At 31.1% G+C, this 103214-nt stretch carries 105 protein-coding genes and 4 tRNA genes (1 of these 109 cut by a window edge); 67 read left to right on the top strand and 42 right to left on the bottom strand.

From position 1 onward, the window contains the following. Window positions 1-346 precede the first annotated feature (346 nt). From FZC34_RS02815 to FZC34_RS02800, 4 genes are all read left to right on the top strand, one after another. Window positions 347-892, top strand: coding sequence for a hypothetical protein (locus FZC34_RS02815; RefSeq protein ID WP_148971941.1), 546 nt, complete (start codon window positions 347-349; stop codon window positions 890-892). Window positions 893-894: 2 nt separating this feature from the next. Beyond that, the gene (locus FZC34_RS02810; RefSeq protein WP_187440041.1) at window positions 895-2040 is read left to right on the top strand and encodes a PQQ-like beta-propeller repeat protein; all 1146 of its coding nucleotides are present in this window, start codon (window positions 895-897) and stop codon (window positions 2038-2040) included. After that, window positions 2037-3284: a GTPase gene (locus tag FZC34_RS02805; RefSeq protein WP_148971939.1), complete on the top strand. Its 1248-nt coding sequence runs from the start codon at window positions 2037-2039 to the stop codon at window positions 3282-3284. The genes FZC34_RS02810 and FZC34_RS02805 overlap by 4 nt, the downstream gene beginning before the upstream one ends. 148 nt (window positions 3285-3432) lie before the next feature. Further along, the gene (locus FZC34_RS02800; protein ID WP_148971938.1) at window positions 3433-5475 is read left to right on the top strand and encodes a transketolase-like TK C-terminal-containing protein; all 2043 of its coding nucleotides are present in this window, start codon (window positions 3433-3435) and stop codon (window positions 5473-5475) included. A 59-nt stretch (window positions 5476-5534) separates the two neighbouring features. On the opposite strand, the gene FZC34_RS02795 is transcribed toward FZC34_RS02800, so the two are convergent. Next, window positions 5535-6143, bottom strand: coding sequence for a phospholipase D family nuclease (locus FZC34_RS02795; RefSeq protein ID WP_148971937.1), 609 nt, complete (start codon window positions 6141-6143; stop codon window positions 5535-5537). A 190-nt stretch (window positions 6144-6333) separates the two neighbouring features. Between FZC34_RS02795 and dnaX the strand changes: the two genes are divergently transcribed. The 4 genes from dnaX (at window position 6334) to FZC34_RS02775 (ending at window position 9882) form a co-directional block, all read left to right on the top strand. Beyond that, on the top strand, window positions 6334-7656 hold the full coding sequence (gene dnaX, locus FZC34_RS02790; protein WP_148971936.1) for a DNA polymerase III subunit gamma/tau: 1323 nt from the start codon (window positions 6334-6336) through the stop codon (window positions 7654-7656). Further along, entirely contained in the window at window positions 7634-8311 is a 678-nt protein-coding gene (locus tag FZC34_RS02785) for an L-threonylcarbamoyladenylate synthase (RefSeq protein ID WP_148971935.1), read from the top strand. The genes dnaX and FZC34_RS02785 overlap by 23 nt, the downstream gene beginning before the upstream one ends. Window positions 8312-8467: 156 nt before the next feature. After that, window positions 8468-9268 carry a 16S rRNA (uracil(1498)-N(3))-methyltransferase gene (locus tag FZC34_RS02780; RefSeq protein ID WP_187440039.1) on the top strand — a complete coding sequence of 267 codons (801 nt, stop codon included), beginning with the start codon at window positions 8468-8470 and terminating at the stop codon, window positions 9266-9268. 119 nt (window positions 9269-9387) lie between these two features. Continuing rightward, on the top strand, window positions 9388-9882 hold the full coding sequence (locus FZC34_RS02775) for a histidine kinase (protein ID WP_148971933.1): 495 nt from the start codon (window positions 9388-9390) through the stop codon (window positions 9880-9882). 228 nt (window positions 9883-10110) lie between these two features. On the opposite strand, the gene FZC34_RS02770 is transcribed toward FZC34_RS02775, so the two are convergent. Then, on the bottom strand, window positions 10111-11640 hold the full coding sequence (locus FZC34_RS02770) for a YifB family Mg chelatase-like AAA ATPase (RefSeq protein WP_148971932.1): 1530 nt from the start codon (window positions 11638-11640) through the stop codon (window positions 10111-10113). 221 nt (window positions 11641-11861) lie between these two features. Between FZC34_RS02770 and FZC34_RS02765 the strand changes: the two genes are divergently transcribed. Next, on the top strand, window positions 11862-12164 hold the full coding sequence (locus tag FZC34_RS02765; protein ID WP_187440038.1) for a DciA family protein: 303 nt from the start codon (window positions 11862-11864) through the stop codon (window positions 12162-12164). Window positions 12165-12444: 280 nt separating this feature from the next. Here the strand turns inward: FZC34_RS02765 and FZC34_RS02760 are convergent, their stop codons facing one another. The 4 genes from FZC34_RS02760 to lepB form a co-directional block, all read right to left on the bottom strand. Continuing rightward, complete coding sequence (locus FZC34_RS02760; RefSeq protein ID WP_148971930.1) at window positions 12445-12819, bottom strand: GPW/gp25 family protein; 375 nt, start codon at window positions 12817-12819, stop codon at window positions 12445-12447. Window positions 12820-13070: 251 nt separating this feature from the next. Further along, window positions 13071-14138, bottom strand: coding sequence for a recombinase RecA (gene recA / locus FZC34_RS02755; RefSeq protein WP_148971929.1), 1068 nt, complete (start codon window positions 14136-14138; stop codon window positions 13071-13073). A 50-nt stretch (window positions 14139-14188) separates the two neighbouring features. Next, window positions 14189-14851, bottom strand: a complete 663-nt coding sequence (locus tag FZC34_RS02750; protein WP_187440037.1) for a ribonuclease III family protein — start codon at window positions 14849-14851, stop codon at window positions 14189-14191. Then, window positions 14835-15635, bottom strand: coding sequence for a signal peptidase I (gene lepB, locus FZC34_RS02745; protein WP_148971927.1), 801 nt, complete (start codon window positions 15633-15635; stop codon window positions 14835-14837). The genes FZC34_RS02750 and lepB overlap by 17 nt, the downstream gene beginning before the upstream one ends. Window positions 15636-15772: 137 nt before the next feature. Here lepB and hflK point away from each other — a divergent pair, with 137 nt between their 5' ends. The 5 genes from hflK (at window position 15773) to FZC34_RS02720 (ending at window position 20271) form a co-directional block, all read left to right on the top strand. Next, window positions 15773-16996: an FtsH protease activity modulator HflK gene (gene hflK / locus FZC34_RS02740; protein ID WP_148971926.1), complete on the top strand. Its 1224-nt coding sequence runs from the start codon at window positions 15773-15775 to the stop codon at window positions 16994-16996. Continuing rightward, window positions 16993-17172 (top strand): hypothetical protein, encoded by a 180-nt coding sequence (locus tag FZC34_RS02735; protein WP_148971925.1) that lies wholly within the window; start codon window positions 16993-16995, stop codon window positions 17170-17172. Before hflK ends, FZC34_RS02735 begins: the two co-directional genes overlap by 4 nt. Then, window positions 17169-18032 carry a protease modulator HflC gene (gene hflC / locus FZC34_RS02730; RefSeq protein ID WP_148971924.1) on the top strand — a complete coding sequence of 288 codons (864 nt, stop codon included), beginning with the start codon at window positions 17169-17171 and terminating at the stop codon, window positions 18030-18032. The genes FZC34_RS02735 and hflC overlap by 4 nt, the downstream gene beginning before the upstream one ends. Continuing rightward, window positions 18029-19438, top strand: coding sequence for an NAD(P)H-dependent flavin oxidoreductase (locus FZC34_RS02725; RefSeq protein WP_222884921.1), 1410 nt, complete (start codon window positions 18029-18031; stop codon window positions 19436-19438). Before hflC ends, FZC34_RS02725 begins: the two co-directional genes overlap by 4 nt. Window positions 19439-19500: 62 nt before the next feature. After that, a complete protein-coding gene (locus FZC34_RS02720; RefSeq protein ID WP_148971922.1) occupies window positions 19501-20271 on the top strand; it encodes a hypothetical protein in 771 nt (256 codons plus the stop codon). 251 nt (window positions 20272-20522) lie between these two features. On the opposite strand, the gene FZC34_RS02715 is transcribed toward FZC34_RS02720, so the two are convergent. From FZC34_RS02715 to FZC34_RS02695, 5 genes are all read right to left on the bottom strand, one after another. Next, window positions 20523-21152 (bottom strand): RsmD family RNA methyltransferase, encoded by a 630-nt coding sequence (locus tag FZC34_RS02715; protein WP_187440035.1) that lies wholly within the window; start codon window positions 21150-21152, stop codon window positions 20523-20525. Then, window positions 21109-21504 carry a HesB/IscA family protein gene (locus FZC34_RS02710; protein ID WP_148971920.1) on the bottom strand — a complete coding sequence of 132 codons (396 nt, stop codon included), beginning with the start codon at window positions 21502-21504 and terminating at the stop codon, window positions 21109-21111. Before FZC34_RS02710 ends, FZC34_RS02715 begins: the two co-directional genes overlap by 44 nt. 91 nt (window positions 21505-21595) lie before the next feature. Continuing rightward, the gene (locus FZC34_RS02705) at window positions 21596-21991 is read right to left on the bottom strand and encodes an iron-sulfur cluster assembly scaffold protein (protein WP_148971919.1); all 396 of its coding nucleotides are present in this window, start codon (window positions 21989-21991) and stop codon (window positions 21596-21598) included. Continuing rightward, on the bottom strand, window positions 21988-22233 hold the full coding sequence (locus FZC34_RS02700; RefSeq protein WP_148971918.1) for a hypothetical protein: 246 nt from the start codon (window positions 22231-22233) through the stop codon (window positions 21988-21990). The genes FZC34_RS02705 and FZC34_RS02700 overlap by 4 nt, the downstream gene beginning before the upstream one ends. Beyond that, window positions 22215-23651: an aminotransferase class V-fold PLP-dependent enzyme gene (locus FZC34_RS02695; protein WP_246119068.1), complete on the bottom strand. Its 1437-nt coding sequence runs from the start codon at window positions 23649-23651 to the stop codon at window positions 22215-22217. Before FZC34_RS02695 ends, FZC34_RS02700 begins: the two co-directional genes overlap by 19 nt. 220 nt (window positions 23652-23871) lie before the next feature. Here FZC34_RS02695 and FZC34_RS02690 point away from each other — a divergent pair, with 220 nt between their 5' ends. Then, the gene (locus tag FZC34_RS02690) at window positions 23872-24603 is read left to right on the top strand and encodes an alpha/beta hydrolase (protein WP_148971917.1); all 732 of its coding nucleotides are present in this window, start codon (window positions 23872-23874) and stop codon (window positions 24601-24603) included. Window positions 24604-24881: 278 nt separating this feature from the next. Here FZC34_RS02690 and FZC34_RS02685 read toward each other — a convergent pair whose 3' ends face one another. The 4 genes from FZC34_RS02685 to FZC34_RS02670 all read right to left on the bottom strand — a co-directional run bounded on the left by FZC34_RS02685 (window position 24882) and on the right by FZC34_RS02670 (window position 28751). Continuing rightward, window positions 24882-25649 (bottom strand): coiled-coil domain-containing protein, encoded by a 768-nt coding sequence (locus tag FZC34_RS02685; protein ID WP_148971916.1) that lies wholly within the window; start codon window positions 25647-25649, stop codon window positions 24882-24884. 74 nt (window positions 25650-25723) lie between these two features. Further along, window positions 25724-27739 (bottom strand): replication restart helicase PriA, encoded by a 2016-nt coding sequence (priA, locus tag FZC34_RS02680; RefSeq protein WP_187440033.1) that lies wholly within the window; start codon window positions 27737-27739, stop codon window positions 25724-25726. Window positions 27740-27912: 173 nt separating this feature from the next. After that, window positions 27913-28602 carry a hypothetical protein gene (locus FZC34_RS02675; RefSeq protein WP_148971914.1) on the bottom strand — a complete coding sequence of 230 codons (690 nt, stop codon included), beginning with the start codon at window positions 28600-28602 and terminating at the stop codon, window positions 27913-27915. Between the two features lie 77 nt (window positions 28603-28679). Beyond that, window positions 28680-28751, bottom strand: a tRNA-Cys gene (locus tag FZC34_RS02670). Between the two features lie 159 nt (window positions 28752-28910). Here FZC34_RS02670 and FZC34_RS02665 point away from each other — a divergent pair. From FZC34_RS02665 to FZC34_RS02650, 4 genes are all read left to right on the top strand, one after another. After that, the gene (locus FZC34_RS02665) at window positions 28911-29684 is read left to right on the top strand and encodes a TatD family hydrolase (RefSeq protein ID WP_148971913.1); all 774 of its coding nucleotides are present in this window, start codon (window positions 28911-28913) and stop codon (window positions 29682-29684) included. Then, window positions 29662-30903 (top strand): CCA tRNA nucleotidyltransferase, encoded by a 1242-nt coding sequence (locus FZC34_RS02660; protein WP_187440032.1) that lies wholly within the window; start codon window positions 29662-29664, stop codon window positions 30901-30903. The genes FZC34_RS02665 and FZC34_RS02660 overlap by 23 nt, the downstream gene beginning before the upstream one ends. Window positions 30904-30991: 88 nt before the next feature. Next, complete coding sequence (locus tag FZC34_RS02655) at window positions 30992-31477, top strand: preprotein translocase subunit SecG (protein WP_148971911.1); 486 nt, start codon at window positions 30992-30994, stop codon at window positions 31475-31477. A gap of 9 nt (window positions 31478-31486) precedes the next feature. After that, window positions 31487-33055 carry a CTP synthase gene (locus FZC34_RS02650; RefSeq protein WP_148971910.1) on the top strand — a complete coding sequence of 523 codons (1569 nt, stop codon included), beginning with the start codon at window positions 31487-31489 and terminating at the stop codon, window positions 33053-33055. Window positions 33056-33503: 448 nt separating this feature from the next. On the opposite strand, the gene FZC34_RS02645 is transcribed toward FZC34_RS02650, so the two are convergent. Continuing rightward, window positions 33504-35102 (bottom strand): hypothetical protein, encoded by a 1599-nt coding sequence (locus tag FZC34_RS02645; RefSeq protein WP_148971909.1) that lies wholly within the window; start codon window positions 35100-35102, stop codon window positions 33504-33506. Between the two features lie 139 nt (window positions 35103-35241). On the opposite strand from FZC34_RS02645, the gene FZC34_RS02640 reads away from it, so the two are divergent. The 4 genes from FZC34_RS02640 (at window position 35242) to FZC34_RS02625 (ending at window position 40266) form a co-directional block, all read left to right on the top strand. Further along, window positions 35242-38238: a type VI secretion system Vgr family protein gene (locus tag FZC34_RS02640; protein WP_148971908.1), complete on the top strand. Its 2997-nt coding sequence runs from the start codon at window positions 35242-35244 to the stop codon at window positions 38236-38238. After that, a complete protein-coding gene (locus tag FZC34_RS02635) occupies window positions 38238-38783 on the top strand; it encodes a toxin-antitoxin system YwqK family antitoxin (RefSeq protein ID WP_148971907.1) in 546 nt (181 codons plus the stop codon). Before FZC34_RS02640 ends, FZC34_RS02635 begins: the two co-directional genes overlap by 1 nt. Before the next feature lie 147 nt (window positions 38784-38930). Next, the gene (locus FZC34_RS02630) at window positions 38931-39815 is read left to right on the top strand and encodes a hypothetical protein (RefSeq protein WP_148971906.1); all 885 of its coding nucleotides are present in this window, start codon (window positions 38931-38933) and stop codon (window positions 39813-39815) included. After that, complete coding sequence (locus tag FZC34_RS02625) at window positions 39796-40266, top strand: hypothetical protein (RefSeq protein WP_148971905.1); 471 nt, start codon at window positions 39796-39798, stop codon at window positions 40264-40266. The genes FZC34_RS02630 and FZC34_RS02625 overlap by 20 nt, the downstream gene beginning before the upstream one ends. 493 nt (window positions 40267-40759) lie before the next feature. Here FZC34_RS02625 and FZC34_RS02620 read toward each other — a convergent pair whose 3' ends face one another. The 4 genes from FZC34_RS02620 to FZC34_RS02605 all read right to left on the bottom strand — a co-directional run bounded on the left by FZC34_RS02620 (window position 40760) and on the right by FZC34_RS02605 (window position 46093). Further along, window positions 40760-41764 carry a leucine-rich repeat domain-containing protein gene (locus tag FZC34_RS02620; protein ID WP_148971904.1) on the bottom strand — a complete coding sequence of 335 codons (1005 nt, stop codon included), beginning with the start codon at window positions 41762-41764 and terminating at the stop codon, window positions 40760-40762. A gap of 86 nt (window positions 41765-41850) precedes the next feature. Next, a complete protein-coding gene (locus FZC34_RS02615) occupies window positions 41851-43524 on the bottom strand; it encodes a leucine-rich repeat domain-containing protein (protein WP_148971903.1) in 1674 nt (557 codons plus the stop codon). A gap of 107 nt (window positions 43525-43631) precedes the next feature. Then, on the bottom strand, window positions 43632-45338 hold the full coding sequence (locus FZC34_RS02610) for a tetratricopeptide repeat protein (protein ID WP_187440031.1): 1707 nt from the start codon (window positions 45336-45338) through the stop codon (window positions 43632-43634). Further along, on the bottom strand, window positions 45293-46093 hold the full coding sequence (locus FZC34_RS02605) for an undecaprenyl-diphosphate phosphatase (protein ID WP_187440030.1): 801 nt from the start codon (window positions 46091-46093) through the stop codon (window positions 45293-45295). The genes FZC34_RS02610 and FZC34_RS02605 overlap by 46 nt, the downstream gene beginning before the upstream one ends. 34 nt (window positions 46094-46127) lie before the next feature. Between FZC34_RS02605 and FZC34_RS02600 the strand changes: the two genes are divergently transcribed. Then, a complete protein-coding gene (locus FZC34_RS02600) occupies window positions 46128-46832 on the top strand; it encodes a 4-hydroxy-tetrahydrodipicolinate reductase (RefSeq protein WP_187440029.1) in 705 nt (234 codons plus the stop codon). Window positions 46833-46979: 147 nt separating this feature from the next. Next, window positions 46980-47372, top strand: a complete 393-nt coding sequence (locus FZC34_RS02595) for a VOC family protein (RefSeq protein ID WP_148971899.1) — start codon at window positions 46980-46982, stop codon at window positions 47370-47372. Window positions 47373-47580: 208 nt separating this feature from the next. Here FZC34_RS02595 and FZC34_RS02590 read toward each other — a convergent pair whose 3' ends face one another. Together FZC34_RS02590 and FZC34_RS02585 are read right to left on the bottom strand one after the other, a co-directional pair. Further along, a complete protein-coding gene (locus FZC34_RS02590) occupies window positions 47581-48561 on the bottom strand; it encodes an aspartate-semialdehyde dehydrogenase (protein ID WP_148971898.1) in 981 nt (326 codons plus the stop codon). 168 nt (window positions 48562-48729) lie between these two features. Further along, entirely contained in the window at window positions 48730-50247 is a 1518-nt protein-coding gene (locus FZC34_RS02585) for an Npt1/Npt2 family nucleotide transporter (RefSeq protein WP_148971897.1), read from the bottom strand. A 98-nt stretch (window positions 50248-50345) separates the two neighbouring features. On the opposite strand from FZC34_RS02585, the gene FZC34_RS02580 reads away from it, so the two are divergent. Further along, window positions 50346-51017, top strand: a complete 672-nt coding sequence (locus FZC34_RS02580; RefSeq protein WP_148971896.1) for a S1 RNA-binding domain-containing protein — start codon at window positions 50346-50348, stop codon at window positions 51015-51017. 750 nt (window positions 51018-51767) lie between these two features. Here FZC34_RS02580 and FZC34_RS02575 read toward each other — a convergent pair. From FZC34_RS02575 to FZC34_RS02560, 4 genes are all read right to left on the bottom strand, one after another. Further along, window positions 51768-53378: a hypothetical protein gene (locus FZC34_RS02575; RefSeq protein WP_148971895.1), complete on the bottom strand. Its 1611-nt coding sequence runs from the start codon at window positions 53376-53378 to the stop codon at window positions 51768-51770. Window positions 53379-53549: 171 nt separating this feature from the next. Then, window positions 53550-54422 carry a type VI secretion system protein TssA gene (locus FZC34_RS02570; protein WP_148971894.1) on the bottom strand — a complete coding sequence of 291 codons (873 nt, stop codon included), beginning with the start codon at window positions 54420-54422 and terminating at the stop codon, window positions 53550-53552. Continuing rightward, window positions 54410-58204: a type VI secretion protein IcmF/TssM N-terminal domain-containing protein gene (locus FZC34_RS02565; RefSeq protein ID WP_187440028.1), complete on the bottom strand. Its 3795-nt coding sequence runs from the start codon at window positions 58202-58204 to the stop codon at window positions 54410-54412. Before FZC34_RS02565 ends, FZC34_RS02570 begins: the two co-directional genes overlap by 13 nt. A 25-nt stretch (window positions 58205-58229) precedes the next feature. After that, window positions 58230-58964: a DotU family type IV/VI secretion system protein gene (locus FZC34_RS02560; RefSeq protein ID WP_148971892.1), complete on the bottom strand. Its 735-nt coding sequence runs from the start codon at window positions 58962-58964 to the stop codon at window positions 58230-58232. A 164-nt stretch (window positions 58965-59128) separates the two neighbouring features. On the opposite strand from FZC34_RS02560, the gene FZC34_RS02555 reads away from it, so the two are divergent. The 4 genes from FZC34_RS02555 to fabZ all read left to right on the top strand — a co-directional run bounded on the left by FZC34_RS02555 (window position 59129) and on the right by fabZ (window position 63707). Next, on the top strand, window positions 59129-60028 hold the full coding sequence (locus FZC34_RS02555; protein WP_148971891.1) for a M50 family metallopeptidase: 900 nt from the start codon (window positions 59129-59131) through the stop codon (window positions 60026-60028). Continuing rightward, window positions 60028-62652 carry a BamA/OMP85 family outer membrane protein gene (locus FZC34_RS02550; protein WP_148971890.1) on the top strand — a complete coding sequence of 875 codons (2625 nt, stop codon included), beginning with the start codon at window positions 60028-60030 and terminating at the stop codon, window positions 62650-62652. The genes FZC34_RS02555 and FZC34_RS02550 overlap by 1 nt, the downstream gene beginning before the upstream one ends. Window positions 62653-62727: 75 nt before the next feature. Further along, window positions 62728-63270: an OmpH family outer membrane protein gene (locus FZC34_RS02545; protein WP_148971889.1), complete on the top strand. Its 543-nt coding sequence runs from the start codon at window positions 62728-62730 to the stop codon at window positions 63268-63270. Continuing rightward, window positions 63270-63707: a 3-hydroxyacyl-ACP dehydratase FabZ gene (gene fabZ / locus FZC34_RS02540; protein ID WP_148971888.1), complete on the top strand. Its 438-nt coding sequence runs from the start codon at window positions 63270-63272 to the stop codon at window positions 63705-63707. The genes FZC34_RS02545 and fabZ overlap by 1 nt, the downstream gene beginning before the upstream one ends. Window positions 63708-63895: 188 nt before the next feature. Here fabZ and rnhA read toward each other — a convergent pair whose 3' ends face one another. Continuing rightward, window positions 63896-64351 carry a ribonuclease HI gene (rnhA, locus tag FZC34_RS02535; protein WP_148971887.1) on the bottom strand — a complete coding sequence of 152 codons (456 nt, stop codon included), beginning with the start codon at window positions 64349-64351 and terminating at the stop codon, window positions 63896-63898. After that, a complete protein-coding gene (locus FZC34_RS02530; protein WP_148971886.1) occupies window positions 64348-64677 on the bottom strand; it encodes a YraN family protein in 330 nt (109 codons plus the stop codon). The genes rnhA and FZC34_RS02530 overlap by 4 nt, the downstream gene beginning before the upstream one ends. A 99-nt stretch (window positions 64678-64776) precedes the next feature. On the opposite strand from FZC34_RS02530, the gene FZC34_RS02525 reads away from it, so the two are divergent. From FZC34_RS02525 to FZC34_RS02515, 3 genes are all read left to right on the top strand, one after another. Next, window positions 64777-64850 (top strand) — tRNA-Pro (locus FZC34_RS02525). A 7-nt stretch (window positions 64851-64857) separates the two neighbouring features. Continuing rightward, window positions 64858-64944: transfer RNA gene (locus tag FZC34_RS02520), tRNA-Ser, on the top strand. Window positions 64945-65421: 477 nt separating this feature from the next. Beyond that, the gene (locus FZC34_RS02515; RefSeq protein WP_148971885.1) at window positions 65422-65787 is read left to right on the top strand and encodes a VOC family protein; all 366 of its coding nucleotides are present in this window, start codon (window positions 65422-65424) and stop codon (window positions 65785-65787) included. Window positions 65788-66017: 230 nt separating this feature from the next. On the opposite strand, the gene FZC34_RS02510 is transcribed toward FZC34_RS02515, so the two are convergent. Beyond that, window positions 66018-67421 carry a hypothetical protein gene (locus FZC34_RS02510; RefSeq protein ID WP_148971884.1) on the bottom strand — a complete coding sequence of 468 codons (1404 nt, stop codon included), beginning with the start codon at window positions 67419-67421 and terminating at the stop codon, window positions 66018-66020. 173 nt (window positions 67422-67594) lie between these two features. Here FZC34_RS02510 and FZC34_RS02835 point away from each other — a divergent pair, with 173 nt between their 5' ends. Further along, window positions 67595-68395, top strand: coding sequence for a methylated-DNA--[protein]-cysteine S-methyltransferase (locus FZC34_RS02835; protein WP_222884919.1), 801 nt, complete (start codon window positions 67595-67597; stop codon window positions 68393-68395). 92 nt (window positions 68396-68487) lie between these two features. Here FZC34_RS02835 and FZC34_RS02500 read toward each other — a convergent pair whose 3' ends face one another. After that, a complete protein-coding gene (locus tag FZC34_RS02500) occupies window positions 68488-70467 on the bottom strand; it encodes an ATP-dependent helicase (RefSeq protein WP_148971883.1) in 1980 nt (659 codons plus the stop codon). 161 nt (window positions 70468-70628) lie between these two features. On the opposite strand from FZC34_RS02500, the gene FZC34_RS02495 reads away from it, so the two are divergent. Then, on the top strand, window positions 70629-71291 hold the full coding sequence (locus tag FZC34_RS02495; protein ID WP_148971882.1) for a cell division protein FtsQ/DivIB: 663 nt from the start codon (window positions 70629-70631) through the stop codon (window positions 71289-71291). A gap of 19 nt (window positions 71292-71310) precedes the next feature. Here the strand turns inward: FZC34_RS02495 and FZC34_RS02490 are convergent, their stop codons facing one another. The 5 genes from FZC34_RS02490 to FZC34_RS02470 form a co-directional block, all read right to left on the bottom strand. After that, entirely contained in the window at window positions 71311-72345 is a 1035-nt protein-coding gene (locus FZC34_RS02490; protein ID WP_148971881.1) for a ribonuclease D, read from the bottom strand. 2 nt (window positions 72346-72347) lie between these two features. Continuing rightward, entirely contained in the window at window positions 72348-72980 is a 633-nt protein-coding gene (gene dnaQ, locus FZC34_RS02485; RefSeq protein ID WP_187440026.1) for a DNA polymerase III subunit epsilon, read from the bottom strand. Between the two features lie 538 nt (window positions 72981-73518). Further along, a tRNA-Gln gene (locus FZC34_RS02480) sits at window positions 73519-73589 on the bottom strand. A gap of 271 nt (window positions 73590-73860) precedes the next feature. Next, window positions 73861-74244, bottom strand: a complete 384-nt coding sequence (locus FZC34_RS02475) for a DUF4280 domain-containing protein (RefSeq protein WP_148971879.1) — start codon at window positions 74242-74244, stop codon at window positions 73861-73863. A 116-nt stretch (window positions 74245-74360) separates the two neighbouring features. Then, window positions 74361-76016 (bottom strand): hybrid sensor histidine kinase/response regulator, encoded by a 1656-nt coding sequence (locus FZC34_RS02470; protein WP_148971878.1) that lies wholly within the window; start codon window positions 76014-76016, stop codon window positions 74361-74363. A gap of 171 nt (window positions 76017-76187) precedes the next feature. Between FZC34_RS02470 and FZC34_RS02465 the strand changes: the two genes are divergently transcribed. Beyond that, window positions 76188-76757, top strand: coding sequence for an HAD family hydrolase (locus tag FZC34_RS02465; protein ID WP_148971877.1), 570 nt, complete (start codon window positions 76188-76190; stop codon window positions 76755-76757). Between the two features lie 226 nt (window positions 76758-76983). Here the strand turns inward: FZC34_RS02465 and FZC34_RS02460 are convergent, their stop codons facing one another. Further along, the gene (locus tag FZC34_RS02460) at window positions 76984-77814 is read right to left on the bottom strand and encodes a hypothetical protein (protein ID WP_148971876.1); all 831 of its coding nucleotides are present in this window, start codon (window positions 77812-77814) and stop codon (window positions 76984-76986) included. A 133-nt stretch (window positions 77815-77947) separates the two neighbouring features. Then, entirely contained in the window at window positions 77948-78319 is a 372-nt protein-coding gene (locus FZC34_RS02455; RefSeq protein ID WP_222884918.1) for a 2Fe-2S iron-sulfur cluster-binding protein, read from the bottom strand. A 375-nt stretch (window positions 78320-78694) separates the two neighbouring features. On the opposite strand from FZC34_RS02455, the gene FZC34_RS02450 reads away from it, so the two are divergent. Beyond that, window positions 78695-79423, top strand: a complete 729-nt coding sequence (locus FZC34_RS02450; protein ID WP_148971875.1) for a hypothetical protein — start codon at window positions 78695-78697, stop codon at window positions 79421-79423. A 379-nt stretch (window positions 79424-79802) separates the two neighbouring features. Here the strand turns inward: FZC34_RS02450 and rimM are convergent, their stop codons facing one another. From rimM to FZC34_RS02425, 5 genes are read right to left on the bottom strand one after another with little or no spacing between them, the layout of a single operon-like run. After that, window positions 79803-80261 carry a ribosome maturation factor RimM gene (rimM, locus tag FZC34_RS02445; RefSeq protein ID WP_148971874.1) on the bottom strand — a complete coding sequence of 153 codons (459 nt, stop codon included), beginning with the start codon at window positions 80259-80261 and terminating at the stop codon, window positions 79803-79805. An 18-nt stretch (window positions 80262-80279) separates the two neighbouring features. Next, window positions 80280-80570, bottom strand: coding sequence for a 30S ribosomal protein S16 (gene rpsP, locus FZC34_RS02440; RefSeq protein WP_148971873.1), 291 nt, complete (start codon window positions 80568-80570; stop codon window positions 80280-80282). After that, entirely contained in the window at window positions 80570-83746 is a 3177-nt protein-coding gene (locus tag FZC34_RS02435; protein ID WP_148971872.1) for an efflux RND transporter permease subunit, read from the bottom strand. Before FZC34_RS02435 ends, rpsP begins: the two co-directional genes overlap by 1 nt. Then, on the bottom strand, window positions 83743-84804 hold the full coding sequence (locus tag FZC34_RS02430) for an efflux RND transporter periplasmic adaptor subunit (RefSeq protein WP_148971871.1): 1062 nt from the start codon (window positions 84802-84804) through the stop codon (window positions 83743-83745). The genes FZC34_RS02435 and FZC34_RS02430 overlap by 4 nt, the downstream gene beginning before the upstream one ends. 52 nt (window positions 84805-84856) lie before the next feature. Beyond that, window positions 84857-85534: a Bax inhibitor-1/YccA family protein gene (locus tag FZC34_RS02425; RefSeq protein ID WP_148971870.1), complete on the bottom strand. Its 678-nt coding sequence runs from the start codon at window positions 85532-85534 to the stop codon at window positions 84857-84859. Between the two features lie 79 nt (window positions 85535-85613). Between FZC34_RS02425 and FZC34_RS02420 the strand changes: the two genes are divergently transcribed. The 30 genes from FZC34_RS02420 to FZC34_RS02275 all read left to right on the top strand — a co-directional run. Beyond that, the gene (locus tag FZC34_RS02420; RefSeq protein ID WP_148971869.1) at window positions 85614-86237 is read left to right on the top strand and encodes a haloacid dehalogenase-like hydrolase; all 624 of its coding nucleotides are present in this window, start codon (window positions 85614-85616) and stop codon (window positions 86235-86237) included. A 153-nt stretch (window positions 86238-86390) separates the two neighbouring features. Continuing rightward, window positions 86391-87173: a tRNA (guanosine(37)-N1)-methyltransferase TrmD gene (gene trmD / locus FZC34_RS02415; protein ID WP_148971868.1), complete on the top strand. Its 783-nt coding sequence runs from the start codon at window positions 86391-86393 to the stop codon at window positions 87171-87173. Then, window positions 87160-87498 carry a 50S ribosomal protein L19 gene (locus FZC34_RS02410; RefSeq protein WP_148971867.1) on the top strand — a complete coding sequence of 113 codons (339 nt, stop codon included), beginning with the start codon at window positions 87160-87162 and terminating at the stop codon, window positions 87496-87498. The genes trmD and FZC34_RS02410 overlap by 14 nt, the downstream gene beginning before the upstream one ends. Further along, on the top strand, window positions 87498-87878 hold the full coding sequence (gene rpsL / locus FZC34_RS02405; protein ID WP_148971866.1) for a 30S ribosomal protein S12: 381 nt from the start codon (window positions 87498-87500) through the stop codon (window positions 87876-87878). The genes FZC34_RS02410 and rpsL overlap by 1 nt, the downstream gene beginning before the upstream one ends. Before the next feature lie 9 nt (window positions 87879-87887). Further along, window positions 87888-88361, top strand: a complete 474-nt coding sequence (gene rpsG / locus FZC34_RS02400; protein ID WP_148971865.1) for a 30S ribosomal protein S7 — start codon at window positions 87888-87890, stop codon at window positions 88359-88361. Beyond that, entirely contained in the window at window positions 88361-90421 is a 2061-nt protein-coding gene (fusA, locus tag FZC34_RS02395) for an elongation factor G (protein ID WP_148971864.1), read from the top strand. The genes rpsG and fusA overlap by 1 nt, the downstream gene beginning before the upstream one ends. Before the next feature lie 64 nt (window positions 90422-90485). Continuing rightward, the gene (locus FZC34_RS02390) at window positions 90486-90860 is read left to right on the top strand and encodes a 30S ribosomal protein S10 (RefSeq protein ID WP_187440025.1); all 375 of its coding nucleotides are present in this window, start codon (window positions 90486-90488) and stop codon (window positions 90858-90860) included. Continuing rightward, the gene (gene rplC / locus FZC34_RS02385) at window positions 90857-91519 is read left to right on the top strand and encodes a 50S ribosomal protein L3 (protein WP_148971862.1); all 663 of its coding nucleotides are present in this window, start codon (window positions 90857-90859) and stop codon (window positions 91517-91519) included. Before FZC34_RS02390 ends, rplC begins: the two co-directional genes overlap by 4 nt. Then, a complete protein-coding gene (gene rplD / locus FZC34_RS02380) occupies window positions 91516-92208 on the top strand; it encodes a 50S ribosomal protein L4 (RefSeq protein ID WP_148971861.1) in 693 nt (230 codons plus the stop codon). The genes rplC and rplD overlap by 4 nt, the downstream gene beginning before the upstream one ends. Continuing rightward, complete coding sequence (gene rplW / locus FZC34_RS02375; protein ID WP_148971860.1) at window positions 92205-92516, top strand: 50S ribosomal protein L23; 312 nt, start codon at window positions 92205-92207, stop codon at window positions 92514-92516. Before rplD ends, rplW begins: the two co-directional genes overlap by 4 nt. Continuing rightward, a complete protein-coding gene (gene rplB, locus FZC34_RS02370) occupies window positions 92513-93367 on the top strand; it encodes a 50S ribosomal protein L2 (protein WP_148971859.1) in 855 nt (284 codons plus the stop codon). The genes rplW and rplB overlap by 4 nt, the downstream gene beginning before the upstream one ends. Next, the gene (gene rpsS / locus FZC34_RS02365; protein WP_148971858.1) at window positions 93364-93636 is read left to right on the top strand and encodes a 30S ribosomal protein S19; all 273 of its coding nucleotides are present in this window, start codon (window positions 93364-93366) and stop codon (window positions 93634-93636) included. The genes rplB and rpsS overlap by 4 nt, the downstream gene beginning before the upstream one ends. Beyond that, window positions 93633-93968, top strand: coding sequence for an uL22m family ribosomal protein (locus tag FZC34_RS02360; protein WP_148971857.1), 336 nt, complete (start codon window positions 93633-93635; stop codon window positions 93966-93968). The genes rpsS and FZC34_RS02360 overlap by 4 nt, the downstream gene beginning before the upstream one ends. A gap of 18 nt (window positions 93969-93986) precedes the next feature. Continuing rightward, window positions 93987-94619, top strand: a complete 633-nt coding sequence (rpsC, locus tag FZC34_RS02355; RefSeq protein ID WP_148971856.1) for a 30S ribosomal protein S3 — start codon at window positions 93987-93989, stop codon at window positions 94617-94619. Between the two features lie 10 nt (window positions 94620-94629). Then, window positions 94630-95040, top strand: coding sequence for a 50S ribosomal protein L16 (rplP, locus tag FZC34_RS02350; RefSeq protein WP_148971948.1), 411 nt, complete (start codon window positions 94630-94632; stop codon window positions 95038-95040). A gap of 1047 nt (window positions 95041-96087) precedes the next feature. Beyond that, window positions 96088-96594 carry a GyrI-like domain-containing protein gene (locus tag FZC34_RS02345; protein ID WP_148971855.1) on the top strand — a complete coding sequence of 169 codons (507 nt, stop codon included), beginning with the start codon at window positions 96088-96090 and terminating at the stop codon, window positions 96592-96594. 269 nt (window positions 96595-96863) lie between these two features. Beyond that, entirely contained in the window at window positions 96864-97010 is a 147-nt protein-coding gene (gene rpmC / locus FZC34_RS02855; RefSeq protein ID WP_148971854.1) for a 50S ribosomal protein L29, read from the top strand. Then, on the top strand, window positions 97003-97242 hold the full coding sequence (rpsQ, locus tag FZC34_RS02335) for a 30S ribosomal protein S17 (protein ID WP_148971853.1): 240 nt from the start codon (window positions 97003-97005) through the stop codon (window positions 97240-97242). The genes rpmC and rpsQ overlap by 8 nt, the downstream gene beginning before the upstream one ends. After that, on the top strand, window positions 97232-97591 hold the full coding sequence (locus FZC34_RS02330) for an uL14 family ribosomal protein (protein WP_148971852.1): 360 nt from the start codon (window positions 97232-97234) through the stop codon (window positions 97589-97591). Before rpsQ ends, FZC34_RS02330 begins: the two co-directional genes overlap by 11 nt. 1 nt (window position 97592) lies before the next feature. Next, window positions 97593-97916, top strand: coding sequence for a 50S ribosomal protein L24 (rplX, locus tag FZC34_RS02325; protein WP_148971851.1), 324 nt, complete (start codon window positions 97593-97595; stop codon window positions 97914-97916). Further along, window positions 97913-98458, top strand: a complete 546-nt coding sequence (rplE, locus tag FZC34_RS02320; RefSeq protein WP_148971850.1) for a 50S ribosomal protein L5 — start codon at window positions 97913-97915, stop codon at window positions 98456-98458. Before rplX ends, rplE begins: the two co-directional genes overlap by 4 nt. Beyond that, a complete protein-coding gene (rpsN, locus tag FZC34_RS02315) occupies window positions 98451-98756 on the top strand; it encodes a 30S ribosomal protein S14 (RefSeq protein ID WP_148971849.1) in 306 nt (101 codons plus the stop codon). Before rplE ends, rpsN begins: the two co-directional genes overlap by 8 nt. A gap of 9 nt (window positions 98757-98765) precedes the next feature. Further along, window positions 98766-99149 (top strand): 30S ribosomal protein S8, encoded by a 384-nt coding sequence (gene rpsH, locus FZC34_RS02310; protein WP_148971848.1) that lies wholly within the window; start codon window positions 98766-98768, stop codon window positions 99147-99149. After that, entirely contained in the window at window positions 99149-99688 is a 540-nt protein-coding gene (gene rplF / locus FZC34_RS02305; RefSeq protein ID WP_148971847.1) for a 50S ribosomal protein L6, read from the top strand. Before rpsH ends, rplF begins: the two co-directional genes overlap by 1 nt. Further along, on the top strand, window positions 99688-100053 hold the full coding sequence (gene rplR, locus FZC34_RS02300; RefSeq protein ID WP_148971846.1) for a 50S ribosomal protein L18: 366 nt from the start codon (window positions 99688-99690) through the stop codon (window positions 100051-100053). The genes rplF and rplR overlap by 1 nt, the downstream gene beginning before the upstream one ends. After that, the gene (locus FZC34_RS02295; protein ID WP_148971845.1) at window positions 100053-100664 is read left to right on the top strand and encodes a ribosomal protein S5; all 612 of its coding nucleotides are present in this window, start codon (window positions 100053-100055) and stop codon (window positions 100662-100664) included. Before rplR ends, FZC34_RS02295 begins: the two co-directional genes overlap by 1 nt. A 130-nt stretch (window positions 100665-100794) precedes the next feature. Beyond that, window positions 100795-101247, top strand: a complete 453-nt coding sequence (gene rplO / locus FZC34_RS02290; RefSeq protein ID WP_148971844.1) for a 50S ribosomal protein L15 — start codon at window positions 100795-100797, stop codon at window positions 101245-101247. Further along, window positions 101247-102530 carry a preprotein translocase subunit SecY gene (gene secY, locus FZC34_RS02285; protein WP_148971843.1) on the top strand — a complete coding sequence of 428 codons (1284 nt, stop codon included), beginning with the start codon at window positions 101247-101249 and terminating at the stop codon, window positions 102528-102530. Before rplO ends, secY begins: the two co-directional genes overlap by 1 nt. Beyond that, window positions 102530-103162 (top strand): adenylate kinase family protein, encoded by a 633-nt coding sequence (locus FZC34_RS02280; RefSeq protein WP_148971842.1) that lies wholly within the window; start codon window positions 102530-102532, stop codon window positions 103160-103162. The genes secY and FZC34_RS02280 overlap by 1 nt, the downstream gene beginning before the upstream one ends. A gap of 38 nt (window positions 103163-103200) precedes the next feature. Next, window positions 103201-103214, top strand: partial view of a ribosomal protein uS13 gene (locus tag FZC34_RS02275; RefSeq protein WP_148971841.1) — the start only. 340 nt of this gene lie beyond the right edge of the window; the window shows 14 of its 354 coding nt (coding positions 1-14); its start codon is at window positions 103201-103203; its stop codon lies off the right edge, out of view.

Raw genomic sequence — 103214 nt, 5'->3', positions numbered from 1 at the left:
AAATTTTTTACAAAAAAACCATTGATTGAAACTCTAAGATTCAATTGAAATTTTGATTTTAATTATTATTAATATGGCTTTTATTTGTAACTATTTCAAATGATATTATTAGAAATGTTGTTGAAAACAAATCCTATTATTGTATATACATGACTATATAAGGTGTGAGCCAAACCTAAGTTTATAAATTATAAATAAATATAATTAATTATAGTATTGATTATTTTTATGGGGCTTTGGAATCTGTGAATAACTTTTAATGCCCCAATGAATCACACAAAAACCCACTTTTTGTATGTTTAAAAGTTAAGTTGAAATGTGAATAACTATCAAGTAAACTTTGTATATGAATTTTATGCAAGATTTAAAAAATGATTATTTTCAAGATCAAATAAAGAGCTTCCTCAAATCTAAGTTCTTTCTTATCTTTGCTTGTTTTATGCTTGGGTTCTTTTTATATTATTTAAATGTTAGGTCACAGCAAACCATAGAATCTAAAATGGTTTCACAAATGATTAGCAATGATAATTATAAGAAAGCTAAGATTATTGCTGTTAAAAACAGGAAAAAGTACGAGTTGCTAAAGTTTATTCTACTTTCTAAATCACTATTAACACATTTGGATCTTTCTCAAGAAGAATTTAACAGTTTTTTAACAGATATTAAGAATGATGAAAATTTTGGTGTTTTAATGCAAATATTAGTTGATTTTAAAAACAAAAACAGATTGGATAAATTTAGATCTATAGATAGTCCGTGGATAGAGTTGGCGTATGAATTAGATGTTGTTAATTTACATGCATCTCCTGATAATTTCAATTTGCTTCCTATTTTAGTAGGAAATAAAGTTTCAATCCAAAATCCACTGAGCAAGAAAAAGTTAATTGGTTGATTATGAGTTTTTTTAATTTTAAGTGTTTGTCTATATTTATATCGGTGTTTTTATTAGGATGTGACGGCAGTGATATAAAGTGGAAGAAAACAAGTAGTTCGTATGTTCAATTTGAACAGATTACTAAGAACATACCTTGGAAAAAGCATTTTGTGCCGGAAATTGATTTTGATTATCAAAATGTGATTGTGTATAGGAATGGAAAAGCTTACTTAAATGATGGTTCTAATCAGATCAATGGTAGTGGTGATAAGAATCAAATCAATAATGGGAGCAAGGTTGCAAATAAGGCTATATCTACCAATGGTGTGGCTAATTCTATATCTAGTAAAAATTTAATAAATAAAGATTTTAAATTTCATGGTACAGAATTAAGCTTGAAGAAAATAGGAAAGCATACTTACATGATCGGAGATCTTTCAAATCATTTCTACATAATAGATACATATAACAATAGATCGAATGTTGTGTATAAAGGCTCTTTAAATTCACCTTTAGCTTATTGTGCTAAAATTAACGACAAGGTAATCGTTGCTAGCACTACAGGTCATTTCAAAGCATTTAAGGTGATTGATAGTAAGTTTGAGATATTGTGGGAAAAAGTAAAAATGACCAACAATCATATTGGTATTAAGAACTCTATAATTCTGAAAAACAATAAGATTATATATCTTTCTTCAAATGGAGATATTACAGCTATAGATATTTTTAATGGAGAGGATATTTGGTCACATATGACATCTCAAACAGTTGAGAGCTTTGATTTTAGTGATGATAATAATCATATTATTACTAGAGTTAATCAGAAGGTTATTGTTTTAGATATGAGTGGTAACGTTAAGAGTGAATGCGATGTTCTTGGTTTAAAAAAAGTTTTGGCATCTAATGGTTTTGTTTATTTGGTTGTGAATAATGAGATAATGATTAGTGATATGAACAATATCAAAAACAGCAAATACTTTGTAAAACATAAATATGATGGGGATTTATTTATAAATAAAGGAATGCTATTTTCTTTAAATAATAATGGCGAATTGTTTGCATATACAGAAAAGAAAGGGATGATTTATAATTTCAATAAAAATGATTTACATATAGTGATTAAAAATATTAACAGATTAAATATGAATCATTTATATTACACATGAAAATTTTTGACCCAATACCAAATGTAGTATTGCTTGGAGAAACTAATGTAGGGAAATCCTCATTATTTAACAAAATGGTTGGTGAGAGAGTTTCTTTAGTTGGTTCTCAAAGAGACTTGACGCGAGATGTTATTATTAAAACATCAGTTACAAGTAACTTTAACTTGGTTGATTTGCCAGGAATTAATAGAACAGATGAAATTGATCATTTTATTGAAAAAATACCTAGTGTTAATGCTTTTCTTATAGTGATAGATCATACTGGGTGGAATGATATAAGTAATAGATTCTTGAAATATGCCATGAATTCGGGAAAAAAAGTTTTGGTATTAGTAAACAAATCTGATTTAGGGCATGTGCATAGCAATAAAAATGATATGGAAACAAGATATATTTCTGTTTTGAGGAATCATGGAACTGATGAGCTGAACAAGTATATTTCTAGTTGGTTTGAAGAAGATGAAGAAGAAGAATTGAAAAGCATATCTTGGGGTTTTGTTGGCAGATCTAATGTAGGAAAATCAACTTTGCTGAACAAGTTAATTGGTCAGGAAAGATTCTTAGTAAAAGATGAAATTGGTACTACTCAAGAAGTTAATGCTGTTTCGATTACTGGTAAGAATAAAATTTTCCATATGATAGATACTCCCGGTTATAGAAAAAACACCAATCTTTCTGACCTTGAGAAAGCCAGTCAATACAGATTGCTGAAAGCAATTAATGTTTCAGTGAGTCATTTTGTAGTTTTGATTGATATTACACAAGGAATTAGTAGGGTTGATTTGCTTTTGATGGATAAAATTTGGTCTCGTGGTAAAGGTTTGATAGTTGGAATTGGGATGTGGGATAAAATGAATAGTGATTTAGTTGTTTTGTCTAATGCTAAAAAAGAATTGAAAAAAAGATTTCATGGAGTTTATTGTATTGCTGTATCTGGTATTACGGGTTATGGAATAAATAATTTAGTGAATGCTATGAATGAAGTAGAAACTAAAATGAAAAAGAAGGTTCAAACTTCTCATCTAAACAAATGGTTTGCTAGTATGAAAAACACAGATGCTGTTAATAGATCAGGTATTAAATATATCACTCAACTTGGCATGAACCCGCCCTCTTTTGGTCTTTTTTCAAACAGAACGATTGAGGATACAAGGCTTAGATATTTAGAGCGTAAGATGATAGATCATTTTGATTTGCAAGGAGTGCATCTTAACTTGATTGTGAAGCATAAGAAGGATAAATAGTTCAACTGTATAATTACATATAAGTAGTAAGTGAATGATTTTTTACAAAATGTTTGAATGAGATAAATTTATAAATAAACTATGAAGCATAAAATAATTAGTGATTTAAATTTCTATTCAATTTTTAAATTTTATGTGAAGCTTATTTATGGATTTTAATATGAATAAGCAAAGAGATATAAATAAAGAAAAAATTATAAAAAGGGCTGCGAATATGCTTAGGTGTATTGCTTTGGATATGATAGACAATGCTAATTCAGGTCACCAAGGGATTGTTTTGGGCATGGCTGATGTTGCAGCAGTTTTGTGGTCTATGCATTTGAAATTTCAAAGAAAACACTCCAATAGAGATCGTTTCATTTTATCAGCTGGGCATGGATCTGCATTATTATATGCCACCCTATACTGTATGAACGAAATTGAATTAAATGACTTATTAGGATTTCGTAAAATTGGATCAGAGCTTGCTGGTCACCCAGAAAAAAGCGATTTAATTGAGATGACAACTGGGCCATTAGGTCAAGGAATTGCATGGGCAGTTGGGATTGCAAAAGCAGAAAAATTAAAATGCTTAAATTATTATACTTATGTTTTGGCTAGTGACGGTGATCTGATGGAAGGGATTTCATATGAAGCTTGTGCTTTGGCTGGCAAATGGAATCTAAATAAATTAATTGTTTTTTGGGATGATAATGAAATTACGATAGATGGGTCTACAGATTTATCTAGAGTTGAGCAGGTAACATTGAGTTTTAAATCTTATAATTGGAATGTGATTGAGATTGATGGGCATAATGTAAATGAAATTAACAATGCAATTTTACAAGCGCAAGAATCTGATAAACCAACTTTAATTAGATGTAAAACGATTATAGGATATGGATCTAATTACGAGAGAAGTGAAAAAATTCACGGGAAAGTAATGAAGAAAGTGGATATTGATTTAATCAAGGAGAAATTTAGCACTCATTATAATGATTTCCAAATACCTCCTGATGTAAGGCAGTTTTGGGATAATGTGATCAAAAATAACACTGAATATTTCACTAATCTTAGTAATAAATCAAACAATGAAATAATCAAAAGCAATTCAAGGTATTTAGTAGATAATAAAGTAAAAGATCAAATAAAAAAAGATATGTCTATTAGAGTAGCATCTGGTATTATTTTGAATAATTTAGCAGAAAAGTATGATGATATAGTATTTGGATCGGCTGATTTAGGAGCTTCTACAAACACAATGATTAATGGTAGGTATATAGCTTTTGGAGTTAGGGAGCATGCTATGACAGCAATCACAGGTGGGATGGTTTTGTCTGGATTAAAAGCTTGCTGTGCTACATTTCTAGTTTTTACAGATTATGCTCGACCTGCTATTAGACTCGCAGCTTTAATGAAAATTCCATTGATTTTTATAGCAACGCATGACTCTATTGCTGTAGGGGAAGATGGGCCAACTCATCAACCAATTGAGCACTTAGATAGCTTGAGATTAATTCCAAACTTACGTGTATTTAGGCCAAGTAATGGGTTAGAAGTTGCATGGGCTTGGGAAATGGCATTAAACTCTGAATACCCATCTATATTAGTGTTGAGCAGGCAGAAGATACGATATATTGAGTATGATGCATGCAGCTCAAATAATATAGAGGCATCATATTTTATAAAAAAGTATGCGAATATTAAAAATAGTCATGAATTAGCAGCAAACAAGTATAATATAAAAATTATTGCTACAGGATCTGAAGTGCCATTATCATGTGATGTTGCAGATGCAGTTGGGGGTTTGCTCAGACTATGTGCAATGCCTCAAGAATCTATAATGAATTCATATGGCGCTAAAACTAATTCGGATAATCAAGTACATTTGCATAAAACACAACCAGGTAGTAAAGATCACGCTAATATAGATTATAATATAGATGTAATTTCTATGATTTCTACAGATCTATTTGATAGATTTCATGATGATCAGAAGAAAACAATATTAGAATCTGATTTGCTTGTATGCATTGAGGCAAGTCATTCAAATATTTGGTATAAATACGGAGTTTACTCTAAAAATATATTAGTAATTGGGATTAGCGAGTTTGGCTTGTCAGGCAAAGGGGATGAGGTAATGGCACATTTTGGATTTGAGAAAGATAAGATTGTAGCAAAGATTATGAACATCATTAATGGTATTATTTAATAAATATCGCTTAATAGTATGCTAATCCTATGGTTTTATCATACTAAACATTAAAACAGTTACTTGTAACGATCATGTTTCTTATAATGATATTTGTAATTTTCTTTCCATGGCTTATATGCATTTTTACTAACTACAACATTATCTATATCTTGTGCAAATTTTTGTCTTTTAATCCAGTTTTTCATATAGATTTGATTAACTTCTTTGCTTTGTATTTTAACAACATTTTCTACATTTTTTGTATCAGCTGCTTTAGAAAAGTTAAAACTTCCTGTAATGACAGTATGATCATCAATTACAATAATTTTATTATGAGCAATGCCTGGCACATGGTCGATCATGAGATTTATATTATTTTGTTGTAAGAAATGGATAACATTATTTTTGTTCATATTTACTTTGTCTAGAATTATTTTAATTTCTACCCCTTTTTTCTTCATTTCTACTAGTGCTTGAGAAATATCCTTAGATGTCCAGGTATAGGCTTGTACATAAATAGAGTTTTTTGCCTTCCTAATATTCCGAATAATTAGTGGTGTGCATTTTTGTGAAGGTGTAAAGCATACTTCCATATGTTCAAATGGAACTTTCTGATGTTGGCTGATATAAATCGCAAATGAAGTTAGTAAAATTGATCCAAATATTAGGTATCTTTTTGATTTCATATTTTATTATTTACTGATTCTATATTTTTATTCAACTGATGAGTATAAATTAAATTGATTATACTGAATGAATATGGATTAAGTGGCTACTTTAACGCATATCAAGAAACTTATACAAAGAAATTTTAAGTATTTTAGCACTTCTCAGAAAACTATTGATATACTCTGAAACTTCCGTAATGATTAAGTAATGAAAAGCAATTTACCAAGACAGGCTAGACCTAGAAAATTTCAAAATGTTATTGGGCAGGATTTAGCTGTAAAGTTACTGCATAATGGGTTGAAACGTAATCTTTTAGGTAATGTTTGCTTATTACATGGACCTGCTGGTGTTGGGAAGACTACTTTAGCTAGATTGATAGCTCAATGGATTTGCTGTGAAAAGCATGTTGATGATGAGCCATGTGGTGAGTGTAAAGGTTGTGTGGATTGTATGAATGGGACCCATCCAGATGTATTTGAGTTAGATGGTGCAAGTAATACAAGTGTAGATTCTATCAGGACTCTTTTAGATGGATCTATATACAAGCCAGTGGTAGCTAATAAAAGAGTATATATTATCGATGAAGTACACATGTTATCTAGAAGTGCGATTAGTGCTTTGTTAAAAACGTTAGAGGAGCCTAATGACTATATTCAGTTTGTATTAGCCACAACGGATTTGGATAAAATCCCCAAAACTATTATTTCTAGATGTTTTAGAATTTCATTGGATAGTATAAATAAAGATAGTATGCAATCACATATGACTAATTTGGCAGATCAGTATGGTATAAATATTTCTGCATCTGCAATAAAGATTATTACTCTCTCTTCGTATGGTTCAATGAGGCAAGCAATTGCAGTTCTGGAGCAAGCAGCTTTACTTTTTGATAATAAAGTAAATGATAAAGACCTACAGAAAATGCTTGGTTTGACCTCTGATGATAATCTGCAAAATATAATAAAGTGTATAAAAGAAAACAATCAATTATCATTAAAGCAGCTAATTAAACAAATCATTTCAGAAGGATCTGATGCTTTAAATATAATTCGTCAAATTCTATTTGAGCTGAGGCAATTAGGCAATGTGTCTGAGAAAGATATTGCATTAGGGTATATGTTAGCACAGAGTTCGGTTGAATTGCATCAAAGCCCGTACCCAGAAGAAATATTGGATTTACATTTAGCAAAAGCTGCAATGATATATGCTATATCTCCTGATTCTATGCGTGATACGCAAATGCACACTGTATCTTCTAATGCTTATTCTAAATCTATTGATATACAAGTGAATGCTATGCCAAATGAATTAAAGATGAACAAAGATGTGAATGTGGACAATAAGAATGTAGAGCTGAATAATACAAAATCAGATAGTAGCGCAGATGCAAAGTCAGATAAAGGCAAAGATAATATTGGAAACAAAGATAATATTGAAAACAAAGGTAGTAATGATAAGAATAGCAATGATAAAGATAGTGCAGATGTAAGTTTAAGGAAATTAGCATATGATATGTTTAACAAAAACTAAATCGATTGAGCGTATTGCTCAGGAGATTATCAAGGGGAATCCAGTTATTCTTCCTACTGAAACTGTATATGGTATTGGTGTGAGATATGATTCTCAATTTGCAGTAGATAATCTTTTTACTATAAAAAATCGAAGTATTCATAAGCCAATCAGCTTGCATATTACTAAAAACATGCTGAAACAATTCAATATAGCAAATAATTTACAAATACTGTGTGATAGATTATTTCCAGGTCCTTTTACCATAATTGTTGAAAGTAAAGAACAGTATGGGTTTCATTCTGATGATATATATTCAGGGAAAATAGGAATTCGTGTTCCTGAAAACCAAATATTTCAGCAAGTATTAGAAATGACAAATATCCCATTATGCATGACAAGTGCAAATTTATCTGAACAAAGTAGTGGAATTGAGTTTGATAAGATAGAGCTGAATAATAATATAGTAGGAATGAATAAAAAGTATTGCAACCAAAGAGAAGTAAAAGAAGCGAAAATCAAGGAAAGGTTTGAGATTCAACATGAAATAAATATTCCACGCAATAAAGCATTCCATAAAGAAATATTTGGTGTTGAAAATGATGGAAATGTATATGGGAAAGAGTCTATCATTATAGATACAACCGTTAATCCAATGCGAGGGATGAGAATATAATAGTATGATTATAGATATAACCAATAAATGCGTGATGGTGCATAGAAAGAGCAAGAATATAATGTATAAATGGATGGAAATGAGATGCAGAGGGAATGATGTTAGAATAAACATGATGAGAATAGTAGATAAATTTATGATTGGGGTATGTGTATTATGATCAGAGTGTACGTAGAAAATATTCAAGATACTATTATGCTAAACGCCAAACAAATGCATTATTTAAAGAATGTAATGAGGTGTCAAGACGGGCAGATTATAGAAATTTTTGATAATCAAAATGAGTGGAGAGCGAAGATTAGTTTCCCACATATACATGCTATAGAGCAGAAGAATATTGAACAGAAATTAGCTACAATACAAAGGCGTCCAAAGATTGGTATGGGGTATATTCGAAAAAGCAGGTTAGAATGGGCAATAGAAAAAGCTACTGAACTTGGGGTTGATGAAATTTACCTATTGATGACCGACCGTGTGAATCACAAATATATCGATTTAAGGCGTTTAGAACGCATTGCAATTGAAGCTGCAGAACAGTGTGGGAGGATTGGTGTGCCTAAGATTCATGAGAATATTAAATTATCAAATTTGCCTGAACTAAACTGGGTAGTTGCTGCGAAAGAAGAAAGTTCTGATAAAAATGCAAAGTATTATGAATCACAAGATAATCAAATCAATAATGCACAAATAAAATCACAAGACACCCAAATAAATTCACAATCAGACAGTTTGATACAGAGCAATTTGGTAGAAATTATAGAAAATAATCGCACACACATAGAGCAGAGTAATTCAATAGATTTTTGGAATGGTGACGGAATTCTAATTGGCCCTGAAGGTGGTTGGTCAGAAAATGATTTGAGCTTACTGCAAAAATATAATAAAGTGCAGCTTCATGATAATGTATTGCGTACTGAAACAGCTGTATGTGCAGCACTTACACTATTCAGACCATAGATATTGCAAGTATCACAGTCGATATAAAATTTTATACTGTGCATATCTGAGTGCTTGTATATTTCTATGTATTTATTGCAGAATCTTTTAAAATCTTATAGCGCATTGTATAGTAAAATATGCCATTATTACAAACTATTATTGCAAGAATTTCTCATGATTTGCTAAATCCACTTGGTGCAATGGATATGTTAATGAGCTTAGATGATATTCAAGGCAATCAGGAATTAATCAAAGAGTCACTCGCAAATGCAATTAATATATTGGAAATAACACGTAATATTCTAAACCCCAACCTTGGCCTGCAACATGTAGGAAAAATATTAGGTAAATATGACAATATAAAACTTGAAATAACCATGGAAGAAGACAAAGAGAATGTTCCATCGATTATTTTATTATTAGCTTTAATTGCTTCACAAAAACAACAGCAAGTTACAATTAATATCACTAACCAATCATTGAGTATAGATATGCAAATCAATGCAGAAGAGGTGCAAGCATTGCAGAAGCAAGATTTATCATCGTACACATGCTATTTTCATTTGATTGGAGTGTTATCAGAGAAATATACGATTGATTATCGTGGCAATATGCTGAAAATTGTGTTCTAGTTATACATAAGAATTGCACAGCAAAACATACTATTATTTTATAAGTTTAATCATATTAGAATTGACCTGTAAGCTTAATAGAATCGAAAGTTGTGTTTTAATATTTTTAATATATATTGAATGATTTATAGGCTAAAATTATCAGAAGATTGTAGGCATGTTATTTGTAGCTATAAAGATATTAAATATAAAGATTATTAGTTATAAAATGGTCAAGTTTATTAATAACTATTTGATTTGTACGGGGGAGATATTTTTCTGAAATATATTATAGCTAATTGATTCTTCGATATGATTTGTTTGTACTGACACACTACCTTCTATATCAGCAATTGTACGAGCAATTTTTATACTATTATAATACCGTCTGTTTGACATATTTATACTTTTCGCATACTTATTGATCAATTCCATTGCTTCTTGTGATACATTCAAAATGCCAATTTTAGAGCTAGGGACATTGTGATTACAGCTGAAAGATAATCCAGCATATCGTGTTTTTTGCATTGTAATTGCTTTTTCTACATCATGCTTCATCTCAGCACTGCTTTTTGATTTTCCATTAATCTCACTTAATTCCCATGGAGATAATTTATCAATTGAAATGATTATTCCGAATCTATCCCATATTGGTCCTGGAATCTTATTGATGTAATTGTTATAGCATACTGGGAATTTCCCACATCTTTGCTCTAAATCATATGCATGTCCACATATACATGGATTCATTGCTGCAATTAGTTGAAATTGTGCAGGATATTGTATATTTCCATTGGCACGTGCTACAGAAATATGTCCAGTTTCTATTGATTCTCTTAACCCATTAAGTACAGAAGGAGCCCATAAAGATAATTCATCCATAAACAATATTCCATGATGTGCTAATGATATTTCGCCAGGTTTGCATTTATATCCACCGCCAATAATTGAAGGTAATGAGGAATTATGGTGTGGGGCTCGAAATGGTCGCTTTTTAATTAATCCAGATTTGTTATTTAGATTCGAAACACTATAAATCATAGATACTTCAAGAGCTTCTTTTGTACTTAATTCTGGCAAGATAGTATTCATTCTTTCTGACAACATGGATTTTCCTGCTCCAGGCGGTCCAATCATTAATGTATGATGTTTTCCTGCAGCAGAAATCTCTAAAGCACGTTTAATTGATTCATGACCTTTTACATCTGCAAAATCTTGATCATTTTTTCTATCTTTAGTGTGAGTGATTGGTGGTTCTGGGCACAATTGAATACCTTTAATATGGTTAAGTAGTTGAATTAGATTTAGTGGCGCTAAAATATTGAGATCCCCTCCCCACTTAGCTTCTTTCCCACAGCTTGCAGGACAAATTAATCCTTTGTTTGAATTAGCAGCAAATACAGCAGCTAATAATGCACCAGTAACATGACTAATCTGTGCATCGAGTGAAATCTCCCCCATAATTATCCAATCTTTCAAATAATCTTGTGGGATAATTTCTAATGCTTCTAAAATTGATAAAATAATCGGCAAATCATAGTGATTGCCTTCTTTTTGTATATCAGCAGGAGACATATTAATTACAACTCTTTTTGCTGGTAGTGATAATCCAATTGATTGTAATGCAGATTTAATACGCTCTTTAGACTCAGCAACAGCCTTATCAGCTAATCCAACAATGTGAAATGCTGGCAAGCCTTTTCCTACATGTGCTTGTACTTGTACAGCAATAGGTTGCAAACCATGGAATGCAATAGTTGATACTGTTGCTACGGACATAGATGAAGTATAACATGTTTTGTTTGGTCAAACTATAGAATTAGCTATTACTTAAATTATATCTTAGTAATGTTAGGTTGATTTTAATAGAATCAGTCTGATCTGTGAGATATGTTAGTTTGAAACAGTGCATAAAATGATTTAATGTTTATATATATTAATATATAGAAAATCCAATGAGTAGTACTACAATATTAAATGGATAATGCTACAATATTTGTGTGAAGAAGTACTATGCAAAGAAAATAGGCGATGCAATTAAAAAGATTATTTCTCCTTTAATTACGGATCCAATTATTGCGAATATAGTCAAAGGGTGGAGTTCATTTGTTCCAGAATGGGCATTATGTTTAACCCCATCACATTATGCTAATCAAACAAAAACATTGTGGTTAAATGCGAATAAAGATGCAAATTTGCTTTATTTACAATATCAATCTGCTCACTTAAAAGACTTAGTCAATGTTTATTTAGGGTATACTGCTATTTTAAATGTTAAAATCAAACATGTAAAAGAAAGATAGGATCTATTTAGAAGATAGATAAAGTTCAGGTGAAATAAAGATCTCTAGGGATTAAGAACAACATTAATACGATCTTAAGAGTAGTATGCATATAAGAATAAATATTAATATAAAATGCTAAAGTATAAATATTGAAATATAATAATATTAATTCGATGTTATTTGCGATTTTATGAAAAATTTAAGCTAACTATAATGCTTTAATTTATTGTTTTGTTATGATTATTATGGTGTATCTATTATAATTACTTAGGATAATCATTATGACTAATGTGTTTTATTATTGTAATATTCTCTTGTACGGATTGAATTTGACAACAAACATTTTATCATTAAATCTTATGCTGCCCTTTATTTGCAGAGCAATAGTATGTTGTTTTTCATTGAACTCACCTATGCTGACAGTTGGGTTAATTAGCCTTGGTTCGTATTCTTGTATATCATTTTGGATTTGTATAGATAGTGATTGTAGTTGCTTTTTATCATGTGGATTGATATTTGGAAATAGTGAATAGATTTTTACATTTGAGGATGATATAGATTGCTTATCAAGTACACATAAAATTTCATGAAAAATAGAATTATAAAGATCTTCAGCTGTTTCATATTTTTCGATAGGGTTTTCTTGAATACGTTCAAATAAAGCTGGCTTCATTACTAATTTGTATTCAATATATCTTAATAAGTGGTTAATAATTAGCGTGGATTTATTGGTTTATAAATACTGCATATACTAATTTAATCCACATATACTATTATTCAATTTATAATGATTAATTTAGTTATGATGATTTGTTTGATTTGATTATAGCATAATATCTAGTTAGGATAATTTGTTTAATTATAATGACTGTACGATTAAATTAATTAGAATGTTTTCTCAATAGAAAATTGTTCAATCAGAAGTTACCCAGCATTTTCTTCAAGCATTTGCTCTTCTGCAGAATTGTTGGGATTTTTATTATTTACTCCATTAACAATCTCATGTAATTTTTCTTCTATCTTTTCACGCTCTTCTGGATTTTCTGCTAAGAATTCTTTGCTTGATTCACGTCCTTGTCCAATCTTTTTATCTCCAATTGAATACCATGAACCAGCTTTATTAATTAATCCATGCTTTACACCTAAATCAACAATTTCTCCTAGCCTTGAAACTCCTTCACCAAATAAAATTTCGAATTCAGCTGTTTGTAGAGGAGGAGCTAGTTTGTTTTTAACAATTTTCACTCTTGTTTGATGTCCATATACGCTATCGCCTTTTTTCAACGCAGATGTTTTTCTGATATCTAGCCTAATAGATGCGTAGAATTTTAATGCATTTCCTCCAGTTGTGGTTTCTGGGTTACCAAAAACAATTCCAATTTTTTGTCTGATTTGGTTGATAAAAATAACCATACATCCAGATCGAGAGATTACTCCAGTCAACTTTCTCAATGCCTGGCTCATTAGTCGTGCATGTAGACCCATGTGACTATCTCCCATATCTCCTTCAAGTTCAGCTTTAGGAACTAGTGCCGCAACACTATCTACAATAATAACTTTGACAGATTGAGATCTTACAAAAGTATCAACAATCTCTAATGCCTGCTCTCCAGTATCAGGTTGTGACAGTATAAACTTATCTCCACTAAGATCAACGCCTAATTTTCTAGCATATTCAGGATCTATTGCATGCTCAGTATCAACAAATAAACATGTCCCTCCAATCTTTTGAGCTTCAGCAATTACTTGTAAGGCTAAAGTTGTTTTTCCAGAACTTTCAGGACCATAAATTTCTATTACACGACCAATTGGAAATCCCCCTACTCCAAGAGCAAGGTCTAATCCTAAAGATCCAGTAGAAATTACTTCTAAATCCAGATTCTTTTGTTCATCCAGTTTCATCACAGATCCTTGACCATGAGTTTTCTCAATATGCTTGATTGCAGCTTCTAGAGCGATTTGTTTTTCAGTTTTTGCGTTCATTAATACCATATTATCTTTTTTTGCTTAAACGTCAAAGGTTGATTTTGATTTTTTTAATCTTACTTTTTTATTAGGTTCGTATATTTTTTCAGAAAGTCAAAAGCAGCACTTTTCTCTGCTAATCTGATTGACCTGCTTACTCCAATTATTTTTTGCTGATTGACTTGCAATTCAACTGTATATTGTGGATTATGCGGTGGCCCATCTTGTTTGATAAGCGTATATTTATGTTGTTTGGAAGTTTGGTGTATCCATTGTTGTAATATTGATTTTGGGTCCAATTCTGCGAAACTCATTGACTGTTTTGGCCAATTTTCTTTTATTAGCTTATATGCTGAATCCCATCCACCATCTAAAAATACAGCACCAATAATAGACTCACATGCATCTACTAAAATACTATCAATATGTTCACCTATGTATATGATATAGTCTTTTATATTCCATATTTTTGCTATTTCCAGCAAAGTGTATTTGTTAACTTTAGTGGCTAGTTTTTCAGCATATTCACGTTCAGATTTATATTGTTCATCCCAGATTATTTGTGAAATTGCCAGATTCAATACTCTATCTCCCATAAACTCCAGGAGTTCAAATTTAGATTTTTTATAACTAGGGTGAATGATAGCATTCTGAGCATAAAGGTCATTTTTGAAATTATAATTAATATTTTTTTCCAATAATTGTATTTTTTTCGATAGACTTTTAAATAGATCTTCCAATTCTGCTCCATTTAATATTGAATATGCTTTGTGCAATACTGATAGGTAGTCTTAATGCCCATTTAATCCAGCTATTTTCTATTGGTAAGCGCGCCTTGGATCCAAATATTATATAAGTTGGTTTGCCAATGATTCTATCGTAAGAAATTGATGATACAAAATCGAAAAATCTAAAATCTTTGGAGAAGTGCATATTATCACCCATGCAAAATACATGCCCATCAGGCACTTCAAATACAGGAGTATTATCCACAGCAATTTGTCTGCTGTTTATATTGTCAATTTTTCTTCTTAATATTTCATATGATTTGCCAGAAGGTAAGGTAATTTGGAATACATCCATCATCTCTTTTTGGCCATTGTCATGACTTAATTCATATTCACCTGTTTGTTCCATTTTTACAGCTTCATCATTGATGTGTATAATTCCCTCTTTAACTTGGACGGTATCTTTTCCAACTCCAATGATTCTTTTTGTGTAAAGTCTGCCAGGTTCTTTGGCAACAGAAAAGCAAATAACATCCCCCCTCTTCGGATCTTTTGCAAAAATTCTTTTGTTGAAAAATGGAATAAAACCACCAATTATTGGTATAGACATGCGAGAAAATCCATAATTGTATTTAGTTGCAATCACTACATCTCCATTCTCCATTGTCCTTGACATAGACTCAGAAGGAACAATGTATGGCTCGAATAGAAAGATTCTTATAAAAATAATAATAGCTACGATATACGTAGTATACGTGTTTTTTTTATGCGTTTTTTGATTTGATTTAGGGTGCATACTTAATTTTATCTCCAGTTAACGAAACATTATCATGTATATATATGAATGTATAGTAAAAGTAGATTGTTTTAATAGTGAATTTGGTAGCAAAAGAGATGTTATTTTGTTGGATTATAGGTTAGAATTTTACTATTATGTTACCAGTAGTATTTGGAATGGTTTTTGTGATTAGTTTGCTGAAAATTGAATTTATACTTTTTATATTAGGGTTTGCTTTAATATCATTTGTTTTTTTAATGATGGCAGATAGCAAATTTCAGAATCATATTAGAAATTATATAAAAAGAATTATGTCCGGGAAAAAGGCGCATGGGAAATCAGACTTTAGTCTAAATGACCAAGATGTTTTTGAAATGAAAAATTTAAAAGTGTTTTTTAAAAAGATGACGTCAGGCAAATTAATTCCAGGTAAATTTAGCGTTACTATTTTGGGAATCGTTGGAATTATGTGTTGGGCATTTTTTACAGGATTTTACTGGGTGAAATTGAATGAAGAAGCAATTACATTACGCTTTGGATCTGTAAATGGGTATAAAAAATCAGGGTGGTATTGGAAAATGCCTTATCCAGTTGATAAGGTTATTATAAAAGATGTAACAACAATCCATAAAGTAAACACTTCTATTTTGCCTGGTTGTAATGGGAAAATGCTTACAAAAGATGAGAATATTCTGGGAGTGTTTTTGACTGTGTTCTGGAAAATATCTGACTTGCAGCAATACATATTCAAAGCTACTGATCCTGATGGAATCTTAAAGGTTGCTACTGAAAGTATTGCTAGGCAAATTGTTGCAAATCATAATGCGGAAGAATGTTTGACTGTTGGCAGAACTGTTATCGGGGCAAAAATTAAGCATTCACTATCTCAGTTACTTAATTCATATAATATAGGGATTGAAATTGTTGATGTACAAATGGGTAAGATTGATCCACCTGACTCTGTAATTGATTCATACAGGGATGTGCAAAAAGCAAAGGTTGAGAAAGAAACAAAGCGTAATGAAGCAGAAAGTTATGCTAATTTTATACTGCCTAAAGCCAAGGGAGATGCTGCTTCTATTATTAATAAAGCTGAAGCTTATAAAATATCAAGAATTGCTTCGGCCAAAGGAGAATTTAAAGCTTTTCAAGCAAAGCTGTCGGCATATTCTAAAGATCCAGAGGTTGCTAAAATGTTTATGTTTTTTGATACAGTAAATGAAGTGCTTGGTAATAGTAAATCTATGAATATAGTTGATTCAAATGTTATAGTCATGAATCAAGATCATACTGTAGAGAATGTTGTAGGTAATATTACACGTAATGGCCATATAAATAATGTTAAAGAAATGCCAAATATGAAGGAGATGCAAAAATGATTGTTTTATTTAAAAACTTGTTTAGAAAGGTAATAATGGTTTCAAAAATGATATCTGTTTTATTTGCAATGTTATTTGAAAAGGCATTAATTGATTTGCCTAAAAAGATAGCAATTATTTTGTTTGTAAAAGAAGTTTTATTCGCGAACGATTTAAGAATGGTAGTAAGATCATGATTATTTTTATTGTTCCTATATTCATTATTTTGTTTTTTAATAGTGTGTTTATTGTGGATCAAGCTCAGCAAGTTATAGTGACAGAGTTTGGTAGATTATCAAAAATCCATACTAACCCTGGTTTGCATTTTAGAGTCCCATTTGTTCAAAGTATCCATTATTATGAAAAAAGGGTGTTGAACTGTGATGTTTCAGAAGTTGAGCTTACGTTAGGAGATCAGAAGCGTTTAGTGGTTGATGTCTTTGCTAGATACTATATTGCTGATCCTGTTTTGTTTTTCAAGAGTGTTTATAACCAAAGCGCTGCTGCAAAACGATTGAAATTAATTATTATAGGTGATGTACGTGATATTTTAGGAAAAGTTTCATTGCAAGATATTCTGACAACTAAGAGAGAAGATATTGTAAATGAAATTCATAATCGTGTAGAAAAAGCTGTAAAGGTTTTAGGAATTGGAATGATGGAAGTAAGGATTAAAAAAGCCGTCTTGCCTGAAGAGAATAATGAAGCTGTATTTAATAGAATGCGTAGTGATCGTATGAAAGAAGCCCAAGAATGGCGTGGAAAAGCAGAGCAAACTTATCGTGAAATAATATCTAATGCAGACTTAGAGGCAGCTGCAGTGATTGCAAATGCAAGAAGAGAGGCTGATGCAATACGTGGGGAAGCTGATGCAAGCGCGATTAATATCTTACAATCTTGTTATAGTAAAGACAAAGAATTTTCAGAGCTTATATTGAACTTGGAAAGCTATAAAAAAACGTTAGGAAATGGTAGAGTAAAATATTGGCTTTCTAGTAAGCATCCATATTTTAATATGTTAAATAAAAATATGTTGAATAAAAAAGAGGCATTATGAGTATAATAGATAAATTAATAATAAAAGGTAAAGAGATATTCCCTTTGGTTGAAGGTGGAAAAGGAATTTCTGCTACAAATGGAGAAAGTTCTGGAGCATGGGCTGCATGTGGGGGTATAGGTACTATATCTGCTGTGTATGGAGATGTAAAAGAAGATAATTTAGTTCAAATCAAAGGGATAGATGATTTCGATGCCCCTACTCGAGCTGAGAGATCAAAACAATTAGCTGAGCATTCAATTAACGCAACAGTTTCACAAATTAAAATAGCAAAAGAACGTTCTAATGGTAATGGAATGTTGAATATTAATGTGTTGTGGGAGCTGGCTAAAACAAAAGAAATGATGCATGGTATCCTAGAAAAAGCAGGGCATTTGCTTGATGGAGTAACATGTGGAGCTGGAATCCCATATCAATTAGGAGAAATAGTTTCAAAATATGGATTGCTCTATTATCCAATTGTTTCATCAGCATTGGTATTTAAAATTCTATGGATGCGTGCATATTCTAAATATAAAGATGCTCTTGGCGCTGTTGTATATGAGGATCCATGGGTATCTGGTGGTCATTTAGGGATTAGTAACAGAGAAAATCCAGATAAAAGAGAAAGCTCATTGGATAGAGTTACAGCATTGCGAAAAGTTATGAATAATTTGGGATTGCATTCAATTCCTATTATTGTCGCTGGTGGTGTGTGGCATTTGAATGATATGAAAAAAGACTGGATTGATAATGCCGAATTACAGCCATTGATGTTTCAGTTTGGAACAAGGCCACTTTTGACACAAGAAAGCCCTATTTCTGATGAGTGGAAAATGAAACTTTTTGACCTTAAAGAAGAAGAGATTATTATTAATAAGTTTAGTCCAACAGGGTTTTATTCTTCTGCTGTACAGAATAGTTTTATGAGAGAGTTGCAAGGAATTAGTGAAAGGCAAGTAGCGTATTCACGCGAACAAGATGATAATTTCTCAGAGGCATACAAATATGGAAGAAGAAATATTTATCTAAACAAAGATGATTTAGCAAATGTATTAAAATGGAATAAAGAAGGTTATGTAAAAGGGCTTTATACTCCTGATCATACTGTTGTATTTGTTACTGAAGATAAAGCGAAACAAATTGTACAAGATCAAATTAATTGTGTTGGATGCTTGAGTAATTGTAAATTTAGTAACTGGTCCAATAAAGATGGCGATACAGGATTGAAGCCAGATCCTAGATCTTTTTGTATTTATAAAACTTTGCATAATATTTCACATGGTCAATCTACAGATAATAATTTAATGTTTAGTGGAGCTAGTGCATATAAATTTGGGCAAGATCCATTTTATAAAACAGCAGATGGTAAGAAATGTATACCAACAGTAAAAGAATTATTTGAACGCATTCTTACTGGATCTTAATTAAATAATAAATACATTTTGAATCCTTTGCATATTGTTTTGTTTTGTGGCAATGTGTCATCATGAAACCACTATTATATCTATTTATATTTAATTTCGTATATGGAGATATGAAAGATTTACAAGAGGCTATAGACTTGTTTGAAAACAAAAGCTCTATAGTTGAATTTACAAAAAGAAATTTAAAAGAATATTGCCAATTATTATCTGAAGAAAGAAAGTTAGTCAATTCAAGCCAAAATTCTAGAAAAACAACATTATTAAGTGCGCTATCCAAGAATCAAAGCTTAAAGAGAGAGGATCTTTCTGCAGATCAGGTTAAGAAGAAAAATAAAGAAATAATCAATTTTGGAAATATCATGCGAGATAAATTTATCAGAGTGCTAAATAATAAAGAAGTAGAGCACGATTTTACATTGATAGATTGTATACAAATGTTACAAGAAGCATGTTGTCCTAACCAGCCACTGTGTATTGAATATATTAAAGAGGTTGTGCTTACTAATAGTTTATTACGTCCTGATTGCATGAGTTTAGAGGAAGATTTGATGCCTGAATACATACTATCTGAATCTTATTATAAAAATATTGTGAAGTTAGCAAAAAAATCTGAAAATGTGATTTATATTCATCATAAAGATTATGAAATAGCATTTGCAAATTTAAGATCTATTAAAGGTGAAATTGGAGAAGAAGTATACAATTTAGCTAAAAGAATTATTTGGAAGCATTGTAATGTTAAGCACAGAAAATTATTAACTAGATATAGAAACATTAAATATGATAAGAAGATTGAGGAAAGTAAAATAAAAAATCAGTCAAAGGCAGGTTAATTTTAAGTTTCTTACATAATATTCAGAAAAATATCCAAGCACGTGAGGAAATAATTTTTCATATGCAATAAATATGAAAGAAGGAATGCATACATTAATCTAAAGTGTAATCAACAAGATTATATCAGTCTATATGATCATAATATTTGTTACTGAAAACAAATCAAGCTATATAAGGCCATGTTAATAAAAAGCTATGACGCCATAGAAATTATTTAAGTATATATTAAGGATTAAGGCTATTCTTATGGTTAAATAGATTGCTTTTCAAATTGCTTGTTTTCAATATCTAGCTCAATTTTACGTTTAAAAAATATAACACTTGATCGGCCTTCATCTTTTTGCTTAATCACTTCAAATCCATCATGGTTATAGTGGTGATTTTTTATAGATTTTACAACAATGATAGAATCTGTATTTGCCAAATTATTACTTAAAATATTCGATAGGATAATATTCTCTTTTTTGTGTAGAAATGGTAGATCTACAAATATGGTATCGAAACATTCAGTGATTTTAACCCTTGTAGCATCACAAACATAAGTTCTTGCTTTAGGGTTTACTATGTCAGTAGGGATATGCCAGCGCTTAATTGTTTGGTTTAGGTTTTGTATCACGCTTGCATCTTTATCTATAAAAACAACTTCAGAAGCTCCTCTTGATAATGCTTCTAACCCAAGAGAACCACTGCCACAGCATAAATCTAGGACCTTAACCATTTTATGTCGATGTTCGAGAGTATCAAATATGATTCTTCTGATTCTTGCTAATGGTGGTCTGGAAGGTTGAATCACAGGAATCTGTTTCATTCTGTATATTCCTTTGATTATTCTTGGATTAAGCACTAAATGATTTCCCACATGCGCATTTACACTGTTCATTTGGATTGTTGAATACAAATCCTGATGCACTTTCTGTTTCATGGTAATCAATTGTAGCATCTGATAGCATTTCTAATGCATGATCATCCATGAAAGCTTTTATACCATTCGTTGTAATATATGCATTATCATTTATATCGAATACATATTCCATTCCATATGCTAATCCAGCACAACCATCTCGTACAACATTGATTTTTATGCCAACTGGTTTTTGGCCTTTTTTCTCAGCATATTGTTCGAATTTCTCATTGATTTTGCTAGCAGCTTTCTCTGAGATTATTGGAGGAGTGATATCTTCTGGTTTTATCTTTACATTATTAATATTTGTAGTGTTGCTAGAACAGCTCATGATTTTCTCCTTTGTATTGATTTATATTTATGGTGTTGGTAAGTGAATTAACAACACCCATCACTTCATTGTACATCTTTATGAAGCTCTATTATACAGCTTGCTGAGATCTTTTAGAAATCAGGTCTGCGATTGCTTCTGTAATTGCTTCTTCAGCAAGAACTGAACAATGTGTTTTGATGGGTGGTAATGACAACTCATCTGCTATATCTTTATTTGTGATTTTTTTTGCTTCTTCTAATTTAAGCCCTATTACTTTTTCAGTCAAAACAGAGCTAGATGCAATTGCAGATCCACATCCGAATGTTTTGAATTTGACGTCAGTAATTCTATCTTCATCATCAACTTTGATGTAAATTTTTAATACATCTCCACATCCTGGTGATCCAACAAATCCAACCCCAACTGTTGGATCTGTTTCATCCATTGATCCAACATTTTTTGGATTCTTAAATGTTTCATTTATTTTTTCGTTGTATCTATTCATGATTCCCTCCTATATTCATCATGCTTTATATTCATATTTGCTATGCTTGCTCTATTTATATTATTTACTGTATTATATGCGTTTTTCATATAACTTATCATATTGATTGTTTTTGTAATTTCTAAATTCTTATGTATTTTATTACAAATTTTACATAGTAAATCTAGTGTGCATACAAATTGGAATGGTGTGCAAATTAGCGATGTATATGCTAATTGCCCTTTTAGTGGTGTGTATGCCATTTAACCTTCTTTAGGTCAACGCCTGATTTCTTCATATCCCAAAGTGGGCTCATATCTCTTAAGTCATTCACAGCTTTTATAATATCATTTGTAAAATTATCCATATCTTCTTCAGTTGTATACCTTCCCATTACAATCCTTAGTGATGTATGAATTAGATTTTCATCTATTCCAATCGCATCTAACACATAAGATGGTTGTAATGTAGTTGATGAGCATGCAGAAGCAGATGACATAGCATAATTTTTCAATTTCATCATCAATGCTTCCCCTTCGATATATGCAAAGCTAATATTCATATTATGTGGAACTCTTTGATCCAAATCTCCATTGACATATATATCTTCCAAGGATGATGTGATGCGATCTAAGGTTTTCTTTTGTAATCTTTGCATCCTTACATATTCATCTTCGCGTGATTCTTCTACAATTTCTGCTGCTTTTGCCATTCCAACACATAGTTGTACAGGAACTGTCCCAGATCTAATTCCTTTTTCTTGTCTTCCACCAAACACAATAGGAGAAACTTTAGTTTTCCTTTTGATATATAGTGCGCCTATTCCTTTTGGTCCATAGAATTTATGGGCAGAAAAGCTCATTAAATTTACATGTATATCACTTAAGTCAATTTTGATTCTACCTAATGCTTGTGCAGCATCAACATGTAGTAATATGCCTTTTTCTTTGCATATTTCACCAATGGCCTTAATCGGTTGAATTGTTCCAAGCTCTGAGTTTACCCATCCTATAGATGCTAATACTGTGTTTTTTTGGATAGCATCATGGAATTTTTGTAAATCTAGCAATCCATTTGCTTCAACTGATAGATATGTTACTTTGATCCCATTTTGTTCCAGTTCATGGCATGTTTCTAAAGTGGCTTTGTGCTCTATATTTGTGGTTATGATATGCATATCACTTACCCCATTCTCTTGCCTGCTTTTCACAACGCCTTGAATAGATATATTATTAGATTCTGTTGCTCCAGAAGTAAATATTAGCTCTTTCGAATCAGATTTGATAATGCTTGCAATTTTCTTACGGCTAGTTTCAACAAGATCCGTAGCATCCCATCCATATTGATGGGTTATTGAATGAGGATTACCAAAGCATTGATAACTTTCACATATCGCATCCACTACCTTAGGGTCACATGGTGTTGTAGCGCTGTAATCCAAATATACGGCATTGCTTGAATTTGATTGATTTGTAGATAAGTATGAAGGTTTACATGTAGCTTCACTTGAGCAGCATGCTTTATTTTCATTATTTATTGAATCAATATCACAACATTGTTCGATTGAACTGCTATCACAACATTTTTCTACTGAGTTATGATCACAGCACATATCGGATTTTGCCCCAATGTCATTAATATTATTTGTAGAAGTTTTTTCACTATTTTTAATTTCTTTCACTATTTCTCCTATAAGAATTTTACATAAATTATATACTTTATTCAATCAGCAAGCGTACACATGTGCATTTAGAAAATATATTACACAATATAAAAATATATTGGCTGCACAGTTTGAATATTTAATTATTATTTAAATGTCAATCAAAAGCTTGATTGAGTATGAATTAATTGTTAAAATGTGGGAGTGTATTTTGTTATGCTAATTGTTAAAGGTGTTTATGGTTGTTAATAAGGATTCGAAGTCTGTTAAAAAATATTCTGATATTATGATCCAAAGAAAGCATGGAGCTATTGATGCGAAATATTATCAACATGATGTAAGTAGTTTCCATAATAAATCTGTTGTTCTTATACTGCATCCAGATCCAATACATGGCGGATCAATGAATAATAAAATTGTAAAAGTTATAGGTAATGCATTTATAGAATTAGATTTTGATGTGTTAAGAATTAACTTTAGAGGTGTTGGTAGATCTCAAGGAGAATATGATAAAGGAGTAGGAGAAGTTGATGATGCCCTTGATGCAATAGATTGGCTATTAGATAAACATGATAATTTAGCAAATGTATGGGTGGCAGGTTTTGGTTTTGGTGGATTGGTTTGCATGAAAACTGTAATGAGGAGACCTAACATTAATGGTTTTATTGCAATCAGTCCTCCTAAAGAAAGTGAAAACTTGAACATGTTAACTCCTTGCCCTAATGGAATGTTCATAGTTGGAGAGCATGACCATACAGTAGATGCAGAGTTTGTTTCATCATTGCCTGATCTATTATCATGTCAGAAAAATGCATTTATTGACTACAAATGCATTAATGGGTCTGATCATTATTTTTCTGATCATTCTGAAGAGCTTTATGAAGAGCTTTATACATATGTTAAAGATAAAATGCTATTGGATATTACAGTAAGCACTAAGAAGAAAAATAAAAAATCAAGCAAGTTATAATTTATAATTAATAAAGTTTATATTTAGTGAATTCATAATATAATAAATGCTATATAAGACGATATGTTATAAGTATATATAATATATAGCGATGTAGTGTTTGTGTTCTGAGTAGTAATGGTTTTAACATATTAAGTAAATATAATTCAGTTAATAAGTTGTGTGATTTTATAATCAATAGTTAGGTCTCTTAATTAAGTAGAACTAATTTAAGTTATGCTTCATGTGATTTTAGATTCGTTTTTCATATGATCTTATATATATTACATATGCATTAATTACTTATCAGTCTCTTCTTTATTTGTGTCCTGCAATTTCTCAATTATGCTTTGTAATTCTGCTTTTTCTGATTGTGCTATTTTGTTATCATGGTATAACTTTCTAAATCTGTCTCTTAATTCTTCCTCTTGTTTTTTTAAACTATTAAATGCATCGTGTTGCATTTGTGTTTGCCTTTCTAATGTATCTATGAGTTCATGGTTCTCATTGAAAGATGATTGAAGTTGTGCAACGTGTTCTTTTAATTTATTATTTTCATTTGCTAATTCTTTATTTTTGTTACGTAAATCAACATCATTACTATTAAATTTGATTTGTAGATCTTTAAATGCAGTTTGTGAACCAAGCAAGTCTTTGTTTATTTTTGATAAATGATCCCTTAAGGTTTTAGATGTTATTTGCTCTTCATTTAGATTCTTATTTGCTGCTTTTGTTTTTGTTTTCCATTGAGATAATGCGGCGCGTAGTTCTTTTGCTTCTTTTACATTTTCTTTAGATTTGCTATCAGTATCACTCTGCTGTAATTGATTGATTGTTGCTTTCAACTGCTCATTTTCATCGCGCAATAACTGCATTTCCTCTTCTTTGCTTTGTGATGTATCTAACTTTGCATGTAATTCTTTTTCTTGTACCTTTAATCTTGTAGCAGATTCACATACAGCTTGCATAGCATTGTGAAACACTGTATATTCTTCTATCATACTTTGATTCATGGAAGAAATTTGCATCACTGCTATTAATGTAGATATAATTACTATCCTATTCATATACACATTATAGTGTATATATAGAACGTTAACAACACTAGGTTCTAAATAACTTAAAAGAAACCTTAAGTAATTTAAAAGAAACTTTGAGGATCTACATCAATAGTAAGCTTAATATTTTTTGGTAATTTCATAGATTGAATCCACTTGCTTATTTGTAGCTGTGGGAATGACTTTTTATTATATTGTATTAAAAATGACCATCGATAATCATTATTATACTTGTATAACTGTGCAGGTGCAGGTCCCATTATTTCAATTCCTGGAATTTTAGGTTTGTGAATACTGAGAGCAATTTTTTCAGTTAATGCAGCAGATTTTGAACTTATAATGATACGAATAATTCTGCTAAATGGAGGGAGATTATGCTGTTTTCTAATTTGTAATTCTTGCTCAAGCCAATGATCTACATTCTCATGGGCTATTGCATGTAAAAGCGGGTGAGAATCATCACTAGTTTGAATTATTACAGTGCCAGGTTTATCCGCTCGCCCACATCTCCCTTTTACCTGTGAAATTAATTGGTACATTCTCTCTGTATTTCTAATGTCCCCCGAATGAATTCCAATATCTCCCTGCACTATCCCAACCAATGTTAGATTTGGGAAATGGCATCCTTGAGCTAATATTTGCGTTCCGATTAAAATATCAATCTCACTATTTTCCATTTTGTGCATTGTTTCATCTATTACTTCGGTTGTATCACTACTCAGAATAGATACAATATTATTTGGAAATAGCTTTTGTATATTTTCATGTATTTTTTCAATCCCAAGCCCATAAAATTTCCATGAATCTTCTGCTTTACATTCAGGGCAAGCGCTAGGTAAATCACTTTTCTGTGCGCAATAGCTACAATGTGTATGGTTGCTTTTATGGAAAATTAATCCAGCAGTACATGCTTTGCATAGCAGTCTGTTTGAGCAAGTACTGCAATATATATGCGTTGAAAAGCCTTTACGGTTCAAGAATAACATCACTTGCTCTTTTTTATTTAAAGTAATTTGGATATGCTTTTGTAATTCTGTAGACATCCATGTTTTTGTTTTGACTAGTTGGATATTGAGCTTATGTGGAATAGTTCTAGTTAATTGAATATGTTTATAATTGCTTGTTTGTATATTATGTAGTGTTTCTAATGAAGGAGTGGCAGATACAAGAATGATTGGAATATTTTCAGACTTTGCTTTTAGTATTGCTATATCTTTCGCATTGTACCGTGGTCCATTTTCTTGTTTGTAGGTTGTAGAATGCTCCTCATCTACAATAATTAATCCTAGATTATTAAATGGAGCCCATAATGCTGAACGTACTCCAATTAAAACACCTGACTCTTCTTTTGATGCCCAATCCCATATTGGTTGTTTGCATGAATTATACCACCTATATGGGTATACTTTGAAACGATCATGAAATCGCTCAATTAATTGAGATGTTAATGAAATTTCAGGAACAAGAACAAGAACTTGCTTTTTTTGCTCTAAAGCTTTGGCAATTGCTTCAAAATATACATTTGTTTTTCCAGACCCTGTTGATCCTTGTAATGTGATAATATGATGTTGATTTGCCATATGATTAATTTGATTAATTGCATATATTTGATCATCTGAAAAGAAATCTGCATCTATTGGGATTGAAGAAGTTGGAAATTTAGTTTCAGATATTTCTCCTTCCTTAATCATTTTTTTTAGTTTTATCCAATTAGTTTTAAGCATTTCTAAAGGATATTTGCCAGGCTCTAAATTATTTATAATTATGTTTGTTTCAAAATACCCAGGCTTATTATTTTTATATGAAACAAGAATCATTTTTAATATTTGGTGCATAGGTATTAATGTGTACTTACTTGCAATATTCATCCATTTTATAGTTTTTGCATTTAAGTGATAATTTAGAACTTCTTTTACTTCTTTAAGATTTTTCACACAATTATTGTCACTTGATCTTCGTATTACCAATCCAATTATTTCTCTGTTTTGTATAGGAATGCTTACAAGTGTTCCTGGTTCTATTTGCTTATTTGATTTGTAAGTATATAGTTCATCATTTGTCCATGAATATGGAAGTAGCACATCAAATTTAAGTGACACATTTGGCATATATTTATATTTCCACGTTGATGCAGGTTATGGTTAGTGCAGTTTTAGTGGTTAGCTCAAATAATGTACTGATCAACTGATTGATAAGTTGGTAAAATAATTGATTAAGTAGCGTGCACATCTGCAGCATTAGAAAATCAATCATATTATGAGAATGTACCAAACTAGAATTTACAATCATGCTCTAATTTAATTTCATGCCCTAATTGGACTATATTCATTTTTTCTTTTCCAAATGAATTCCATATTATTTTGATTTGATTGTATTGAACATCTATTATCTTAATACTCCATGGAATTTTGTCATGCTTGCTTATCCAAATGCCATTTAGACAAATTTGCCAATTATTTTGCGTTTTGATAATTCCTTGTAACTTTAATACAATATCATCAATATTATTATTTAGTTGCAATTTTTGTGGAGGAAGCATATTGCTAAAAGTGATAGACCCTGTGATTGTGATTTTCTTACCTTTTGCATTAATCTCATAAAATAAAAAATTACCAAATGGTAGGTTTTTCAGAATTTCTATTGTTGTGTTTTGGTTTTGTGCATAGCATTCTAACTTAATATTATATGTTTTATATTCACTATTTGTATTTTCACTTAATACTGAGAGATTAATATTTCTTTCGAAGAACCACGCATAAATTAATTTTGGGTCTATTGCGGCATGCTTTTGCCATTGTGGTTGGGTTTGTAGTATATATGTTTGGTCTTGTTTATTCTTTTTCAATAATGCATGCTGTTTTTCTACATTAAAACTAGCATTAGAGCATTTTATACATTCATTTAACATTATGATTAGCAATGCTATATTTAATATTAAAGAATATACATAAACCTTTTTCATCTACTATATTCTAATATATAACCACAGTATCCGCTATAAGGTGAAGCTAACTATAGCGTTTGCTATAAGATTAGGTAAGGCCGAGACCGGAATCGAACCGACATAAAAGGATTTGCAATCCTCTGCATAAACCATTCTGCCACTCGGCCATAACTAATTTTACACTTGTATTATAAATAAACACAAGGTTGCTAAGGTGAAAAGAAGTATAGTTTACAATTTTAAGCAATATAAAAATAAATGCAAAAGAAAATGTAAATCTCTGTATTCTATTGATGGAATTGTATGGTAACGTTACAATTTGATCAATGAACTGGATAGATAGCCATTGCCATTTAGATTACGAGCCTATGAGTAAAGATATAGAGAAAGTAATGTCAAACATGAAAAATCATGATGTTATTGGAGCAATGAGCATTAGCACTACAACGAATACATTAGATAAATCATATGCATATTTACGAGATAATATATGGTTTTCTGTTGGCGTGCATCCATTAGATGATAAAATTGGCCAGGTTAATGAAATTGATAATTATTTAACTAAATGGATTGGTAAGAAAAATATTATTGCAATTGGTGAAGCTGGATTGGATAGCTTTAAAGGTAGTGATATTAATAAGCAGATTCCAGGCTTTGAAGTGCAACTTGTTCATGCAGAAAAACATGATTTACCTTTGGTTTTACATATGAGAGAGGCAGAAGATTTAACATTAGATTTGCTAAGAAAATATAATGTAAGGGGAATTGGACACTGTTATACAGGAACATTGGAATTTGCGAAGAATATTTTAGATTTAGGTTGGATGATTTCTTTTTCAGGCATTATTACATTTAAAAATGCAGAGCATGTTAGAGAAGTAGCAAGATTTGTACCATTAGATCGAATCCTTATTGAAACTGATTCTCCATACCTAGCCCCTGCTCCATATAGAGGTAAATCAAACGAACCAGCATACGTTTCACATGTTGGTAAATATATTGCCGAGCTTAAAGGTATTGATGAAAATGAATTCGCAAATATTACCACTACTAACTTTTACAATTTCATGCGAATTAATGCATTGGATAGAAAAATATGAATTTAATGGAAAAAGTAATGATAGGAGAAGCAGTAATAGCAAAAATGATGATAGCAAAGGCAATGGGAGAAAAGGTAATTTGATGGATTGGCTCCAAAATAGTAATTTACAGAAACTGATGAAAGTATTGGATCCGTGTATGGCTGTTGGAGGTTGTGTTCGTAATTCAATGATTGGCAAAGGTTTAAATGATGAAGTAGATTTAGCAACCCCGTTATTGCCTGAAGAAGTAATGAGATTAGCAAAAAAAGCAGGATTTAAAGTCATTCCAACAGGATTACAGCATGGGACTGTTACATGTGTGATGGATGGTGATGTTTTTGAAGTCACAACTTTACGTGTAGACATTGATACAGATGGACGCCATGCTCAAGTAGAATTTTCCAAATCATGGGAAGAAGATGCTAAAAGGCGTGATCTAACAATCAATGCGCTATATGCAGATATCAATGGCAAAATTTATGATTTCGTTGGTGGTCTGGATGATATAAAAAAAGGGATGATTAGATTTATTGGAGATCCAGATTTAAGAATCCAAGAAGATTATTTGCGTATTCTTAGATTTTTCCGTTTTCTGGCTCATTATGGTAAGAATTATGACTTTGAATCATTGCATGCATGTAAGAAATATGTGCAGAATTTGCAAAAGATTGCACGAGAAAGATGTATTAATGAAATGATGAAGTTATTAGATGCGTGTAATTTTATTTCTACTCTTAGATTAATGGATGATATTAATATTTGGGAACATTGTGATTTCCCAAAACCAAATTTTGATGTGTTAGAAAATATTATTGTAAAAGAAAAAGCAATGAATTTAAAGTCTTCAGCTCTAGCGAAATTTGCTTCTTTTGATGGTAGTATTGAGAATGTAAAGCTGTCAAATTTGCAGAAAAAAAATATCAAATTACTTAGAAATGTAAATGTAATGAAAGAGAAATCTGATTACATTAAGTGGATTAATGAAGTTCCAAGTGATTTATGGAATGATGGATTTATTTTAAAAGGCGCATTAGATGACTTACAATTCTTGGAGCCATGGAAGAAGAATTTATTTCATTTTTCTGGAAATGATGTAATGAATATCATGCATTTGCCTTCTGGTCCTGGTGTGAAGAAATACTTAGACAAACTTAAAGAGTGGTTCGTAGAGCAAGATGCTCCAGCACCATATTCTGATCTTATAAAACAATTAGAAATATTCAGGAAATCTCAATAAATAATGATGGTTACCTCAGTTTGTAATAATGATTATGAATTCATATTATTCAATTGCTAAGGTTTTGAATTTTCTGTAAAATGTAGGAATGTTAAGTTTTATTTGGTCCATTTACTTGGTAGTAGTATTGAGCCTATCCATTTTAATATTTTTGCAAAAAGGTGAAGATTCTGTAAGTATGAGCCAGTCTCAATTTATGACTCCTAGGGCAATGTCTACATTTTTGACAAAATCAACATATACTTTATATGTTATATTTATATCTTTATGTTTAATAATTGGAATTATGATCAAAAAAGAGAAAATTGCATTAAATAAAGAATTTAGTTCTGAAAGTATTTCTGAAAATAGTGCTAATAATACTAATGATATTGCTGATAGTAATATTGAGCATATAGATAATACTTCTTCTGGAGACATTGATAAAGCTTCTATTAGTGAAATAAAAAGCAATAGTAATACTATAGGAAAAAATAGTGATATTATAGAAAATACAAAAGAAAACAAATCAGAACAGAAGCAATATAGTGAATCAAGTAAAAATAATTCTGAAAGTATTAATAAAGAAAAATAGGATTGTATTATGAAGTCGAAATTGAAAATTATATTTGTAACCGGGGGAGTTATGTCATCACTTGGAAAAGGTGTGACTGCTTCTATGGTTGCTTTATTGCTTAGAAAACGTGGATTCAAAGTTCGAATGAGGAAATTAGAGCCATACCTAAATGTTGATGCTGGAACTCTAAGCCCTGATCAACATGGGGAAGTTTTTGTCACAGAAGATGGTACAGAAACTGATATGGATATAGGAAATTACGAGCGTTTCGTAGGGATTAAGTGTACAAAAGACGACTACATTACGTCTGGTCAGATTTTTCTAGAAGTTATTAATGCTGAAAGAAAAGGTGACTATTTAGGGGAAACAGTACAGATTATCCCACATATTACATCCATGATTTCAGAGAAGATTACAGCTAACATAGATGAAGATACTGATTTCTTGATTTGTGAGATTGGTGGGACTATAGGTGATATGGAAGGATTGCCATTTTTAGAGAGTATTAGGCAGAAATCAAGAAATTATGATGTGCTTTATTTGCATATTGGATTGATGCCATTTTTAAGCAAATCAAAAGAATTCAAAACAAAGCCTATTCAACATTCAGTGAGTGAGTTACAAAGATTTGGTATTAAGCCAGACATAATTTTATGTAGATCTCAAAAATATGATGATCAATCATGGAAAAAGAAAATAGCATTATTTGCTAATTTAGATGAGAATATGGTATTTCCAGCTTGGGATCAAGATTCTTTGTACGATGTATTAGAACAGTATTATGATGATAAATTAGATCAAAGAATTTGTGAATTTTTTGGAGTAAAATGTGAGTACAAGCAGCTTAGCATGCCATATTTCCAATACGATAATAAGGTAAAATTAGCTTTGATTACAAAGTACGATAAAATAAATGATTCTTATTGTTCAGTAATTGAGGCAATAAAACATGCTGGTGTTCAGTATAAATCTGATGTTGAAATTACTGCAATTAGTTCAGATGAACTAGATGTGCAAGATTTGACAAAATATAATTGCATTATCGTTCCTGGTGGATTTGGTGAGCGTGGAGTGGAAGGGAAAATTGCTGCTTTACAATTTGCTAGAGAAAATAAGATTCCATGTTTGGGGATTTGCTTAGGAATGCAGCTGATGGTTATAGAAGGGTTGCGTAATATAGCTAAGATTGATACTTATTCTTCTGAGTTCAAGAAAAATATTGTTAATCCAGCAATCGGATTAATTGATGAATGTATGGAAAACGTGAAAGGTGGAACCATGAGATTGGGGGCATACCCATGTAAGCTTTCTGGTAGAATTCATGATATGTATGAAAGCTCTGGCAGATTAATCAATGGTTTAGCATCTGAGAGGCATAGACACAGATATGAAGTGAATCATTTGCACTATAAAGTGCATTTGGAGAAATTTTTCAATTTATCAGCTTGGTCTCCAGATTATACATTACTTGAAGGGTTTGAAATTACTGATCATCCATTTTATGTTGGAGTTCAATTTCATCCAGAATTCCAAACTCATATAGATGGAGCACATCCATTATTTGATAATCTAATTAAAGCTGCACTTTCTATTTGATTGAAGCAATGCTTTTTATAGTAATATTTTCATGTACAGTTAAGTAATAATTTAATATCGTATTTGTATAAATCTGTTATATACTTGTGAATATATGCTAATAATTTCATATAATATTAAAATTATGATAATCATTGATATATTAGCTATAATTTATTCATGGCCAAACATATTGGTAATATGCTAATAGTCATAATCAAAAATTATATTAGAGACCTTCCATTGTACTAATCTATAATGTATATCAATACTATCAACTTGCTTTATTGTTCTATGCTTAATTTGTAATTCTATATTGATAGATTATTATATAAATTTGAGGCAAATTAGTTTTATAAAAATATGATTAATTATGCAAACAAACGATTTTGATAATATATATTGCTGTAAAATAGGCGCTTGATTATCAATCTCTCTTAGCAATTGAACTCACATCAAAACAGACACATTATTGCAGGGATTTGATTTTTTCGTTTGAGATTGCATTTAGTTTCTCAATGTCTGAAGATTCTAGTTTTAACATACCTTCTAGGGCATCCTTTGCACTGTTCATGAAGTCTCGCCCTCTAGCATTCTCTTTGTATTCTGCCCATCTTAAGAACAAGAAGTTTCCAAAGATCTCTCCCATGACGTCCTTATCACCTTCGTACCCATTCAGCAATTCCTCTGCTCTGTCAAACAAGTGTACGATATAATCCTCATGATCACGCTCCTTCGCAAGCTTAGCAGCTTCCTCTTTTCTTAATGCTGTAACAGCCTTGTCTCCATCAGATTTTGCATACCAGTCAGCATAATCCTTCTTGAAGAACTCAACGTCACCTCGACGCTCCTCTCCTGGGTAGTATGCGCGAAACTTCTTTCCTCCTCCCCTATTTCCTACTTCACCCCAAACTTTCTCTTTACGTGATCTATTTATTACCTCTTGCAATACTTCTTTGTCCATCTTTTCCATCTCATTAAAGAGCTTATCAAACATAGGCTTCACTATATATTTGTTTATATATTCTTCTCCCGCTACTATTCTTTCCCAAATAAGCTCTTTGCATTTTTCCCTATCTGTATTAAATAATTCTATAATCTCATCAAATTTTACTTTGTCTTTATCGCCAAAAATAACTACATATCCACCTTGGACATTCTTAATTGATCTCAGATCTGACATAGTTATTTCTACGCCTACCAAATCATCTAAATAAAGTTGAGTATCTTTAAAATGCTTTTGTGCAGCCTTGTTCATCTGAACTATATGAACCATATTCCAAGACGCATCCTGCCTTACAACCTCATCAAGCATGATTTTAAATTTCTCTAACCCCTTAGCTGCCTCAACTGCCATCTTCTTTAATGCAATATGCTTTGCAATGTTTGTAAAATGTTCCTTGTCTTTTGATAGGGATTGTAAAATAGTTGCATTAACCTTTGCTGCTTCTGCTTTGTCACTAATCATCGATAATCCTGGATTTTCTAGGTTGTACTCATATATCGAGTTATAATACAAACTATGAGCTTCTAGCCTATCTGACTCTAAGTCCCAATCAACTTCTAAGGTTCCATTTTGAGATCTCTCTGCCAAATACATAGCATTCTTGAACACATCCCCATCCATGTCATAGTTACCATACGCATCTGCTAACTCCGCATAGCGAGCACTCTGCTTCATTATGTAAGGACGAGATTCATAAACGTATCGCAGCATGGCATATGATTTATCCGCATTGGATAAACCTGCAAACAATTGCTCAACTGTATTCTCACCTATTTTCTTAACATATTCTGGTTTGCTTTTTCTATTAATAATCATTGTATATACAAGATATTTGCACTTCTCTTCATCTATTGATGGAATTGCACCCTTTACTATATCGTATCTCTTTTTATATACGGCATCAGTGAGAACCTGTGCACCCATATTTGGCACAGCAACTTCCGTTGCGCGACCAGGACTCTTCAAACAATACGCAAACTTACTTGTACATTCCGTTAATTCTGGGCCATTTGCCATAACTGATAAACATAATAGTAATGATAAGATTTTTAGATTCTTCATATATCTCCCTTATAAATTGACTTATTATGTTCCATCTATCCTTAAATAACAAGATTTATGTGGTGTTTATTAATAAATTGTAGGAAAGCCCAGCATAATTTTAAGAGAATATTAACCATCATCTCATATATTGTCTCAAATGCCTGAAGAGCTCGAAAAAAAAGATTATACCTTAGAAGAAGATTATAATAATACTTATAAGCATAACCAAAAGGTTGAAGATAATTCTGATTTTGAAATGATTGGATTAGCGACCTTAGGTTATGATCAATGGCAACCTAAAACTGATGAAGATAGAAGATATAAACGTCATTTAGGGAGAGTTTATAAAGTTAATATAGAGGAAGGGTTATCTCAACCATTCTTTATTCAAGGAGAAGTTGCATTTTTTGAGAAAAAACCAAATATGATTAGTAAAAAAATGCACATGGGCTTAAGTGTTGGCAAGCCAAATATTGATAGAAAATATTGGCATGGAATAATCAATGAATGGACATATTTAGGAATAAAAACCCCAACTAAGGAAGAGCAATATTATGTTTATGGGTTTAGCATGATTCCTGAAATGCAATTTAAATTAGGCACAAAACGTAATCGTATTTTCTATCCATCTGTAGATGACGCACCAGTTGAGCAAAATCAAGATATCATATTTAACAAGTCAAAATTAATGGCAAATATTATTGAAAGATTAATAAAGAAAAATAATATAACTTTAAAAGATGAAAAATCAAAAGATAGAACTTCAGAATTAGTTGCCATACATGGAAATTATGAATCACAATCAGATGATTATGAAATTCAAATAGATGAATTTGAGGCAAAGAATGACCAGCATGATAATCATTATGATAAGGTAATTATTGATATTAATATGAGTATTTTGGATGCACAATATCGTATGGCTGCGATTGAGAATCCAAGGAGTAAATATTTGAATTATGATGATCAGACAAATTTTGCTAAGAGTGAACAGGAGGATTTTCCTGAATATATAGTGCAGTATGAGGAGACGGATTGGGAGTTATTGAATCGGTTGTGTAGGGATTTTGGGGTTTATTATTGTTTTGAGCATACGGACGTGCATACAGGGATTGTGTTTTATAATAATCCTCAGGGAGCAGATGTGTCAGATAGTGCAGATGCTAACTATGATGCGGATGACGAGGAAGAGGAAGATGATTTGGCTGGGTTTAATTCTGGAGATGGTGCAGAAATTGCTGATGAATCAGGTAGTGTTTCTCCTTCTGCTTCCTCATCTCCCTCGCCATATAAAACATATTTAGGGTATGAAAATGCCATTGAAAACTATAGCCCCACAGGAGAGTTAGCCTCCAAAGGAGCGAACGCCTATACTTCCGTACAAAGTGGAGAAATGAGTATTTTCGACGATGGTTTTGACACGCAAATTGTTGCTGAATCGCAATCTAAGGGGAAAGGGGCTGTAGAAGATGGAGCTGTTTCAAAAGTTTTTGATATGTCCGACCCATTCACCGATTCTCGTCCTTTGCATTATACAACAACTGGATTGGAGGGTCGTAACGATAAATATATCTCGCAATGGAATGTTGCACATAAATATGCCCCTAATTCCACCCAACTTCAAGGATTCAACCCAGATCTTGACCCTGAAAAGCGCAATATAATTCATGAAGTTGAAAATTCCTCTGGGGCAAATTCATCAGAGAGTTCTGCTAGCGATGTGGATGATCATTATAGCGAAACATTTACCTCAGATCAAAAAGTGAAAGAATATAATGGAATATGCAATCAACATGCAGATACAAGTGAGACAGAATATCATACAAAAACTTTTCGTCAGGAAGTTAGCCCTGGATACAAGTTTGTTCTTACGCATCACCCAGATATTGAGATGAATGGGCAGTATTATGTAAAGCGAGTTTCTCATAAATTAGAATATCAGGCTGTGGATAAAAATATGGATGATGCTACTGTAGATTTGGATGATATGGTTTTACACTATGAAAATAGCGCCGTGTTTTCGAAAATTGATCAACCATTTAAAGTCAAACCTGAGCCATACAGGAAAATTGCAGGAATTCAGACAGGAATTGTTGTTGGTGGAGAGGATCAGAAAATCTATACAAATCACCTAGGGCAAGTGAAAGTTTATTTCCATTGGGATAATGGGAGAAAGAATTTGAGTAATGGAGAGATGCTGCAGCAAGCTGTATGGATTCGTGTTGCGCAATGGGGAGGCGCTGGAAATGAATGGGGAGGATTTTTTGTTCCTCGTATAGGGCAAGAAGTTGTAATTTCATTCGAAAATGGGAATCCAAATTACCCAATTATTACAGGGTGCTTATATAATAGAACTACAATGCCACCGTATAATCTGGTTGAAACTGAAGATGTTATTTCGAAAACTGGCCTAAAAACAGAATCGCTAAAAGATGTTGAAGAAGGCGAAGAGCGTGGATTCAATGAATTTAGCTTTGAGGACAAAGCAAATGAAGAAAAAATATTTTTGCATGCTGAGAAAGATTATGAGGAAATTATTAAAGATGGTAAAAGCTCTACAATTCAAACTGGATCTTCAGAATTGATTATTGGGCGTGGAGATCGAAAGGTAGAATTGTCTGGGGAAGATGAACCTACAGATGGAGAAGGAAATGATATATTAATCATCAAAAAAGGGAACAAAGAGATTAAATTAGAATCAGAGGAAGCGAAGCATTTCCTCACTGAGCTCAAAAATGGAGATATGATTACGAAAATTGAGGAAGGTAATTATAAATTAGATTTAAACAAGGGAAATAAAGAAATTACACTTCAGGATGGAAATATGAATATCGAAATTTCTAAAGGGAATATGGAAATAAATCTAGGGAATGGTAATAGTAAAGAAGAAATTTCCGGGAACAAAGATATAACGATTAATAGTGGAAATCATACTATCAAAATCTCAGGAGGAAATATGGAAATTGAAGCAAATCAGATTACATATAAGGCATCTAGCAATTTTACAATTAAATCTGGAGGAAACCTAACTTTGGAAGCTGGGGGTAATTTAAACTTAAAAGGAGGAATTGTGGCGCTAAAAAGTGATACAACAGCAGATATTGAAGCATCAGCAATGATTAATATAAAAGCAGGAATGGTGAATTTAAACTAATGAATATTGAGCAGATTATAAAAAAGCATGAATTGAACTGTAAAACTGAAGAAATTCCAGAGCAACAATTTGAAGAAGTTGTGATTGATGGAAAAGTTGTTGAGAAGCATATATTGAAAGATGGCGTGCGAAATGGAGAGAGCATATATTATAAAAATGGATCCATTGCACAAAGAGTCAATTATAAAGATGGGAAAATTGATGGAGTTGTAGAAATTTATAAAAATGGTGAATTAAGTTTGATCATGAACTATAAGGGTGAAAAACCAGATGGCGCTATGTATATATTTGAGAATCGTAATTTATCGCAAATAGGAGCATATAAGGATAATAAAAAACATGGAGCATTTTTCATATTTGGAAAAGGGTATTTAGTCAAAGAAGAGAATTATAAAGATGATTTACTTTACGGAAATTCTATTACATATCACCCAAAATCATCTAATATTCTAGAATTTGGACAATACATAGATGGAAATAAATCAGGAATATGGAAGCAGTTTGATATGGGTGGGAAAGTGATAAAAGAAGAAATATTCGATTAGGATAATTATTATTAGAAATAGTACACTCTATAAGATTGCTACCTAAATATTATATAAATTATGCCTATTTCAGGTAGGTTTTCCTGCAAAATCTCTTGTTATTTAGGTGTAAATATAACATAATAAATCAATTTATAAGGGAGATATATGAAGAATCTAAGAATTTTATCGCTGGTATTATGCTTATCAGTTATGGCAAATGGCCCAGAATTAACGGAATGCACAAGTAAATTTGCATATTGTTTGAAGAAATCTGATCAATCTTTAGCAATAGAGCTGGAGGAATCTAATTTAGAATGTAGAGATGATGAGTTTTATCAAACTGTACTTGATGGAACTAAAGAAGTTGTTAAAGATCTTACAGATAATAAGTGTAAATCAATCGTATATATGCAAATGATTAACCAAGATGATGAAGATGAATACATAGAATCATTATCTAAATATAGTGAAGAAGAGTTGCAAGAACAACTAAATAATTTAAAGGATGAGCAAGCTACTGAATATGCCATGTTGCGATACGTTTATGAGTCCCGTTCTTACATAATGAAGCAGAGTACTCGCTATGCGGAGTTAGCAGATGCGTATGGTAACTATGACATGGATGGTGATGTATTCAAAAATGCTGTATATCTTGCTGACAGGTCTCAAAATGGAACATTAGAAGTTGATTGGGACTTAGAATCAGATAGGTTGGAAGCTCATAGTTTGTACTACAATTCAATATATGAGTACAACCTAGAAAATCCAGGATTATCGATGCTGAGCGATAAAGCGGAAGCAGCAAAGGTTAATGCAACTATTTTACAATCCCTATCAAAAGACAAGGAACATTTTACAAACATTGCAAAGCATATTGCGTTAAAGAAGATGGCAGTTGAGGCGGCAAAAGGCTTGGAGAAATTTAAAATCATGCTTGATGAGGTTGTTAGACAGGATGCATCTTGGAATGTAATTAGAACTGTCAAGGTAGGGAATGCTATGCAAAAGCATTTTAAGGAGGCTGATAAGTATGTTAAATGCAATTATTAGGAGTAAGCTTTATTATAAAGTTGGAAATGGAGGAGGAGACCGAAAATTCCAAGCATATTATCCCGGGGAGGAGCGTAGAGGTGACGTTGAGTTTTTCAAGAAGGATTATGCTGACTGGTATGCAAAATCTGATGGAGACAAGGCTGTTACAGCATTAAGAAAAGAAGAAGCTGCTAAGCTTGCGAAGGAACGTGATCATGAGGATTATATCGTACACTTGTTTGACAGAGCAGAGGAATTGCTGAATGGATACGAAGGTGATAAGGACATGATGGGAGAGATCTTTGGAAACTTCTTGTTCTTAAGATGGGCAGAATACAAGGAGAATGCTAGAGGGCGAGACTTCATGAACAGTGCAAAGGACGCATTAGAGGGCATGTTAAAACTAGAATCTTCAGACATTGAGAAACTAAATGCAATCTCAAACGAAAAAATCAAATCCCTGCAATAATGTGTCTGTATTAATCCATAAACTTAACAAACCTATATAATATTAAGAAAAATGTTATTACGTTATTGATATATAGGATTAGTTTATAATAGTATATAATACTATGATTTATTAATTGAGATTATTGAAAATACATTTTTAGGCAATCGAAGCAGCATAATGTATAGATATTCTAAATTATTCATCCCATCCATTTACCTTATGATGATATATATTGTCATAACATCAAATGGTCATAACTATTAGCAGTAGAAATAATTCCCTTCTCTCATTGCTATCCTAACTAACTATGATCTTATTATATGTATAAACCTTTCAACCAACTGCTTCAAAGATCTAATATTTTTATATAGTTAATCTAATCTTCTGGTATAAATGATTGCGATTCAAAGTAACTTAAGTTTAATTTATTAATTGAAAATGGTATTATAAGGCATAATAAAAAACATTACGAATAAATATCAAGATGCATAATTACTAATGATAAACAAATCTAATAGCCATAGCATGCGCATCTCTGCATGTTTTGAAAATTATCTTCATAATTAGATGGGGGTCTATTAGTACTACTGACTTCACAATACACACAATCCACAGTTACATAATGACTAATGAAATCATATATCCCTTTATCTACATTTCCATGTATTTGCATTCTATGTTTAGAATTATAATTGGGAATTCCAACTCTATATTCTTTTTTGAATTTAGATATCTTATCGTCATCGGTATGTGAGACTTTCTCTATTGCATCATATTCTTTTCCATCCCCACCACAAATATGCATCTCATAGGGAAGGTAATATAGAGCATCATTCATTGTATGATGATAACCATATTTCACAACATATCTCATAGTATCTGGATTATATATTACGCCTATTGGAACTTTCCTACAAATTATATTATGAATAGGTTTGAAAGTTTCTTCTATGCATGCAAACCTATTATTACGTGCATAATATCCACGTAATTTTTGCAGAGCATCTAAGCATGGTAATTTTGAAATACGATTATTTACAAAGTTAAGTATTTCTATATTAACTAAATCGCCAATATCATCTAATTGATCTATATTATTATTAGCTATATTTAAAGAAACTAGATTTTTCATATTTTTTATATATTTAAGGTCACTAATTTTATTTCTACTTAAATCCAAATCTTCTATTTGTCGTAGAAACCTACAACTGAATTTTGATAAATTATTACGAGATAAATCAAGCTTTCTTAAACATGGTAGTGTTTTTTTTGCTATTACAATTTCTGATAAGTTGTTATTAGATAAAGATAGGCATTCTAATAGTTGTAAAGTAAATATATTAGGTAAAGCCTTGGTCAAAGCACAATTCACTAAATCAAGATATCTTAACTCATTTATACTAATAATTTTATCCAGAATACTTAACTTATTTCCTGTCAATTTTATATCATTAAGTACTACTTTTGTGCAACCACGTACAACATAAAGATTTCCAATACTATTTCCATTTACCATTAGCTCATTTTTTAGAAATTGTATATTTTCTATATCTTCATCAAGTTCTTCACTTTCATCAGATTCTTCACTGCTCAGCGTGTCTATTAATTCACAATTAGTTTTTTTTTAAACTCATCTGATTTTAAAAGTGATTCAGTACGTGATATTACAGTGCTTGATACCATGCTAGGGGTATATTCAAATGTAATGAAAGCTACTGCTGGACAGTTAGTAACTTCCATGATGTAAGTATTAGTAACATCAATATATTCTATATTACGATTAAATCTAATTGATAATCTGATGTTATCAGAAGCTTTAAGTATTCTTAGTTTTGGGATATCCCCTAGATCTATAAACCCTTCCATTTTATTATGACTTATATGCAATTCTTCAAGATTAGGAGCAATTGAACCAATTTTCAATATGTTGCTATTCAGGGTACTAAGATTATTGCCACTTAAATCTAGCACTCTCAATGATTTCAAACTATTATCACAATCAATATTATTAATAAGATTGTTTTGTAAAAATAAATATTGCAAGTTTTCTAAATATAATGGTAAATTTGTAAATGAATTGTCATTACCATTCAAAACTTGTAATTTTGGTGCTGAGAATTTCTCAAATTTCTTAAGTGCATTATGCGATATGTTTAATGTTAACAATTTGTATACAGTATTTGATAATCCCATAAACACACCACTTAAATTGCTATTTATAATATTTACTACTGAAGGATTAAAATCTATAGGTAACATAAAAAAATCACTTGCATTCATCTCAGAACCTAAATGGTTAATAATAGATATTTGAAAAATGTCATATAGATCTATACGAGGCAATGAAACGCCAGTGCAATCGTATAACTCTAATGTATGAAGTCTAAAGTGATTAGGATCATAATGCATCTTTGATATATCAATTTCATTGAAACGTACATCATGAACAGAGCTAGTAAGGCTAGCATTACTTAGATCAGGTATACTAACAACTCTTTGGTTCAATTGTAATTTTTGCTTTATGCTATCAGCTTCTACATATGTTGTCATTATTTCGTGTTTTAATATTTCTATATCTTCCTGAATTGTAGTATAGTATGCAGCATATGGTTCTTCTGGTTTAGTATATTTATATTTTGCATCAAGTTCTTCTATGTCATCACATTCTGTCGAAGCATCTAATACAGCTCTACTTGCAACATCCTTCTTAGAATCTAGCAATGTAGTAGTATTCTCATTACAGTTGGTAGTTTCTTGACTATCTGCTTTTTTTGTTTCAGATGCTACTACCAGCTCTGTTTCTGGTTGCTTAGAATCTGATATTTCATCATGTGATGGGCTCGTATTACCTGAAGAGCTACTACCAGAACTATCACTTAATCCCTGTGATTCCTGTGATTCGCAATTAGGTGCATTCTCATCACAAATAGTAGTTTTCTCTTGATTATCAACTGATTCTTCTACTTCTTTTGCTATTAATTTTTTCTCTGATTCCGTTCCTGATTTATGATCATCAAACCCGTATCCTCTTAATTTTGAAGATAATCCACTTAATTTACCTTTTATTTCTTCTAATTCTAACATAACCATAGATGTTTCTTTAAGAATGTTCACAAGATCTGATCTATTTTGTACAGCATCGCCTTCTAAAGCTTGTACTATAAATGCACACATATTATTTGTATCTTTATTTAATTCTTCTCCCATAGCGTGAGGGGAATCATACATTAAAAAACTCGAAAAAACAACAATTAAAATATTACGATGACATTTCATGGTACTAATCTACCATAAATTTTGGGTTAATCAAGCCCTTAATGTATTATTGAGCAAAAATTAAGTTAAATTCACTATACAGATATCATATAATTTAACCATATTTATTATATTCTTTCAGCAAATGATTGTATTGTATTATTAGATATATTAAGCGACTTTATATCCTCTCTTCTATATGCATGTACTTGTTGTTTTATAGTTTTTTCTCTATTATATTTGTGCTTAAAGAATGATGGCTCACTTTGTTTTAATAGAACAACGTTTTCCATGCGATCAATATCAACTTCCATCACTTTAGATTCTTGTGTGTTTTTTGCAGTTAATAGCATCATTACAGACTTTTTAGAAGTATGAGTACTTTTATTTGCAAGCACTAAATCTAATAATGGCATATTTTGTGCGCCAGGAACTCCTGATTTAGAAGATTCATTCACATTACTATATACACCACCAATAACCATTGTTTCATTTAATTTAGCTTTGATTTGTGTTTGTAATTGAGCACTAATCACATTAGCATTATCATTCAGAGATCCAATGTTGTTTTTGAAGGTTGTTTTGCTTATTTCCAACATTACACCTAACATAATATGGTCCTTATCGACCTGATTTGCTTCAACTTCTAGCTTTACTCCAGATGGAATATTTGATAATGCAGAACCTACATCTCCACCAGTATTTACAAAACTTTTATCATTAGAATCAAATGCACCTTTACCATTTTTTGATGAAACCTGCATAATTGGCCTAGAAATTATATCAATTATAGAGCTGCTAGAGTTCAGAATATTTAAATTATATCTAATGCTATCAAATCCAATTGAAAAACCTTTCTTAATTAATTTACTATGATCATTCAGATCTGGACTTAAAATCCATTTCCCATTATCAAATATATATTTCTTATCTTGATTATTACTATATACAGGACTAGAAGCTAACCCAGTTTCAACTTGTGAGTTATTTCCCATTCTGATACTTAACCCTTTAGTAAATTCATCTCTTTTAAATTCTTGTAAAGTTTCTAAGAAATTATTTCCACGAGAAAATGCACCTGACTCATTAAAGCTTAGAATTACACACTCAATTGTAATATTTTCATCCTTCTGATTTGTATCAGGGCTATCAAAAGATTTCATGAAATTAGGATTGTATCTCATTTTTTTATGAGTTTTCTTCCAGTCTTGAATCCTGTCTCTTAAATATTTAATTTCATACAAGTCATCTTCCATAAATGCATATTTATTTGCATATTTATCTGCTCGAGAGTTATTTTGTGCAGCATAAATCAATGCAGCCAACCTATTCACTAATTTATTATCACCACGTAAATCAATAGCTTTATCTATGCAATTTTTTGCTAATGTAATGTTTCTGGTTGCATATGCAGCATTTGCCATTCCATATAATGCTTCGAAATTATTTTCATTAGAAGTCAATGTCTTTGCAAATGCGCTGATCGCCTTTAAGTAATCATGTTCTCTCATATAATATTTACCGATTGCTAATGAAGCAGACCAATTATTTGGATCTAAATTCAATGCTCTTTTATATGCAATAACTGATAATCCTGCATAGGATGGATCTTGCTTTGCAAGTTTATCGTAAATAAAACCATTTGCTAGATGCATTGAAGCAGAGCTTTTCATGTTTAAATGTAAATTAAGCAGCTTCGAGGCTGCATACCAATCTTCTTTTTGTATACTAGAAGCTATCTTTGAATTAATTGTTTCTTTCTTATCAGATTTCTTATCACATCCAACAATTAAAAAGCACAGTAAAAGTATTTTTGTATATTTATGTTTTGACATACCCATATTCCTATAATCACTCTATAAATACCTAGCAAATATAAATAATTTATTAATTTTCTACAAAGAATTAGTGCAAATAAGTATACAAACATGCAAGTAAAAATTCGTACTAAATTTACTTCAACATAAGTAAATCTTAACACAAATGCACCTATAGATGGGATCACATTCAAAATAAATGCATAATCAAGAGATTCCTTCCTATTAATGTTGCATGCTCTAAAAGCTGTATAGTAAGTTCCTAAACTACTTGCTCCCGGTAAGAATGCAAATAAACTTAGAAAACTAATAAAAATAGACTGCATATAAGATATTTCATGAGCTTTTTTATTTTGATGGGAATAAATATCATAAAAGGCAAGTAGCAGTCCAAATGCAATTATTGTATAAAAAGAAAAAGGGAAATTCGCATTTCTGTAAATAAATCCAAATAATAATTTAGGTAGTAGAATCAAACATAGTTTCCAAGAAAGAAAATTGTAATGACCTGGTTTTATAAAATCTATTAATAACTTAATTATACTTTTATGAAAATATACAATTGTCACAATTGCTGTGATGCCATGTAATATCCCAATTATGCCAATATTTTGCATAACATAGCTATTTTGCATTGCATAATTAAATAACATTGAGTGCATCGAAGAACTAACCGGAAAAGCTTCAAATATGCCATGTAATATATATTCTGTAATCATTAGATCAAACTTAACAGAATCAGCTGAATAATAAAACATTGAATGTAAATTCATATGCATATAATCTGATCGATGTTAAAATATGATTATGAAAATATGTATAGTAGGTGCAAATGGTAGAATGGGTCAAGCTATTATCCAAATTGCTCAAATGCAAAACATAATAATACACTCTGCGGTTATTAGGGAAAATACTCAGTATCATGGGGTTGCACTAACGCAAAATAATACAAAGATATCAAATCATATTGAAAAAGGAGCTGATGTGATTCTGGATTTCTCCAATCATCAATCCACATTAAATAATATTAAATCAGCTGTTCAATACAATATACCAATCCTTATTGGAACTACAGGCAGTCATACTGCATCTGATTACAAAGCATATCAAAATATTATTCCAATTCTATGGGCTCCAAACACATCAATTTCATGGAGTATTATTCAATCTTCTATTGAGAAAATTAATAAAATAAGAAATCTTGCAGTTTCAATTGGAGAAGTACACCATAAAAACAAAGCAGACAATCCATCTGGGACTACTAAGCAGCTTCATGATAAAATACAAGCTGATCAAATATGGTCTTTAAGAGCAGGAGATAATATGTCTATGCATCAATTCCTTGGTTTAAACAATCAAGAAATGATTCGATTTGAGCATCAAGTATTTAATCGCAAAATTTATGCAAATGATGCTTTGAAAGTATGTGAATGGCTTGTAAATCAAAACCCAGGATTATTTACAATGCAAGCTTTTATCAACAACTTAAGCGAAATCACATCTTTAAATTAAATGCATCTATATATAATAATGAATATTCATGCATATCTAGTTAAAATGGAATATGTTTTGCCATGAGGAAAAGCAATTATTTGCACATTTAGCACTCTTGTTTAAAGGTATAATTAGTGTTATTTCTAATTCAAAGGAAAAAATTTAATGACAATTAGACCAAATTTACAAATTATTTATGTATCTAATATGGAATCTTCAACTGCTTTTTATGAAAAGCTGTTTGATGCTAAACCTGTATTTGCTAACCCTGGTTATGTAGAATTTGCAGCTGGTGCAGACTCATCATTTGCAATATGTGAAGGAACCAGAACTCCAGACACTTCTATTGTAAGGTTTTCTGAAATTGGAATCCACGTGAAATCTACAGAAGATGTAGATGTGTTTTTTGATAAATGGCAAAATGAGCTTGATGTGAAAGTTGTGCAAAAACCAACTGATGAATGTTATGGTCGTACTTTTGCAGTTTCAGATCCTGATGGACACATTATTAGAGCGTATAGCATGTTCTCTAATTGGACACATTATGAACCTAAATAGATACGCTATTAAAGCATATAGCAGTTTTCTATTAGTAAATGTGTAAGCACTTTACCCTACATATTTTATTCTGTTTCATCTTATATGATTAAATTATATTAGCTTTACTTTATCTTATTAATTTCGATTATACTATTCATTGTTAATATATTTTACAATTATTGCGCTATTACTATGCTGTACAGCTATTATTTTATTTTCTTTACAATCAAAGTGATTTTGTAATTGCTTCAGCAATTTTCACTCCATTTACAGATCCACCAAATCGTACATTATCATATGCAATCCACATACTTAAAATTCCATCAATATATCTCACTCTGCTTATAGAAATTTTATCCTCACCTATGGATTCTTTCTGAGTAATATAGGCATCATCTCTATCACATACGTGAATCACATCAGAGCTCTTTAGTGCTTTAATTGCATCATTTCTATCCTTAAACTTACAAGGAATATGCAAATCAACTCCATGTCCCTTTAGTACTGGCACACGAGTGCATGTTACACAGATATTTAACTTATTATTTAATATCTTCTGCATTTCCTGTTTTATTTTCAATTCTTCAGAAGTCGTAAAGTCAGAATTAAAACTTCCGATTTTAGGCAAAATATCAAATGCTATGCTTTTTTCGAAATTAGTTGCATTCACACTTGATGCCATAAAACTTTTCTTTGTTTCATCTAATAATGCTTTAGTCCCATTATTGCCTGCTCCAGATACAGATTGAAATGTGGTCATGAAAATTTGTTCAATTGCTGTTTTATGTGACAATGTTCTAATTATAATGGACATAGGAATAGCTACACAATTTGGAGAAGAAATAATTTTATTATTAGTAATATAACTATCTAATTGATCAGAATTAACTTCTGGAACAATAAGTGGAATATCTTTATCCATTCTAAGTGCTTCAGATTTATCAATCAAAAATGCTCCAGATTCTGTGATCTCGCCAATATATTTCATTAGTACATCTTTATCAGTTGCATTAAAAATGATATCTACAGACTTAAAATCAAAGTCCTCAAGCTTCGTACATTTTAATACTTCATCTTTAAATGAAATTTCTTGTTCTACTCTACTTAATAAGTATAAATTCTTAATTGGAAATGCGCGCTCATGTAATACATCTATAATAGATCTACCAATAAGACCTGTAGCCCCGATAATTGCGATATTAAACATAATTTTATTATTTCATAAAGAAAATCATATTGTAATAGAAATATAATGATTAATCATTATCAGGTTAAAAATTAAAAGTTAAAATTAAATAAATAAGATAAAGATAAAAAAACAATGATAATGAAATACTAATTAAAGCACTCAATGCATTTAAAAAGAAAAGATTTTCTATTCACACTTATCGGATTTTAAAGCTTCATCATATTGTTTTGATAATAGCTTAATAGCTACAAACCAAATCACTCCAATTGTAACAATAAAGATCATTAGATAAGGAGCAATATCTAACTGACTTCCTCCAGTAACGAATAGTAAGAATAACTGTACTAATCCACCAAATGATTTAGAGATCCTGCTTCCAGCAATGTCTACTGCAGCCTTACCTTTACTTTTCAATTCAGAATCCAAAGGAATATATGTCATTTCTTTTGTAGGGTCAAATAAAGAGTACTTAGTACTTTTACTTGCAACATTTTGGATTGCACCCATAATAACTGCCAAGAACAATGGTGTTACTGACAACATACTTGTTAATGGTCCAGCAAATTTAGGAAATACTGTGAACAAGAAAAACAATATGGATGTAGAAACCATGATTATTGGAGTAATAGAAGCAGATACAGCCCACTTAAATCTACTCAACAAAAAGTTTGCTGTTGCAAATAATAATATAGAAACTGATCCGGTATATGCATTTGTTTTAGCAATTAATGCTGTATAACCTGATCTTGCAGCTTCTGCATCATTTGAAAATGTATAAGCTTTTACCTGGCTCTTCCAAGTAACTTCTACTAAATTAATCATAGAGTTATAAGAAAAAATCAAAAGCATGATACATCCCAAGTATTTAGATGAAAATATAATTTTAAAACTTTCAACTAATGAAGGCTTTACTTTCTTCTTTTTAGGTTTATTTATATTGCAATCAATATCTTCATCTGTAAGTACATATTTGTTGATACCCCAATATATTGCGACTAATACAAGACTTAAAATGATTACAACATTCATAATATACGTAAAATTCTGCGCAAATGATGATGGTGAAGAAACAACATTCATAACCATAAATGATGCGATTGTGAATCCGATATTACCAACCAAACCAAATGATGGGTAAAATCTCTTGGATTCTTCACTCTTCACAATTCTGTTTGCAAACTGCCAAAACAATAATGTCATACCAACTGTTCCCCATAATTCTGAGAATGTGTAGTACAAAGAATAAGTCCATAATCCATACGCAGGAAATACTGATCTTAGCTTAGGATAAGCAAGCTTCAAAGCTTGAATACTCTCAGCAGATGGGTGTAATGAACCCACATTAGGGTATAAAATATAAGTAAATACAATATTAAATACAATAAATGGCGCGATACATACATAAAACACATTGGTTTTACTAAACATATTGCTTATTTTGCTATACAAAAGCACAAAAATAATAGAAGCAGGCAATACAACAAATGTTTTCAAAAAGTTCACAGCCTCCGCTCCAGATATTCTGTCTGCAATGATCAAAGCATCTTTCAAAGTTCTTACAACGTTATAGTTAAATAAAATGATAAACATCATCATAGCTGTAGGAAGGTATTTCTTAATTTCTGTTTTCTTAATAGGAAAGAACAAGCTAACTATTTTGCCAAGCAAATTGCTCAACATATTAGCTTTTATATTTTGATTCATAAAACTCCTTTACCTCTAATCTATATATTATATGTGCATTTTTAGCAATATCTACTAATATGCTTGATTATAACAAAGTGTTGGAATATAATGTTGACATGCATAGTTTAAAACCAAAGCAAACAAAATACGATCAAATAGTAGAGGTTAAATCAGAACACGTAAGTGCAATGTCAGAACTGACTAAGTTATCTTCTATGCCCAGAGAAAAAAGCATAGTTCAAGCTACAGTAAGTAGCATTACTAAAGATTATGTATGGGTTAATATTGGCATTAAAGCCGAAGGTAAAATAGATATAAACGAATTCAAAATTAATGGATTTGGAGAGGTTCCTAATCTTGGAGATTTGATTTCAGTTTGGATCGAAAAACACGAAGATTCTAATGGATCTTTAGTAGTTAGTTTTTCTAAAGTTAACCATATTAGATCTTGGAAAGAATTAGAAGATATTTTTCAAAGCAAAAAATTGGTTGAAGGAACTATTATAGAAAAAGTACGTGGTGGGTTTATAGTTGCTTTACTTCCGTGGGGTGTGAAAGCATTTCTTCCTTCAAGTCAAATTGAATTTAGATCAATAGGTGGAAAGTCTTCCAATATATTGCAAACCATGAGAAATAAAAAACTTCCTTTCTTCATTATTAGAATGGAAAGAAAATGGAACATAATTGTTTCAAGAAAAAGCATTGAACAAAACGATGCTCAATCTGAAGATAAACCAAAATCAGATAAATCAGAGTCAAAGCAATCTGATAATGAAACAACAAAATAATCTAAAATCCAATTTATCTAAATAGCTAGTAGATTAGATTTTTGCATTTGTAAGTTATTATGTGATTTTGTTTGTTATCCTATGGCTGATTTCTTCCATGCTATGATATGTTTTGATTTTCTTCATTTGCATATTTGTTAAATCATACAAACCATATATTTATAACTCAAAGCATAATGCTTCAAAACTTTTATAATTCCCCTTTCAATTAATGTTTTTATTAGAAGTTTGCTTATGCATGATTTTCGCTTATTGATTTTATAATTATAGCAAATAATATTCAGATGATTTTGAATGTTTTTTTAATTTAACTTAGAATTTTCTTTATCTTTTCTAATATATATAATTCACCATATTAGAATGATGTGGCAGTATCAGCCGTGCACAATATTTCTACAGTAAACTTATATTTTTTAGTGATTTGCTGAGAAAGGACTCGGTACATTAAAAGATTATAGACTGAGTTTTGCCTAATGTAACTAACTCATTCCATAAGATAAGTATTTATTTCACGAGAGCTATGATTTTCACTCCATTATAAAGCAACTTCATCTTAACAGCTTAGGGAATGCATAATAATATTTTCTTGTTTTATATAATTTCATGATAATACTTGCATATGCTCTGAAAATAAATAATCTGAAAACTACTATATTTAACTTCCATAAATGAGCTTTAAGTAGGAAATCAAATATATTAATTCCTTAATCTTATATAGGTTTGTTAAGTTTATGGATTAATACAGACATATTATTGCAGGGATTTGATTTTTTCGTTTGAGATTGCATTTAGTTTTTCAATGTCTGAAGATTCCAGTTTTAACATGCCCTCTAATGCATCCTTTGCACTGTTCATGAAGTCTCGCCCTCTAGCATTCTCCTTGTATTCTGCCCATCTTAAGAACAAGAAGTTTCCAAAGATCTCTCCCATCATGTCCTTATCACCTTCGTATCCATTCAGCAATTCCTCTGCTCTGTCAAACAAGTGTACGATATAATCCTCATGATCACGTTCCTTCGCAAGCTTAGCAGCTTCTTCTTTTCTTAATGCTGTAACAGCCTTGTCTCCATCAGATTTTGCATACCAGTCAGCATAATCCTTCTTGAAAAACTCAACGTCACCTCTACGCTCCTCCCCGGGATAATATGCTTGGAATTTTCGGTCTCCTCCTCCATTTCCAACTTTATAATAAAGCTTACTCCTAATAATTGCATTTAACATATCCTCTAGTGCATTAACAGTCATCTCAGTTAATTGATCAAATCTTATGTTGAAATCTGGGTATAGCAATAATCTATTAAAATCATTATTATAGTTTTCTAAACCTTTGCTAAATCTACACAAAACAGTTTCTTTGCATTTTGCTCTATCTGTATTAAATAAATCTATGATCTCAGCAAATTTTATTCTATCTTTACTTCCAAAAATAGTTCTATAAGTTCCAATGCCACTTCCTTCATCTGTTACTTGAATCCATGATTGGCAGCTAACATACTTATCAGCCTCCTTAAAATGCTTTTGCATAGCATTCCCTACCTTGACAGTTCTAATTACATTCCAAGATGCATCCTGTCTAACAACCTCATCAAGCATGATTTTAAATTTCTCCAAGCCTTTTGCCGCCTCAACTGCCATCTTCTTTAACGCAATATGCTTTGCAATGTTTGTAAAATGTTCCTTGTCTTTTGATAGGGATTGTAAAATAGTTGCATTAACCTTTGCTGCTTCCGCTTTATCGCTCAGCATCGATAATCCTGGATTTTCTAGGTTGTACTCATATATTGAATTGTAGTACAAACTATGAGCTTCCAACCTATCTGATTCTAAGTCCCAATCAACTTCTAATGTTCCATTTTGAGACCTGTCAGCAAGATACACAGCATTTTTGAATACATCCCCATCCATGTCATAATTACCATACGCATCTGCTAACTCCGCATAGCGAGCACTCTGCTTCATTATGTAAGGACGAGATTCATAAACGTATCGCAGAATAGTGTGTTCTTCAATTTCTGTTAATCCTTCATATAATTCTTCCAGTGATCCTTCATTTAAATCATTAATATATTCTGCTCGTTCTTCTGCATCATCTTCGTTTGTTTCATATCCTATTTGCATCATATTAATTACATTTAACTTCTTGCCTTCCAAGCTTGGAATAATGCTTAATGCATATTGATTATACTCATCATAAATTGCTTGAGTATATTTTTCCATTTGATTGGTTTGCACAGCATCTTCTGTTGCGAGACCAGGACTCTTCAAACAATATGCAAACTTACTTGTGCATTCCGTTAATTCTGGGCCATTTGCCATAACTGATAAGCATAATACCAGTGATAAAATTCTTAGATTCTTCATATATCTCCCTTATAAATTGACTTATTATGTTACATTTACACCTAAATAACAAGAGATTTTGCAGGAAAACCTACCTGAAATAAGCATTCTAAGGCTTTACAGATTATGATTATATGATTACTTTATACTTAATGTAAGTGTGTGGTTACATCTTATAATTCTGATATATGTCTATTGAAATATTTTTTGAATGATAACAGGGTCATTAAAGTCATTCATGATATCTACAAATGATTTTTTCTCCCACTCATATGCTTTTTGCAATAAATATGGAGTTGCACTATGTGGATCATGAGTTTTCAAATATAGCATTATTTCCTGAATCATTTGGTATGCTTGTTCGCGTGATGTAATATTATGCGTGTTTATATTGTTAGATTCTGTTTCTATATTTTGTTTTATAGAATCATTTTGTATATGTTGATTCTGCATGATATTCCTAACTTTCTGAATAAAATTCTGTGTAATAGTAATGGATTTAGCCATCATATTATTATCCATCTTTGCACTTGCTTTTTCTTTGAGAGATTGGATAATATTTGCTAATTCCAGCGAATACTCGTATTCCTGAGTGGTAAGCTTCTCAAAATCAGTCATGGATTTATTCTGTATGAAACTTGCAAGAGTGTAATAGATATTGTCATTTTTATATAAAGCAAAATACTGAGGAAGCATTATATTTAATGTTTTATCAAAGTTAGTAAAAGCCTTATATGCGAAGTCTTTATCTTGGATATCCCAGTGATTATCAATAATATATTCAAGAATCTCAAATGATTCTTTTACATCTTTACGTAAATGAATATTTGCCTCAATAAGCCATATTATGACTTGTATATCTTTACTATTATTAACTAATATTTCTAAGCAAAGTGTAGATATTTTAGTCCAATCTTTTTTATCATTAGATATAGACCAATCCCCTTTAGGAAGATCATCGCTGTGTTGCTCAACTAGTGTCTCTAGCTGTACAAATATATTGGAATTTCTTATGTTTGCTATTGGATTAGTGAGTGCATTTTTGATTTCAATTAATTGATGCATAATTTTACCTCGCTTTTAGGGAAATTAGGGGCTTGCTTAGGGAAAGTTGGCCATTCTTTTAGCTTCCCTTTTAGCTCAATATCACACCATACAGTTAAATTACTATTTTCACTTAGTAGTGGAATGCTCAATCTAAGCTGTTTATTTTGTTTGCAGTGATTTGCACAGAATTTATTTATTAATTTTACGATTCCAAAGAAACCATTATATTTAACTTCATAGGATTTTCCATTTTCGAATGAGTGCTTACTTTCCTTAGATAAGCGCAAGATATTGTGCATATTGTAGTTTTTAAGTTCAATCTCTTGTGGGTCCATATTCATGTGAATGGTTTTATCTCCGAATTTTAGGTCCCAAATAGCAATGTGATCTCCAAGTTTTTCTTGATCACGATTTGTCCTCAGAGTTACCATAAATGACCCTGGATGTTTTTTGCCATCTATCATGGATTCTAGCCATGGGATTATACTTTGTGTTCGTTTAAGGAAAGCAATCCATGCATGGTTCGGTTTCAAGTAATGTGATAGTAGATCTAAATTCATTGATTTCTCATTCCAAATTGCTAAGAATTGCTTAGCTTCTTCAGGTGTGATCTCTACATTAGCGCTCTTATTAAATGGAAATCTGTGTGCCATATACTGATTAAAATATTGTACAATTTTTCTATATTGAACTTTGATTGTATTATAATTATCAAATAAGCATTTTTTACTCATAGAAAGTAATATGCTATGTTTTTTCCTTTCGAAATAGCTTGTACTATTTTGATCAAGATCTGCAATCATATAATCACAGTTTTTCTTATTCAAAATAGACGTAATTATCAGTGTCTCTATTGATTTGATTTGATTGCTTTTTCCTTCCTTGCTTCTTACTACTGCATCATTGATTTCAGACCATTTATTTAATATAGGAGAGTAGATTTTTAATCCTATATCTGAGATTTTGCTTAGTATTTGTACAGAAGGTATAGAAAGTTCTGATAGGTATTTAATTTGTTCCTGCTGTTTTGCAATGTATTCTTGGATATCTTCTTTTGTGCCATTTAAATATAGATCAGAGTTAGAAATATTATATAAATCTTTCTTTTGTAGTAATTGATCTAACTTTTCTAAGAATAATATATTTTGCTTTTGTAAAACATTTTTTAGCTCTGTAAATAGATTAGAGTTTCGGTTTTTGACAAATAATAAAATTTTAATGAGATATTTGTTTGCTTCATCAAGGTTTTGATGAATATTAGATAATAAAGTATTATCAGATTCAAGATTATCAAATTGGCTTTGGCTACTGACTAGGTTATATTTAATATTTTTAATGACACTACTGCATGTGACCATTGCCATGGCATGTGTGATTTTTTCATGCTTATACAGAATCTTATGGCTGGAGAATTTATTGAACTCATTAATTATTTTTACAATTTCTGCCAGTTTGAGTAAATTCCATTTAACTATATTACTTTTTAGGTCAGGATTGATCTTATAATCAGTGTTTTTCATAAAACTTTGTCCAGCAAGTAAATTAAGCATTCCTTGGAATTCTGCAAAATCTTTAGAAAAATCTAATTGTCCATTATCATTATCTTGAAATATTACACCAATCATAGGTAGTCTATGTTTGACTACTTTTTGCTTTAGCTGTTTAATCTTTAATTCAATTTTTTCTTTCATGTTTTGTGCAATTTTAAGGCCTAAAACATTACTATCCTGCGCTTTATATAGCATGTGGTTTATTTGTTCACCAAATTTGGATTTATTGCTAGATATCCACAGCAAATCTTGTTTGTTAAATACAGATGTTAGTTGATTAAAATAAGAAGTTAATGATTCTATATCGTAATTCTCTTTTTGCTCAATACGCTCTAGAATACTTTCTATTTTTGTAATATTAGGAATTACTTTATCATATTCTAATGCATGATTTATAAATTTATCAAATAATCCTGTAGATTTAATGCGAATATTTTTCTTGTATGAATCAAATGAGTGAATATCAACTTGCACATGTTTTAATGCATTTTGGAATACACGCTTATTATGTATAAGGCTCTTGCTCACATCTATATTTAGGAGATGCTTCATTATATATATTACATCATTAATATTTCTTAGATGTGGGACTCGTTTGATTTTATAGTGTATATTTTCTAATTTAGCAATTTTAGTGATATATGAATTTAGTGCAATGAATTCACGGGAATGTAATGGGTGAAAATTCTTTTTGTATGATATTTTATCATTAGTGTAATCAGATACAAGCATTTTCAGATCATTATTAAATTTATTCATAATAAATCTGAAAACAACAGTATTATATGCTCTGCCTAATAGAGTGTTCAACCTGCTTTGGATCGAAGAAAACCAGGATGGTGGCATAGAGTATGAAAATAAATCTTTAGGGTGTATTTGCTTCATGGCATTAATTATTTTAATAGACTGCTCTTCAAATATTGCATTATCTAACTCATCATATGACCCTTTATATATTAATTTTGCATTATGAATTGATAATCGAATATTAGAAATATTATGCTTTAATTCAGATTTTACTTTGTTCATTCTCAAATCATAGTGGATTAGGCTTACAATTCCACCTATTATTACAGAGCCAACTAAATATTGTAGCATTCTAACTTTCGCAGAATTATTAAGTATATTTCCAGATAATGGGAAAGTAAGTCCTTTTTCTTTGAATATCTTATCTGTAAATAAATTAGTAGTAAATAATATATCATCTGAAGTATGCAATGAAGATGCTTTAACAATCGATCCAAACTCTACACTTTGTAATGATTGTGAGAATTCATGGTTTACATATGCATTGTGCTTTGATGATCCAGTGAAATAAATGCCTCGTAACATAAAATGATCGTGTAGTGAATTTCTTTTAAAAATATAGTACATAAATTCTGATAATCTTTGCTTGAGTTTATGTATTTCAAATGGAAAGACGAACATTCCATTTTCTGAAGATATTTCTTTTGCCATGATTTCTTGTTGTATTAACATTAATCGATTAATAATTTGATCAATTCCATCTTCTATAAATTCTATATTTTCAATTGCATTAACTGAATGTGGATTAGACCATCCGAATATGTCATCTTGTAGGGTTTCTTGTATAGCATGCACAAAGTGTGAAAATCCTGGAATCAAATCTGTATGAGTAAAGACAACATAAATAGGAAAATTCACTTTGAATGTTTTTTGCATTTTCCATAGTTTGATATAATAATGCTCTGCAATATTGCTTAAATTAATAGAGTGATCAAGAATATCTTCTATAGAAATAGTTAGAACTAAGCTATCAATTGGTCGTTCAGGTCTATGGTAAGATAGTGTGTTTAATAATTTATTCCAATTACTTGCATCTGAGGATACATATGAATCTCCTGATGAAAATAATGCACTATGCATCTCAAGAAATACAGCATCATTGAAAAATGACCAATTACAAAATTCATTTTTTTCAGTTAGATCATCAATTGTACGCTCTAATTTCAAGCTATTAATTATGGCAGATTTTCCAGATCTTTCAGATCCAATAACCATTATAAATGGGAGCTTATATTTGAAATTTTCACTACCTAAAAATGAGTACAAAATATGCATATTATGGTCAAATGATTTATTTATTCTATCATCAAATACTGCTTCGAATCTGAATAAATTTGCAACATACTTTGCAAAGCTTTTGATATGCTTACGTAAAAAAGCAATTATTTTTGGCATTTTCACATATGATTTATTTAAAAGCATGAATGTTGATGCAGATACCATGCTAATAATAAATGTAGTTAATAAGTTATCCATTTTTAATACTCTCTATATCTTTTTGGCTAATATCGATTAATGTAGATATTTCTTTGACAGATCTATACCATACAAGATAGCTGAAGCTTGCATAAATTAGCACTGTAATCCCAAGGATCATGGACCATACTTTATAACTGCTCATTCTTGCTGTAGAGATCTTTACAATTGTATGTTGTTTAGCCTGTGGGAATAAGCTATTGTCATTCACATTAGATTCATAGTTGTTGATTATATCAAATAATTTATTTTTATAATTTTGTATAGTATTATGATCATCTATTCCTCTGTATTTTCCACGGAAACCTAAACCTAAGCAAAACAAGTATGCACTTCCTATATCATATTTATAAGTTGCATTAGAGTCCAAGAAACGATCAATATTCTCAAATAATTTTCTACCACCTATATGCGTATCAAATACTTGAGTCTCTAAATTATTTTTCTTCCAATCATCTTTATGAACCCAATCTAGATTGATGAAGATTTCATCTGCAAATACAGCCATAATATATGAAGTTTCATGATATCCTGCTTCTATTAATGTGCCCTCTTCTATTGCTAAATCTCGTTTATAAATAATAAACCTGATTAACGTCTCCTGTATTTCTTTAGCATTTGAGCTTGTTTTATTAAACAATACTAATTCACGAAACTTTAATACTTCATTTATAAATTCTTGGAAACAATTCATCAAAAAAGAATTTTCTATCTTATTATTAATCATAGCTTAACAAGAAAAATAATCTGTAAAGGTAAATTTTATTTTAATTATTACATACATTTTCTTTTCATGAAGCATGATTTATTGATGTAATGTTAATACTATTAGCCTAAGTGTTATTTTACAGCGTTCATTGCTCTGAATTTATTTATTAGCTAAAATGAAATATGCATTTAAATATATTAAATTTAATATTAACAGTGTCTGTAATAGGTATCATAGTAATATTTCATGAATTAGGTCATTATTTTATAGCTCGATTGAATGGAGCTCAAGTTAAGGAGTTTTCTATTGGTTTTGGGCCTAATATTATTTCATATGTAGATAAAAGACAAACAAAGTGGGTTATAAAGCTGCTTCCATTAGGTGGATATATTCAATGTGAAGAGCAGAATCTACGATTCTTCCCTAAAGTGTTTTTATATTTGGGAGGACCAATTGGGAACCTAATTTTCTCAATTTTCATATCATTTATATCTTTATATTACTTTGGTCAACCTGCTAATAAAATGTATTTGAATAATAATGAGATATCTGCGATTGAAGAAGTCTATATTGGCTCAATTAGTTTGGAATCGAATAGCAATCAAAAAATGTATAAAATCATATTAAAAGATAATTCTTTCGTGATGAGTGATAATATCAAACAGGTTAAAGAAACTTTGTCATATAATAGAATTGGATTGGTAAAATCTATTATTTGTTCTATCAAATATTCTGTGAATTTATTTATTAAAACAGCAAGCCACTTGATTCGTTCTATTAAGAATATGTCACTGAAATTAAATGGCCCTGTAAGTGTTATTAAAGCTACTAAAAATATAATTGCGAATCATCATTTTGCTGATATTTTGAATTGGTTAATTATCTTATCTATAGGATTAGGGGTGATAAATCTTATGCCAATCTTACCACTAGATGGAGGTAGAATTTTGCATGAAGTGCTAAATCTAATTAGCCCAAGGTTTGCGCGAGTATTTTCAGGGATTACTATGTATATTGCTTTTGCAATTATGATATTCGTAATGTTTAAAGATATAAGTCCATTTTTTAAAGGTATGTTTTGATGAATTCTATTTTATTATCAATTTTATTTAGTTACTTAATTGCAGCTTCTTACGTGAAGTGTGAACCTTCTAAATCAACCATAAATCATGAATTTGCCAAACCAGATATAAGTAATGAATTACACGAGAAGAGTCATCTTACTGATCGAGAATATATCATTGAAGGAAATAAACGAATTTCCACAGATGTGATTAAATCCTTATTAAATTCCATACATGATATAGATAAAGATAATATTATATCAATTCTAAGTGAGCAGAATTATTTTAAAAAGATTGATGTAATAAAGAAAAAAGGCGTATGGCATGTGAAGGTTGAAGAATTTCCAATATTGAAGAAAGTTACTTATAAAGTTGAAAATTCTGTATCATTAAATGAAAATTGGGAAGCTGTTACAGGGCTGAAAAAAAGAAACTTTATTTCACCACAAACAATTAAATCAACTGAAGCTTTATTGCGTACTACTTACCAAATGTTTGAAGAAACAGCATATGTAGATGTAAAGTCCTATTCATATGAAGAGAACGGCAGCATAAACTTGAAATTTATCATTACAGTTAAGAAGCCAAAATTAGTTCAAAAAGCAATATTTATTGGGAATAAAGAGTTTCATAAAGATGATTTGTATAATAGTTTAGCAAAAAAAAATAAAACGGTATTAGGTCTTTTTACACAAACAAGTATTAGTGTTTCTTCTATTGAGCAAAGTGAGATTCAGCTTGAGAAATACGCCCATAATCTAGGTTATTTAGATTTTAAAATCACTTCTATAAGTATTGAATTGATTAATAATGATAAAGTGTTAGTCGTGAACTTAGAAGAGGGAGTGCAGTATAAATTTAAGAATATAGCAGTATTCACTCCTGTAAAAATTGATATTCATGATATTATCAGTAAAGGCATGGTATTTTCAGAAGAGAAAATCAAAAAAGCCAAAGCTATTATAGAGGATAAGCTACATGATTCAGGGTATTATAATTACAAAGTTAGATATGAGATTATAAAGGAGAAAGGTTACGCAAATGTAGAATTTCATACTTCAAAAACACAACCTAAAATAGTAAATAATATATTTATTAATGGAAATACACGAACACATAAAAATGCAATCTTGAAAAGAATGGCTATAGAGCCAGGTGATATTTTATCTGATAGAAATATATTTGCAAGTAAGAAAAATATAATGTTATCTGGATTTTGTGAGAATGTTTCAATTGTTCCTGAAGAGTATGATGGGTTAGTAGATTTAATATTAGATTATAAAGAAGCTAAAACTGGAACAATACTTTTTAAATTAAGCGCAAGTTTCCAGAAAAGAATGGAATATGAATTTGCAATTGGATATAAAGATATTAATTTCTTAGGTCTAGGTAAAAATGTACAAATAGATTTATCTTTATCTCGTGATGCTAGAACATTAGGAGCTGAGATAGAGGAAAGATTCATTAATGGAAAACCACTGCACTTATTTGTTGGTGGAGATTTGTTTTTCTTGCCAGCAAAAGCAGATAGTAGCTTTAAAGAGAATATGATTAATTTTAATACATGGTCTGATAAGGTATCTAATCAATATCAAGTGATTGCACAAAGAATGAAGCACTCAGGCATATTGAACAAAACTAATAATGTAAATAATGATAAGTATTATAATATCAAATTAGCTCCTAAAAAACTTGATGCGGATAGTCTTGCAAAAGAATCAAATCCTAATGGGTTAAATGCAGATGATGCAGACAATAAAGTAGAATATTGGAATGAAAATAATCAAGTTGTATTAACAAAAACAAGAGGGTCTGATTTGCGTGCAGGTATTCAATATTCTAATAAAAATCATGGGATATCATTGGCAATAGCACCAAGTGTAAAGCATATTGCAATTGAAGATGACGTAAAATATATCAAAAATTCTAAAGATGTTCATGCTACAGGAATTGGAATAACTCGCTTTTTTGATAAAAACGTAAAGAAATTTGGTCAATGGAAGAATCAGGTTGCATTAAATTGCAATTACATTTTTTCAGTTACTAGCTATGATGATAAGAATGTATTAAATGCTAAATTAGGCACTTCATTAAATATTGGAACTTCAAATTTCCTAAAAAATATAGCATCTATGCAATTTACAAGAAACTTCACAGATCAATATAATTTTGTGATTAAAGTTTCTGGAGGAAGTATAATCCCGATAAATAATTATAGCTGGTTTGATAATTTTAAATCTGCAAATGTAAGGGGGTTTGATCATCATGGGCCAAGAGATACTTTGAGATTTAATACTTTAGGTGGAAAAAGGTTTGTTAGTGCTAGCGCAACATTTACTGCTCCATTTATTTTGCCAAAAGCATTTCAATCTAAATGGTTCGCATTTCTTGACGTAGGAAGCTTATGGGACTGTGGGTTGGAATCACAAAAAGTTCCAAGAGAATTATGTAATATAAGGGGATGGGATCATAATACAGCAGATATAGTGCAAAATAGGTATAAAGCAGTTGCATCATGTGGAGCTGGATTAGAGTTTAAATTAGGAATGTTTGGACTAGGAATTTCCTTAAACTATCCACTTCTTGGATCAAAATCACCTTTAAATGCGTTTAATACACTGAATGTTGGATTTTTAAGATAATCTTAAGTTAGAATTTTTTATAGAAAGTTCTTTTAATGTGGGCAAGTTTAGATTAATGTATTATAAGGAGGAATTATGTTATTTAAAATCATAATGTGTTGTGTATCATTTGCTTTATTTGCAAATGCTGAGACAAATGTTAAGTCGAATAATATCAAAATTGCGATGATCGATATGGATAAAATTGCATCTTCATCAAATATGATCAGAGAATTGAAGCAAAAACTAACTAGGCTTAATTCAGAGTATAGTAAAGAGTGGCAAGAGAAACAAAACAAACTAAATAGTGAGTTTGAAGCATTGAAAAAGAAACAAGAATTGGCAAAAAACGATTCTGAAAAGAATGCATTGAAAGAATCAAAAAATCAATTGATCAAACAGCAAGAATCTTTCCAAAAAGAGGTTGAAGCTAAAAGTGAAGAAATGAATTCATTAAAAAATAATATAATTGAAAAATTTCAGCAAAAAGTTATTAAAGAGTCAGAGAAAATAACAAATAAAAATTCAAATATGATTATAATTTCTGTTGCATCAGTTGTTGCATTTTCGAAAGATAATGCATTTGTAACAAATGTTACAGATCAAATCATTCAAGAATTAAATAAAGATGATAAATAATGCTATTTAATACTGCGCAAATACAAAATTTAATTCCTCATAGATTTCCATTTTTGTTTTTAGATAAAATAGAAGAAGTGAAAGTTTGGGAGTTTGCTATTGGGCATAAATGTTTTACTATTAACGAACATTTCTTTGCTGGTCACTTTCCAGATCATCCAGTAGTTCCAGGTGTGATTTTAATAGAAGCAATGGCTCAGCTTGCTACATTGTGTGTGGCCTATTCCTATAAACATGATGAGGAAGAGATTCCAAGTGGAGTTGCATTCATGTCAATTGAAAAAGCGAAATTCAGGAAGTCTGTCGAACCAGGTGATAATGTGAAGTTTATTGTTAAACAAAAATCAAAAAGAAGATCTATTTTCCAATTTTCTGGATCTGGATTTGTAAATGATGTGTTGGTTTGTGAGTCTGATTTTATGGCTATGAGCAGGTAATAGAAGCTCATCAATAACTATGATATTTGAGTAAATTTATAAATAAAACTGTTATATCATGTTAAGTGAAATTGAGAATTACAAGATAACATGCTGTAAAGTTTATTATAAGATTTTATCAGATTCACAAATTATTATTATATTCAAATTTTGTAATTAATTGTTATAGTTGTTTTGCATTATTTATTTTATGCACATTGACATCGTGCATGCTGGGTTGCAGCACATCTAGCAATGACATCAACTCTGTCATGTAGAATATGCCCATTATGCCCTCTAGTCCAATTAAAACTTAATTTCATATTGTTCATAGTTTTATCTAATTCTTGCCACAAATCTTGGTTTTTTACTGCAGTCTTTGCGCTTGTTTTCCAATTGTTCTTCTTCCAATTTGCCATCCAAGATTTAATCCCATTCAAAATATATTGGCTATCCATCGTCACTGTTAATGGGTTATCATATTTAGATGCAAAAAGTTTTAATCCACTAATTAATGCTTGCAATTCCATACGATTATTTGTTGTTGTTTCTTCATATCCAGATTTGATAGTTTCTATTTCTTCATTTGTAAGAATAAATGCCCATCCACCCTTTCCAGGATTACCTAAGCATGAACCATCAGTTATTAAGTGCCATTTTGTCATATATACTTCATTCTAAACATTTTATGCCAAAAAATATACTTGAATTGTGGTTCCAGAGATTCAAATTTTGAATTATTATATAGCCACCAATAATATGTTTTTTCTAGTCTATTCTGGTACTTTGGGTTTATAAAATGATATGCATCTTCGATGTTTTTGCGGTATTTTACTTCATTGATAAAAATATGCTTCCCTTTTTTAGAAATAATATCGATCTCACCTACAGGAGTTTTGCAACGCCATTTCAGAATTCTATGACCTCTAATAGATAGGATCAAAATTGATAATAATTCGTAAAACATGCCTTTGTGATAAGAATTTAGCATAATAATATTCTACAGTATGGTGGGGAAGTTTGATATGTTTAGTGTGTTCTTTAGGGTGAATATTGTGTTTTATATAGAGGTATTGTACTATTTATTCATCGGGGCGTAGCGCAGTCTGGTAGCGCATCTGCTTTGGGAGCAGGGGGTCGGAAGTTCGAATCTTCTCGCCCCGATTGATTAGGAAGGGTGGCCGAGTGGCTGAAGGCGCCTGCTTGGAAAGCATGTATACGGTTAAACGTATCGAGGGTTCGAATCCCTTCCCTTCCTGATATCTAATTTCTTACACATATAATCTTTGCTTATTAGAAATTAAATGCATTTTGTTCCTTCCATGCTATAGGTTCACTTTGTTCACTATAGTAGGCATTCATGCTTCATGCCTAACCTGATATCTAATTTCTTACACATATAATCTTTGCTTATTAGAAATTAAATGCATTTTGTTCCTTCCATGCTATAGATTCGCTATGCTCACTATAGTAGGCATTCATATTCCACGTCAGTGAATTTCAAATTCTGGGCAAAGAAAGAGGCTGTAATCATTCTGCTCTATGTACATATCCTATTTACCACAATTGGTGCTAGTATTCCTAATTTGGCATGTTTTAAATATGCAGAATTATGCATTTATGAAAATTAATTGAACATGTTTTGCATTTAGCTGAGTATAACATTGATATATTAATTCTCATTGAGTTTGACATAAAATTTATTAGTGGTATCTTGTGATTGATAGGAGTTTTTATGACAATATCACCCAAACCAAATTTACAGCTAGTTTATGTATCAGATATCAAGGATTCTGCAGCATTTTATACGAAATTATTTAATGCAAAGCCAGTGACCGAGATGGATAATTACGTAGCATTTTCTGCAGGAGGAGAAGCGATTTTTGCGATATGCTCTATGAAAAAGCCTGATGCAGATACTCCAAGATATTCTGAAATTGGGATCATGTTACCATCTGAGGATGATGTCAATCGATTTTTTGAAACATGTAAAAATGAAGTTGGTGCTAAAGTTGTGCAAGAGCCAATTACTGAACCATATGGTCGTACTTTCGTTATTGCAGACCCAGATGGGCATATTATTAGAATTTGCTTGAAGTGATTTTTCTTGGAATGTTTGCTGTTTTTACGTGAATTGTGAATGTGGGTGCTATTATACTTTGAGTGAAAATAATTAAAAATCTTACATTGTAGTGCAGATCAAAAGCGTAATCACATTTATGATTTATTGTGATTTAATAAACTCTATAGGTTGTCAATTTTCAAATTCTTTTGTAAATATATTACGAATTGTATGCGTATATTTTAAATCATCATGATTGAATTTAAGAATTATTTAGCATAAATCACTGAATTTCCATTGTGCAATAGTATAGATAAATCATTTGCAACAATTTGCAAACTTCCCACAGGCATATGTTTAAGATCCTTTACATCACAATTACTTATATGTATATTCGTAGCATTAATGCTTAAATCCCCTTTAGGTCGTATTTGCTCTGTTAACTCTGATTGTTTAGTGAGTTCTTTTTGTAGAGCAGTATTTGCTTCTTTCAATGCTGTGATTTCCTGAGCATTATGATTTTCCATTTCTTGTAATTTTTCATCAAATTCATCTCTAGATTCTGCAATTTGTTGATTCGTAATTTCTAATTGTTTTTTATGTTTGTCAATCTCACTTTCATTAAATTGTATGAACTTGTGCTGTTCAGTAAGTTTATCAGATAATTGTGCAATCTGCCTGTCTTTATAAGTAAGCATATTCATCATTTTCATAATCATACTATTTGTATTTCTTGTATGCATTTCTTGTGTGTTTGCTAACTTAAATTCATTTTCTATAAAAACAAAATCCTGATTTTTTTCTTGATTCACTATGATTCTCATTTTTTCTTCATTCATTACGATATACAGTATTGACATAAATTGATTCTGTTCTTTTTGAATATTGAATGCTTGAACAAATTCTGCTTGTTGTAATGTAGCACAGTTCGCAAAACTTTGAGCGCTATTCACGATTTGTATGCGCATTATTAATTCTTGATATGATAGTTTTTCATAATTGATTAATTGCTCTCTTATCAGTAATTCTGACTGTATATGTACAAAATTCTTAAATGTATTGACCTCATCATTATATATAGCAATACGGTTTAATTGTTCATTTTTTTGTATTAGGCTTTGAGGTTCTTTTATTATTTTGCGGAACTGCTGACCTATTTTCAATATATCTAATTCAAGATCTTCAGTTACTCTATCATACATATCTTTTAAATATTGAGTATAATACATATATGCAGCTGATAATTTTGTGTCTTCATCGCAAGATATATCTATGCCAACATCGTTATGTTTTTCATATGAAGCAGTAAATATATCTGATATGGACTTTGCATATTCTTCATATTTCGACTGATAGGTACTGCTCTCTATATCAAACGTATGGAATCCACTCGTAGAGGACATTGTATCTGAATCTGCTTTGTACATTTTGAGCGATGAGCAACTTAAGCTTTGGGCTAAACATTCAGAGGTTTCGCATAAATTTAGATCTTTCAAATCATGCCTATCTAGTGTTTGAGAGTCATTTTCATATAGCCCTGCTTTATGCACCGTGACTTTCTGTGTTCCTGCAATACTTGCAAGAGGATTGAGCAATGTGTCCGATGGAGGAGTATTATCTCCCCCTGATGAGATTTGTAAAGCTACAAATGCTAGTATAAACGAATTTTTCATTGGATCCCCCGTTACATTTTCATGATTTATGATGCATTTTGTATCAAAAGTCAAGGCAGGTTGCAGTTTTGAGCATTATTCATACGGTCAATTTTGTATGTTTGCTCATAATTATAATGCAATTTGTATTGTAATGAAAAATATACATTGCTTTAATATGCCTAATCAATTAAATGTATGGAATGGTAGTGATTGTAAAAAGGCCTGACGAGAAATATGTAGCAAAATCTTCTAATTATACAAAAGATCATAGGGATTTATTTATTGAATATGCAAAATGTATGAAAGATACATTTGCACCAATGCAAGGAAGCGATGATATAGTGAAGAAAGGTGACAGTATTATTGGTGATATAGAGGATTTTCGCAATACTAATGATGATAACCTATGCAATATTTCTTATGCAGATAATTTTTTCAAGAGTAGAGCTAATGGATTGAATATTGGCAATAATGCTGCGATGTTAAATGCATGTTTTATTGATACTAAGCTTGGGGCAATGTGTGCTATTAGCGATAATGATGGTTTGCATTTATTGAAATTTGTTAGTCAGCGTAGTATGGGAAGAGCAATTGAGAAGTTAATTATAGATAAGAAGGCGACTATTGTACTAGGAGGAACAGATCATATTGATATGATTCAGAAAGAACTTGCATTATATTTTGATGGAAAGTTGCAGGAATTCAAAACTCCGATCCATTTGGTTGGTAGTGATTTTCAAAAAAAGGCATGGCATGCATTAATGGATATCCCATATGGACAAACACGAAGTTATTTGGAGCAGGCAAAAGCTGTAGGGAATAGTAAAGCATTTAGGGCAGTAGCTAATGCAAATAGTGCAAATAAGTTCTCTATAATTATTCCATGTCATCGTATTGTTAATCATAACGGGAACCTTGGAGGATATGCTGGTGGAGTAAAGCGAAAGCAATGGATTATATATCATGAAAAGTGTAGTAAAAATTTACTTTGAATATTCTTGTGTGGTTGTTTTCTACGCACAATTTATGATAGCTAGTATTTTTGATATATTGCTATAAATTGATGTTTAATCACGCCAACTGATTATTGGCATTCTATTAGACTATCTAGGGGCACTACTTTCACAGTGCTTCCAAAGGCTATTTGAGCATGATTGGCCCCAGTCTCCTCTACAATTCCATATCCAAAAACATCATGAAATACTTTTTTACCAATCATTCCTTTTTGTTTGAAAGATTTGAACACAATAGTTTTTGAATCTAATTCACGTAAAAATCTTGATGGAATTGCAGATGCATATCGGCCATGTTGCATTCTGCTTTGTGCATAGGAAATAGCCAAGTAAGACTTTGCTCGTGTTAATGCAACGTATGCTAATCTTCGCTCTTCTTCTGTGTTTGCTCTTGATCTAATATGTGGAAATAACCCTTCTTCCCATCCAGGTAGAAATACAACATCAAATTCTAACCCTTTAGCTGCATGTACAGTCATTAATTGCACATCATTATCATCATCAGATTTAATATTACTCCATAAAACATAATTGACATATTCTTCTGCATTCTTAAAATCTGTAATCGAATCAAGCCATCTTACAATATTTTCTTGTCTATGCTTTTCTAGCGATTCAAACAAACCAGATTCATGTACGATTTTCTCCATTAATACAGGAAACTCCAAATTAAGTGTACGCCATTTATCCCACTTGCCCATGATATCTTGTAGCTTTTGATAAGTTCCAGCATTCAAACTGCTTTGCAGATTTTCAATTTTCTCTTTAACGCTATCTCCATCTGCATTTCCAATTTTATCTAAAGTAGTTTGCCCTATTCCACTTTTTGGCGCTTGCATCAACCTATTAAAAGCCATCAAATCATTTGTGTTTGCAAAGAACCTTACATATGAAATAATATCCTTTACCTCAGCTCTATCTAGCAATTGAATAGATCCAACAATTGAATATTTAATATTCGCATTTAATAAACTCTCTTCCATTGAGTCCATTTGGCTTGAAGTTCTAAATAAAACTGCAATTGTCGCATTAGGATTTTCAGATTTCTCTTTTGCAATTAATTTGCAAATCTCTACACTTTCTTCTCGCTCATGCATCCCAATAAATACATCAACATTACGGTGTGATGTAGTGTTCGCAATTAAATTTTTCTCTATTCTGCTTTTATTGTGTTTGATTAGTGAGTTAGCATTATGAATGATCTTATCTGTTGATCTGTAATTTTGATCCAATATAACTTTTTCTGAATTTTTAAACTCATCATGAAAACTTAAAATATACTTTATATCTGATCCACGGAATGCATAAATAGCTTGATCAGGATCTCCAACACAACAAATTTGGTTGTTATCTCCACATAATAATTTGAGCCATCGGTGTTGAGCTTCATTAATATCTTGATATTCATCAATGCAAATTAATTTATACTGTTCTCTATATTTTTCTAAGATTTCAGGGTTAGCTTCCCATAATTTTATTGTGTTTGCTAGAAGATCTGCGAAATCCACAGCATTCATATCTTTTAATCTTTTTTGGTAAATATCTAAGATATCACGTTCAATTAATCCTAAGCCATCAAATACATCTTTTTCTTTAGCACGTTGTAACATTTCTAATAATTGGCTTGGTTTTAATGCTTTGTATTTCATATGTCCAATGATTTTCCTGATTAATTGCAATTGATCATCATAAGGTAATACTTGTACGCTTTTAAAACCTAGTATTTCTGCATTTTCTTGTACGATATTTAAGGATAATTTATGAAATGTTCCAATCGAAATCATGGATGCCAGATTGCCTAAGTTATCCTCTAATCTTTTCTTCATTTCATGAGCTGCCTTGTTGGTAAAAGTTGTGGCAATTACCTGATGTGGTAGAATGAACCCTTGCTCAATATAATATGAAATTTTACTTACTAGTGTTTTGGTTTTTCCTGTACCAGCACCAGCTACAATGAGCAAATTTTTCCTGCATTTAACAGCTAATTCCTGATTTGAATTTAAATTATACATATTTTCTTTCTTCAATTTTATACATGTATAACCACTCATTTAGTGCGCCTAATATATACCTATTTATTTTATATAATATCAACCCATTTAATTTGTATAACATACACGTTTACTCACTCAATTTGTACCATGAATTGAAAAATATGAATACAAGCTAAATTACGCTATAATTTCGAGAAGATAAAAGATAAAATGTATTTATGAAGAGTAAATTTAGGATTATTATCACTATTACTATATTAATATTTACATTTTTGTTTTATGCAAAACAGTTAAAAATGCACAAAATTAATACGATTACTGTATTTGGTAATATTGTGACTAATTATGATGATATTAAAAAATCTGTTAACTCTACGAATATGTACAATTTTGATATAAATAAAACAAAGAAAAATATCCTCAAACTACATTGGGTCAGAGATTGTATAATAAGGAAAATATGGCCTAATGAAATTGTTGTTTTTCTTGAGGAAGAGATTCCAATATTTGAATATAGCTACAATTATTATATTAATATTAATGGGAAGAAGCTTCCAAAATCTCATATTCCTAAGCAGAATTACCCAATTTCCAGAATTAAATTTCGTGGTACATTTGTTGAGCATGAAATGAGAGATGTTTTGAATAAATTATTGAAGTATCCAGAATTTGCAGATTATATTACAGAAATCGAGCGTATGAGAGAATTAAGATTTGATATTATTATTAATAATAATGTAAAAATAAAATGTATGGATAATAATATGGAGCAGTGTATTGTTCGTTACCTAACTTTACCTGCAAATGCTCCTTGGAGTTCCGTTATTGATTTTCGACATCCACAAAGAACAATGTTTTATGATAAAAATCATACTTTATAAGTTGAGCATGCTGAGCATATTATAAATCTATAATGCATAGTTTATTATCAATGTAGAATATGCCGATTTTCCCATTTAGCAATGCATGAACATTATTTTGTAAGATGTCATATCTCCATCCAAATTTGTAAGGCATTTTTTTATTACTGCAAATAAATCGTATATTTTCAGCATTACATAACCAGCTTGCTGGAATATTTTCAGATTCTGCAATTATCTTAATCAGTATGGATAATATATTGTGTAAATTGGTGTCGATTAAGTCTTTATATTTTGGTGCAGCATTTATCATATCTAAAACATCCTGAGTATAACACTGTAATTTATTAGGTAGCATTTGTTTTATTTTTGCTATATTTGTTTCAGAAGCTAGTGCATGTAATGTTTTATTATTTAATATCCATGAAGGTGGTAAATTTTTCTCTTGAGCTAACTTATCTCTCCATAAATGTAACATAGGTTTTTTCTTTGGGTTATGTTTAATGCTTGATACTTCTTCTTGAACCCAATGCACTCTATTTGTTTTATCTAATTGCACATACAATTTGTTGAATATTTGGTCTAAGTGAAGCACATCATTTTTAGCATAAGATAGCATTTCATCTGTCAGAGGTCTTTTGTTCCATAATGCATCTTGATACGATTTGTTTAATTCAATATCAAGTAATTTAGATACTAAAGTTTGATACGATAATCCATAGCCCATTTTACAAAATGCAGCCCCAATCTGTGTATCAAAGCAATTTTCTATAGGGATTTCTGCGTGTTTTAATACACTTAGATCTTGTTCACAAGCATGGCATACTTTTAATATTGCACTGTTTGCAAATAGATCTGCAATAAATGTACCTTTGATATTCACATTCTGCGTATCAATCATCGCTATTTTATTGTCAACTTTGATTTGCATTAAGCATAGTTGAGACCAGTAAGTATTGCGTCTGTAAAACTCTGTATCAAAATATATAACTGTTGGGTTTTTATTGATTTCTTTTTCAAAATTACTAAGATCATCATTCGTTTGTATAAAAAAAGTATTTTTTCCTAAATTCATTGTTATCCTTTTAATTCATTCATTATCTGATTGTGTGCATTAATTTCTTCATCTGATAATTGGATTTTATAATTATTTTGTTTTGACTTTTTCACAACAGTTTTTTCATTTGTAGAAAACAGTGATTCTTGTTTTGGCTGATAAAGCGCTAGATATACTTTGGATAAAATTTTAGCATCAATTAAAGCACCATGTAATGTTCTTTCATGAAGTGATATATTGAATCGTTTGGCCAGTGCATTTAAGTTTGCTGGTGATCCAGGAAACATTTTTCTTGCTGTGGCTAAGGTATCTATTACTTTATTACTCAATTTTGGCTGTTTTTGCCTATCTAGTTCAGCATTTAAAAATCCCATATCAAACTTTGCATTATGTGCAACAATCGTTGAATCTTTCACAAAATCTAGAAACTCTTTATATATATCTTTGAATAATGGTTTATTTTTTAGGAATGCATTTGTAATGCCATGTACTTTTTGTACTGTCTCACACATTTCTTTTTCTGGGTTAATATATAAATGTAATTTGCGTCCAGTATATTCGGAATTATGCAATTCTACACATCCAATTTCAACAATTCTATCTTCTTTATTGTTTAGTCCAGTTGTTTCAGTATCCAAAATTATAATGCTCATTAAATTCATTATATGGAATTTTGTACTTTATATAAATCATTATGTTGTAAATTTTGAATACCGAGAGATCAGTATCCAAAATTATAATGCTCATTAAATTCATTATATGGAATTTTGTACTTTATATAAATCATTATGTTGTAAATTTTGAATACCGAGAGATCAGTATCCAAAATTATAATGCTCATTAAATTCATTATATGGAATTTTGTACTTTATATAAATCATTATGTTGTAAATTTTGAATACCGAGAGATCAGTATCCTACAATCGTAGATTGCTGATGCCATTTATATGCATCTCAAATTATAATGCTCATTAAAATAGAGCTAATATTCTTTGGATGCTTATTGTTTTTTCAACATCAGATGCACTGCAAAACATTGTCATGATAGATATCATATATTTCTTGAAATAGTTAATTTTTGCAAAATAAAATAGTGATATTAGGTTCATATGGTTAACTACATCATTTTATTTAGAAAACGCATTATGAATTAATTATTCTATATATTTATGCCCATTGTTTGTTAGTCGACTGGGGTACTAGGATTCGAACCTAGGATCACGAGATCAAAACCCGTTGCCTTGCCGCTTGGCTATACCCCAATCAAACTAATCATACTAATCAAATTATCCAAAAGCAATATCTGATTATGATTTTCACAGTATAAATAAAGATTTTTTTAATCTATGTTTTAAGATTATACAGCTTATTTGTATTTTTAAGTCAAGCCTATTGATCATTATATTATTAGGCATGTGTAACTTGCAGTTTAGATTCTTATGCAAATTACTACTTATGCTTTCATATAATTTATTATTTGCTGATTATATAGATTTTTGTTTGTACAGTTTGATTTATACACTACATATATAGTTAAGTTTGTACAGTTACTTGTCCAGGGTAAATAAAGCTGATTATTCCTCCCCATATACAAAATGCTGTTGATTGATTGTTCAAAGCTGGAGTTCCTCCAATTGAAACGTTTGGTTTCCCAGCAACCCATGGAGCAACTATAGCAGGGATGCATGGTGCTTGAGTTACAGTTCCTAAGCTTGATGCAATAATTGATGCAACAGCTGGATTTGATGGAGTCATGCACATTCCAAATGGTTTAACATTTAATATAGGGACATTATCCAATATTGTTGCGGCTGGCTGTTTTGAAGCGTTCACTCTTTTTACAGGTAAAATAGTTAAGTCAGATGGAGCTATTCCAAAGCTACAATTTACACATCCGGCATTACAAGCTAAAGTCATACCTTATAATGTGATATAAATATTTAATTTTCAATGAATTAATAAGATGAATCCCATCTTTTTTGCGTATTTGATAGGCTGTCATTTTGATTAATTGTCATTTCTATGGTTTGCCACTATATGTTATTTATGATTTCATGAGTTTTTTCTAACAATTGGCTAATTGTAAATGGTTTAGGCAAGAATCCATCATATTGTTCAAATTTAGACTTAATCATACTTTCATCATATCCAGAAACTACAAGTACTTTGATATTTGGGAATGTACTTTTGATTTCTTTTGCTAACTTATCTCCGCTTAATTCCGGTAGTGATGCATCTGTTATGACTAAATCTAAATCTTGATTACTTTGCAGTTTGTCCAGTGCGATTTTCCCGTTATGTGCCTCGATTATATTGTGCCCATCCTTCTTTAGAGCATGCCACATTACTTTTCGTACCCCTGCTTCATCTTCTACGATTAATATTTTTCTTGGTATATTGGTTTTTTTATACTGATTTTGCATAGGTTTTTTCAGCTTATTATTTGCTTTGGGAAGTAATATTGTAATAGTTGTTCCATTTTCATTACTTTCTAAATCTAATTTGCCTTTTGCATTTTTAATGATTTGCGCAATGTTTGACAAACCCAACCCGGTTCCATCTTTTTTAGTAGAGAAAAATGGATCGAATACTTTTCGCCTATTTTCTTTAGGAATTCCATGGCCATTATCTTGTACAGATATCGAGATATAGTCTATATGATTCTCTAAATGATCTAAAGCTTTTTCAGCATCACGTAATTTTATATTTATTATTCCATCTTTAGTAATTGCATCTCTACTATTTATAATCATATTAATCATGATGCGCTCTAAGCTACTATTAGATAGATGAATAGTTGTATCGAGTTCTTGTAAATCAAACTGAATATCAATATGATCTCCTACTAGTTTCATTGCTATTTTATTTAAGTTCGACAGAGTTTGGTATGGATTACAATTTTCAATATTATTATTTGAAACAAACTTTACAAGCTGCTTTGACAGATCTTTGGCACTGGAGATATGTTGCATAATTTCATTTATTTCGCTATATATTTCAGTATCTTTTGTTTTTTCGATTAAAATCTCACAAAACCCACTTGTTGCTGTGAACATATTATTAAAATCATGGCTGACACTCGCAATTAATTGTCCTAATGATTGCAAATGCTGTGCCTTAATCATTTTATATTTAATTTCATTAATCTCGCTCTTATCTGTTAAAGATACAATCCACATTGCACAATTTGTTGGTTTATACCGCACAAGTATTGTAGTATCATCATTGATGTTTACTTCATGCGAAGTCTCGATTGATTTCAGTGACTCAGAGTTAAAAGAAAATAAGTTAGCCAGATTTTGATTATGTAAGTCTATATCGAAATATTTTTGGAACTCTCGATTAAAATGCACAATATCGCCATTAGAATTCACAATTACTAGCGGAGATGGAATATCAATCAGAAAATTATCATTTGAATATGGGAAAAATAATACATGATACTCATTCTTAGAGATTTGCAAATAATTTAACTCCCATTTATTATCAAATTTTTCTGTAATCACTCGTCCATGATCATGCACTATCTTTATAACACTGGAGAATTTCTCTCCCATTGATTCACTAAAATTAGATGCAAATTCTTTATTATAGTCTAGGATTTCCCCTTGTGCTGAAACAATTACACATGGGTACGTAAGACATTTATGGTATCTTTTGCTCTTAAAAAACAAATCTAAAATTCCCATTCTTTAATCAATCCCTATCTTTGTCTCAATATATTCAATTTTATGAAAAAATACTATAAACACTATCAAGATTATAAGATATTATTTTGCTATAAAGGTTGTAATATATTATTTGGGTGAATAGATATAATAATACTCTGCAAAATTATTATGCTGTGCTAAAATCGATTTATGAAACCAACTTTAGTTCTTTGGGACTGGCTAGGCACAATTGAGAATCCAGAAAATGCACATACTTTTATAATGAATAGATTGTTGAAGAAGCATACTGGGAAAATCTTTGAAATCACCCAGCAAAAAGAGCTGTCACAATACTGGAATCAGATTTCGATAGCAATGCGTAATGTAATTAAGGCGCAATTTCCACTTGAATTAGAACGTTCTTCAACATGGGTTTCTCCATATGCTGTATCATTAATGAAATATTTTAAGCAGAATAATATTCCACAATGTATTATTAGTAATGGAAGTGGGCAAGAAATACGAGATCAAGTTAATGAATTACGATGGGATTATTTTGATATGATTATTGGGAGTGAAGATGGATTTAAGCCAAAGCCAAATCCTGGCTCAGTTTTGAATTTATGCAAAAAGTACAAATTAAAAAATGATCATAATATATGGTTTATTGGGGATTCAGAGCAGGATATGGAATTTGCTATGCATGCACAAATCAAAGGAATCAAAGTGAAAGATGGCCTTACAATAGTTTGGGATATGCTGAATGAACATGTTAAATGATCATAGAATGCATGACTAATTTAAATAGTTGGTATTTATCAATTTATAATAATGTTCATCTTGATCTATTTGCTTGCGATACATTAGATAGCTTTGTTAAAAAGAGTAATCAAAAGATTTAATTTTTTTATGTTAGATTGCATGAGAATTCGTACTGATAAAAGGCAATTTACTGGCAAGCAAATTTATTCATATTTGCATTGATAGGTATTAATCAATTTATTATTTAAATTGCTATATATTGATGTAATAGTTTTTGGATTTCTGATTTTGTATGTAAATCTAATTTCATTACTTCACTAATAAACCTGCAAATCTGATATTTTTTATGTTCTTTACTTGTGCTATTGAATCTCTTAGTAAACGCAATGGCAGAATGTTTTGCTTCGCTTAAATGGTTACTTAAAATTGATTGTGTACGATTAAACCCTTCTTTATAGTTTCTAGATTTGCTGCTTGTACAAGTTAAGATTAGATCACTGATTCCTGCATAACTATATATAGCTTCTTGATTTAAATGCATATCATCAAATATTTGTTGTATTTCTTTAAGTACAAATGTGAACATTGAAGCTGTGTAATTTCTCCCTAATTCTAATCCTGCAATTATTCCAAAGAAGCATGCATAAATATTTTTTAAAGCGCCAAGTAACTGAATTGCGATTTTATCAGTAGAGAGCATTACATTCATATTGCTCCAATTTTTAATTTCTGGAATCTCTTTCTCATATCCAAGCATGGAATATGTAGGCAAATTACTTTGTAATTCTGAAGCAAAATGTGGCCCTGCAAATACAGCCCAGTCTAATCTTTTGTGATTTGCCCATTCTCCTAGTAGTTCTCCAGTATATAAAAATCCCTTGGAGACAAAAATTATAGTTATATTGTTCTTACGCAATCTATCTATACTCTCTTTCTCTAAAACTTCTGGTACCGCATAAGATGGTACAGCTGGGATAATGAATTTATAATTTTGATCTGTGAGTGGTAAGTTAGAATTAGTAATGATGTGTTTAACTGCACTTCCAAATGATCCTTTTCCTAATACTTTAAACATTTCAATCTCCTAGTGTTTATATCTAATTATACATTACTCTATGGTTATATATTTTTATTTATTTAGATATTCTTTTGTATTGCTTTGATTATATTTTTTGCATTACTTTGATGTTAATTGATCAAGAAAAACTTTATCTTGGCAACGAAACTTTCATTCCATCCATTTTTGGAGTAAGAACAATTTGACACCCTAATCTTGAGGTGTCTTTAAGCCCTGATGCAACTTCAAGTAGGTCTTCCTCATCTTCGCTAGCTTCTTTCCCATTATCTTCTAATAGTTCAAATGTTTCTTCATCTAGAACCACATGGCACGTAGAGCATGCAAGTGCACCCCCACAAGAGCAAGGAATAGGAATATCATTATTTCTTATTACATTTAATAAATTTTCACCTACATTAGCGATGCATTCTTTTTCGCTATTATCTGGGAAAATAAATATAACTTTTATCTCCTTATCTTCCTGAATACCATGTAATGGTTTATCCATACTAAACTCGTTCATGAGTTATTGTATATTGAATAGAAAATATTGAACAGATTTCTTATAAAATTTATATGCTTAACTGAATAAGTAAAGATTAAAATAATCGACCAAGTAAAGAGTAATGTATATTATAAATAAAATTTAGGCTTAATATTTGTATTTTACATAATAAAATTTAAGTCATATTATATTAAAATGATTAGGTCAAAAATTGATTATATGTCAAATTTGTATTAAAGATCATACTAAAGATTAAATTATACATTAATTTTTATATGATTTTGATATGTATTTTATATAATTTACACTTAATAATTACTTAATCAGAACTTTACAAGTGCTGAGTGAGCATGTTATAGTATGAAAGTGTTAATTTTAAGTATATTATTAGTAATGTTATGTTCTAATGCAATGGGACCTAGTGAAGATTTTCAAACTCCTGATGATCAGTTTATTATTCCTGTGCGATCAATGGGAGTTAGAAATGTTTTCATAGAAACCCCCTCAGAATCTCCTGATATTTCAGTATCACCTTTGGTGTTTTCTGATGAAGATGATAAATCCCAAGCATCTTACAAATCAGAGCAGGAATATCAAGGTGAAATATTCAATCTATTCCCTATCAACTCTGGTACTGATTATGAAAAATATATAGACATTGAAGAATATCAAGAAATTGAAAAAGATAGTGAAGTATCAAAGTATGATATTGCACAAGAATGTGGTGCTTTGCATTTATTAAAAAAAGAATATAGTGAAAAATGTAGTGAGTATTTGTATTTATTAGAGCAAGGTTTAGGTATGTCAAAGAAAAATACTGAGGTTGAATCTTTAATAAGTGAATTTACATCAGGTTCAGTACAAGATGATTTGGATTTAGATATGGTTTGTGCTGATGAATCTTCCATACTGATGTCTCAAGCTGAATTAATGTCATGTGAAGTGCAGACTAAATTTAGACTTCCACTTGTGAGAGCATATAATGCATCTAAGAAAACAGTGAAATTATTAGGAGATTTAGATGAAAAAGATATAGTTATTCAACGTGAATTAAGAAAAGAATCACAGATGCAAAAGAATCAAAGGGTATCACAATGGATTCATCATATTCAAAGTACTTAATATGTCGTTTATAAGATAATTATATAAATCCATTATGCTGTTTTATTAATTGCTTTGAATGAGTGCTTATAATGGAACAAGTCAGGAAATAGATCAGAAATTCATAGTATTCTGAATATATATTTAATACAATCAAGCAGAATTTATATATATTAATTTAATTAATTAGATTTCTTAAATGCCTTTATAGTGTTTCTGCATATAGTAAACCAAATCTCTTTGAGTTGTAATAAGCTAGTTTTTCTAATATAACTAACTTTCTAATGTGATCAAGCAGATGGTTTTATATAATTATTGCTAATATATCAGTATGATTTTTTAGTTTTTATAACTATTTTCTAATTTTTATATCATTATCTGTGATTATATTTATATAATATTAGTATAATTTATTATCTTTTAGTGTGATTGTTTTTGTAGTTTTATCAAACTTTTCTACTTGCTCCCATGAAAACATGCAATCTAATTCTGTTTCCAAAACTAATCCAGCTCCAAAGTCATGCACAGCAGATACAGTAGCAACTAAATCTCCATTTGGAGTATAAATTTGCATACTAATTAACTCATCCCAATACAGCTCATTATTTGGCAATTTTGCTTTTTTAATATATACATTATTTTTACAGAGATGCTCAATATCTTCAATTTTATCTAAATTTTTAAATTTTATTATTGATTTATTATCTTGCAATATATTTAGATCTTCAATTATTAATTGTTGATCATTTATATATACTTCACTATAATCAACATCTTCAGAGTAAAGATGCATCTGTAAGTTTCCCTTTAATCCATGAGGTTTAAAAGTTTTTCCTATAATTATGTAATTATTGTCCATAAGTTTTTAAAGTATGTACTATTCTGCTATTGCAGCTACAGGTTCTACTGTTTTTCTTACTATAGGTTTTACTATACCTTGTAAGCCAAGTAGATATTGTGCTCTATCAGTTAATTGAGCACCTTTAGAAATCCAGTGCTTAATACGATCCTCATTAAAAATAAACCTTTGTTCATTTTTTAGTTTTGGAGTATAAGTCCCTAGTTTTTCTACAAATCTTCCATCTCTTGGCGATTGGCTTTCAGCAACTACAAGGAAGAACACAGGATTTCTCTTTTTACCACCTCTAGCAAATCTTAATTTTAACATTATTGTCTCCCATTATCGTCCTTCATTTTAACTTTTGTAATCAAAAAGCGCAAGTCTGCAAATACAATACACGCTGCTGGAATCACAAATAATGTGAAAAATGTACCAAAAGACATTCCACCTACGATTACCCATCCAATTTCTCTCCTGAATTCAGATCCAAATCCACCAGCTAAAATAAGTGGTGCAGCACCAAGAACCATGGCAAGTGTAGTCATTAGAATTGGCTTTAATCGTAGTAATGAAGCATTCATAACTGATTTTATAATGTCATTTTTTGCTTCAAGTTCTTTTTTATAATAATCCACAATTAGAACAGCATGTTTTGTAATCAAACCGATTAGTGTGACAAGTCCAATCTGGCTATATATATTTAAACTTAATCCTGGAATGAAGAATATAGTTAAAATAGCACCTGAAAGCGCTAATGGAACAGATGTCATGATAATTAATGGATCATAAAAACTTTCAAATTGAGCTGCTAAGATCAAGAAAATGAAAATCAAAGCCAAGATCAGAATGACTGAGAAGTTACTTCCTTCCTCCATTAGGTTTTTTACATTCAATCCTGGACTAACAACATACCCAGATGGTAATGATGCATATAATTGTGACTCAATGTCTTTATAGGTTGTGATTGTATCATAACCAGGTTTTAATGACCCATAGATCTCAAAGGCTCTTACTCCATCTTGATGTAAAATCATCGGCCTAGATGATGATTCAACAACTTGAATAATATCTTTCAAAGAGATCAGTTTTCTAGCAGATCTATCTTTTTCATCAGGAATATTAGTATAAACATGGAATCGTTTAATTCCTTCAGGGTCTTTTCTGAACTTTTCATCTGCCCATACACTTACAGGGTAACGCTTTCCATCTCGCTCATATCGTACTGCAGGAGGGTTTCCTCTCATTATCATAGCAACATTATCTCTCAGAGCAGATAAATCAACACCTAAAGATAATGCACGCCCTCTATTGGCTTCCATGTTAAATGTTTTTTCAGGCACAACTCGACTATATCTAATATTCTCAATAGCTGGATGAGATTGAAATGTTCTTATTGAACGCAATCCTAATCTTTCAAGCTCATCATATGATTTATTACTTTTAATAATTGCTGTTATTTCTTGTGAGTTTCCACCTAGTGATCCAATATCAGATGATATATGTGCTTGAGTTCCAGGCAAAGACTTTTTGAAGTCATATTCAATGTTTTTAGCAATGATTTTAGATGATTTTCTGTTTGCAAATGGTGCTAACAATGCATAAAGTGTAGCTCTATCACCACCACTATGGAAATCAGAATATACTGAATCAACGCCACTTTGCTTTTTGATTATAGTCTCAGCTTTGGAAATTGTATATTCCATATATTTTACATTTGCACCACTAGTTGGTGTTAATGAAATAGCTATTACTCCTTTATCTTGTTCTGGAACAATAATAGATTTTATTCCATATTTTGCTGTGATAAACCCAAGCAATCCAAAGATAAAAGCTCCTAGCATAACGTAATTTCGATAATTTATAGTATGTGTAAGATATTTTTTATATGTATTCTCTAGTTTTACAAGTAATTTATCGAATTTTTTAATAATTTTCCAATCTAATTGCTTGTCATTTTGTAATAATGATGCAGTCATGACAGGCGTCAAAGTTAAAGCAACTATTCCAGACACTAATACCATAACTGAAAGTGATACTGAAAACTCTGTAAACATTTTCCCAACAAGTCCAGTGGATAAGGAAATTGGAGCATAAACTGCAACTAATGTTAATGTCATAGCGATAATTGAAAATTGGATTTCAGCCATACCGTGAATAGATGCAGTTTTCGCATTTTCACCTTTTTGCATTCTTCTATGTATAACCTCGATAGCAACAATAGCATCATCAACAACTAATCCAACAGCTAATACCATGGCTAACAAAGTTATAACATTAATTGAGTATCCAAATGCAGCGATTGTAATCACTCCTGATAGCAGGCAAATTGGAATTGCAATTAACGGAATGATAGAAGATTTCCATGATTTTAAGAATAAAAGCATAACAATAACAACAAAAATAATTGCTTCAAAAATAGTTTGTACCACTCTGTTTAGAGATTGTTTTACAGGTTCAGATTGATCCATAATAGGTTCTATTTTTATCCCATGAGGCAATCCTTTGTTTATTCCAACTAGTTTCTTTTTGATTTGGGCTGCAACTTCGATTTGATTTGCTTGAGGTTGTGCTCCGATATTAATAAATGATGCAACTTGACCATTATGCCTTGTTCGCACTTCTTCATCAGTTTTTTGCATTTCTACTCTAGCCACATCCTGTACTTTGATAACTTTTCCACTTTTTTCTTTTAATACAACATCAGCAAACTCTTCAGCAGATTTTAAATCATTTGCAATTGTAGCATTATACCTAATATTATTGATCTCAATATGACCTGCTGGGTGTAAGTAAGATTGTTTTGCAATTGCGTTATATACATCCATTGGAGTTAATTTAAATGCATATAATTTATCTGGATCTAACCATACATCAATTCTAAATGTACGGCCTTCTCCAGAAATTCCAGAAATTTTTACAGATGCAATTCCATTAATAGATTCAAATTCGCTTTTTGCATAACGATAACCAATATCAGATAACTCAGATGCAGAGTACTTCCCTCCACTTATTGCTAATGTCATTAAATTTCGATCATCACCACCAGATTTTCTAATGCTAGGATCTTTTAACCCTTGTGGGAATGAGTTTTTAATTCTTCGCATTTTGGTTTCTACTTCAGTAGCAATAGAGTCAGTATTTCTATTTCCTGAGAAATGCATATCTATTTTTGTTTGCCCAGATTTAGATACTACAGTTTTCATGCTTTTTAAGCCTTCAATTCCTGCTAATTCTTCTTCCATTAAATTTGCGATTTGAGACTCTACAACCTGAGTACTTGCTCCAGGATATTCCATTTCAATGGATATTGATGGAGTTTCAACTTTGGGGTTTTCACGTAAATTAGTATTTTGTAATAAAAACATACCAACGATTGCAACGGAAATATACATAACCCATGTGAATACAGGCTTAGATATGAAAAATGATGCAAAACTGCTTTTTAAATTTTTATTATTTGTGTTTTGCTCTTTTAAATTATTACTTAATTCATTATTGTTCAATTCTTCTCTCCTAAGATTTGAGGTGTAACTTTCAATCCATCATTCAAGCTATCTCCTGCTTCAGTAATAACTATATCTCCATCAGAAAGCCCATCAACAATTTCAACCTTCCCATCATCTCTAATTCCTAGCTTTACAGGAGAGTAATTAGCTTTCCCATTTTCAATTTTATATACATATGAACTGCCTTGATGAGTTCTTACAGCTGCTTCAGGAGCCATAATAATATTATGCTTCATTCCCAATGGAATATTTACCCTTACAAATTGTCCTGGAATAAGGTTTGTGCTTTCATCATTTAGTTTTGCTTTTATAGAAATGCTATGTGTTGAATCAGCTTGTGGCTCATATGCAACTATAGTAGCTGTTTTAGGCAAAGCATCTTGTGTGTCCGGATATACATCAACTTCAGTATTTTTTTTGATTTCAGATGCATTTGTTTCTGGTACTGAGAAAAATACAGATAATGGTCCATCAGATATAAATACAGCTGCTTCTTGATTATATGGAAGAACAGACCCTTCATTATATTTAATTAATCCAAGAATTCCATTGAATGGAGCTTTGAATCTCATCTTAGAAACTTCAGAAAGAGCTCTCTGATAGTCAGCATTAGCTTTTTTATATGCACTTTCTTTGCTATTTAGGTCAGCGTCTGAAATAATGTTTTCTTTACGTAATTTGACTGCTCTTGCATATTGTGATTTTTGTTCAAGCATTACAGCTTCAGCGCTTAATGCATTGTTTTTTTCAGCATCATCGAAAAGCTCCATAATTAATTCCCCAGCTTTGATTTGTTCACCATCTTTTCTAATATGTTTGATTGTGGCGGACTTTTCTGCTGTGATATTTACGGATTTATCAGCTTTTAAAACACCAGGAAACACACGCCTTTCAGACATGGATCCACGTTTAATGCGTTCTGCTCCAAGCACTATAGCTTGCGCTTCTTTTTGTCTTGATGGCTTGCTTCTTTTGAAAAAAAACAAAACCCCTATACCTAATAAAGATGCTATTGCTATTCTCTTGTAATTAAGATTTTGATAATTGAAGTTCATTTAGTCCCTTGCTTTCTATAATTTTTCATTTTTGACATTTAAATATTCCTATTCAATCTCTTCTACGCTCACCAAAAAGGCGTAATAAGGAGATAAATATGTTTACAAAGCTAATTAATAATTGTAGTGATCCAATTATTGCAATTTTTTCTTTTGTCTCAGTATCTATTCTTGAAAAATAAAGATTTGTTAGTTGTTGTTGATCATACACTATAAAGCCAGAGAAAATAATAATTGTTGCAAAAGACAATAACATACTCATCATTGATGACCCTATGAAAATATTCACAATACCAACTAAAATCATTCCAATAAGAGCCATTTGTAATACATCTCCCATAGCACTTAAATTTTTATTAGTTGTTCTCGCGTAATATGATAAAACTCCAAAAACAACAGCAGTTGATAAAAATGCATTGAAAACACTTTCTCCAGTATAAATGGCAAAAACAAAAGATAATGACATTCCTAGAGAAGCGCTATAAGCAATATATAATAATTGAGCTGTTTCGACAGAAATACTCCTGATATTAAAGCTTAAAGCCATACTTATAATGAAGGGCAAAAACATTATAAGCATTCCCCCTGCTCCACTGGGATAAAAGCGTATGCTATGCATAAAAAAAGCAACTGATCCCATGATTCCCAATCCAATTGCTACATTTTGGTAGATATTCACAAAATATCTTCTCAATCCAGAGTCAGAATGTACTATATGTTCTCTGTTCATGATAACCTCCTAATAAAACAACATATTCTAACATGAATATAGTTTTATACAAATATTTGCTAATTATTATTATAAGCATATGATATCTTTAATGATTGATTATTCGTATATTTTTGTAGATTTAGATGGGACTTTAGTAAAGCAAAATGTAGGTTTTGAGCTATTTAAGGCTTTGATATTTAAATGTCCATTTGTTGCATTAAAAGTACAGTTAAATTTTCTTATGAACAGAAAGATGTTGAATATAGACATCTTAAATAAATATGCCATGTATCTTAATTTTGCCAAATTAGATTTTCACGCAGAGTTGGTAAATTTTATAAAATGTGAAAAGAAAAGAGGTAAAAAAATAATTTTAGCAACTGGATCCCCTATTAAAATAGCTGAAAGGTTAAATATTTATTTAAATAATTTGTTTGATGGTGTGATTGGCTCTCATGGAGATTTGCGATGCGTATCAGAAAAGAAATTGATAGAGATTAATAAATATATTAATAAACGAAGTTATGTGCAAAATATTGAGCATGATGATTTAAGTAAGAGTTATAATGTGCAATTCATGTATATTGGAAACAGCAATCAAGATATTACGGTTTGGGAAGGCGCTGGTTTATGTGCTGTTGTTGGTGATAATGATTTTAAAAGCAGAATGCGATTACACAATATCGTATTCGACATAGAATTCGCTCCATTTCCATATTAAAATTTCGAATTTCCATATTGTATATTATTAGGTCCACTTTCATGCTTAGTTATGATCTATTATGCTTGTTAGTGCGATTGATATGGTATTTGTGGCATTGTCATAATGATTTGATATATTGATATGTATTTTTCTTTATCATAACATAAGATCATGTCTGTATGGAATGTAAATATTGGAACTATATTTCCAAATGTTTTCCCTGGAACTTTAGGTGTGTCTTGTTTGGGCAAATCTCATGGGAAGCAATGGAACCTATTTGTGCAAGATTTGCGAAACTATACAAAAGACAAGCACAAAACTATTGATGACACTCCATTTGGAGGTGGCCCTGGCATGGTTATGAAGTGTGATGTTTTAGATGCGTGGCTACATGAGTCTTATAATCATGCAAATAACTCTGAAAGTAATGCAGAAAAAAATGATAAATATAAGGAAATTCGTAATCGCGGGAAGATAATATATATGTCTCCCAGAGGAAGGGCTTTCAACCAAAGTTATGCGTCAGAATTAATCAAAACTGATCTGCATATTCTTTGTGGCAGATATGAAGGTGTAGATTCAAGATTGCTAAAGCATTGGGAAATAGAAGAAGTAAGTATGGGAGATTATATTTTATGTGGAGGGGAAGTTGCTGCAATGACTCTCGTAGAAACTTGCGTTCGATTGATTCCTGGAGTTCTTGGAAATCCGCAATCTATTGAAAGTGATACATTTTCAAATGGCCTTTTAGAGCATGATCAATATACTAGGCCAGATATTTGGGTTCCAAAGGATAGTAAAATGGAGTACAATACGCCGTGTGTTCTAAAATCCGGAAATCATAAAGAGATTTCTAGTTGGAGGCAAAGTAACAGTGAAACTTTGACCAAAAACAGGAGATCTGATTTGTGGGTTGAGTATATTAGAAAGAAGGAGAAAAATGTACATTCTTGAACTGTTTGAAAAGCGAAAGAAGGAAGCAGCAGTAGCAAGGTTAAATTCAGATAATTTTAGAGCTGGAGATACTGTTGCTGCTCATATTCAGTCTGAAGAAAAAAGCTCTAAACCTTTTGTTGGGGTGTGCATTAGAAAAAGTGCTTCTACAGCATTGCTTAGAGAAGTAATAGGAAATGAAGCGGTAGAATTCATTTTCCCCTTGTATTCTAATGTAAAATTTGAACTATTAAGATCTGCAAAGGTTCGTAGAGCTAGGTTGTATTATCTAAGAGATCTTAAGGGTAAGAAAGCAAGATTAAAAGAAAGGTATAAAAGGTCATAATGCCAACATTAAGACAATTGTGTAGAAAAAGTAATGGTGGAAGACAGGATAAAGCTAGTAGAGTTAAGTTTCCAGCTTTAAGAGGATCCCCACAAAGAAAAGGGACGTGTGTTAAGGTGTTTAACATGACTCCAAGAAAGCCTAACTCTGCTCAAAGAAAAGTTGTGAGGGTTATGCTTACAACTGGAATCGAAGTTACTGCTGCAGTTCCTGGTGAAGGTCACTCTTTGCAAGAGCATTCTATTGTGCTTGTAAGAGGAAAAGGTCCTCCTGATTTGCCTGGTGTAAACTATAGGGTAGTTAGAGGTATTTTAGATGCTAAAGGTGTCGAAGCAAGAAGGGGAGCTCGTTCTAGATACGGTGCTTCTAAGCCGAAATAAGGAGTTTTTATGGGTCGTAGAAAAAGTAAATTAAGCAAATCAGATTCTAATGTATTATTCGATAGAGATATATTAGGTAGTTTTGTTAGAAGAGTAATGAAAGATGGTAAAAAGCAAATCGCTGAAAATATTGTAAATGAGTCATTTAGAATTGCTTCAGAAGAGTTGAATAATGATGTTCAAAAAATTGCTAAAGAAGTGATCAATAAGGTCAAGCCTATAGTTGAAGTTAAGTCTAGACGTGTTGGTGGATCTACATATCCAGTTCCTGTTGAAGTAAGGCCTAAGAGAGCTTACATGCTTGCTTTGAAGTGGACTATTGATGCTGCAAATAATAAAAAAGGCATGTGCATGATCAAGAAATTTTCTTCTGAATTAATAAACATTATTAGTGGTGGAAAAAGTGATGCAATGACCAAGAGAGAAAATGTTCATAAGATGGCTGAGGCTAACAAAGCATTTGAACATTTTGGGAGCAAGTAATGGCTTCAAAAATTGATTTAAAGTTATACAGAAATATTGGTATTGTTGCTCATATTGATGCTGGTAAGACCACTACTACTGAAAGAATTCTTTATTATACAGGTAAAACTTATAAAATTGGTGAAGTTCATGATGGTGCGGCTACTATGGATTATATGGCTCAAGAGCAAGAGCGTGGAATTACTATCGTTTCTGCTGCCACAACATGTTTTTGGAAAGATCATCAATTTAATTTGATTGACACTCCAGGTCACGTTGATTTTACAATTGAAGTAGAGAGATCTTTGAGGGTTCTTGATGGTGCAGTTGTTGTTTTTGATGGTGTTGCTGGTGTTGAGCCTCAATCTGAAACTGTATGGAGGCAAGCTGATAAGCATGCAGTTCCTAGAATTTGTTTTGTAAACAAGATGGATAGATCTGGAGCTGATTTTTTCAGATGTTTTGATATGATCAAATCTAGATTGGGTGCAAAAGGTGTTGCGCTTAATATTCCTATTGGTTCAGAATCTGAGTTCAAAGGAATTGTAAACATCGTTGAGATGAATGCAATTGTTTGGAAAGGTGATAACCTTGGTGCATCTTTTGATGTGATTGATATTCCTGAAGATTTGGTTGAGCAAGCAAATGAATATAGAGAAAAATTAATTGATGTTGTTTCAGAATTTGATGACAATATTATGGGCAAATACTTGAATGGTGAAGAAGCTTCTGCGCAAGAAATAAAGGATGCGATTAGATCTGCTGTGATTGGATCTAAAATCTTTCCTGTATTTTGTGGATCTGCATTTAAAAATAAGGGTGTGCAAACACTTCTTGATGCAGTTATAGATTACTTGCCATCTCCTTTGGATTTGCCTGCTACAAAGGGAATTGATCCTGTTAGCAAAGAAGAAATTATTAGAAAAGCTGATGAAAATGAGCCATTTTGTGGTCTTGCATTTAAGATTACATGTGACCAATTTGTCGGTTCTTTGACATATTTCAGAGTTTATTCTGGTAAGATTTCTGCTGGAGATCAGATTTACAATAGTAGTCGCGGATCTAAAGTTCGTGTAGGTAGAATGTTGATTCTTCATGCGAATGATAGAGAAGATATTAAACATGCAAGTGCTGGTGATGTAATTGCGCTTTGTGGAATTGATGCTGTTACTGGTGATACTCTTTGTGATGCCCAAAACAAGATTGTGTTGGAGACAATTTCAGCTCCTGATCCTGTGATTTCTCTTTCTGTTGAGCCTAAAACCAAAGCAGATAGAGATAAGCTTGCTAAAGGTTTGGAATCTCTTGTAAAAGAAGACCCTTCATTTAAGGTTAGCTCAGATCATGAAACAGATCAGACTTTGATTCACGGAATGGGTGAATTGCAGCTTGAAATTATTGTAGATAGATTGAAAAGAGAATTTAAAGTTGATGCTCTTGTTGGTAATCCTCAGGTTGCATACAGAGAAACTATTAGCAAAGATTCTAAAATTTTGTATGAGCACAAAAAGCAAAGTGGTGGAGCTGGTCAATATGCGAAAGTGGAAATGATTTTCGAACCTCTAGAAAGAGGAGAGGGTTTCCAATTTGTTAACAAAATTCGTGGTGGAGCGATTCCTATTGAATATATTCCTGGAGTTGAAAAAGGATTAAAATCTGCATTGACTTCTGGTTTGTATGGTTATCCTGTTGTTGACTTTAGAGTGAGCCTTATTGATGGATCTTACCATGATGTTGACTCTAGTGTTTATGCGTTCGAAATTGCTGCTAAAGAAGGTTTTAGGCAAGCAATTAAGAGTGGGTCAGTACTTCTAGAGCCTGTGATGAAAGTAGAAGTCATTGCGCCAGAAGAGTATGTTGGTAGCATTGAAGGTGATTTGACAAAAAGGCGTGGTGTTTTTGAAGACAAAGAATATTTGGCTGGAGGAACTAATATTATTAAGTATTTTGTACCTCTATCCTCTATGTTTGGATATATTAATGATTTGAGATCTAGTACTCAAGGTAGAGCTACTTTCTCTATGTCTTTTGATCATTACAGATCTGTGCCTAAGAATTTGGTAGAAAGTATTTTAAAGTGAGATTGATTTATTTGATAATATGCGTTAATCTCGTGAAGGATTGTTTATGATAGTAAGGGAAAATATGAATACTGAGCAGAAAAAGAAAACTGATTCAGTTAGTGGAATATTAAAGAAGAAATTTAAGAAAAAAGGCTTTGTTAGAGTTATTTTAAGATCTTCTGATGTATTTTCATTAGATAAAGCTGCATTGCTTTTGGTAGAAAATGTTAAAAAAGTAATAGGTTCTGGAAATGTAATAGGTCCTGTGCCTTTGCCTAAAAAGCGAAAAGTATGGACTATTCTTTCTAGTCCTCACATTGACAAAAAAGCTAGACATCAGCTTGAGAGATTTGTGAGAACAAGAATTATAGAACTACCCTCTTCGAAAGAAGTGATGGATATTTTGGATGGAAGTTGTTCCATTCCTGCATCAGTGGAGATTGAGATTAAAGCATGAAAAATTTTGGATTGTTATGTAAGAAAATGGGAATGTCTCAAGTAATGTGTGATGGAAGTTTTATTCCTCTTACATTGTTATATATTGAGTCTCCTATTGTTATTGGTTTTAAAACTATGGATCGTGATGGCTATTCTGCTGTTATAATTGGTTTCGGTAATTCAAGCTTGAAATCTTGGAACAAATCTCAACATGGTCTTTGTCAATATGAAGGAAGAGTGTTTGAAAAAGTAAAAGAGTTTAGAGTTATGAATGTTGAGAAATTCAACATAGGTGACGCTATTTCTGTTTCAGACTTTTTTGCTCAAAATGAATTCGTTGATGTTCAAGGAATTAGTCTTGGTAGAGGATTCTCTGGTGGTATGAAAAGGCATGGATTTAGTGGATTAAGAGCTTCTCATGGTGTGTCAAAAGCACATAGGAGTGGTGGTTCTACAGGTTCTAGAAAGCCAAGCAGAGTTCTAAAAGGTAAGAAAATGGCTGGAAGATATGGTGCTGAAACAATTACTGTTAAGAATATGAAAATCAAATATATCGAAGAAAAAGTTGATTTATTAGATAGCGGTGGATCTATTGTTGGTGTTTATGGTGCCGTGCCTGGATCTAAAGGCTCTTTCTGTGGTTTGTATAAATCTGTATCTTTGGGAGAGAAGTTATGAATAAAGAATTAATGAATAGCGTTTTGAATTTTGAAGGTGTGTCTGTTGGAAATGTGAATCTGGATCCATCTATATTTTCAGTAAAAGTGAATCAAGTTGTTTTGTATGAAGTGATTAGATGGCATATGTCTAAAAATAGACAAGGAACTCACTCAACTAAAGGCGTTTCTGAAGTTTCTGGTTCTACAAAAAAGTGTAGACCTCAAAAGGAAAGTGGAAAAGCTAGGCAGGGTGATGGTAGAGAGCCTCACTTTAGAGGTGGTGGAGTTTCCTTTGGCCCAAAGCCTAGATCTTATGAGTTTGATCTTAATAAAAAAGTTAAGAAATTAGCAGTTAAAATGTCTATCTCTAAAAAAATGAATGAAGAAAGTATTTTGTTTGTTGATGATCTTGCAAATCACTCATCTAATAAAACTTCTGATTTTTCAAAAATGCTAGAAAACATTTTGAAAGATAGCGCAAAAAAAGTGTTTAAAGATAAAGATAAGAAAATTTTGAAAGATCAATCTAAGATAAAAGTGTTGTTTATTGCAAATACTTTTCAAGAGTCGTTTGAAAGAGGGGCGTCAAATCTTCATAATGTGAATTTATTGAAATTAGCAGGTCTTAACTCTTTGTCTATTTTAAAGCATGATATCGTTGTATTTGATAAGAATGTTTTGGAAGATATGGAAGGTAGATTAAAATGAATCAAGAAATTATGTTGTTAAGCTCGATTATCAAGAAATTTAGCGGGAATATTTTCTCTGAAAAAGCGATAGCTATGTCTAAGTATGGTGTGTTGACACTAAAATTTAGCAAAGATATTTCAAAAAGCATTATTAAATCAATGTGTAAGAATATGCTTGGAGTAGATGTTATTGATGTTAATACTTGTAATGTGAAAAGCAAATCGAAATTCTTTAAGGGTGTGAAAGGAAAGAAAGCATCTTTCAAAAAAGCATTTGTTAGAATTTCAAAAGAAGATATTTCTAAGATTACGGAGGTTGCATCATGAAAAGCAATATAATCACATCTCAAGAAGTTGTTTTAAAATATTATGATCCTATGACTCCAGCTCAAAGAGGAACAGTATTAGTTGATAAAAGATCTTTGTGGAAAGGGTCTCCTGTAAAATCTTTAGTTAAAGGTGTTGCTAGAAAAGGTGGAAGAAACTCTTCTGGAAAATTGACTGTAAGATATAGAGGTGGTGGATCGAAATATATAATGAGAATGGTTTCTTTTTATGACAAATCTATTTGGAATAAGTCTGGAATTATTGAGAGATTTGAATATGATCCTTCCAGAACTGGATTTATTTCTTTAGTGGATTTTGGAAATGAAAGAAAATATTTGCTAACTACTGCTGGAATGAAGCAAGGAGATAAAATAGAAATTGGTGAAACAGTGTCTGTTGTTCCTGGAAATGCAACGTTTTTGAAAAATGTGCCTAATGGTGTTCAAGTTCATAGCATTGAATTAGTTCCTGGTAGAGGAGCTGTGGTTTCTAGATCTGCTGGATCATACTCTACTATATTGGGTAGAGAAGGCGAATATATCATTCTGAAACTTACCTCTGGAGAAAAAAGAAAATTCTTAGGAGATTGTAAGTGTATAATTGGATCTGTTTCAAATCCTGATCATAAGAATGAGAAAATTGGTAAAGCTGGTAGAAACAGATGGAAAGGCATTAAGCCTCATGTGCGTGGTGTTGCCATGAACCCAGTTGATCACCCTCATGGTGGTGGTGAAGGTAAAACTTCTGGTGGTAGACACCCTTGTTCTCCTTGGGGTCTTTCTGCTAAAGGTAAGAAGACAAGATCTAAGAGAAAAGTAAATAAAATGATTGTGGGAGGATCTAAAAAATGAGTAGATCAATAATTAAAGGACCTTTTGTTGATTCTCACTTGTTCAAACATGTTGAGAGAAATAAAGAAGGAAAAAAAGTTGGATCAATTAAAACTTGGTCTAGAAGATCAATGATTATTCCATCTTTTGTTGGTATAACTTTTTTGGTACATAATGGGAGAAAGTTTATTCCTGTTTATGTTACAGAAGCTATGATTGGTCATAAGTTAGGTGAATTTTCTTTTACTAGAAAGCATTTGCCTCATGGAAATAAGAGGGCTAATAAATGATTAATAGATTTGTAGTTGCGAAAAGCAATAAAATATATGGTAAGCCATTTTGTTTTCAAATGATTGCTAGATCAATGAGTGGGTGTGATGCTCATAGAGTTGTTGGAGCTTTAGATCATATGCCAGGGAAATATGCTAGAATTTTGAAAACATTGGTTGATTCAGCTATTGCTAACGCGATGGACAAAGGTATTGATGGATCATTAATAGTAGATGAAGTTGTAGTTGGAAGAGGAAAGTATTTGAAAAGAATAGAGTTTAAAGGTAGAGGAAGAGTTGGAACTAAGTACAGACCTTTTTCTAATATAAGAGTGGTTTTAAAAAATGTTTAAAGTAAGGTTTGGTGTTTAATGGGTAATAAGGTACCTTTATTTAATTTATGGGCAAAGAAGTATTCTTCTGATTGGTTTTGTAATTACAAATCATATGCTAAGAATATTCTTGAAGATGAAAAAATAAGATCTTTAATGAGATCTTTTGATAAAGCTTATAGATGGGATATGTCTGCTGTAAATATTGCTAGATTATCTAATAATATACATATAGAGATTAAGGCTGCGAGACCTGGAATTATCATAGGTAAATCTGGGAGAGATTTAGATTTATTGAAAGATAGAATTGCTTCAGCTTTGCCTGAAACTGCGTCTTTGAAAATACAGGTTAATCCTGTTAGAAAGCCAGAGATGGATGCTAAGTGCATAGCAGAAAAAATCGCTTTTGATATTTCTAAAGGAAAGCAATATAAATTTTTGATTAAAAGATATGTTGCTGATGCAATGAGATTTGGTCTTAAAGGAATTAAAATTATTTGTTCTGGTAGATTGGGTGGAGTTGAAATCGCTAGAAAGTTTGCAATTGCACAAGGTAGTGTTCCTAGGCATACTATAAGAGCTGATATAGATTATGCATTAGCTGTTGCTAAAACCAACTCTGGTTTATGTGGTGTGAAAGTATGGACCTATAAAGGAATAAGGAGTAAATAATTAAATGAGTATGTTACAACCTAAAAAAAGAAAATTCAAATATGGATTGAAAAAAGTTCCAAAAGGTATGGCGACTAGAGGTTTTAGTTTGCAGGGAGAGTATGGATTAAAAGCCATGGCTCATGCACGTGTTACTTCAAGGCAAATTGAGGCTTGTCGTAGTGCGATTAGACGTTCTATGAAACGTGCTGGTAAATTGTTAATTAGAATTTTTCCACATAATCCTATTAGCTCTAAACCGCAAGAAGTCCGAATGGGTAGTGGTAAAGGAAGTGTTGATAGATATGTAGCTATGGTTAGACCTGGTGCGATATTGTTTGATATTGCTGGTGTGACTGGAGAAACTGCAAAGCAGGCGTTAGCTCTTGCTGCAGCAAAGCTTCCTATGCAAGTGAAATTTGTTGAAAAAGGTGTTTTTTAATTTATATCACTCTGGCATTTCTGCCATAAAATTAGATTGAGCAGCATATTTGTTGTGTTCAGCAATTGTTAAATTTATTTAGATAATGCTTTTTATGTGAATTTACATAATCAAATTTTTACAAAAATATTATTTTTTATTGTTTCCAATATATATGAGATTATATACTTTATAATGAATAGGTATGCTGTAAATATCAAACCTTATAATTATATTTATTAGAAATGACTTTAACAATAAGAATTGTTTTACAGGATAAAAGATATTTTAAAGCGATTATACTTTAAGAAATGATATATATGATTTTTTATTAAGCCTAGCTATTTTGGGAATAGAATTTAGTTATGTTTTTATTGAATTCAAATTGTTCTCATGAACTGAAATGAATGATATATATGATTGATATATAATCCTGAATCAAACTAATAAATGGTGGGCGATTTAGTTTCATAATGATAGTGATAAATAAAATAAGCATAAATAAAACAATAACACTCCAAATCGCCTGATATTATAATCTTCCAAATCGCCTGATATTATAATCTCAAGTGGGCTTATTGTAAGGTTGTTGGAATTTTGATGTTTAATAGATTGCATAATAATTGATTGAATATATAAAGGAGTATTAATTTATAATTAAAAGCATTTCCTAATAAATATATTTAAAGATCAGCAAATCAAGTTTATAGTGATATATTTTGAGAGCTATAAGGCTGAGTATACTGCGTAAAGCTATGAGAATATTGATTGGTTAGTAAATTGAGCATATAAATAAAAAAGCAGTAGCGTAAATAAATAAGCAGAGATATTTTATTGAAACTATGTTGTATGCGAACAAAGCATTAGATATAGTTTGAATCATGAATGCGCTGTATATAAACCATACACTTAATAAGTTATGCTATTGCATCAAATTAATTATGAAATTCAAAGGTAAGTCATGGGGATTTATGTATATTTAATATGGAGATATATGCAAATAATTATAGGGTATTGCCCTGCTCTTCCAAATTTAATATACAATATAGGTTGAAGGAAGAAGTGGTTATGAATAAAAAGCAAACAACATTGTTGGGAATGAAATTAATTGGAATTTCAGTTAAAACCAGCAATGCAAACGAAATGGATCCAACAAAAGGCAAAATATTGAATACAATCAACCAGTATTTAAACAATGACATTTCATCTAAGATTCCGAATAGAAAGAATCCAGGTGTTATGTATTGTGTTTATGCTAATTATGAAAAAGATGAGCATGATGAGTACACTTACTTTGTTGGAGAGGAAGTATATGAAGGGGCTGAGCTAGTCAATGCAGATTCTGATGCTTTAGTAGTTTTGAATATTCCTGTGCAAAGTTATATGAAATTCACAGAAGGGCCTGGAGAAATGCCAGGTGTCTGTATTAGTGCGTGGAGGAAGATCTGGGGAATGAATAGCAGTGACCTTGGTGGAGAACGCGCGTATATCGCAGATTTTGAAGTTTATGATGAGCGCGCTAAAGATCCTAGCAATTCAGTTTTTGACATTTATGTTGGTATTAAAAGTAGTTGAAGTGAAAGATTTGATATAAGTTGATACTGAAAGCTTAAGGTGAATGTTATGATATCTTTACAATAGTATTCTTATAATTCGTTGTAGGGGATATTTATAGTGTTATGATTACAAATCACTCATAGAAAAATGATTTTTATGTTTGGTTGAGTGAGCTATATAAGTTAGTTAACCTTTTTATCTTTAGTTAAATAAGCTATGTTAACCATACCAACTTTCTTATCTTTGGTTCTCTAGATTTAAATTTGAATATATAGTACATTTTATGTATGTCTGAAAAATTATTAGAACTTATGAGTAGCTATCTAGAGTTGAAGTTTCAGCATTCTAAAAAAGCCCTAAAAAATACTTCTGAATTGAAGAAAATTAGGAGAAAGATTGCTAAAATGAAGACTATAGAGGTGAAGAATGACTAAGTACATAAGTGGGAAAGTTGTGTCATGCTCTGCTGACAAAACTGTGTCTATTGAAATTAAGAGAAGATTCAAGCATCCTGTCTATAAAAATATTATTACTAGATCTAAGAAATTCATGATTCATGATCCTATGAATACATGTAAAGTTGGGGATAACGTCAAAGCGAAGGCTTGCGCTCCAATTTCTAAGAGAAAACATTGGTGTTTCGTGGAGGTAGTCAGTGATTTATAAAGAGACTATATTAAATGTTGCTGATAACTCTGGAGCTAAAAAGGTGAAATGTTTTAATATGGGTTCTCGTAATGGAGATGCTCGTGTTGGGCATAAAATTAGAGTGTCCGTTAGAAGAGCTGAGCCTAATGCTAATGTTAAAGAGGGTGAAGTTCATTACGCAGTAATAGTTAGAACAAAATCCATGATCTATAGAAAAAATGGTCTTAAATGGAGAAGTGGTGACAATGCAGTTGTATTAGTTGACGCTAAGGGTAAAATGCTTGGAACTAGAGTTTTAGGATGTGTTGCTAGAGAAAGTGGAGCTACTGATTCTGCTATTACATCTAGAGCTTTGAAGGTGTATTAAAATGAATATTAAGAATATTAATCTAAGAGTCAAAACAGGGGATTCTGTGATTTTGACTTGTGGTAATGATAAAGGTAAAGTTGGAGAAATCTTAAAAGTAGATAAGAAGAATATGCGTGTTGTGGTTAAAGGTGTAAATATTAAAAAGAAACACCAAAAGCCTACAAATGACACTCAAGGTGGAATAGTAGAGATGGAAAAATCTGTGCATATTTCTAATGTTGCGCATGTTTTGGATGGGAAAGCTGCTAAAGTTACATATAGCATTAAAGATGATAAAAAAGTTTTAGTGTTTAAAAAATCTGAAAAAGAGGTTAGATCATGAATCGTTTAAGTAATTTATTTAAAAAATCTATTGCTTCTGAAGTTCAAACAAAGCTTTCATTAAGTAATCCATTTGCGGTTCCAAAGCTTTCAAAAATTGTTGTTAGTGCTGGATGTGGTAAGTATTTAAAAGAGCAAAATAAGATTGATTTTGTTTTTGAGCAAATTATGAAAATTACAGGTCAATTGCCTGTAAGAGCTATAGCTAAAAAATCTGTTGCTGGATTCTCTGTTAGAGAGGGTATGGTATCTGGGGTGCATGTTACTTTAAGAAAAGATGCTATGTATAATTTTGTAGATAGATTGGTTTATCTAGCTCTTCCTAGAGTTAGAGATTTTCATGGAATGTCTTTAAATGCATTTGATGGAAATGGAAACTATAATCTTGGAATTAGAGATCATACTATATTTTTCGAAAGTGATGATGCATTTTCATTTGGGTTGAATATTGCAATTATTACTTCTGCTACTACTGATAAAGAATGCAAAGCTCTTTTAGAGGGCTTGTTATTTCCATTTAGAGAAAGGGTTCAAAATGTCTAAAACTAGTATGATTTATAGAAATAAAGAGAGACTAAGATTAAGTAAGAAATTTGAGAGTATAAGAAAAGAATTAAAAAAAACAATTAGGGATCCTAAATTAGAATGGAAAGATAAGGTTGTTGCAATGAAAAAATTGAATGATCTTCCTAAGAAAAGTATTTCTATTAGATATAGAAGAAGATGCGAATTGACCGGTAGACCAAGAGGTGTACATAGAGAATTCGGTATTTGCAGAATTAAAATAAGAGAGTTTGCTTTGGCTGGATATCTTCCAGGTGTTGAGCAAGCGAGCTGGTGAGGTGGTTTTATGAATGATATAGTTTCTGATACTTTAGCTAGAATAAGGAATGCTTATTTAGTTGGTAAAGAGGTTGTTGTAGTACAAAAATCTAAATTTGTTAAGAGCATTTTAGAGGTTATGAAAAGTGAAGGTTTCATTGCAGATATAGAAGAATCTGATAGATCAATGAATGTTACTTTAAAGTATGATATAAAGGGTGTTCCTGTAATTAGAGGAATGAAAAGAATTTCTAAATCTTCAAGAAGATTTTATGTTCAGTCTAAAGACTTAAAGAACATGAGAAGAAAAAGATTTGCCTTATCTGTTATTAGTACGCCTAATGGAGTTCTATCTGACATCAAAGCATATGCTCAAGGTGTTGGTGGTGAGCTTGTTTGTGAGGTTTACTAATGTCTAGATTGGCGAGAAATCCTATTGTATATGCTGATGGCATTGTTTGTACTTTTGCTGACAAAGTTTTAGCGATCAAAGGATCTAATGGTGAGATTCAAATCAAAATTCCATATTTCTTAGATTTGGATGTTTCTGATAAATCCATGATGATTTCTCTGAATGATCCAGCTGGAAAGAAAAGTAGAAACTTTCCTATGTTAGGCACTATTAGAGCGCAAATAGTTTCTGCTATTAAGGGCATTAATAACCCATTCAAAAAAACTTTAGAGTTATCTGGAACTGGTTATAAAAGTGCTATAAAGGGAGATATTTTAGAGATGTCACTTGGATATAGTCACCCTATTGAAGTGAAAGTTCCACCTTCTTTAAAAGTTGTATGTGTTAAGCCTACACTTATAGAAGTTTATGGAATTAAGTCTGAAGAAGTTGGTAAGTTTGTAGCAGAAGTTGTTGCATATAGAAAGCCAATACCATATAAAGGTGGTGAAATATTGCCCGATGGTAAAGGTGTAATTAAGAAAGCAGGTAAAAGATAATGTCTAGATTGGCTATATCATTTTGCAGAAGACAGCAAAGAAGAAGATATAAATTAAGGTTAAATAATGCTGGTAATAGATTAAGATTATCTGTTTTTAAATCTAATAAGTTTATATATGCCCAAGCTATAGATGATGCAAACCACATTACTATCGCCTCTGTTAGCTCTAATTCTAAAGATTTTCCAAAAGATTCATTGAAAACTTATGGTATGGAAAGCTTTAAATGGATTGGAAAGCAAATTGCTGACAAATTAAAAGCGAAAAATAAAACAAAAATTGTTTTCGATATTGGTGGATGGAAAATGCATGGTTGTATTAAAGCTCTTGCTGATACTGCAAGAGAAAATGGATTGGAGTTCTAATGAATAATATGCAAGAAAGCAATGCAAATATAAATCAAAAAAAATCAAATCAGCATTTTTCAAAAACATCTGATGCTTCTAGACGTCCTAGAAAATTTGATACTTCTAGAAAAAAAGTGAATGACCATTTGATTAAGAACGTTCTTTCATTAAACTGGATTGCAGCTGTTACAAAAGGTGGAAAAAGACAAAGAGTTTGTGCTTTTGTTATTGTTGGAGATGGAAATGGATCTGCAGGCTATAGCTTAGGTAAGTCAAAAGAAGTTTCAGATGCAGTAAGAAAAGCGATTGATAAAGCTTCTAGATCTATGTTTAAAGTTTCTTTGAAAGCTGGAAGAACATTCCATCATGATGTAGAGACTAAATATTGTGGAACAAGAATTTGTTTAAGATCTGCTCCATCTGGAACTGGTATCATTGCTAGTGAAGTTGTAAGATCTTCTTTGGAGGCATTGGGAGTGAAAGATGCCGTTGTAAAAACTATTGGTAGTAACAATCCATACAATGTTGTTAAAGCTTTGTTTAAGGCTATATTCAGCATGCAATCTCCAAAAATCATTGCCCTAAGAAGAGGGGTAGAGTTTGATAAAATAATTGGTAAAAACGTTTAATAAAACTTACTGATTTATTTGCAAACATAACATTATAAATTTTCCAATTTGAATTTCTCTTAGTGTATTATTATGGTTATAAATATAATTTAGCTTTGTAATTTTTGTGTTTCTCTGATATCTTATTAGCATGATATTAAATTTAATTAAGCCATCTAATATGAAAAATAGAAAAAGAGTTGGCAGAGGAATTGGTTCTGGAACCGGAAAAACTTCAGGTGCAGGTCACAAAGGACAATGTGCAAGATCAGGAGTTTCTATTAAAGGTTTTGAGGGTGGTCAAACTCCTTTATATAGGCGTTTGCCAAAAATTGGTTTTACTTCTAGGAAAAAAACCTTAGATAATACTTATACAATGAATTTAAGAGATTTGCTTTTTGCTTTTGAAAAAGGAATTTTAAATAAAAATGAAACTGTTAGCTTAGAGTCCTTAAAAGCAGTAAAAATTGCTAAATCTGAAGACAAATTAAAATTGATTGGAAAAGGGTCGATAACTTTCCCAATTAAAATCAAGTTGAACTCAATTACATCAGGGGCAAAAAGTTCTATTGAATCTGCGAATGGTGCAGTAGAAGGAATATAATGAATTCCATTTTCAACAACATGAAAACCTTTAAGGACGTGATGTCTAGAATATCATTTACTTTTTTTATTGTTTGTTTATACCGATTTGCAGTTTTTGTTCCTATTGCAGGTATAGATTTAACAGCCGTATCTTCATTTCTAGAAACTAAATTTAATGCGAAGTTTTTTAGTATATTTAACTCTTTCTCTGGAAGAGCTTTAGAGCGAATGTCTATCATGTCTTTGGGTTTGGCTCCTTACATCTCTGCTAGCATTGTTATTCAATTGCTAACGTCTTCTGTTCCTAAATTTAGAGAATTGAAAAAAGATGGACCTTCAGGTCAAGCAAAAATCAAGCAATATACTAGATATCTAACATTGCTATTAGTAATATTACAATCATATTCTTTGTCTTTATTCTTAGAATATTCTAGCGAGGCTAATAATCCGTTAGTGATGTATCCTGGTTATTTCTTTAGAATATCTACAGTGTTGTCTTTGATGGGATCTACATTACTTGTGATGTGGTTTGCTGAGCAAATTACAGCAAGAGGAATTGGAAATGGTTCTTCAATGTTGATTTTTGTTAATATTATAAGTGCGTCATTCATAGGATCTATCAATTTTATTGGGATGATTTTTAAAGGACATGTTTCATTGCCATATGCATTGTTTTATATTGCGCTTATATGCACTTTGTTACTTATTGTTGTTATTTTTGAAAGTGCAATGAGGGTTGTTCCTATTCAATTTCCTAACAATAGAATGATGATGAATAAAAATCATGAGATGCCAGTAAAGCTAAATGTATCAGGTGTATTACCTCCTATGTTTGCTCAGATGTTTTTAGGTTTTATCATATTTGGACTAAACAGTCTTTTGAATTTGTCATTTTTGAATTTAAGCGATTCGTATAAAAATTTACTACACAATAATAATTTGAATATTGCGTTAAAAGCTATTATGATTATGTTTTTTGCCTTTGTATATGCTACTATGACTTTTAACCCAGAAGAAGTTGCTGATAATCTAAAGAAGAATGGGGTTTTTGTTCCTGGAGTTCGCCCTGGAGAAAAAACAAAACAGTTTTTTACAAAATTAATTACACATTTGACAGTGTTTGGTTCTGTGTATTTAGTGAGCATTTCTATTATTCCTGATTTTCTGCTTGATAAATCTAGTGATATATATATAAATGGAACTAGTTTATTGATTATTGTTGGTGTAACATTAGAATTTTTCTCACATGTACACTCTCATATTAGCTCTAATAAGATGAAGACAGGAAAATTTAGAAGATAATGTTGAATTTAGCATTTTTGGGCCCTCCTGGATCTGGAAAAGGGACTCAAGCACTTATTGTGTCAGCAAAGCTAAAGTTAGATTTAGTTTCTATGGGTGATATGCTAAGAGAAGAATGTGAGTCAGGAAGTGTGTTAGGAAATGAGATTAATCAACTTATATCAAAAGGAAATTTAGTTCCTATACACATAATAAAAGATATGATTCATAAAAAAGTTAAATCTGCAGATCATGGTATTTTATTTGATGGAATACCTCGTAATATAGATCAAGCTATTTTCTTAGATGATGCGTTAAGTGATTTAAAGCAGAAGCTATCATGTGTTATTGAGTTTCAAATATCATCAGAAGATGTGATTAATAGGCTGAAAAAGCGTTATATATGCTCTGATTGCTCTGCTATACTATCTATTGATAATAATGACCTGGCTTGCAATAAATGTGGGTCATTTAATATAGAAAAAAGAGATGATGATATCTCTGAAAATGCAATTCAAAATAGATTGCAAATTTTTGGCGAAGAGTCAAAAAAAATTCTTGAATTTTATGCTGCAAAAAACATTTTGCATAAGATTAATGCTGATCAAAATTTTAATGATGTTACAAATAGCATTTTAAGCTTGATCTGTTGATTCTTTTTCTTTATAATTTCTCTGTTGGAGGTCTCTAAGTGAGAATTTATGG

Origin of the sequence: Candidatus Cytomitobacter primus (assembly GCF_008189405.1) — a bacterium.
In the GTDB taxonomy this organism is placed as follows: Bacteria; Pseudomonadota; Alphaproteobacteria; order CAJXXZ01; family 1604HC; genus Cytomitobacter; species Cytomitobacter primus.
This window is presented reverse-complemented; position numbering and strand designations above follow the sequence as displayed.

Excerpts from the sequence above, each read along its gene's own strand:
- FZC34_RS02815 (WP_148971941.1), top strand. The coding sequence starts at position 347 with ATGAATTTTATGCAAGATTTAAAAAATGATTATTTTCAAGATCAAATA.
- FZC34_RS02810 (WP_187440041.1), top strand. The coding sequence starts at position 895 with ATGAGTTTTTTTAATTTTAAGTGTTTGTCTATATTTATATCGGTGTTT.
- FZC34_RS02805 (WP_148971939.1), top strand. The coding sequence starts at position 2,037 with ATGAAAATTTTTGACCCAATACCAAATGTAGTATTGCTTGGAGAAACT.
- FZC34_RS02800 (WP_148971938.1), top strand. The coding sequence starts at position 3,433 with ATGGATTTTAATATGAATAAGCAAAGAGATATAAATAAAGAAAAAATT.
- FZC34_RS02795 (WP_148971937.1), bottom strand. The coding sequence starts at position 6,143 with ATGAAATCAAAAAGATACCTAATATTTGGATCAATTTTACTAACTTCA.
- dnaX (WP_148971936.1), top strand. The coding sequence starts at position 6,334 with ATGAAAAGCAATTTACCAAGACAGGCTAGACCTAGAAAATTTCAAAAT.
- FZC34_RS02785 (WP_148971935.1), top strand. The coding sequence starts at position 7,634 with ATGATATGTTTAACAAAAACTAAATCGATTGAGCGTATTGCTCAGGAG.
- FZC34_RS02780 (WP_187440039.1), top strand. The coding sequence starts at position 8,468 with ATGATCAGAGTGTACGTAGAAAATATTCAAGATACTATTATGCTAAAC.
- FZC34_RS02775 (WP_148971933.1), top strand. The coding sequence starts at position 9,388 with ATGCCATTATTACAAACTATTATTGCAAGAATTTCTCATGATTTGCTA.
- FZC34_RS02770 (WP_148971932.1), bottom strand. The coding sequence starts at position 11,640 with ATGTCCGTAGCAACAGTATCAACTATTGCATTCCATGGTTTGCAACCT.
- FZC34_RS02760 (WP_148971930.1), bottom strand. The coding sequence starts at position 12,819 with ATGAAGCCAGCTTTATTTGAACGTATTCAAGAAAACCCTATCGAAAAA.
- recA (WP_148971929.1), bottom strand. The coding sequence starts at position 14,138 with ATGGTATTAATGAACGCAAAAACTGAAAAACAAATCGCTCTAGAAGCT.
- lepB (WP_148971927.1), bottom strand. The coding sequence starts at position 15,635 with ATGCACCCTAAATCAAATCAAAAAACGCATAAAAAAAACACGTATACT.
- hflK (WP_148971926.1), top strand. The coding sequence starts at position 15,773 with ATGTTACCAGTAGTATTTGGAATGGTTTTTGTGATTAGTTTGCTGAAA.
- FZC34_RS02735 (WP_148971925.1), top strand. The coding sequence starts at position 16,993 with ATGATTGTTTTATTTAAAAACTTGTTTAGAAAGGTAATAATGGTTTCA.
- hflC (WP_148971924.1), top strand. The coding sequence starts at position 17,169 with ATGATTATTTTTATTGTTCCTATATTCATTATTTTGTTTTTTAATAGT.
- FZC34_RS02725 (WP_222884921.1), top strand. The coding sequence starts at position 18,029 with ATGAGTATAATAGATAAATTAATAATAAAAGGTAAAGAGATATTCCCT.
- FZC34_RS02720 (WP_148971922.1), top strand. The coding sequence starts at position 19,501 with ATGAAACCACTATTATATCTATTTATATTTAATTTCGTATATGGAGAT.
- FZC34_RS02715 (WP_187440035.1), bottom strand. The coding sequence starts at position 21,152 with ATGAACAGTGTAAATGCGCATGTGGGAAATCATTTAGTGCTTAATCCA.
- FZC34_RS02710 (WP_148971920.1), bottom strand. The coding sequence starts at position 21,504 with ATGAGCTGTTCTAGCAACACTACAAATATTAATAATGTAAAGATAAAA.
- FZC34_RS02705 (WP_148971919.1), bottom strand. The coding sequence starts at position 21,991 with ATGAATAGATACAACGAAAAAATAAATGAAACATTTAAGAATCCAAAA.
- FZC34_RS02700 (WP_148971918.1), bottom strand. The coding sequence starts at position 22,233 with ATGGCATACACACCACTAAAAGGGCAATTAGCATATACATCGCTAATT.
- FZC34_RS02690 (WP_148971917.1), top strand. The coding sequence starts at position 23,872 with ATGGTTGTTAATAAGGATTCGAAGTCTGTTAAAAAATATTCTGATATT.
- FZC34_RS02685 (WP_148971916.1), bottom strand. The coding sequence starts at position 25,649 with ATGAATAGGATAGTAATTATATCTACATTAATAGCAGTGATGCAAATT.
- FZC34_RS02675 (WP_148971914.1), bottom strand. The coding sequence starts at position 28,602 with ATGAAAAAGGTTTATGTATATTCTTTAATATTAAATATAGCATTGCTA.
- FZC34_RS02665 (WP_148971913.1), top strand. The coding sequence starts at position 28,911 with ATGAACTGGATAGATAGCCATTGCCATTTAGATTACGAGCCTATGAGT.
- FZC34_RS02660 (WP_187440032.1), top strand. The coding sequence starts at position 29,662 with ATGCATTGGATAGAAAAATATGAATTTAATGGAAAAAGTAATGATAGG.
- FZC34_RS02655 (WP_148971911.1), top strand. The coding sequence starts at position 30,992 with ATGTTAAGTTTTATTTGGTCCATTTACTTGGTAGTAGTATTGAGCCTA.
- FZC34_RS02650 (WP_148971910.1), top strand. The coding sequence starts at position 31,487 with ATGAAGTCGAAATTGAAAATTATATTTGTAACCGGGGGAGTTATGTCA.
- FZC34_RS02645 (WP_148971909.1), bottom strand. The coding sequence starts at position 35,102 with ATGAAGAATCTAAAAATCTTATCATTACTATTATGTTTATCAGTTATG.
- FZC34_RS02640 (WP_148971908.1), top strand. The coding sequence starts at position 35,242 with ATGCCTGAAGAGCTCGAAAAAAAAGATTATACCTTAGAAGAAGATTAT.
- FZC34_RS02635 (WP_148971907.1), top strand. The coding sequence starts at position 38,238 with ATGAATATTGAGCAGATTATAAAAAAGCATGAATTGAACTGTAAAACT.
- FZC34_RS02630 (WP_148971906.1), top strand. The coding sequence starts at position 38,931 with ATGAAGAATCTAAGAATTTTATCGCTGGTATTATGCTTATCAGTTATG.
- FZC34_RS02625 (WP_148971905.1), top strand. The coding sequence starts at position 39,796 with ATGTTAAATGCAATTATTAGGAGTAAGCTTTATTATAAAGTTGGAAAT.
- FZC34_RS02620 (WP_148971904.1), bottom strand. The coding sequence starts at position 41,764 with ATGGTAAATGGAAATAGTATTGGAAATCTTTATGTTGTACGTGGTTGC.
- FZC34_RS02615 (WP_148971903.1), bottom strand. The coding sequence starts at position 43,524 with ATGAAATGTCATCGTAATATTTTAATTGTTGTTTTTTCGAGTTTTTTA.
- FZC34_RS02610 (WP_187440031.1), bottom strand. The coding sequence starts at position 45,338 with ATGTCAAAACATAAATATACAAAAATACTTTTACTGTGCTTTTTAATT.
- FZC34_RS02605 (WP_187440030.1), bottom strand. The coding sequence starts at position 46,093 with ATGAATTTACATTCAATGTTTTATTATTCAGCTGATTCTGTTAAGTTT.
- FZC34_RS02600 (WP_187440029.1), top strand. The coding sequence starts at position 46,128 with ATGAAAATATGTATAGTAGGTGCAAATGGTAGAATGGGTCAAGCTATT.
- FZC34_RS02595 (WP_148971899.1), top strand. The coding sequence starts at position 46,980 with ATGACAATTAGACCAAATTTACAAATTATTTATGTATCTAATATGGAA.
- FZC34_RS02590 (WP_148971898.1), bottom strand. The coding sequence starts at position 48,561 with ATGTTTAATATCGCAATTATCGGGGCTACAGGTCTTATTGGTAGATCT.
- FZC34_RS02585 (WP_148971897.1), bottom strand. The coding sequence starts at position 50,247 with ATGAATCAAAATATAAAAGCTAATATGTTGAGCAATTTGCTTGGCAAA.
- FZC34_RS02580 (WP_148971896.1), top strand. The coding sequence starts at position 50,346 with ATGCATAGTTTAAAACCAAAGCAAACAAAATACGATCAAATAGTAGAG.
- FZC34_RS02575 (WP_148971895.1), bottom strand. The coding sequence starts at position 53,378 with ATGAAGAATCTAAGAATTTTATCACTGGTATTATGCTTATCAGTTATG.
- FZC34_RS02570 (WP_148971894.1), bottom strand. The coding sequence starts at position 54,422 with ATGCATCAATTAATTGAAATCAAAAATGCACTCACTAATCCAATAGCA.
- FZC34_RS02565 (WP_187440028.1), bottom strand. The coding sequence starts at position 58,204 with ATGGTATCTGCATCAACATTCATGCTTTTAAATAAATCATATGTGAAA.
- FZC34_RS02560 (WP_148971892.1), bottom strand. The coding sequence starts at position 58,964 with ATGATTAATAATAAGATAGAAAATTCTTTTTTGATGAATTGTTTCCAA.
- FZC34_RS02555 (WP_148971891.1), top strand. The coding sequence starts at position 59,129 with ATGCATTTAAATATATTAAATTTAATATTAACAGTGTCTGTAATAGGT.
- FZC34_RS02550 (WP_148971890.1), top strand. The coding sequence starts at position 60,028 with ATGAATTCTATTTTATTATCAATTTTATTTAGTTACTTAATTGCAGCT.
- FZC34_RS02545 (WP_148971889.1), top strand. The coding sequence starts at position 62,728 with ATGTTATTTAAAATCATAATGTGTTGTGTATCATTTGCTTTATTTGCA.
- fabZ (WP_148971888.1), top strand. The coding sequence starts at position 63,270 with ATGCTATTTAATACTGCGCAAATACAAAATTTAATTCCTCATAGATTT.
- rnhA (WP_148971887.1), bottom strand. The coding sequence starts at position 64,351 with ATGACAAAATGGCACTTAATAACTGATGGTTCATGCTTAGGTAATCCT.
- FZC34_RS02530 (WP_148971886.1), bottom strand. The coding sequence starts at position 64,677 with ATGCTAAATTCTTATCACAAAGGCATGTTTTACGAATTATTATCAATT.
- FZC34_RS02515 (WP_148971885.1), top strand. The coding sequence starts at position 65,422 with ATGACAATATCACCCAAACCAAATTTACAGCTAGTTTATGTATCAGAT.
- FZC34_RS02510 (WP_148971884.1), bottom strand. The coding sequence starts at position 67,421 with ATGAAAAATTCGTTTATACTAGCATTTGTAGCTTTACAAATCTCATCA.
- FZC34_RS02835 (WP_222884919.1), top strand. The coding sequence starts at position 67,595 with ATGTATGGAATGGTAGTGATTGTAAAAAGGCCTGACGAGAAATATGTA.
- FZC34_RS02500 (WP_148971883.1), bottom strand. The coding sequence starts at position 70,467 with ATGAGTGGTTATACATGTATAAAATTGAAGAAAGAAAATATGTATAAT.
- FZC34_RS02495 (WP_148971882.1), top strand. The coding sequence starts at position 70,629 with ATGAAGAGTAAATTTAGGATTATTATCACTATTACTATATTAATATTT.
- FZC34_RS02490 (WP_148971881.1), bottom strand. The coding sequence starts at position 72,345 with ATGAATTTAGGAAAAAATACTTTTTTTATACAAACGAATGATGATCTT.
- dnaQ (WP_187440026.1), bottom strand. The coding sequence starts at position 72,980 with ATGAGCATTATAATTTTGGATACTGAAACAACTGGACTAAACAATAAA.
- FZC34_RS02475 (WP_148971879.1), bottom strand. The coding sequence starts at position 74,244 with ATGACTTTAGCTTGTAATGCCGGATGTGTAAATTGTAGCTTTGGAATA.
- FZC34_RS02470 (WP_148971878.1), bottom strand. The coding sequence starts at position 76,016 with ATGGGAATTTTAGATTTGTTTTTTAAGAGCAAAAGATACCATAAATGT.
- FZC34_RS02465 (WP_148971877.1), top strand. The coding sequence starts at position 76,188 with ATGAAACCAACTTTAGTTCTTTGGGACTGGCTAGGCACAATTGAGAAT.
- FZC34_RS02460 (WP_148971876.1), bottom strand. The coding sequence starts at position 77,814 with ATGTTTAAAGTATTAGGAAAAGGATCATTTGGAAGTGCAGTTAAACAC.
- FZC34_RS02455 (WP_222884918.1), bottom strand. The coding sequence starts at position 78,319 with ATGAACGAGTTTAGTATGGATAAACCATTACATGGTATTCAGGAAGAT.
- FZC34_RS02450 (WP_148971875.1), top strand. The coding sequence starts at position 78,695 with ATGTTATGTTCTAATGCAATGGGACCTAGTGAAGATTTTCAAACTCCT.
- rimM (WP_148971874.1), bottom strand. The coding sequence starts at position 80,261 with ATGGACAATAATTACATAATTATAGGAAAAACTTTTAAACCTCATGGA.
- rpsP (WP_148971873.1), bottom strand. The coding sequence starts at position 80,570 with ATGTTAAAATTAAGATTTGCTAGAGGTGGTAAAAAGAGAAATCCTGTG.
- FZC34_RS02430 (WP_148971871.1), bottom strand. The coding sequence starts at position 84,804 with ATGAACTTCAATTATCAAAATCTTAATTACAAGAGAATAGCAATAGCA.
- FZC34_RS02425 (WP_148971870.1), bottom strand. The coding sequence starts at position 85,534 with ATGAACAGAGAACATATAGTACATTCTGACTCTGGATTGAGAAGATAT.
- FZC34_RS02420 (WP_148971869.1), top strand. The coding sequence starts at position 85,614 with ATGATATCTTTAATGATTGATTATTCGTATATTTTTGTAGATTTAGAT.
- trmD (WP_148971868.1), top strand. The coding sequence starts at position 86,391 with ATGTCTGTATGGAATGTAAATATTGGAACTATATTTCCAAATGTTTTC.
- FZC34_RS02410 (WP_148971867.1), top strand. The coding sequence starts at position 87,160 with ATGTACATTCTTGAACTGTTTGAAAAGCGAAAGAAGGAAGCAGCAGTA.
- rpsL (WP_148971866.1), top strand. The coding sequence starts at position 87,498 with ATGCCAACATTAAGACAATTGTGTAGAAAAAGTAATGGTGGAAGACAG.
- rpsG (WP_148971865.1), top strand. The coding sequence starts at position 87,888 with ATGGGTCGTAGAAAAAGTAAATTAAGCAAATCAGATTCTAATGTATTA.
- fusA (WP_148971864.1), top strand. The coding sequence starts at position 88,361 with ATGGCTTCAAAAATTGATTTAAAGTTATACAGAAATATTGGTATTGTT.
- FZC34_RS02390 (WP_187440025.1), top strand. The coding sequence starts at position 90,486 with ATGAATACTGAGCAGAAAAAGAAAACTGATTCAGTTAGTGGAATATTA.
- rplC (WP_148971862.1), top strand. The coding sequence starts at position 90,857 with ATGAAAAATTTTGGATTGTTATGTAAGAAAATGGGAATGTCTCAAGTA.
- rplD (WP_148971861.1), top strand. The coding sequence starts at position 91,516 with ATGAATAAAGAATTAATGAATAGCGTTTTGAATTTTGAAGGTGTGTCT.
- rplW (WP_148971860.1), top strand. The coding sequence starts at position 92,205 with ATGAATCAAGAAATTATGTTGTTAAGCTCGATTATCAAGAAATTTAGC.
- rplB (WP_148971859.1), top strand. The coding sequence starts at position 92,513 with ATGAAAAGCAATATAATCACATCTCAAGAAGTTGTTTTAAAATATTAT.
- rpsS (WP_148971858.1), top strand. The coding sequence starts at position 93,364 with ATGAGTAGATCAATAATTAAAGGACCTTTTGTTGATTCTCACTTGTTC.
- FZC34_RS02360 (WP_148971857.1), top strand. The coding sequence starts at position 93,633 with ATGATTAATAGATTTGTAGTTGCGAAAAGCAATAAAATATATGGTAAG.
- rpsC (WP_148971856.1), top strand. The coding sequence starts at position 93,987 with ATGGGTAATAAGGTACCTTTATTTAATTTATGGGCAAAGAAGTATTCT.
- rplP (WP_148971948.1), top strand. The coding sequence starts at position 94,630 with ATGTTACAACCTAAAAAAAGAAAATTCAAATATGGATTGAAAAAAGTT.
- FZC34_RS02345 (WP_148971855.1), top strand. The coding sequence starts at position 96,088 with ATGAATAAAAAGCAAACAACATTGTTGGGAATGAAATTAATTGGAATT.
- rpmC (WP_148971854.1), top strand. The coding sequence starts at position 96,864 with ATGTCTGAAAAATTATTAGAACTTATGAGTAGCTATCTAGAGTTGAAG.
- rpsQ (WP_148971853.1), top strand. The coding sequence starts at position 97,003 with ATGACTAAGTACATAAGTGGGAAAGTTGTGTCATGCTCTGCTGACAAA.
- rplX (WP_148971851.1), top strand. The coding sequence starts at position 97,593 with ATGAATATTAAGAATATTAATCTAAGAGTCAAAACAGGGGATTCTGTG.
- rplE (WP_148971850.1), top strand. The coding sequence starts at position 97,913 with ATGAATCGTTTAAGTAATTTATTTAAAAAATCTATTGCTTCTGAAGTT.
- rpsN (WP_148971849.1), top strand. The coding sequence starts at position 98,451 with ATGTCTAAAACTAGTATGATTTATAGAAATAAAGAGAGACTAAGATTA.
- rpsH (WP_148971848.1), top strand. The coding sequence starts at position 98,766 with ATGAATGATATAGTTTCTGATACTTTAGCTAGAATAAGGAATGCTTAT.
- rplF (WP_148971847.1), top strand. The coding sequence starts at position 99,149 with ATGTCTAGATTGGCGAGAAATCCTATTGTATATGCTGATGGCATTGTT.
- rplR (WP_148971846.1), top strand. The coding sequence starts at position 99,688 with ATGTCTAGATTGGCTATATCATTTTGCAGAAGACAGCAAAGAAGAAGA.
- FZC34_RS02295 (WP_148971845.1), top strand. The coding sequence starts at position 100,053 with ATGAATAATATGCAAGAAAGCAATGCAAATATAAATCAAAAAAAATCA.
- rplO (WP_148971844.1), top strand. The coding sequence starts at position 100,795 with ATGATATTAAATTTAATTAAGCCATCTAATATGAAAAATAGAAAAAGA.
- secY (WP_148971843.1), top strand. The coding sequence starts at position 101,247 with ATGAATTCCATTTTCAACAACATGAAAACCTTTAAGGACGTGATGTCT.
- FZC34_RS02280 (WP_148971842.1), top strand. The coding sequence starts at position 102,530 with ATGTTGAATTTAGCATTTTTGGGCCCTCCTGGATCTGGAAAAGGGACT.